Genomic DNA, 115343 nt, shown 5'->3' with positions numbered 1-115343 from the left:
ATCAGACGATCCGAGCCGCCTTCAGCGACAACGGGGTGAGCAGAAGAAGCGGCGAAAGCGTTAACTGCAAAAACCGAGAAAGCGATGCTGAGAAGGAGTTGGCGTTTCATGATGGTGTGCTCCGGGGTGTAGTTGTTTGGTATGGAGGCGATGTTACGCCCCGGAGTTTTTAAGAGAACTTCATTGAGTTGATGGTGACTATCGATGGCGGCAATGGATGCGCCTCACGCCCAGGTTTGCCCGAGCCTTCCCAAATCGGCCTTTTGCAGATCCTCCGCGCTCAGCACAATTCGGAACTTGCAGTTGGCATTGAAGTTAAGAAAAAAGGGCTCGGCCAAAGCGGGGATGTCGGATGGCTCTTTCACGTCGACCAGAAAGATCCCGCCGCGCATGCCATCTTGCTCGGTAAAATACGCCGCCTCCGGCTTGATGCTAGCCAGAATGCGCTCAATCACTTCGCCCACCATCCCGGCTTTGACAAGCGAGTTGAAGGGTTCATTAGGGCATTCGACCATCAGTAACATCTTCATCATTCAATCCTCTGCTCAACCTGCAACCCGATAGCCAGGCCTTTGCGCCTGGCGCCCGTGCCGCCGGCCTTCAATTCCACAGTCCTCGCAGCTCGTTCTATCAAGAATAGCGAAGCGTGCGCCGGCCCTCGGGCAGGGTTACCGGTGGTCATGAAGCCTCGCTTCAAGAGGTGAGAAGTCCTGAGGGTCGGCCTTGCTGCGCGGCTCGGGGACGAACCGCTCAACGCTCAATTCGACTGCTTAAGCGGGTAGTTGCCGCGCAAGCCCCCGGACTTGTTGCCGGTTTTGCTGGGCAGGTTTGGCACGACCGGGCGGGATCTGGGTTGAGGGTTGGAGCGGCTGCGGGGTTGGGGTTGTTTGCTCATGGTGCGCCTCCTGATTTTTCAGGGTTTCGCGAAACCGCCTCCTGATATAGCTTAGCTGTTTGGCGTAATGGGCTGCATCGTTAGGCACTGGGCGAATGTGTTGGTAGTTACCCACTCCCGTCCGTGTCGTAACCGGTTGGTGAACCCGTCACAGAGTTAATCAGTCAGTCCTGCGCACGTTTTATGGAATTGGCGAGCGCTGCAGCTTCTCTGCGTAAAGCATCAAATTTCTCGTTCAACTCAACGTACCCGTGCTTCCAGGTAAAAACGCCATCGACGCGGCTTTGCCCAAGTACCACGTCATTGAGCGAGCCCATTCCACCATAGGCTGACAGCAAATATTCGATCCCATAATAATCAGAGTTAATCAGGTGGGTTCTGGCCTTGCGCATCCACTGGCTCCAGTGAGTGGCTCCATCGCTTTCAAGCACGGTTGCGAGTTGATCTAGAACACCAATCAATTGCTCGGTCGCTGGTCCCATTTTTCAAATTACCTAATCTGTATATCCAGCCAACGTCGGCCATTCGTATGATTATCGTCGCTTGGCATAAGGCAAATGTCGTCTTCCAATGACGAGTCAGCTCTGGAAGTGAAGGGCGCCTTGGAATTGTTTTGACTCACACCACAAACAAAACGGGCGCCTGACAAGGCGCCCGTTTTCATTTACTCCGCCGCCTGAGCCCGCAGGCGTCGGCCGATTACATCCATCAAGTCACAGCCATCGCGCAACGGAATGGCCAGCAGTTTGGAGAAGTCAGTCAACACCACCGTGTCGCAACCGAGCTCGGCCCGGAAGGCGATGTTTTCCAGCACCTGCGTGACGGTGCGGATGCGGTAGTCGGCCATGGCTTGCAGGACGTCGAGTGGAGCTTGGGTGTCGATGAGCAGGGAGGCCGGGATCAGGTCGATTCCGGTGAGGGGCATGTATCTTTCCATAGATGAAACTCCGATCAAGGCAAAGGTTGACTGTCCCTCAATCGTCGCCAAACGAATGGGTGACAGCTGTACGCAGGTTGGCGAACCGGGATCGGAAAACCGGCAGACCCGAAGGTCTCCCGCGCACAGCTGCCATAAAGACAGCTTTGCGAGCGTGCAACAGCGTCTGCAAGAAAGCACAGAGCTTTTGCACCCGATAACACAGGTCGCCAAACCTGGTCGCCATTGGGGCGACGGGGCGGACTATAAACTTCATTTGTCTGCGGTGGCAAGCGAGGCAACCCAAGGTTGACGTAGGATATCGTCGCCGCTGATGCTGCTTTTCCACTAACCATCATTAATCATCTTACAAACTATTGGCCTGTATTAAGCCTTTGCTTCAGAGTTTGCTGCGGCAATGCCAATCTGTGGCTTACCGATAATAGAGCTAACGACGCCTCGCTAATGTGGCTAATCGTCGAAAGGCTGGTAAGGTGGATAATTCCGGCGCAGCTTGACGTATTTGCTCTAATGCATCAGATAACTCCATGGGGACAACTGCACCTTCGATACCGCCGATCGTAGCATCAAAAAGTCTAAGTACAGCCGACGCCTTTTTTCGACTCTTACCTAAGTGTAGCTGCGGACTGCCATCCGGTCTGTCTCTAAAGCCGAAATCTAGTAGTGACCAACAACTAAAAGGGACTAGGAATCCCTCGATTGCATCTACAGCTTCGGGGAAGGCTGTGCCAGCCGCTGCTGGCAAATGTGCAAATGCGGAACTAACACCAGGGGTAGTTAATGAGCGCTCTTGAGGCCATACTTTTTTCAGGAATGGAAGTACTGCGCCACGGAAGATTGTTTCTACTTTTGTAATGCTATCTTCATGTGAGCGGTTTTTAACCATCTCAACTAAAAAACGATGCACAATTTGTGCTGCACTTGCCCGTACCTCATCCTCTACGGATCGTATTGCCTGCTGTATTGATGAATATGACACGGCTGCGTCACGAACATCGAGGAGTGAGTGCAAGGCTTCAATAACTAAACTTGATAGTAACGATTTTCTCGTCTCTCGGCCAAAGCGATGATCCGTAACTCGGCCAACTACTTGATCGCCAATAATGTTAAGTACTTTATTCGATTGGATACGACGAGCGATAGCTCTCCATAATGCAACTGCGCTGGATTCGTTGCTCCCAAGTGCTACTATTAAGCGCTTGCGAGTCCAGTCTTCATCGGCTTTAAGGAAATAACTCAAGCTCTCTATTAATCGATGTTTGGCAATTAGGCCGGCTCGGCCTGGGGTTGTTATTAGGCTTTCTCGCATTTCATTCAGAGGTTCATTGATTTTAAATGGGTTTCCCTTGGTTGTTTCAAGATTGGGACAAGCTTCGAGGAATACACTGACAAGTCTTCCTGCTGCCGTGTTTAAGGTGTCAAGATCCATCGGTTCTCGTCCAGCATCTGATTGAGCGACAAGATTTAGCTCAATCTCCTCGGAAGTTTCGACGACGGAATTTGTTGCTTTGACCGCGATCGGCCAAAATTTCCGCCAAATAAAAATTAACTCTGGAGAGGTGGCGATTAATTTTCTCCAAGTAGATAGCCAGTGGGATATTCCTTCTATGGCCTCGCTAGCTGAACTGTCTGTTAAATTCAGAAACAGAGTTACAACCTGATTTCCTTCTCGCTTTGAATAATCTGTTTCTTCTTCAGTGTTGTGACTGGATTCGGAGCCATGCGCCCAGCTAAAACGTGATAAAACCAACGGATATTTGCTAATGCTCTTTGGGGTCGATTGGAAGTCCTGAAGGAGTTTAGAGGCATTTTGCTCGGCTCGGATCCAATCTCCTGCGCGCTCGGCAGGATCATTTGCCCAGCCTCCCCGGGGAGATGACAAGGCATTTTCAAGTGATTGTAAGCGAACATCTCCTAATAATAGATCGAACTTATCATCGGGATTTGGTTTAACCCAGTAGGCGGTGGGTGAGCTTAAGAAACCCTCGTCGAGACGGTTCATTTGTAAAAGCTCTGGAAACTGATCTAAATTTTCACTTAGCCAATTTTGAGCGGCTTTCGGTAAAACTCCTTCTGCGAGTTCTATTCGTCGGAGCTCTCTCACTGTCCAATATCTTCGGGCTGATTTCAATTTTTGCGATGGGGTTTTACTTCCCCATTGGCTGGCTGGAGGTCCTTTTTTTATTCGGCGGATAATACTGAGCTGAGTTTCTTTGGAGAACTCGATGAACCGTACTGCGCGCAGTTCTGCTATTTCTGGAAAGTTATGTAGGTCCCAAAAACGGGTTTCGCTAAGTGAATTAAAAACATCTTCAATGTTTGCGATTGGCGCGGTGTCGGGATTTCGGGCTAAGGATGCCCAGAGCCTAATATGTATTGGATCATTAGCGATCACCCACTGTTTTAAGAAACGAGAAACTACTGAGGTGTCGATAGTCGAAAGTTGTTGTACAGTTGCATGGAGCAATTTAACCGACGGACCAATTCCTTCGTGGAATTCATCTTCGTCTCTATCCATGCTTCCGTTGGCTTTGGGTACGTATTCTACCCGATGGAGTATTCCCAATCGCCAAAGTCGTTTTTCTCCATCCCAGCCTATTTGCTTGGCAATATCCATGCCTTTTTGAACTGTCGCATCCAAGGCGTTTATAAGTCTTGTTAAAAACTCGGTATCAGCGATCTTATCTATTCGTAAAATACTTAAATCGACAAGTGTTGGACTTGAAAGAGTTGCATGCAATAAATTGTCTAAGCGCGGACGTGTACGATTGGAGTCATGTGGTCTACTAGTTTCTCTGATTCTCTTCTCCACTTTTATCTCTGGCGCGACTAGTTCAACTATTGAGTTGATTATGCTGCTGGAACGATCACCAGATTGAAGTCTTTCTTGTATTTGATAAACATCTGTCGATGATATATTGGTTCTGGTGGGGTTTTTCCAGCTTTCTTCGATCAGTCTCCAGGCAGATATCCAAGGCTCCTTTAATTTGCTTCCCTCTCTGTTTGTTAGTAGTACATTTATCGCTGTGCGCTTTATGAACTCATTGGGAGATAGGTTGAGTGCCCATTCAAGAGTGTGACGGCTACTCAATTTTCCATCAAGAAAAGCAATGATTATTCGTACTGTGGCCCGATCTTGGTCATTTAGGTTGAAGAAAATACTGCTCATAGATTACCCCCCTCGGACTTTTTCTGCGCAGACAGCAATAATTGCATCAAGCCAACCATTGTCAGCCCCGCATTTTGCAGAAAAAGCAGATAGTCGAGTTCTTTCATTATTATTGCTGCGGCGAATAAGGTGATCAAAAAGGTCACGATCAGAGTCAGTTGTTGCGTTTCGATTTTTCTTGACGATACGCTTGATCTCGTTATCTATTTTTTTTACATTTCCATTGATCGCGGATAATGTGGCCCACCGCTGTAAAGAACTTAGTAGGGCTATGTGTTTGTCTTTACTGTCATAACTGATCGGCGTGATACCGCGACCCTTCCAGTCCTCATCCGCGATAGGGTCAGGTCTGTCCAAACCTACAAAAGTGAAACGCTCCTTTAGGTCGTCGAATCTGGCTCCATCTGCAGCAACTGCGTTTAAAAGATAACGCATTGGAGGGTCATTGGCGCTGTAGCCGATTAGCACTAAGTGGAATAGTCTTGCCGCATCGTAGATGAAGTCAGGAACAGTCCGTCGTCTAAGGTAAAACTCTCCAAAATCGTGGTCAGTAACGATTAGATCTGAGAATCGCATTTGATCTCGATCTAGAGCGCCATGAATATGAAGTACGCCGGAAAAATCTGTACTTCTCCCAGGCCGAGGAATACCACCTAATGCATATGTAGGAAGTTTTAGTTTTGTTTTTCCTGCTGTTGCCGATTGCAATAAAAGGTCAAAATTTGTCGTTACGATGGTGGTCGCGCCGCCGCGATCAGCTAAACGCATAAGTGCTTTGTGTATCGGCGCAGGATTGTTACCGCCGATCCTCAGCAACTCAGCGATGGTTTTTCTCACTTGACTTGTACTCCCAGCCTGACGATCCATGCGACGCTCAAGCATGCCTAGCACAACGTCGTAATCGCGCAAAACAAATCGTTTTACTTCCGCCGCTTGTTGGTAACTGAGGGTATGCAGATTGCTTGGCTCAGGATCTCCATCTTGGAAGGTTGCGATAGTAGCGTGTACTGCTCCATCCAACCTTTTGTAAACATCGAGGACTAGTTTGCGGAAATCCGGAAGATTTGCAGGCATTGATACCCCCGCACCAGCGATAAATAGCACTTCTCCGCGTGCATGAGCCAGTAACAACCGCTCTGGGATTGATGGAAGGCCATCGCCTAGGGAGATGACGCGATCTACCGGATCATTTGACCCCGTATATGGTCTAGAGAGAGGCATGGTCATCCTCGTGTTTTTATAGATCATTCGAGCCTAGGATTAATGAATAAAGTGACTGGGCACGTCAATGTGGAAAAATCAGTCCCTTTATTTCGCTAATCGTTGTATCGGGTTGTTTGGTCGAAAACATTCCAGTTTTTATGTGTTTGTTTGTTTTATTAAATTTCGTTGTCATCTGATGGATTTCGATTTGTGACGCTTGTCAGCCTCTTTTTAAGTTTGTCTCGAAGGTCGCGGATATTTTCATATTCAGGGCAGTTGTACCCCGCTAGATCGAAGTGCAGCCCTGTGCCAGATTTTCGAAAAAGAATGACACGCTTGCCAAGTGCATGTGCAAAACCAATTTCATAATAGACATTAGGTCGCGCGCCTGTCAGGTCGGCAAATAGGAATTCAGAGCTCCGAATTTCGTTCAGAACTCGGTCAGTTATAAGGCCGTCATGTTCAATGTCGTCCGCTCGCACAGCTTTTACTTTGAAAGAGCTAAACACTGATCTCACCGTATCAGCAATATCGGTTAGTTCAGGATGGCTTGGATCCATCCACATCATTATAAAGGCTGTTCCGGTTCGGTATTTTGCTGGTTCCGTCGCAGTAACTAATGTGGTATTCAAGTCTGTTGTTTCCGAAGCTTCAGCTAGCTTTAGAACTGCTACTAAGGTTGATAGTTTTAGAAAAAATTCACTCTCGGCAGTAGTTGGAGGAATGCCTTGATTTTCAAACTGATCCGCAGGGCGAAAGCCTAATACCGTTCCTTCATCATGTATAGCGTCAGGTTCTCGATAACTATACCTGCGAAGCTGTAGAGTTGCGCGCATCGCTTTCGCCGAAATTTTGACGTCTTGTAAGTCTTCAGCGCCTGTTAGAATGGAAGAGCGTGCTATGTCAGATAGCGCAGCGCAAGTAGGAAGAAGCCGATCAATAATTGTGTTTGCGAAGAGCTGTAAATTTTTAGGTAATAATTCCCAGTAGTAGTTTGCCGGTTCGTAGTTCGAAGTAAAAGATAAGCGTGTATCTTCTTGTAGCTCTAATTCTGCCTGTAGGAAGTACTGCTTTGCATCGCTTTCAATGGATCTAAGTGATTCACGAATTTTTAGTTTTTTTTCTTCTGACATCTTTTTCGCTCCAAAAGCTTTTTATGGTATGTGCAGTTTGGTCTGGTTTTTTGTACCGGTGGTTTTTTTGAAAGCAGTCGTATCCCATATGTATTAGATGACAGACACATTAGAGAAGGGCGTGCCCCGAATAAGTCAGTCCCTTTTATTCTGTACCCTTTGATTCCCACAACCGTTATGGTTTCACCGCGTCAACGTGGGGAGCATCCTATTCTCCGGAACCACAAAACTCACCTCCGTACTGGTCAAGATCTTATGACTCGGATCAGCCACCTCAAGAAGCACCTTGTGAGTACCAGGCGTCAGCCCAACCAAAATAATCGGGTCTTCACTGGTGTGCGCCCAAGTACCTTTCCAGTCGTCGACGGTCACGTGAAGGTGGCCGAGTCGTGGTGATACTTCAACGGCCGTTTTGCCAAAGACCGGCATGATCCGGGCGTGCTCGGTTCGATACTGGATGATGACAACTCCGCGGGCGAGCGGCGCGGCGAGTGGCGGGTAGGCAATGAGTTTTGGCCCCGTCTCAGACTCCAATGGGAGTATGGCCGGTGGGGAATGGGTGTCTGCTACCTCTTGACCCCACGCGGCTATGCAAAAGAAGGCACCCAAAGCGAGGGCGGGTAGATTTCTGAGAGCGAGGGGCATGGCATTTTTCTCCCGCGTGATCTCATTCAAGGCTAGATCAAGCCGAGCCGTTGTCTATGCCAAGCTGCCACGCTCTGCAAAATAGCCGAGCGGGGAAAACAGAAACTGGGTGTTGAATACGAGCCTTTTAACGACTGGGATCGGCGAAAAACAGCCCGCGGATGGAGCGACGCAAAATGAGAGCTAAGCTTCCTTCTACTGTCGGGCTTATTGAGCAGATTGGGCTTTGCGGCCATGGCGTAAAACCGCCTTCAGCGGTTACCACGCCGTTACAACATCCTGCCGGATCTTGAGCGTTAGCCCTTCACCACAGCCTCGGAGGGGAGCCAATGAAACGTTTCGTCATGCTCATCGCGATCTCTTTGCTGACCACTGCTTGTCAGAGCACAAATGATAATGGCGTCACCCGACTGGACAATTGTGTCTGCTATAAATCGCCCGAGGGGCAACATTTGCAAGCATCGGAAATGGCTTGGAAAGACCCCGAAACGTTGCAGAAACAATTCTCACATTGCATTTGCCGAGCCTTGGTTGACCTGAAGAAGGTCGATGATCCCAGTAAACTTTTCGTACCCGGAACCGAGATAAGAACGGAACTGAAATAAGACACGTGTTGTGGTGTTTCCGATCACTCTCTGAAGATGGCGTGCGAAACAGGCCGCAACCGTCTGGGCTCAACGTCTATATTCAACGTACGGCCCCAAGTCGAAACCTTGCGTATCCCAGTTGATTCGATAAATCACTTCTTTCCCTGACTTGATCTTGGCCGCCACGGTTTTGATCGCGGCACCCGCACATAATCCAGATTCGGCGAGTCCGGTGCCGAGATTCACTTCACCGGCCGGCAAAATGAAAGATGCCTTCTGACCGGGACCTATCTTGGCTGCGCGCTGACCATCAATGTAGAACACGGCGTCACATCCCGAACCGACAAACCCGTCATCACGGAGAACGGTCAGGCGTCCCGGATCTTTCGTACCCTGGCTTTTGATGGCGTACATCTCACTGGCCGGCACTGGCCGCGCTTCAGAAACCCGCATAGGTGATGTTGCGCACCCGCTCAAGGCCAGCAATAGCGCTGCCGTTGCGATAATCCTTCGCATGATTTTTCTCTCCTGAAACAGGGCGAATGTATCGGTACCGTGATCACAGGGCGCTCGCATCGTTTTCGTGGTCATCTGCAAATGCCATGAGCACCTCCAGATCGAGCACATCCAGTTTTATCTGGGCGATAAAAGCGGAGAAGGCCAGGTTGGCGGCGAGTAGACGTAGATCGCAGGCCCAGGCCGGTACATGGGTGGGTCCCTGGAGCCAGCCGGACTCGAATAGAGGAGCCAGGCGTACGGTATCAGCCAGGCTGAGGCGTCCCGCAAACAAATGCCCCACCAGTTCCGGTCGATTGTCGCGGATCGCGATGCGCAGCAGGGTATGGACACCCAGCAAACCCGTCAGGTAGGCGGCATCCTTGGTAAACGCCGAACCGCCACGCAGGTCGGCGCCACGGAAGACCCGCTGGGTTGAGCGGAAGGACTCCTCTTGCGACTGGCCGGCGGCAAGAAAGCCCTCGAATACCTGTATGAAATCGGCGCCGTCCAACGCTTGCTGGACCGCAAGCACGCGCAGGGCCAGGCGGCGCAATCGGCTGATGTCCATACTGCCCGTGAACAGTTCTGCCAGGGTGGCAATGCCTTCCTGAGTTTGAGTCGTGCGTGGTGCTCCCAAACCCAGGCTTTTGAGGTTGGGCTGGAGCGCGCCATTTTGTGCGGTAGCGACATGCACGAAGGCCTCATGTTGCAATAATTGATTTTTGTCCAGCTCAGAGAACAGTGCACCGCTACGTAGACGAATGCGGCTTGACCCGGCGATCGCCTTGGCAGCAAGGGTCGGGTCGAGCACGACCGTGACCCGGCCCTCGCCAAAAAAACGGTCCAGTTCCGGCTGCATCCAGGCGGCGAAGGCCTCGGCCGGGATATCAGCCTGAGTCGGTGGAATCCGGGCACCACCCAGCAGGGCGTCGGTGGTCGTGAGAAAGAAATGGGCCGCGTCCAGCATGCTGAGTTTCTGGCCCGGATAATAGAAATCCGGGCGCCGGTACAACGCGGATGAATATTGAGTGAAGGCGGGAGTGCCAATCGCACCGAGCATACGTCCAGCCGTGGCATAGCTACGCGCTGTCATGGCGAGGTAGTTCCCGGCTGGATGCCCCTGATCGCAACGCCCGATAAAAGCTTCCAGAGCGGCGATGTCAGCGCCGTGCTCGCGTGGGCGCTGCTCGACTTCTGGCAATGCTGCTTTCCCTGCGCGCCAATGCGCCAGGAAGACTTCCTCGACGCCATCCGGCCAGGACAGGGCATCCAGTACGCGGATCTTGCGAGCCAGACCGGGTAGCGCGGCATCAAGTTCAGACAGGGGGGCGCTGCTCATGGACTCTCCCTTGAAAGACGAGGTTCATTAGAAAAAGCTTAGCCGCTGCGACGCATTGCGTTGTACCCGGTCAAGGGGCCTTTTGCTGTTCACATCAACTTCGCAAAACCCTCAAAGCAACCGTTCAATGGCAGAATCTCCTACACTTGATCGTTTTGGAGAACAGCATGCTTCGTGCGTTTGAACGAAGACTCGACCCCTTTCCTCCTGACGAGGTACCACCGCCACCCGCTGGCCTGGCTCGCTTCCTGTGGGCCTGTACCCGGGGCGCCCGCGGTTACATCCTTGCGCTTGCGTTGCTCAGTGCCGGTGTGTCGATTTACGAAGCCTGGCTGTTTTCCTTCCTCGGGCAGGTCGTGGACCTGCTCTCGACCTGGCAGGCAGGCGGTGAAGCGGCTGCGCAGGAAAGTCGCGTGTTGTGGGGCATGGGCATCGTCATGGTGACCAGTGTCGGGCTGGTGGCGCTGCGTACCATGGTGCAGCACCAGATATTGGCGATTAACTTGCCGTTGCGGCTGCGCTGGGACTTCCATCGCCTGATGCTGCGGCAAAGCCTTTCGTTTTTTTCCGATGAGTTCTCCGGCCGGGTCACTACCAAGGTGATGCAGACTGCGCTAGCGGTGCGCGACGTGCTATTCACCCTTATCGAGATCGCACCCGGGATCGGGGTGTATTTCATTGCGATCATCGCACTGGCCGGCGGCTTCGCTCTGAAACTGATGCTGCCTTTCGTTGCCTGGGTCGTGTTGTTCGGTCTGGCCATGCTGTACTTCGTACCCCGTCTGGGGAAAGTCGGGCAGGAACAGGCCAATGCGCGGTCGATGATGACCGGGCGTATCTCAGACGCCTACACCAACATCACGACGGTGAAGCTGTTCTCCCACTCCAATCGTGAAGCGCACTTCGCGCGTGCAGCGATGGAGGATTTCAAGCAAACCGGCTTTCGCCAGATGCGCCTGGTCAGCCAATTCGAGATCGTCAACCAGGCATTGGTGGTGGCGTTGATCATGGCGGCAGGTGGCTATGCCCTGTGGCTATGGCACCAGGGTGAGGTCGGCGCGGGTGCCGTAGCGGCAATCACCGCCATGGCGTTGCGTATCAATGGCATGTCGCACTGGATCATGTGGCAAATGACCTCGCTGTTCGAGAGCATCGGCACCGTACAGGATGGCATGGCCACCTTTACCCGTGGCCCAAAGGTAAAAGACGCGCCGGGTGCGGGCGTGCTGGTGACCTCCGGCGGTGCGGTCACCTTCGATAAGGTGAGCTTCAACTACGGTGGCGAACGCCAGGTGCTCGATGGCCTGAGCCTGAGCATCCGCCCGGGCGAAAAAATCGGCTTGGTTGGCCGCTCTGGCGCCGGCAAATCCACGCTGATCAACTTGCTGCTGCGCTTCTATGACGTCGACAGCGGGGAGATTCGCATCGACGGCCAAAACATCGCACACGTGACGCAAGACAGTCTGCGCGGCTCCATCGGCATGGTCACGCAGGATACCTCCCTGCTGCACCGTTCCATTCGCGACAACATCGCCTACGGTCGTCCCGATGCGACCGACGCGCAAATTCGCAGCGCCGCGGCCAATGCCCAGGCCGATGAGTTCATCAGCCAACTGAGCGACCGGCAAGGTCATACCGGCTACGACACCCTTGTGGGTGAGCGCGGCATCAAGCTGTCGGGCGGCCAGCGCCAACGCGTCGCGATTGCCCGTGTGATGCTCAAGAACGCCCCGATCCTGCTGCTTGACGAGGCCACCAGCGCGCTGGACTCGGAAGTCGAAGTCGCCATTCAGGAAAGCCTTGATGAAATGATGCAGGGCAAGACCGTGATCGCGATAGCCCATCGGCTGTCCACGATTGCGGCCATGGACCGGCTCATCGTCATGGATGACGGGCGCATCGTCGAACAGGGCACTCACACCGAATTGCTTGGGAAGAACGGCGTCTATGCGCGGCTGTGGCACCATCAAAGCGGCGGGTTCCTGGGTGAGGATAAAGGAGTGGTCGAGGCCATGGATCAGGTGTGAGGGGCTAGGGTGCGCAGCCGGAGTCGGGTGCACAAAAATATCAGCCTGGATCAAAGGCTTGTTTTTGGGTGGCGCGTACTCCGGGACTTAGAGGTGCGAATGTATCTGCTTGGTTTTTTGGAAGTGCCGCCTAGCCGCTTCTGGCCGATGCTGCCTGTTGTGATGGGCAAAGCTGAGTATCGGTGCCAACGCTTTCACAGCGATTGGAGGCTGGTTTTGATGGTCGTGACCACACGGTTACGGCCTTCGTGTTTAGCGTGATACAGGCGTTGATCGGCCGTACGCAGAATGACCTCGATGGTGTCGCCGTCGCGGCCAGATTGCGATACACCGATGCTCACTGTGACCACGGTTGACCGCTGCAGGCCATGAAAAGAATTATTTGCAACGCTGCTTCGCAGACGCTCAGCGATTACATGCGCGCCTTCTAGTGACGTCTGAGGTAGCAATATCATGAATTCTTCGCCGCCCACTCGGGCTACGCCGTCATACGGCCGGATCGAATCGAGGCATGTTTCCACGAAACTCTTCAGGATGTCATCGCCAACCTGATGTCCGAAGCGATCGTTGATGGACTTGAAATTATCCAGATCGAGCGCCAATACGGAGAACGGCTCACCACCTCGCTTGGTCCGGCTAATTTCGACTTCGACCCGCTCCATGAACCGACGCCGATTATCAGCGCCAGTCAGTGGATCGGTCGCCGCAAGGTGCCCGAGTTCTTGATTGGTGCGCTGGAGTTCCTGCAGGGCACTCTCGGTATAGGCCATTGCTTCGGCAAGACGGACCATCAACTCCTCTTGGCTGTAAATCTTCGAGAACGACCGCGTGGTGAGGAATGCTTGCACGACCCCATAGCTCAACATGAAGAATCCACCGGCGAAAATCGCATGAGCGAGCCACCACATGTGGTTCCACGGACGTGCAAGGATAAAAGCAAGCGATGACAGCGCGAACGCGGTGACCGAGATGACAAAGATCATCATCAGCGGCGAGCGGATACGGCGCAGCAGGAGCATTATCACGGTCAATGTGGAAAGAACGAGGGCTCCCCCTTCCATCGAGAGGCGCACTGCGAGGTTACCGGCGATCGGCGAACTCGCGACGTATGCCACTGCCACGTCAACCAGCAGGAACAGTCCTATCCAGGTCAGCCACTGGCGGGCTTTCATTCGCTGGTCCGCGGCATCGGGTGGGCGGTGGTACGACAGCATTCCGACTAACAGCAGAACCGACATGACCAGTCGAGAGGCGGGTCCATACAGCAGGAAGAGCCAGATATTGTGGTGGGCAAGCCCGGTGAACGCACCATGCAACGCGTAGATCACTACAAAACCGAGAAAACCAAGCGTCATCCATCGCAGCAGCGGATCTCCCGATGATTGATAGCAGCGCCACGTGACGTAAGTAACAAACAAGCCTGCCAAGGTGGCTGCCGTTATCGCAAATATATGGAACAGGTGGTTCTCGAAGATAAGGGTGGGGTCTTGGAAGAAGTATAAGTAGCCAATCAAATAGGCCGGAACAAAAGCAAACCCTGCGAGCAACAAGTAGGCGTAAACCTTCACCAGGAAGCGAATGGCTTCAGGTGGCTCGCCGGTGGCGATGAGATTGCTCATGGTTCCCTCCAATTTGACTCCATTTAGCCAACACCGGTCCGATGTTGGAGCCGCTTACAGGCCAACGGCCCCTCGCATCATTACGCGAATATGGGATGAGCCGATCTATTGCATTTCAATATTAGACGCGTTACCAATTTCTGCTGCCAAAGCAGGTGAAAATGTTCAAGCGAACGCCATTCACCGACAACGAATTTCTCATTATTCGCATTGGCCAAGGGTTAGCTGTCCTTCCTCAAAACCAGATGGACACCATGCCTGGGCTCGCGGAGTCAGCTAGAAGGCTTTGCCGGACGCATACAGTTAATTGCCCCAGTCTCCCTCGACACAGGAAGATGTCCGATGGGGTAGCTTTGGTCCGATTTCGGTCAGTCGTAAGAGACAGGAGGTGGCCGAAAACTGACATCGTCCATACTCTCTAAATCTTCGAAATCGGAGCGCGTTGGCATCAGCTCCCTAGCGTAGAATTTGCACCCGCGAGCCCCCACCCGAGACGGACCCTCAATGCAAATCCCCACAACCAATCACCCCCTCTGGAAAACCTACCTCCTTTTCCTCGCCCCCATGGTCCTCTCCAATTTCCTCCAATCCATGTCGGGCACCATCAACAGCATCTACATCGGCCAAATGCTCGGCGTCCAGGCCTTGGCGGCCGTCTCGGGCATGTTCCCCATCGTCTTCTTCTTCATCGCCCTGGTCATCGGCCTCGGCGCGGGGGCGGGCGTGCTGATCGGCCAAGCCTGGGGCGCGCGTGAACCGCATCTGGTGAAAACCATCGCCGGCACGACGTTGCTGCTGGGCGCAATGATCGGTCTGGTGGCGGCGATATTGGGCAGCGTCTTCGCCAGACCCGCCCTGCAAGGCCTCGGCACGCCCGCCGACGTGCTCGACGATGCGGTGTCCTACGCCCACGTGATGATGTGGATTATGCCGTCGCTGCTGGTCTATGTGCTTTTCACCCAACTGCTGCGCGGGGTGAGCGATACGGTGTCGCCGCTGATCGCGTTGGTGGTGTCGACGTGTATCGGGTTGGCGCTGACGCCGGCGTTGATTCGGGGTTGGTTCGGCTTGCCAATGATGGGGATTCAGAGTGCGGCGTATGCCGGGTTGGCGGGGAACTTGTCGGCGATGGGGTGGCTGGCGTGGCGGTTGATTAGCAAGGGGCATCCGTTGGCGCCGGATAGGGAGATGTTTGCGGCGATGCGCCTGGACCTGGTAATCCTCGGCAAGGTGTTGCGCATCGGCTTGCCGACCGGGTTGCAGATGGTGGTGTTGTCGGTGTCGGAGCTGGTGATTCTGGCGCTGGTGAATCAGCACGGTTCGCAGGCGACGGCGGCGTATGGGGCGGTGACGCAGATCGTCAATTACGTGCAGTTCCCGGCGCTGTCGATTGCAATCACCGCGTCGATTCTTGGCGCTCAGGCGATCGGGGCAGGGCGCCTTGAGCGCATGGCGCCGATTCTGCGCACGGGGCTGTTGATCAATGTGTGCCTGACCGGTGGCCTGGTGGTGTTGGGTTACCTGTTGTCGCACTGGTTGCTGGGGTTGTTCCTCACGGAGGATTCCACCCGGGCGATGGCGGAGCATCTGTTGCACATCATGCTCTGGAGTCTGTTGGTGTTTGGCTTCCAGGCGATTGTCGGCGGCATCATGCGCGCCAGTGGTTCTGTGCTGGTGCCGATGGCGATTTCGATTTTTTGCGTGGTCGGCGTGCAGTTACCGGTGGCGTATGTGCTGGACGGGCAGTTCGGGTTGCAGGGTGTGTGGATGGCGTTTCCGGTGGCGTATCTGGGGATGCTGATGTTGCAGACGGCGTATTACAAACTGGTCTGGCAGCATCAGAAGATTGAGCGGTTGGTGTAGGGTAGCGACCACAGCGATCTGTCCCTGATCGATGCCCGGACCTGCGACGCAAGTTCCGCCAGTAATCAGGTCTTCATCTTCCTTGGCGAGTGGAATGGTAAAAGTATGACTGTTTCAGTGGGGGCAGGTCCTAAATGCGAGCAGCTCGTTATTGCACTTTTCGTAAGTAACCTAACAACTAATGGATCCAATAAACAATATTGGAAACCCCTGTAATTCACCAGCCCAGTTGTCATGGGGCTGACAGAGAAGTTGATACGTTAGTACCGGCGTGTGGGACGTTCACAATAATCACCGTTTGTCGGTGGTCTGCTCAAAAAATGAACATTCCGGGCTCACAGGCCTCTGATCCTGCAGCACGTCACCCAAGACCTGCTCCTGCAGCCGCAGAAAAGAAGTGGAAAATAAGCCTCATGGCATTGAATGCCAATGGGGATTTTTTTACCTGAAATTCAGGAGGCAATAAATAGCCGGTCAATGGTTCGCCAGGCGAATCAATGGGCTACGCAGTGCCAAGTCTATGAGTTGGCATATCTTATAAAAGTAAGATCGCGCAGGGTTTTGAAGAGTTTAATACCCTGTTTAATATCGATCTGTACTATCGAATAAGGTGGAGAAAGTACCGTGGCGATAAATACAATTATGAGCCTGCTCGAAAATAAAGAATGCATGGAATTTTTGCGATTGGGCGTTATTTACGTTCATTTGGTAGCGTGTTGTGTAGCCATCGGCTTGGTATTGACCAGTGACATGGCGATGGTTAGAGACCTGTTAAAACGAAAAACATTTACTGAGCATGATAATGCTCATTTGGAAAGTCTTCAGAAGTCTGTCATCGCTGCATTGATAGCGTTGTGGGTGACGGGTGCCGCAATCATCGGTATTGATTACCTGGAAAAAGGTATGAATTACTTTATGAATCCAAAACTTCACGCCAAAGTGATTATTGTCGTGTTGCTGAGTTACAACGGGATCTTGTTGCATCGCCTGGTATTGCCCGCACTGCAAAAGGCGGGCTCCTTGCTCAATCTCGGTTTCAGCGCACGGATGATGGCGCTGTTCTGCGGCTCGCTGTCGGCCGTGTCCTGGATGTATGCGGCCATGCTGGGGGTCGGGCGCCCGTTGGCCTGGAAATACTCTCTCTCCGAACTGTTGATGGCGTATCCGGTCCTGATTGCACTGGGTTTCCTGACGATGCTGGCATTGACTCAGCGTCTGAAAATACAGGACTCCATCGTTATTTCTCCGCAGACAGTAGCGAGCGCACGGTAGTCCGGTTCACTGCGTAAAACTTGCGGGCTTTTACTGAGCCTGACAGGCGCGACCTTCTTTGTGCAGGTGATCATAAAAGCCTGCATCAGGGAGGTCGCTTTGTTTTAAGTCAGAAGTCCGGATGCTTCCAGACATTAAACACTTCTGTGTAAAGCCTTGTATGAGTTCGCGCTGACGCCGGCGATGCGACCTGCGGGCGGGTATATCATGGCCGAACTTGTTGCAGGCCAGTCAGACCGACAATCCTGAGTGACCATCTGACGCGAACCGACAGGCGTGATCGCCTGAGGAGGTTTTCCAATGAGTCTCTCATCGCCCACCATCCTGCAAGACCGGGCCGCAGCCGGTCGGCGTCTGGTGGAACCGCTGATCAAATACGCTCATCGCCCCGACGTCATCGTCCTCGCCTTGCCCCGTGGCGGTGTACCGGTGGCCTATGAAGTGGCCACTGCCCTGGAAGTTCGCCTCGACCTGATGCTGGTGCGCAAGCTCGGGGTTCCGTCCCATGAGGAGTTTGCGATGGGCGCGATTGCCAGCGGCGGCATCCAGATCCTCAACGAACACGCGCTGCGGGTTCACCCGATTGATCAGGCCACGTTCGAAGCGGTGGTTGCCCGGGAAACGCGGGAGTTGTTGCGGCGTGAGCAGGCTTACCGGGGAACGCGCGCGCCGGTACAGCTCAAGGATCAGGTGGTGATTCTGATCGACGACGGCCTGGCGACAGGCGCCTCGATGATGGCGGCGGTCCACGCGGTGCGGGTGCATGCGCCGGCTCGGATTGCCGTCGCTGTGCCGGTTGCGCCAATCGAGACAGCGGAGGCGCTGCGCAGTGAAGTGGATGAGCTGATTTGCCCGTTGATGCCGGAGTGGCTGATGTCGATCGGCCGGTGGTACATGGATTTTTCCCAGACCTCGGATGCAGAAGTCATCAGGCTGTTGCAGCGGGCCTGGCTGAGAGAGTCCGGCTCCGCTCAACGGTAAGCGGGCAGGGCGATTTGATTGTCTTCAGTGCGTCGCTGCTTGCCTGCCCATCCGAAATCACAATTGGACTGGGCTTTGTCGTCTAGTGAGTCTCAAGCCAGTCCTGAAACCGCGTCGCGCCGACAATGGGATTGGCGCCCGGTGTCAGCGACTGGTCATCGATCGGCGCACCGAAGTAAGGAACCGTGTCGTCCGCGACGGTCTGGCGCGGGTCCTGGGTGTGCTTCAGGTAATCACTCGCGAACTCGATGAGGGGGCGGTTTTCAGGGCCGGCCACCTCGACGGTCTGATTGATCGGCGCTTTCAGTGCGATCTCGGTGAGTGCGTTCGCCACATCATCCGAGGCCACCGGTTGCAACGCGGCGGACGTCAAGTGGATGGTGTCGCCTTCCTCGCGCCCGGAGTGAGCAATGGCGTGGATAAACTCGAAGAACTGCGTGGCCCGCAAAATGGTGTAGGGAATGCCCGACTTCTTGATCAGTTTTTCCTGGGCCATTTTCGCCCGGAAGTAACCACTGTCGAGCATCCGCTCGGTGCCGACGACCGACAGGGCAATATGGTGTTTGACGCCGTCGATCTTCTCCGCCGCGATCAGGTTGTGCCCGGCGGTTTCGAAGAAGTGCAACGCAGCGTGGTCTTCGAAAGAGGGCGAGTTCGCCACGTCGACCACCACGTCCGCACCTTTTAACGCCTCCGTCAGCCCTTCGCCGCTGATGACATTAACGCCGGTGCTCGGCGACGCCGCCAGGGCTTCATGCCCCAGGTCCTGCAGGTTCTGGCAGAGTTTGCTGCCGATCAGCCCGGTGCCACCGATGACGACGATTTTCATGTCCAGCTCCCGATGCGGTGAGTGCTTCAGTCATTAAACACCTGTGCGGGTGGCGGTATCGGGCGCTGGATCGCGTTGGCCGACAGATGGTCGGAAGTCTCAAGGCCAAGTGGAATAAACGGCGGTTCTTTGCTTTAGTCCACCTATCGCTGGCACTGCGAGTGCCACGACCGGAGCGCCCCATGAATGCTCGATCCCCGTCGTATTCCGTACTGGCTGTTGCGCTTGTCTTGGGCTTCTTCACCTGTGCCGAAGCGGCCGAATACACGCAAGTGAATGAAACCGCGAGCACGATCTCCTTTACCTACAATCAGTTCAGCTCGCGGGTGTATGGCACTTTCGGCAAGTTCAAGGCCACGCTTGATTTCGACACGGCCAACCCCACAGCGGGCCATGCTGCGCTCGCCATTCAGCTCGACAGCATCGATGCCGGCAATGAAGACGCGAACACCGAGCTGCAAAAGCCTGCCTGGTTCTACGCGCAGAAGTACCCCGAGGCGACGTTTGAATCGACTGGCGTGGAAGCGCTGGGTGACAGCCGCTATTCGATCACCGGCAGACTCACGCTCAGGGGCGTCACCCGTGAGGTGGCCGTTCCAGTCCTCCTGAAAGAGGAGAACGCCATCGGTATTTTCGATGGCCAACTGACGCTCAAGCGCAGCGACTTCAAGGTCGGTGAGGGGGAATGGGCCGATAGCGTGGTTTCCGACGCCATCAATATCCGGTTCCGGATGGTTGCGCCGCAGCGGTGACTAAGCGATTCCAAGCGGATAAAGCCGATCATCAAACTGACTCAATCGCGGGTACTCGATAGGCTGATCCCCACCGATGTTTTCCAGTCGTTGGCGATAGTCTTCCAGGAACGCCTGCCGAGCGTCGTCACTGATATACGGCACATGCCACCCCACAAAAGGCTGCAACACCTCCAGCCCGACATAAGCCAGTGTCCCGCGCAAAAGCGGACGCAGCATGTCCTCCAATGGACCATGAATGGCACCCTCGCCGAACATGTGTTCCCGCCCGCCCAGGGTCACGGTCACCAGTGCTTTTTTGCCGCGCAGGCCGCCTTGATCGTAGAAACGCTTACCGCCGTAGCAAATACCGGACACCAGGACGCGATCAATCCAGCCCTTGAGGATGGCCGGTGTCGAGAACCAGTAAATCGGGAAGTTGAGGATCAGCAAATCTGCCCACAACAGTTTGTCCAGTTCATCCTGGATGTCGGCGGCGAGTGTCTGTTCTTTGCTGCTGCGCCGTTGCTCAAGCGCGTAGACCAGGTACTCGGGGTTTTCTCGGGTGGAGAAATCCTCGGCACTGGCCACCGGGTTCCAGTTCATCTCGTACAGGTCGGATACCCGGACTTGGTGCCGTTGGGCTTGCAGGGTTTCAACCGCTTGGTCGCGCAGGGCGGCGGTGAAGGATTTTGGTTCGGGATGGGCATGCACGATTAAAACGTTCATGGCGGTTCCTTGAAGTTCAGAAGGTGTTTTCAGCGTGAGGGAACATGCGCCGATCAAAAATAAGTCGGCCACGTGCGCATTTCATGGCGCCCGATGCCGTGATTGATTCCGCGCCGTTGAGCTGCCAGCGCCTCGACGAGAAAGCGCCGTGTTTCGCCCGGTGCGATCACCTCGTGAATGCCCATCGCACCGGCCAGGGCAAAGGCCGACGTGTCTTTTGAGAATTCGGCGTGCAGGCGCTCGTAGCGCTCGGGGTCAGACTCGCGTGTCACGTCATGCACGACGCTGACCGCCACGCCGGGGTCGACGAAGCTGACGTCGGCCATGCACCAGGCGGCCGACTGATCGCTGTTGCGGCCACCGCCGAAATTCAGGTAGGCCTGACCGAAACTCTTGCGCACGATCACCGACAGCTTCGGCACGGAGCAGAGTTGCACGGCGTGAATCATGTTCATGATGTGTGCGGGCGCGGCGCGTTTTTCGCCTTCGATGCCCACCAAAAAACCGGGGGTATCGACCAGAAACACCAGCGGGATGTTGAACGAATCACACATTGCGATAAAACCGCTGGCCTTGCGGCAGGCATCGGCGTCCAGCGCTCCGCCCTTGAATTGCGGGTTGGAAGCGACGATGCCAATGCTGGCGCCTTCCAGACGGGCGAGGGCGGTGACCACCGAGCGGCCGAAGCGGTCCTTGAGGGGAAACAGACTGTCGCGATCCACCAGTGTGGCGAGCAGTTTGCGCATGTCGTAGGTTTTACTGCGTTCCCGCGGGACGATAGTTTCAGGTCCCAACGTGTCCGGGCGGTCCTCGGGCTCGCAGGGCAAAACCGGTGGTGCCTCGTTCGAGTGCGAGGGCAAGTAGCTGAGAAAGCGGCGGATGGCGGCCAACGCGTCCTGGTCAGTGTTGACCACCATGTCCGCCAGGCCGGTGATTTCAGCGTGCATGCGCCAGCCACCGAGCTCCTCGGTATCGGATGTTTCGCCGATGGCCACCGCGGTGACCTTGGGGCTGGAGACGGCGAGCAATGCGCCCTTGCGCATCACGGTGAAGTCCGCCAGGCACGAGTACCAGCTCGCCGAGCCGAAGCAGGGTCCGAGGACGGCGCTGACCCACGGCGTCTCGCGGCGCCGGCAATATTGCTGAGCGTCCTGACCGCCACTGGCCATGCTCGCCGCGCCCATCGCGTCTTGCATGCGCTGGCCCGATGATTCACCGAGGAAAACCAGCGGCATGCCGTTGCGGGTGGCGCATTCCTTCATGTAGGCGATCTTGCGTGCATTGATCCACGAGGACGACGCGCCTTTGACCGTCATGTCGTTGGACACCACGGCCACCCGGCGCGCGTCGATGCGGCCGAAACCGGTGATCTTGCCGTCGGCGGGTGTGCTGTCTCGATCCTCGGGGCGGGAGGAATGGGCCAGCATGCCGATTTCGCTGAACGATTGCGGGTCGAGCAGGCCGTCCAGACGTTCACGGGCGTTGAGCACGCCAGCGTCGCGGCGTGCCTGAAGCTTGGCTTCACCGCCCATTTTCAGGGTGCTTGCGCGGCGGGCGTGGAGTTCCTGTCCCGGTGATAGGTGTTCGCAGGTCATCGTGAAGTCTCATTGGGAACTATGACGGCACGTCCGACGATTTCGCCGCGACGCATTTTGTGCAGGACGTGCGGCACCTCATCCAGTGGATGGCGGTGCAAGTGGAGCGGCAGGCGGCCAGTGGAGGCCAGCGCGACGAGTTCGATCAGCTCGGCCTTGCTGCCGCCGAACGTGGTGCTGATCATCGCGCCGTAGGGCAGCGAGCCGTTACTCAGCTCGAAGGTGCCGTGGCCGCGCCCGACCACCACGATGTGTCCGAGCGGGCGGATCACGCCGGCGGCCAGGCGCAAGGTGTCGCCACTGCCGACGAAATCCAGCACCGCGTCGACTTGGCCGATGCGCTTGAGAAACAACTCAGGGGTCAGATCGTTGGCATCCAGCACCCGGTCCACCCCTTGGCTGACCGCCAGCCCGAGGGCTTCGACGCGGGTGTCGATGGCAATGACTTGGGCCGCAGTGATCGCGCCCAGCGTAGCGATTGCGATATGCCCCAGTCCGCCGACACCAATCACCAAGACGCTGCTGCCGGGTTGCAGCAGTGGCGCGACGCGTTTGACCGCGTGGTAGGCGCTGAGCCCGGCGTCGGTCAACGGCGCGGCCCTCCAGGGTTCGAGCGTGCCGATGTCCACCAGGCAGTCCTGATGGATCACCACGAATTCGGCGAGCCCACCGTCATAGCCACCGCCGTAGATGCGCCGCGAGGCGGAGCAATAGTTGTTCCAGCCATCGATGCAGGCGCGGCAATGACCGCAACCGGGAATGCTCACGGCGCAGGCCTGCCCGACCGTCCAGCCGCTGACTGCCGGGCCGAGTGCGTCGATCCAGCCGGCGATCTCATGACCGAGGGTCATCGGCAGCTGCACATCGAGGTGCGGTGGCGAGCAGCACAGATCGTCCAGCGCATGCAGGTCCGATTGGCAGAGGCCATTGCCGCCGACCCGCAGGCGTACTTCACCGGGACCGGGAACCGGCACAGGCACTTCGCACAGACGCCCGCCGTCGTGCCAGTCGAACATGCGAAACGCCTGCATGGTGCGGATGGGGGTTGGCGCATTCATCGTTAATCACCGTTGGCCAGAACCAGGGTCATATACGCCGACATCAGCAGCCCACTGGCCTGGACCAGACAGCTGTTGGCGTTGGCAACTTGGCGCTCGGCACATTCGCCACGCAACTGACGCACCGATTCGATCATCAATTGCATGCCGAACTGGCCGGAGTGGTTGAAGGCCAGTCCACCGCCCGAGGTGTTCACCGGCAATGCGCCGCCCGGTGCTGCACTGCCGCTGCGCAGGAACGCGCCGGCCTGACCGGGCGCGCAGAACCCCATGGCTTCGAGTGCAACCAGCACGTTGATGGTGAAGGCGTCGTAGATCTGCACCATGCTCAAGTCGCCGCGTGCGATGCCGGACATGTGCAACGCGCGCTCGGCGCAGCCGCCGATCACCCCAGGGTCGAGCCAGTCGGTCGAGCCGAGTGGGGTGACGTGATGCCGATAGGTGTCAGCGAATCCGCGAATGAACACCGGCGGCTTTGCCAGCGTGCGCGCGCGGTCGGATTTGGTGACAATCAGCGCACCAGCACCGTCGCTGACCAGACAGATGTCGGCCTTGCGTAACGGGTCCGAGATCAGCGGCGACGCCAGGTACTCTTCCATGGTCAGTGGTTTGCGCAGCGTCGCCTGTGGGTTCAGCTGCGCCCAGCGCCGCGCGTTGATCGCTGCTTCGCCGAGGTCTTCGGCGCTGGCCTGATAGCGATGCAAATACTGCTGCGCGAGCATCGCGTACCAACTGATCGGGCTGAGCACGCCATAGGGCGCAACAAATTGCCCTGACGGCGAGCGCGGGTCGGTGACCACGCCGCCACGCTGGCGGCTGTTATCCAGTCGCTGGGTGCTGCCATACGTGAGCAGCGCCACCGAACACAAACCCGCCTCGATCGCGGCCATGGCGTGAATCAAATGAGTCAGTGGCGAGCCGCCGCCCACCACGGTGCTGTCGACATAACGCGGCGTGATCCCCAGGTACTCGCTGACCAGCAACGCATTGGCGCGGTCGTCCCAATGGGCGAACACGCCGTCGACATCGGCCAGCGTCAGCCCGGCATCGAGCAAGGCGTCGCGGGCGGACCGGCATTGCAGCGACAGCGCGGTGTCCCCAGGTTGCGCCTTGCCAAGCCCGGCCTCGCCGACGCCGACGATGGCGTAACGGCCTGGCAGATGGGACGTGTCGAGCGTCATGGTTGCGGCTCCTGCGCGACGAGCTGAGCCCGCACGTCTTTCTTCAACACCTTGCCGACCGGACTGCGCGGCAGGCTCTCCCAGAACAGCACCTGTTTGGGTGTCTTCAGGCTGCCGAGTTTTTCACGGCAGACGGCGATGAACTCCTCAGCCGTTGCACTGGCGCCAGCCTTGAGTTCGATGACGGCGATGACTTTTTCACCCCAGTCCGGATCAGGTATTCCCACCACGGCGCAATCCATCACCGCCGGATGCGCCCAAATCACCTGTTCGATCTCGCTCGGGTAAATGTTGAAGCCGCCAGAGATGATCATGTCTTTGGTGCGATCGACGATGTACAGGTAACCGCCTTCGTCGAATACACCTATGTCACCGGTGTGGTGCCAGCCGAACCGTCGCGCTTCGGCATTGGCTTGCGGATTGTCGTAGTACCCCGGGGCGACCAGCTCGCCACGGGCGACGATCTCGCCGCGTTCACCGGGCTCGACAATCCGGCCTTCCTCATCCATCAGCGCCACTTCGCAGGCGCCGGTCGGGCGGCCGGCGGAGCCCAGATGCTTGCCGTCACGCATGTGATCTTCTCGGGTCAGTATCGTGATGACGCCCGGCACTTCGGATTGGCCGTAGGCCTGAACGAACACCGGCCCCCACAACGCAATGCCTTCGCGCAGCTTGTCCACGGACATCGGCGCCGCGCCGTAGATTACGTATTCCAGTGACGAGCAGTCGCGGGTCCTGGCATCCGGGTGCGACAGCAATCGGTAGATCAGCGTCGGCGGCAGGAACAGGTGAGTGATGCGTTCCCGTTCGATGGTTTCCAGAACGGCACCCGGGTCGGCCGACGGCGCGATGACATTGCGGGTGCCGAAACTCGACAGCGCCATGGCCGTCGCACCCGCGGCATGGGTCAGCGGCGCGACCACCAGATGCGCCGGGTTTTTGGCCGGCGGCATGAACTGGTTGCTGATGCGGTAGCAGGCGAGCAGGGCGCGGTGGCTTTGCATGATCGCTTTCGGTCGACCGGTCGTGCCACCCGAAGACTTGATCAGCGCGGTGTCGTCGAGGGACTGGCGCACGGTGCAGCGCTGGCCGGCGTGTTCGCGACACCAATCGGCGATGCTCAGCCCGTCGATGGGCTCGTCCAGGCCGATCACGGTTTTGAGTGTCGGTACACCCGCGCGGATGCGCTCGGCGTGCTCGGCGTATTGGGAGTGCAACACCAGCACGGACAGCTGGGTGAAGCTCATGAACCAGATCAGGCTGTCAATCGAGTCGCGGGCATTCAGCGGAACGAAAGTCGCCCCCGCGCGCAAGGCGCCCAGCATGGCGACAAAGCTTAATGGATGATTAGGCGCCAGTACGCCGACATGGGGGGACCGGAGTTTCAGCAGCGTCAGGGCGTGGCCGATGGCATGGGAATCGGCCTGGACCTCGGCGTAGGTGAGGCTGAAACCGGTGCCTTGCAGGCAGACGTTATCCGGGTGGCGATCGGCGCCGGCATCGAAGTGGTCGGTAATCATTTCCATGGTGGCGGCTAATCCAAAAGAGTGAACTGGGGCAGCGTGCAAGACTCGCTGACGGACTCGAAACAAACGCCGACGCGGGCGCCGATGGCGATGCGATCCAGGTCGGCGTCGAGGATGTTGGCCAGCGTGCGGACGCCTTCATCGAGGTCGATCAGCGCAACGACATACGGCAACTTCGATTCGAATGCCGGCGAGGGTGCGATCCGGCAGACCGTGTAGCTGTAGAGACGTCCTTGACCGCTGGCATCGATCCATTCGAGGCCGTCGGACAGGCACTCGAGGCAAAACGCTCGCGGATAGAACTGGCAATGGCCGCAGCCGGTGCAGCGCTGGATCACCAGGCGCTGCTCCTGCGCGGCGGCCCAATAAACGGCCGTTTCGGTGGTGGGTTGTGGCACGGGTCGAGCAGAAAGAGGAGTCGACATGGCAGCCTCAGTGAGTACGCAGTTCGAAACCGGCCATGGCGATGTGCACCTGGCGTTGTTCCGTAAGCTTGGCCAGGCCGGCGATCAGCTCGTGCAACGGAGGACGCACGCTGAAGGTGTCGTCGATCACCGTGGGAACGAGCCCGGTGATTTTTTCGTCGCTGTACATGGCGCGCAGCAGCAGTTCGTCATCTGACAGATCCGGGTAGCGGCGACGCAATTCGGGAACCCTTGGCGACAGCACCGGTGGCGTCGTAGCCACCTCGCGGGAGCCGTTGGCGAGTACGCGATCCTTGACGTCGGGATCAACCGGCAGCGGCAGTGCGCCGAAATAGCCGCAGACGTATTTTTTCACTTCGTCCGGCACCACTTTGTAGCGCTCGCCACTCAGCACATTCATGACCGCCTGCGCGGCGATCATGGCGGGGAAGGGCGTGGCCATCACCGGCGAGCCCAGCTCTACGCGGACGCGGCCGATCTCCTCGAGCACCACCGGCAGCTTGTCGGCGATGCCCGCCAGTTGCAGCTGCGATTGCAGGTTGGACATGGCGCCGCCGGCGTATTGAGTGACGAAGTGCGCCGGGTCGTATTCCGCCGGGACACCCACGGGGAAGCCGTTCTCTTCGGCAACCCCGGCAAGGTATTCACCGATTTCGTCTGCCGCCCGGTCATCGAAACTGACCTCGAAGCCGATCTCACGCAGGTTGCGCGCCAGCATCTGCGCCGATGGCCCGGCGTTACCGTTGGCCAGCGGATCGATCGAGCACAGCAAACGGTCGGCGCCGTGCACGGCGGCTTCGATGGCCACCAGCGAACCGGTGGCGTTGAGGCAGTGCGTGAGCACTTCGAGCGGTCGATCACCGATCACGGCTTTGATCGCCGGCACAATGCAGCGCACCTGTTCCACGGTCAGGCTGCCGCCGGCGTCACCAAAGGTAAAGGCGTCGATGTCGAAGCGTTCGATGGCTTCCCGCGCCTTGGCGGCGTAGAACGGCGCGTCGTAGCCTGGGGCCAGGTTGTAAATCATCGCAAGGTTGGTGGTCGCGCCCAGGCGCTTGGCGGTGGTGATCGCCGGCACCAGGTTATCCCAGCAGTGCAGGGAGTCGAGAAAGCCGATGTCGCGAGCACCGTTGGCGATCAGGCGTTCAACGTACAGCTCGCTCAAATCGTCCGGCTCGGGGTAGAAGCTGCGCAGCATATTGCTGCGCACAATCGCGCGCAGCGGCGTGTGGCGAATGCGCTCGGACAACAGGCGCAGGCGTTCCAGCGGACTCTGATTGAGGAACAGCACGCTGGCGTCAAACTGCACCAGGGCAATGGCTTCTATCGCATCAAACCCCAAGGCATCCAGGCGCTCGGCCATCGGCAGCATGTGTTCGGTGCGCATGCGGGTGGCCCACAGGCACTGGTGTGCATCGCGCAGGGTGGCGTCCACCAACTGGATACGCCGACGTTTGCCGGTGCGGGCAAATTCCGCGTTCACTTGTTCACGTAGTTGATTCAGCACAAATCACCCCTTGCTGTGTTCGAGATGGATGGACAGGCCAGGGCCTGTGACACTCAATACGGTGTAGTCGGGCCAGCGTTGCAGAAGACCGTGCGTCAAGGCCTGCTCGGGTGTGCGAACTTCATAGTGAAGTTTTTGCAGCGGTGGCAGTGCAGGACAGCCGCACACCAGTGCCGCCAGTGCTTCTTCAGTCGCGGGCAAATTGGCCGGACGGCCAGGGTTGGCGACCGCGCCGATGCGCTGTTGCACGCTGAGCAGCGACGTGTCGATCGGGCCGTAACAGCCTTGCAACCAGCGGCGCAGTGCGGGCTGCAACGTGGCGAAGCGTGGGCCGGCATCGAGGTGTTCGAGTGCCTGTCGCGCAATGGCATGTGCGAACGGTTGCTGCATCGGCGGATGGCCAAGTTCCTGGCGAATGCGCGTGCATTCGCGGGAAAATTCGAACAGATCCGCCAGACGCCCGCGCTCGCGCAACGCTTGCATGGCTTGGGCGGCGACTTCCCCTGGCAACTGGTGTTCGTAAGGGGCCAGGTCGAAGGCCCAGGGCAGGCTTTCGGCAAAGCCTTCCTGGTCCGCCACGGCCGCGAGCTGAGCCTGGGCGTCCTTGATACGGTCCTGATCCGGTGATTGCAGCGGCAGTTCGAGCAGCGCCGCGGAGCGGATCAGCAATGCCAGCGAAGGCGTCGATGGGCCGTTGGCGACAACGGGTAACGCGGCGTCGAGACGGTCGATGCCGAGTCGAATCGCTTCCAGCGCCACTTGCGGGCCGAGGCCGGTGTGGCAGCGCGTGTGCAGATCCAGCGGTTTGCCATCCACGCCATTGCGCAGGGCGGAAAGCAAACCGGGCAAGCGATCGACATGCAGCAAGCCGGCTTCGTCACGCAACATGATGCGCTGGGCACCGGTCAGCACCAGGCGTGCGGCACAGGCCGAATAGTACGCGTCGCAATGCTCGGGATCGTCCACATAGGGCAGGGCGGCGATAGCGGTCAGTCCGTGGGCCTGGGCCTTTTGCACGGCGTTGCCCAGACGCGAAAGGTCCAGCAGCGGATCAATCAGCACGACCTCACTGATGCCGGACTTGGCGAGCAGTCGCAGCCAGGTGTCCAGCGCTTCATCGGCGAGCACATCGAGATGGCCGTGGGCGGGCAGCAGGTTCACGGTGGCGCGTAAAGGCGTGCCATTGGCGCGCTGACGCATCGCGGCGACGCGTTGCAGCGGGTTCTCGTCGCGGCCGATGCATTGCGCGATCACCGCCGGGCTCAACACCTCGATGGCAGCAAGCCGGGCGTGCCCGAGCGAATTCATCGTTCCCAACAGCATCGCGGTACTCGCGGCGCCGTCCCAGGCAGCGGTCTGCCCGTCGCTCAGGCTGACATCGACCAAAGTTGTCATGCTCATGCGCGCTCCTTGGCTTGTTTCAGAGCCTGTTTGCGTGCAGGTACGAAAACGTCTTCAACCCAGCGGGTGGTGACGAGGCCCGCGACGAAATCCGGGTGGTCGAGCACGGCGTGATGGAAGCTGGCGGTGGTCGACAGGCCCACCACTTTCAGGTCTTCCAGCGCCTTGCGCATCAGCACGATGGCCTCGCTGCGGGTCGGCGCATGCACGATCAGTTTAGCGAGCAGGGAGTCATAAAACGGCGGCACGGTGGCGCCGCTGTAGCAGTGAGTATCGACCCGGACGCCTTTGCCTTTGGGCGGTTGCCACTCGCTGACCAGGCCCGGGCTTGGCAGGAAATTGCGGTCCGGGTCTTCGGCGTTGATCCGGCACTCGATGGCATGGCCGGTCAGTTTCACGTCGGCCTGGCTGAACGACAGCGGCAAGCCTGCGGCGATGCGAATCTGCTCGGCGACCAGGTCGAAACCGGTGATCATTTCCGTCACCGGATGCTCGACCTGGATGCGCGTGTTCATTTCCAGAAAATAGAATGTGCCGTCGCGGTCATCGACCACGAATTCGATCGTCCCCGCGCCGAAGTAGCCGACATTTTTGGCCAGGCGTACGGCGCATTCACCCATTTGCTCACGGGTTTGCGGCGCGAGGCTGGGAGAGGGCGCTTCTTCGATCAGTTTCTGGTGACGGCGCTGCGTCGAGCATTCGCGCTCGCCCAAATGAACCACGTTGCCATGACGGTCGCCCATGATCTGGATTTCGATATGGCGCGCCAGTTCGATGAACTTCTCGACGTACAGGGTCGGATCGCCAAAGGCGGCTTGCGCTTCCGACGAGGCGGAACGGAATGCCGCTTCTGCTTCTTCGTCGCTGCGTACGATGCGCATGCCGCGTCCACCACCGCCGGCCGTTGCCTTGAAGAGCACGGGATAGCCAATGTCGCTGGCGATGCGGCGGGCAGTCTCGGCATCGGCCACGGCATCGGAACCGGGCACGCGCGGCACTTCAGCTTTTTCGGCCAGACCGACGGCGGTGATTTTGTCGCCCATCGAATCAATGATCTCGGCCGAAGGGCCAATGAACACCAGCCCGGCGTCTTCGCAGGCCTGGGCAAAATGCGAGCGCTCGGACAAGAAACCATAACCCGGATGAATGGCGTCGCAACGGTGTTCGAGTGCGGTGCGCACCAGCAGCTCGGCGCACAGATAACTTTGCGCAGCCGGCGGCGGACCAATCACCACGTACTGGTCGGCGAGGCGGGCGGCCAGGCTGTCCTGGTCAGCTTCGGAGACGGCCGCGACCGATTCAATGCCGAGTGTTTTGCAGGCACGCACGATGCGTACAGCGATTTCGCCACGGTTGGCGATCAATACCCGGCGAATGTCGCGGGTTGCCACGGGAATGCTGCTCATCAGCGTGCCTCCGGTTCAATAATCATTAATACCTGGTCCCGCTGAACCATTTGCAGGTCCTGGGCGACGATGCGCACGACGCGGCCTTTCACCGGGGAGGCGAGGGTGTTGAAAAGCTTCATGGCTTCGACCAGGCACAGGGGCGCGCCGGCTTCCACCAAGGTGTTTTCTTCAACAAACGACGGTTGGTCGGGGCTGGGTTTGCGATAGAAGGTGCCCATCATGGTGGCGCGCACCGCAATCTGACCGGCGGTAACCTCGGGTTCGCTCGCGACCACCACGGCGGGCGTCGACTGCGCGGTTTTTGCGGGCGCGGCGCCATGCACAGGCTCCAGCGATCGCTGGATCGTGCCGGACTTGCTGGCCGTCAGCGTGGTGTCACCGACGCGGACTTCAAGGAAGTCCAGATGCCTGGTCTGATCCAGTATCTCCAGGATTCTTCGTGCTTCTTTATATGTAAGTGACATGCCTCAGGGCCTCTTGTTGTTCGAATTGCCTTGACCGATAAAAACATCCATACGTAGGATTGTCAACAATCAGACAATCACGTAATGTGCTGATCGTCACCCAGGGCATTTGCGCAGCACTTGATAGAAAAAGCGTAGCGTGCGGCAGCCAGGGGCTCGGCGATTTCAGAAAACAGTTGTGTTTTGGAGGGGGCGAGAATGAGTACAATCGCGGTTAAATCGGATGTCGCTGGGACGGTTTGGCAGATCCATGTCCGCGAAGGTGATGTCGTTGAAGAAGATCAGACGCTGGTCATCATGGAGTCCATGAAAATGGAAATTCCCTTGATGGCCGCGGAATCGGGTCGAGTGGTCAGCGTCCTCGTGGCCGAGGGCGAAGTGGTAAAAGATGGCCAGGATGTTTTGCTTATGGAGTGCGATTGAAGTCTATGTCAATGAATGCAGGTTCGGCGTCGGCCGCCAAGGGCGGTAGTGCAATAGGTATCATGCGGGCTGGTCGCCAGCGCGTGTTGACGATGCCGGAGCAGATTGCCGAGAGCATCACGCTTGCGATTCTGCGCGGTGAATACGGACCGGGCGATTCGGTGCGCGAGCAGGAACTGGCCGACCATTTTCAGGTCAGCCGCGGTCCGATTCGCGAGGCCCTGCGCATTCTCGAGAAGGTAGGCGTGGTGACCATCGTGCCGCAGCGTGGCGCGCATGTGACTTCATTGAGCCGGCAGGAGATCGACAACCTGTTCGAGATCCGCGCCGTGTTGGCCGGGTTGTTGGCCAAGTACCTGGTGGATCTGGATGCGTCAGTCGTCAATCAGATGGATGCCATCGTCACCCGGCTGGAGCTGATCGCTGCGCAGTCGGATGCGCTGGATGAATACGCACAGGGCAGTTATCGCCTGAGCACGCTGCTGTTCCAGTCCTGCGGCAACAAGCAATTGGCAGAACTCATGGGCGCACTGGGTATTCAGACCGCACGCTACACCCGCCTGGGGTTGCGTTCGCCAGAGCGCCGGCAGGCTTCCGTCATTCATTGGCGGTCGCTGGTCGAGGCACTCAGAGAAAACAGCAGCGCGGCTGCCGCGAATATGATGGTTGAGCTGATCAACGCTTCCCATCAAGCCGCATCGAATCAGTTGGAATAAACCACACGGGGGCACAACACTCCCAAGTGCTGTGTCAAGTTGTCGACAATAAGACAAAAAAGATCATGACAAAAAAACGTACCGCAGGATTAATGCTGAGTTGGGCCGCCCGACAGCACCGTGGCCGCACCGCCCTGATTTTCGGGGACGACTGCCTGACCTATGACGACGTGGAGACAGGCAGTAATCGTCTGGCCCATGCCTTGATTTCCCTTGGCCTGCAGGTCGGGGAACGGGTGGCCGTTCTACTCAACAATTCGCCCGAGGCGATCGAGAGCGTGTTTGCTGTCGAGAAAGCGGGCCTGGTCTATGTCGCGCTGAATGCCCGGCATACGCTGGCCGAACAGGTCGCGATCCTCAATGATGCTGGCGCAAGCTTGCTGGTGGCGGGGCCGGAGTTCCGCGAGATCGGCGAAGGTGTTCGTGACCAAGTGGCCAGTCTGCGCCACGTGATCGGGCTTGATTGGCAGGCGCCGCAGGTCCTGGACTATCGCCAGGTACTCGCTGCCATGCCTGCCCACGCACCCAATGTTCAGGTCTCTGCGGACACGCAGCTGCGTATCGCCTATACCTCAGGAACCACCGGCAAGCCCAAGGGCGTGACCTATACCGTCAAGCGCTGGTACGAGCGCCTGACCAATCACTTCTATGCCATGGAATACAGCCTGGGCGTAGACGATGCGATGTTGCACGTCGGCCCCTTGACCCATGCCGCCGGCGTTCACTTGTTGCCTTGCTACTTGCGCGGTGCGCGCAACGTGATCCTGGAGAAGTTCGAACCGCTGGAAACGCTGCAGCAAATCGAGCGCCATCGCATTACGCAAATGATGTGTGTGCCGACCATGCTCACGCGCCTGCTCGACACGCTCGACAGCGGCGTCGAAGCCGATCTGTCGTCGCTCAAGTGCATTCATTACGGCACGGCGCCGACCTCCGTCGACCTGATTCGCCGAGCGATGGCGCGTTTCGGTCCGGTGATGCGTCAGCAATACGGAATGACCGAGGCGGTCCAGCCGCTGGCGGTGCTGTACCCGCACGAACACGCTGAAGAAGGCGTGCTGCGCTCCTGCGGAAAACCCACCGCGAATGTGCAGATCACCGTGCGCGATGTGCACGGTCAGGAGTTGGCGGCGGGTGAAATCGGCGAGATCGCCATCGCCACCGACGGCATCGGCGAAGTGGCGTTCTGGCGCCGCCCCGATCTGGAGGCCGAGGCTATTCGCGATGGCTGGTACTACTCGGGTGATCTGGGTTACCTCGATGCGCAGGGCTTCCTTTATATCGTCGGGCGCAACAAGGACATGATCATTTCCGGTGGCTTCAACGTCTACGCCCGGGAAGTCGAGGACGCGCTGGAAAGTCATCCGCAGGTTGTCGAAGTGGCGGTGCTGGGGTTGCCCGATGCGGAGTGGGGCGAGCGGATCGCCGCGTTTGTCGTCCGGCGCGAAGGCGCCACGGTCGACGGCGAGGCACTGGGCAGTCATTGCGTTGCACTGATCGCCGGTTACAAGAAGCCGCGCCTGATCGAGTTCGTTGACGCTCTGCCGCGCAACAACGCCGGCAAAGTCGTGAAAAACATTCTGCGCGATGACTATCTCGCGCGCCTGGAGAGGACGTCATCATGAGCACGCCTGTTGCCCCTGAATGGTCGCTGGAACTCGCCGATATCCGCGCGCGTCGGGAAGTCGCCTATGCATTGGGCGGCCCGGAAGCGGTGGAAAAGCATCATGCCCAAGGCAAATTCACGGCCCGTGAGCGTATCGGCCACTTGCTGGACGGCGAAAGCTTCGAGGAATTCGGCATATTGGCCGGCGCCGTGAAGTACACGCCGGAAGGCAAGATTGCTTCCGCCACACCGAGTACGGCAGTCGTTGGCGTCGGTACGATCGAACAGCGGCGTACCGTGGTCGCGGCGGATGATTTCACCATTCGCGGTGGCTCGTCGGAGGCGGCGGTCGCTGAGAAGTGGATCTACGCCGATCGTTATGCCTGGGAATACAAGCTGCCGATCATTCGCATGATCGACAGCGCCGGCGGCAGTGTGAAGCTGCTCGACAAGCTCGGTCATACCAAGATTCCGGGGTATGCGCTGTTGCCGATCACCAACCTGTTGGGTGCGGTGCCGGTGGTCGGCATCGCCCACGGTGCCTGTGCAGGATTGGGCGCGCTGCGGGTTGCCGCTTCACACCTGTCGATCATGGTACGGGGTCAAAGCCAGGTCTTCGCGGCTGGCCCGCCCGTGGTGAAACAGGCCTTCGGTATCGATATCGACAAGAACGATCTCGGCGGTTATGACCAGGTGCATCGTCACAGCGGCATGATCAATCTGGCTGCCAATTCCGATGCCGGGGCATTGGATTTGGCCAAGCGCTTCCTGTCTTATCTGCCGGGCAATGTCTGGGAACAGCCACCGCGTGTGGCCTCGACGGACGCTCCCGGTCGCCGTGACGCCTGGCTTAACGACGCCATTCCCCATGACCGGCGCAAGATCTTCAATCCGCACAAGATTCTCAAGTCGCTGGTCGACACAGATAGCCTATTCGAGATGTCCCCGGATTTCGGTGCGTCGACTATTACCGCTTTCGCCCGTCTCAACGGCTATTCGGTGGGGATCATCTGCAACAACCCGCGCGTCGGCGGCGGTGCGTTGACCCGTGCGGCGGCGCTCAAGCAGACCCGTTTCATCGACCTGTGCGACACCTTTCATCTGCCTCTGATCTACCTCGTGGACCAACCGGGTGTGATGACCGGGCAAGAGGCTGAAATGCAGGGCACCTTGAGCGCGGCGATGCAGGCCGTGCATGCGATCGAGCAGGCCAGCGTGCCGGTGATCACCATCGTGTTGCGCCGTTGTGTCGGGCTCGCCGGGGCCATGGTCAGCCCGTGGCACGGTCCGTCGGGCACCGCATTGCCGCACCGGTTTGCCTGGCCTTCGGCGCAGTGGGGTTCGATCCCGATCGAGGGCGGAGTCGCGGCCGCCTACAAGCAGGAAATCGCTGCGGCGGATGATCCGCTGGCGCGGCGCAAAGAGCTGGAGGCCCATTACCAGGCCTTGGCTTCACCGCTGCGTACCGCCGAACGTTTTGGCGTGATCGACATCATTGAGCCGGACAGTACGCGTCCACTGCTGTGCAACTGGGTGGGGGATGCCTATCGCATTACCGCACTTTCCCTTGGGCAGAAGCGGCGGACCATGCGCTAGTCCTGGCAGGACGAGCGGCATCCGGCCTTACCTTCATAAAAACAACTCAAAGGTACAGACGATGTTCTGGAAAAAGAGTCCCTGCGCCGTTTTGGCAACGTTGATGGTGATTCACCTGTTGGCTCAGGTGGACCGAAACATTCTGTTGGGCTTCGCACCGCAAATCACTGGCGAGCTGGGGATCAATAACGCGCAGTACGGCTTTTTGGTCGGCGCGGTCTGGGTCCTGAGCTATGGCGTGATGGCGGTATTTCTCGGCGCGCTGGCCGATCGTCACAGCCGTCCGCGGGTGATCGGCGCCGGCATGCTGGTCTGGAGCGCTTGTACGGTGGCGTCGGGATTCGTGCAGAACTTCGAGCAAATGGTGGCGGCGCGCTTTCTGGTGGCCACCGGTGAAGCGGCGTTGGTGCCCGCCGCCACGGCGCTGTTGATGGAGCTGTTCTCGGAGAAGCGCCGAGGCACGGCGATGGGACTGTTTTACCTGGGCATTCCGTTGGGCATTGGCTGCAGCTTTTTGTTGGCGGGCACGCTGGGTGCCGCGCATGGCTGGCGCACCACGTTCCATTTCCTGGGTATCGCCGGGCTGATCATCGGCTTGCCGTTGATGCTGATGGGCGACAAACGCAGCAGCGCCATGGTGCAAGAGCGCGGGGCTCCCCTCAAGACCCAACTGGCCGCGGTACTCGGTGAGCTGAACAGCAATCGTGTCGTGCGCTACACCGTTGCCGGTTTTGTGTTGGCCCACCTGGTCTATCCGGGCATCTCGTTCGCGCAACTCTGGATTGCCCGCGAGCGGGGGATGGACCCGGCCACAATCGCCACGACCATGGGCGTCATGCAAATTGTTTTCGGTTCGTTGGGCGCGTTGGCCGGTGGCATTTTGAGCGACCGCCTGGCCCCTCGTTTCAAGGGCGGTCACGCCAGTGTGCTGGTGTTGCTCATGTTGGTGAGTGCGCCGTTCATGATCGCTTACCGCCTGGTACCGACCGACTCGCCGCTGTTCTACGTGGGCATGGCGGTGGGCATTTTCATGTTGATGTCGCTTTACGGAGCCGCGACCACCGCGATTCAAGGGGCTGTCCCGGTGCGCATGCGTTCGACGGTCATGGGTTGCTCGATGCTTCTTTTGAACCTTTTCTCGGTGGCACTCGGCACGCTGGTCGTGGGCTGGATCAGCGACGTTCTGACGACTGCCGGCGTGGAGTCGCCGCTGACCCATGTGTTGCTGGTCAGCGACATTCTGGCGCTGGTGCTGGGCGGGTTCTTCTTTTATGTGGCGGCGCGGATCAAGCGTGAAAGTACGCGTTCGCTGCCGGCCATGGGTATCAAGGTTTAGCTATGTCCAGATCCGCCGTCATTCAGTTTCAGTCGGTTGTCAGCCAGCACCTGCCGGGTGTCCTGGCCAGTATCGTCGTCGCGATTGCGGCGCGGTTTCTGGCTGATCAATACCAGGCGCCGGTGATGCTGTTGGCACTCCTGCTCGGCATGGCCATGAATTTTCTGGCGGCGGGGCCGAGTAAACCGGGTATCGATTTCAGCGCCCGTGAAGTCCTGCGTGTCGGCGTGGCCTTACTGGGCATGCGCATTTCGCTGGAGCAGATTGCGGCGCTTGGTTGGCACCCGGTGCTGATCGTTGTGGTGTCGGTGGTGGTCACCATTTTGGTGTCGATGCTGGCGGCCCGCGCCTTGGGCTTCAACGTGCTGTTTGGTCTGTTGTCCGGTGGTGCCACGGCGATTTGCGGGGCGTCTGCGGCGCTGGCGTTGGCGGCGGCATTACCCGCCCATCATGCCAAGGAGCGCGCGACGTTGTTTACGGTGATTGGCGTGTCCGCGCTGTCGACCCTGGCGATGATTGTGTATCCGGTGATTGCCCGGGCGCTCGGTCTGGATCCGCTGCAGGCCGGGGTGTTTCTCGGCGCCACCATCCACGACGTCGCTCAGGTGGTGGGTGCCGGGTACAGCATGTCCCATGACATCGGCGATACCGCGATGGTGGTGAAACTGATGCGCATCGCCATGCTCCTGCCGGTCATCGTTTGCGCGGTGTTGATCACCCGTGCACAGGGCGGGCAGGGGACCGGTGAGCGACCACCGTTATTGCCGTGGTTTGCCGTGGCGTTCATCGCCTTGGCCGCGGTGACCAGTTTCGGTTGGCTGCCTTCAGCGGTGCAGACCCTGGGCAGTCAATTGTCGAGCTGGTGCCTGGTGATCGCGATCAGTGCGCTGGGGATGAAAATCCAATTGAAGGAGCTGGCCACGGTGGGGTTCAAACCCATTGTGTTGATGGTCGGTGAAACCGTGTTTTTGCTGGGACTGGTGTTGCTGTTGATACGACTCGGTAGTTGAGTCGGGTCGTTCAATACCGTGGGATGTGCTGACTCCAACGGTATTGATTGGGTCACTTTGAATGAATCGAACGCTCCCCTGATGGGGATAAGAGTGGTGAGCACTGTCGCGCCCGAATCGGGTGGCCAGATGTCTTTTTTATAAACACAAAAACAACAACAAAAAAAATCGGAGCCAATGTATGCGAATAAACAAAATGACTGGTGTGAGTGTGTGGGAGCCGACCCTGTTGGCCTCGGCGCTGTTCGTCGCTGCGTTGCCGGCGGCTCATGCCTTTGAAATCAATACCGGCAGTGAAGACTGGGCGGTGCGTTTCGACAACACGTTCAAGTTCAACTATGCACAGCGGGTTGAAAGCCCGAACAGCAAGTTGGCCAATTCCTGGAACAACAACGACGGTAACCGTAACTTCTCGTCCGGCAGCCCGGTGTCCCAGCGTCTGGACGTGCTCTCCGAGCTGGATGTGGCCTACCAAAAGAAGATGGGTTTTCGCGTCAGTGCCAACAGTTGGTACGACCATGCCTACGACAATGTCGGCAGCGACAACGCGGCAACCAACCAGATGAACAGCGGTCGACCTGACTCGCGCCACGTGAGTGGTTACGTCGATCGCTATTACAACGGCCCGTCGGCCGAGATCCTCGATGCCTTCGTCTTTGGCAGCACGGAAATCGGCGATGAGTCACTGCTCAGTGCCAAGCTCGGCAAGCACACGCAGTACTGGGGCGAAAGTGTTTTGGCTTTTGCCCACGGCAACAGTTATGGCCAGTCCGGACTGGACATCACCAAGGCGTTGGCAGTACCGGGCACCGAAGCCAAGGAACTGTTCATCCCGCGTAACCAACTGTCCGCCAGCTTCACCGTCAACCCGGAGCTGACCCTCGGCGCGCAGTACTTTCTCGACTGGGATGCTTCGCGCCTGCCGGAGTCCGGGACTTACCTGGGCTTTAACGACGGCATCCAGAATGGCGGGCACAACCTGTCGCTGATCGGTGGTCTGAATCCGCGTTTTGGTACGCCAGGTCCGCTCGGTGCCAACCAGTTCCTGCGCCTGAGCAACGGCCACACCTTCACTCCTGACAAGCGCGGCGACTTCGGTTTGATGGCCAAGTGGAGCCCGGAATGGCTGGATGGCACGCTCGGTTTCTACTACCGCAACACCTCCGACATTCTGCCTAACCTGGTGCTGCAACCGACCGCCGTCGGCCCGGCACAGCTGATCTCCGGCAACATCGGCAGCTACAACCAGTTCTACGTCGATGACATCGACATCTATGGCATCAGCCTGTCGAAAAACGTCGGCGACGTCAGCGTCGGTTTCGACCTCAACTACCGCGAAAACATGCCGTTGGCCAGTGTGCCCGGCAGCGTCAGCCCGGCGGCGGCCGCCGCGGGTGTGCCCGGTTTCATTGGCAGTTTCAACGGCGACGACGGCGTGGCCCGCGGCAACACCGTGCACGCGGTGCTCAACGGTTTGACCACCTTCGGCGACACGCCGCTGTGGGACAGCTCTTCGTTACTGGTCGAGCTCGGCTACAGCCGCTGGCTGAAAGTGACCGACAACAAGCAACTGTTCAAAGGCGAAGACTGGTACCACGGCACCGACAAGGTCACCAAGGACAACTACATCATCGGCGTCAACTTCAACCCGACCTGGTTCCAGGTCTTCCCGGGCATCGATATGTACCTGCCGATGACCTACAACGTCGGCCTCAACGGCAATTCCGCTGTGCAGTTGGGCGGTAACGAGGATTCCGGCAGCTACTCGATCGGTATCGGCATGGATGTGCGCAACCAGTACCGCTTCGACCTGAAGTACGTGGACAACTTCGGTCCATTCGACACCTGCAGTTCGCCAGGCAGCGCTGGCAGTCAAGGAGACGGCGCTGCACCGGGTGCCAACGGCCAGTACAACTGCGTACCCGGCCAAACCACCGCCTTCGGCGGGACCCCGGCGCAGCTCAAGGATCGCGGCATGGTCACGGCCACCTTCAAGACAACTTTCTGATTCGCGATTGCTTAAAAGCAATCAGGAGAACGACACCATGAAATGCATACACACACTGTTGAGCGCCTCCTTGGCGCTGTCCTTCGCCGGTCTTGTCCAGGCTGCCGTGCCTGCCGCAGACGCCGCCAAACTGGGCAGCAACCTGACCGCTGTCGGCGCCGAAAAAGCCGGCAATGCCGATGGCTCCATTCCGGCCTACACCGGCGGGCTGACCAGCCTGCCGGCGGGTTACAAGGCGGGTGACAGCTTTCGCCCCGACCCTTATGCCAACGAGAAACCGCTGCTGGTGATTGATGGCAAGAATGTCGCCCAGTACAAGAATCAGCTGACCGCGGTCACCGTCGAACTGGCCACCCGTTTTCCCAGCTTCCGCATTGAGGTCTATCCGACTCACCGTAGCGTGGCACTGCCTCAGAGCGTGCTCGACAACACATTGAAAAATGCCACCGGCGCCAAGTCGCTGGAAGGTGGCAACGCCATCGAAAACGTTCTGCCGGGCGTGCCGTTCCCGATCCCGCAGTCCGGGGCCGAGGCCATGTGGAATCACCTGCTGCGTTATCAGGGCGTTGCCTATTCCACCAAGTACGACTCCTGGAACGTCGATTCCTCCGGGGCGCAAAACCTGGCCACCAGCGGCGAGATCGTCAACTCGTTCCCGATCTTCGAAGACCCGGGCAAGGTCATCGATGGCAAAGACACCTACTTCCAGACCCGCCTGTTCTACACCGGCCCTGCGCGCCGTGCGGGCGAGGCGATCATGCTCAAGGACGCGGCCAACCCGCTGGTGCAGGCCCGTCGTGCCTGGCAGTACTTGCCGGGGCAGCGTCGCGTGAAACTGGCACCGACCCTGGCCTACGACACGCCAAACCCGGGCACCGCAGGTTCCGGCACCTATGACGACGTCTATGTCTTCAACGGTGCGCTGGATCGCTATGACTGGAAACTGGTCGGCAAGCAGGAAATGATCGTGCCGTACAACACCTACGCACTGAGCTACATCAAGGATCCGAAAACCCTGACCACCCCGAACCACCTGGCGCCGCAATTCGTGCGTTGGGAGAAGCACCGTGTGTGGGTCGTCGAAGGCACGCTCAAGTCGGGTGCGCGTCACGTCTACGCCAAGCGCCGCTTCTATCTGGACGAGGACAGTTGGGTGGCTCTGGCATCCGACCAGTACGATGCCCGTGGTCAGTTGTATCGCGGATCCTTCAGCTTCCTCTCGCAAAGCTATGACGTGACCACCCCCAACACCACGCCGCACGTGATCTATGACCTGGTGGGCGGGACCTACAACATCAACGGTTTGTCAGGCGCCTACGGCGGCATCAAATACATCGCGCCGCTCTCCAAGGCGCAATGGTCGCCGGACGCGCTGGCCGGTAATGGCGTTCGCTAAGTCACGCACAACAAAAAGTCTGGGCCGGTTGCGGTAGAGCGCCGGCTTCAGCTTTGGCAAGAGGACGCACCATGTGTTTATTCAAAACGCTTGCGCCGCTGATGTTGGTGGTGTGGCAGACGCTTGCACAGGCCTCCGGTTACGTTGATGTGTTGGACCTGCCCGCCAAGCCCAGCGCGTTGGCGGTGCGCAGTCCATTGCTGGACGTCGCGACTGCCGGGCAGCGCCTGGTCGCGGTCGGGCAGCGCGGCCATATTCTTTATTCCGACGATGCCGGCCAGCAATGGCAGCAGGCCAACGTGCCGGTCAGCAGTGACCTGAACGCCGTGTACTTTCCGTCCCCCGAACAAGGCTGGGCAGTCGGCAACGACGGTGTGATTTTGCACAGCAGCGACGCGGGCGTGAGCTGGAACAAGCAACTGGACGGTCGTGAGTTCGGTGCCTTGCTGATCAAGCACTATGCGGCGCTGGCGAATGCCGAGCCCGCCAACGAACAATGGCCGTTGCGGGTCGCTGAAGGACAGCGGCTGGCCGAGGAGGGCGCCGACAAGCCCTTGCTCGACGTCTGGTTTGCCGACGACAAGGTCGGCTACGTGGTCGGTGTGTTCAACCTGATCCTGCGTACCGAGGATGGCGGCCAGAGCTGGACGCCGTTTCAGGATCGCACCGACAACCCGCAAAACTTTCACTTGAATGCCATCGCGTCGACCGGCGATGCGCTGTACATCGTCGGCGAGCAGGGCCTGGTGCTGAAATGGGACGAAGTGCAGCAACGATTCGCCGCCCTGAACACGCCGTATCAGGGCAGCTTTTTCGGTGTCGTCGGCAAGCCTGGCGAAGTGGTTGTCTACGGTCTGCGCGGCAACGTGTTGCGCAGCACCGACGGCGGTCTGGACTGGGCTGCGTTCGACACGGGCCTGCAGGTCAGCGTCACCGCCGCGGCCGTCGACACCCAAGGGCACTATCGGCTGTTCACCCAGGCGGGGCACATGCTGGTCGATGAGACCAACAACGCCCGGTTGCAATTGATGCCACAACAGAACCCGTCACCGGTGGCCGGTGCGGTCCTCGCCAGCGATGGTTCGCTGATCGTGGTGGGCAGCCGTGGTGCACGTGCGCTTCTCAAACAATAAGAGCCAGGACATTAGAGCGAGTACTCAGACATGGCCATTACCAAGCAAGACAACATGCCGGTGATCCGCGATCTGCATGACTTCGATCGGCGCTCCGGCAACCTGCTGGAACGGCTGGTGTTCAACTACCGCCCGCTGTTCATCGTACTCATGACCCTGGCCACGCTGGTGCTGGGCTACATGGCGGCCACCCGCCTGGAGTTGCGCCCCAGCTTCGAAAAAATGATCCCGCAAAGCCAGCCGTACATTCAGAATTTCCTCGAGAACCGCCAGTCGCTGCGGGGTCTTGGTAACTCGGTGCGGGTGGTGGTGGAAAACACCCAGGGCGACATCTTCGACCCCGAATATCTCAACGTTCTCAAGCAGGTCAACGACGAACTGTTCCTCGCCGAAGGGGTAGATCGTGCCTGGATGAAGTCGCTGTGGACGCCGGCCGTGCGCTGGACTGAAGTCACCGAAGAAGGCTTCCAGGGCGGCCCGGTGATGCCCGACAGTTATCAGGGCTCGCCTTCGGACATCGAACAGCTACGGCAGAACATCACCCGTGCCGGCATCGTCGGCAGCCTGGTGGCCAGCGATTTCAAGTCGAGCATGTTGATTGTGCCGCTGCTGGACAAAGCCTCGGCCACCGGCCAGAGCATTAACTACCACCAGTTTTCGCGGATGCTCGAAGAGCAATTGCGCGACAAGATCGAATTTGCCGGCGACAGCGCGGCGCGCAAGGCCGGGGAGGAGGGCAAGGGCCATTACAAGGTCCGGGTGATCGGTTTTGCCAAACTGATCGGCGACCTGATCGACGGCTTGATTCAGGTGATGATGTTTTTCGGTCTGGCCGTAGTCACCTCCTTGGTCATCATCTACCTCTACACCCGTTGTGTGCGTAGCACCCTGCTGGTGGTCGGCTGTTCGCTGATCGCGGTGGTCTGGCAACTGGGCATCGTCGCCTGGCTGGGTTATGCCATCGATCCCTATTCGGTGCTGGTGCCGTTCCTGATCTTTGCCATTGGCGTGTCCCACGCGGCGCAGAAGATGAACGGCATCATGCAGGACATCGCCCGTGGCACCCATAAACAGGTGGCGGCGCGATACACATTCCGCCGTCTGTTCATCGCCGGCGTCACCGCGTTGCTGGCGGATGCGGTGGGTTTTGCCGTGTTGATGCTGATCGACATTCCGGTGATTCAGGACTTGGCCATCACCGCCAGTATCGGCGTGGCCGTGTTGATCTTCACGTCTTTGCTGCTCATGCCGGTGGCGCTGTCCTTTGTCGGAGTCGGCGCCAAAGCCGCCGAGCGTGCACTGAAAATCGACACACAGGCAAGCGCGCATAAAGGTTTCGGCAAGCTGTGGGACAGTCTGGATCGCTTTACGACTCCGAAGTGGGCCACCGGCGCCGTCCTCGTCGCCGCCTTGCTCGGGATCGGTGGTTTTGTGGTCAGCCTGCACCTGAAAATCGGCGACCTCGACAGCGGTGCCCCGGAGTTGCGTGCGGACTCGCGCTACAACCGCGACAACGCTTTCATCACCCAACATTACGCGCTGTCCAGCGACCTGTTCGCCGTGATGATCAAGACCCCGGCGGAAGGTTGCCTGAATTACCAGACGCTGATCCTCGCCGACCGCCTGGCCTGGGAGCTTCAGCAGTACCCCGGGGTGCAGGCGACGGCGTCGCTGGTCAATGCGGTGCGGCAGATTACGGCGGGGACCTTTGAGGGCAACCCCAAGCTCAACAGCCTCCAGCGTAACCAGAACGTGCTGAACTATGCCGCGCAGCAAGCCTCGGTCAACTCCCCGGAGTTGTTCAACACCGATTGTTCGCTGATGCCGGTGATTGCCTTCCTCAAGGACCATAAGGCCGAGACGCTGGACGCTGTGGTCGCTATCGCCGACAAGTTCGCCAAGGAAAACAGCACCGACGATCGCCAGTTTCTGCTGGCGGCCGGTACTGCCGGTATCGAGGCGGCCACCAACATCGTGGTGCGCGAAGCCAATCGCACCATGCTGCTCTACGTGTATGCGGCGGTCACGCTGTTTTGCCTGATCACTTTCCGCAGTTGGCGCGCCACCCTGGTGGCCTTACTGCCGCTGGTGCTGACCTCGATTCTCTGCGAGGCCCTGATGGTGGTCATGGGCATCGGCGTCAAGGTGGCAACGTTGCCGGTGATCGCCTTGGGGGTCGGTATCGGCGTGGACTACGCGCTGTATTTGCTCAGCGTTCAACTGCAATACCAGCGTCAGGGATTGTCGTTGATGCAGGCTTATCGGAACGCCGTGTCGTTCACCGGCCGGGTGGTCGGTCTGGTGGGGATTACCCTGGCGGCCGGCGTGGTGTGCTGGGTCTGGTCGCCGATCAAGTTCCAGGCGGACATGGGCATCCTGCTGACCTTCATGTTTTTGTGGAACATGTTGGGCGCGTTGATTCTGATCCCGGCGCTGTCGCATTTTCTGTTGCGCACGCATCACGTCCTGGGCAAGCCGACAGAGCAGATGCCCCTGGAAGATGCTTGCGCTGAGGGCGCGCAGGGTCTTGGGCAAAGCGCATCTGAGCGGTGTGGCAAGGGTAAGGTGCCCGTTTAGCTGGGGCTTCTGATGGTCAGCGGGTGACGCTTTCACCCGCTGTTTTTGACCCAATGCACAGTTCAAGCTGTTGAGCGCGTCAGGCTTGAAACGAAGCTGCACTAAAGACAGGCATCAGCGACAGCCTTCTCGGCGCGTTCAATTTCCTGCTTGATGTCAGTGGTTATCCGTTGTTCCTTGTGTTTCTGTTCGAGGAATATCTGACTCCCCTGGTTTTTCAACTCTGCGTCGGACGCGGCGTCCTGCGCCTGCAACTCGGCAGCGTGGGCGTCTATGACGGCTTCAACCTCGGCATCATTCTTCGCGGTATCCAGGGCGGAGACCAATTTGTCGACTTCCGCTTTCTCGGCATCGGCGTAAGCATCGACGGACAGCCCGGCAGCCATCGCTCGTGCGCGAATTTGCAGGGTTTCCATATGCTGCTGTGCTGTCTTGCACACCGCATCCTGCCGTGCGCTCTCACCCGCTTTCCATTCCATAAACCCATACGTCGTCACACTGATCACGGCCAGGGTGATGATGGCGCTAAATAATTCGGCTCTCACATTGCACAACCTCAACAGTCAGGGGGACAGTATTGGGTGATGATCGCCGGATTCCGTTCGAGGCCTAAAAAGCGTAGCAGGGCGGGTTGCATGTTGACGGCGCAATGTCATTTGGCTTGATCACTACAAGGCATGGGAGCGCACTTGTGTGCTATTACTTTTCTGACGAGTGTCACTGGGGCTTTCAAGTAGAAGCATGGACGCATTAGCGTGAATTAGCGCGTACCCATGAGTCTTAATTGTTTGTTTGCCTGAGTGGCAAGGTGCCACAATCGCTTTTTTTGTCGCAGTATCATGATCAGGCGGATCAAATGGGTGGCCCAGGATTTCGGCACGACCAGGATACTTTCATCGCCGCGCAGGTGCGCAGTGATCGATTGCATCAGCTATTCCACCAGTCATTTCCTGCGATTTTCGGCAGTTTTCTAGCGGCGCTCATGCTGTGCGGCCTGTGCTGGGAGCGTTTTGATCACGCCGTCATTTTCTGGTGGATTGGCCTGCTGACCGCATCGTCGTTGCTGCGCATCCTGATGTTCGTTGCCTGGTTTCGCTGCCCGGAAAACGAACGCACCCCGCAACGCTGGGAGAAGAGATACTGGTTCACGCTGGTGTTCTCCGCCAGTATCTGGGGGGCAGGTGCTTTAGCGGTGATGCCGGCAAAAGACCTGTTGTCCCAGGCGTTGGTCATGCTCTTTGCCGTCGGCATGTCGGTCAGCGCCGTGTCGTGTTACTCGTCCTATCGATTCATGACGTTGGCGTCCATTGGCCTGGTCTTGTTGCCGTGTACCCTCTGGCTGCTGTTTCAACCGACAGCGATGCAAGTCGGCATGGCGCTGGCCGTACTTGTGTTCGCCTCGTTCGTGGTCAGCGCGACCCGCAAACTGTCCGAAGCCTTGGAAACCGCGTTCCAGCTGACCCGCGAAATGGAACGCGCCCATCGCATCGCCACGTATGCCGCACAAACCGACGAACTCACCGGCCTGAAAAACCGCCGCGCCTTTTTCGAGCACGCCCAGCAATTGTTCCATGACTGCAAGAGCAACCGGTTGCCCCTGTGTGCGGTGATGCTGGACATGGATCACTTCAAGCACATCAATGACACCTACGGTCATCAGGCCGGCGATCAGGTTTTGCGACAAATGGGCGCGATCATTAACCGATCCTTCCGCGATACCGATGTCTTCGGCAGGCTCGGTGGCGAAGAGTTCGCGATCCTGCTTCCGAACACGTCGATTGAAATCGCCCTTAACATCGCCGACCAACTTATCCAGTCGATCGGTGGATTGATGACGGGGCCGGTTCACCGCATATCGGCGAGTCTGGGTGTTGCGGCGTTGGAGATCGGCGATAACGACCTGCAGAGTTTGCTGAATAACGCTGATAAAGCGCTTTATCGAGCCAAGGCGCGTGGGCGTAATCAGGTGGCGGTTTCGGAGTAACGGGGGGCATCAAGCCGAATACGTAAACGGCTCAAGAAAAATCTGCGGACTCACCCAAAGCCTCAACCCGTAAGGGATGACCGAATAACCGTCGTATCGCCCAGTAAACGTATTCGCGGCGGCAAACTCTAGAAACCTGCCACGTTTATCATCCACGACCCGTATGCCCGGGCATCCGAGCATGGTGTAGCGGATGATCGGGTCTGGCAGCGGCGCGGCCCACAACTGGATTTCCACATCGGCCTCAAATTGCCAAACGGTCAGTTGTAGCGTGACGGAGTCTTGTTCGACGACGTAGCGGTGGAATGTTCCATGCTCTCCCTCCACGGGGAATAGCCCCTAGTACGTTGAAAAGGTCAAACGGGTCCCATATCAATGCCGGCATTTCGCCTCCAATTCTGTCAGTCGAATACGTCAGGCACCTCTCAATAAAACCGGTCTTCTTCCTTCATCGCATAAATCCGTCCCAGGGTCTTGGCCGATATCCCCAGGAACAACAACGCCAGCAACACACCGCCCAACATGATGTAGAACCCCGGACGATTGCCGTTCAGCTCGCGGGCAATGCTGTTCTGTCCCGGTAACCAGCGCGAGTAAAGCAGGTCGATGCTGCCGCCGGTTTCAAACGCGGTTTTCTGCGCATAGCGCTCGTCGACGTATTGATCGTCGTGCACCTGCCCGTCGTGATCGATGTAGCGGTAATGGATCACTTTGCCGTCGCTGTTCATCAGGATGTTGTCCAACCGGGTCACCTTGCCAGTGGTCTCGACGGGGCTCAGCCGGATGGCGGCATAGGCAATGCCCTCGTGCCGGGCCATGCCGGCGAGGATCAGCACCACGCAGCAGGCAACTGTAAGCAGGATCACCCGGTTGAACAGGTGATCTTTTTCAGCTTCGCGGGGGTAATACATTTCACGGTCCTTCGTTGGTTAATTCACCAGAAGGAGTCGGCGAGCGAGGGGACAACTTTAGTTGAGTCGGATCAAACGGTGATCGCCCGTTGACCGTCCTTGGCCGTTTCCAGCAACCGATGCAACCGATGCAACCGAACTTCCGTAATCGATTGACGCCCGGTCCACATTGCATGGAACGAGCCATTGTCGGACGGTGGTGATGGCTGTCAGTTATGACATGGGTAAACTGGATCGAGGCCAGACTGATAACGCGATTGTGTAGCAGCTGGCGCAGCCTGCGTTCGGCTGCGAAGCAGTCGTAAACCCTGGTTGCAAGGTTTCTCTGATACCGCGTGTTCTGATTTTACGACTGCTTCGCAGCCGGACGCAGGCTTCGCCAGCTGCTACAGCGGTGCGGTGTTTAGGCGAGCTTCACGTTCATGGTGATCCGCGCCGTGAACACTTTCTTGCCTTCGGCGTCATGAATATCCACCGGCACGATCTTGTCGCCCTCCGTTAGCCAATCCACCGCCTCACCATCGGCCTCCGCCGTCACGTCTGTTTTGGCCTTGGCCAGGTACTCAACCGTCATCCCTTTTGGAATCCAGCGCGCACCCGCGGGAATGGACACATCGGTCATCGTCCCTGCAGCCAGTTCGGCGGCGTTGCACATCGCAATCGCGTGCACCGAGCCCAAGTGGTTGGTGATCTCCTTGCTGAACGGCACCTGCACCGTGGCATGACCCGGGCGCAAAGCCGAGATCAGCGGGTTGATGGTGCTGAAGTAGGGCGCCACCTGGCAGGCCATTTTGCTGAATGCTTCCGGGCCGGCGCTGTTAAACATGCTGAGAAACTGACTCATTTTTAAGCCTCGCTGAAAGAGTGGTTTTACAGAAGTATATTCCGTAACAGAATAATGTTCTGTTACGGAACAGTATTCTGTCGCGGTGAAATCTGTCAACCTAGCGCAGCTTTCTCATTGGCAGCCGACTGCCTTGTCATGGATTTTCTTGGCCCGTGTCCAGCATGCAAACGTCAGATTTACTCGAGCGCAGTTACCCCGGTAGAAGGGCCGAACTCAAGCGCGACATCTTCAGAAAAGCCCTGGCCCTGTTCAACGAACAAGGGCTCGAAGCCACGACCATCGAAATGATCCGCGCCGAATGCGATACCAGCGTGGGCGCGATCTACCATCATTTCGGCAACAAGGAAGGCCTGGTGGCCGCGCTGTTTTTCACCGCGCTGGACGATCAGGCACTGCTTCGCGACAGCTATCTCGCCGAGGCACAGACGACCGAAGAGGGCGTGCACGCGCTGGTCCACAGCTACGTCGATTGGGTAGACAGCCAACCCGAGTGGGCGCGGTTTCAGTACCACGCGCGATTCGCCGTCACCAAAGGGCCGCTCAAGGATGAACTGGCCGCCCGTAACAAAACCCGTAATCAGAAGCTCGGACAATGGCTGGCAGAACCCGGCCGACGTGATGAGTTGAAAGCGTTTCCTGCCGAACTGCTGCCGTCGCTGATCATCGGCCAGGCCGACAGTTACTGCCGGGCATGGTTGTCGGGGAGGGTGGCTGGCAGCCCGAAGGACTACAGGAAATTGCTGGCAGAAGCGGCGTGGCGATCAATCTGTGACAATAGCCCTGCCGAAACCCAGTAAAGCAATCCCGGAGTCAGAACTTCAATGCCGCAACTCACTCACTTCGCAGCCCCGTGCCCGGAGCACATCAACAGCCAGATCCTGCAGATGGTCGTCGACAACCTGACTGACATCAGCATGGTCGGCATCGCGCCGAGCAACCCGCTGTACAACGTCTATCAATATGCGGTCGGCTACGAAGTGCATCTGTACCTGGAAGCCCTCGGCGGGACCAAGGGCATTGCGGTCGAGTTGATCGTCGCCACCGACGATGAAGACCCTGAGAAGGTCATCGGCTTTCTGCTGTACCTGCCGGTCAAGGACGATCCAGAAGCGTGCGGTGTGGCCTACATGGCCGTCGACGCGGGTCACCGCCGCCGGGGCGTCGCGCGGGCCATGTTGCAAGACATGATCAGCCGTTACCCGCACGCGGAACTGACCTGCACCGTCGCCAAAGTACCGTGGTTCGAGTCGATGGGTTTTCAGGTACTCGGCGTGCGCGGCACGCAGGTGCTGATGAACACCCGCGACTACAGCAGTGAAGGTTTGATGGGACTGCTGGATGTCACATTTATCTACAGTTCTTTAGAGGTCCGGCAGATACATACCTACTTGCTGCAAAAACACGGAAAGCGCGCAATGGTCGATGCTGAAAAGCAGCGTGACCGGCACCTGGACCAAATGACCCACAACGCCAAGGTGTTTGTGCTGAATCGTTTGGGCCAGAACGCGGCGAACGAGCCCCGTCTGGACTAGACTCATAAGTCCTTTCGGAAGCGCGTGGTCATCGAGCCGTGATATTCTGCGCGCCAACTTGGTTTGACCTATTCAGTTTGCCCGTCCTTGAGACGTGCCAACAGGATCAATGTCGCTCAAGTAGCTGAAGCCAATAATGATAAAAAGTCAGTTCAGTAGGGACATATAACTGAGGTCGATGCATATAGTCGGCCTTGTGTGCCCACCCTTCAATTCTTGTGTACGAGCCCCCACGACGTCCTGCCTGAATGTCGTGAGCCAGGGGCTCCGTGAATGAGGATGGAAGGGTGGATGGCGTTTTATCATAGGTGCTACAGATGTTTAAGAAAATGAACACGGCCCTTCTGGGGCTGGCTTTGTCGATGGGGATCACGTCCGTTCACGCGGAAGAGGCAAAGAAAGTCGATGTACTGCTGATTGGTGGCGGCATCATGAGCGCGACCCTGGGTGTCTGGCTCAATGAGCTGGAACCCGGCACTTCGATGGAAATGATCGAGCGCCTCGACGGCGTCGCCCTGGAAAGCTCCAACGGCTGGAACAACGCCGGTACCGGTCACTCCGCCCTGGCCGAGTTGAACTACACCCCGGAAGACGACAAGGGCAACGTACAGATCCCGAAAGCCGTTGAAATCAACGAAGCCTTTCAGATCTCCCGTCAGTTCTGGGCCTGGCAGGTTCAGCAAGGCGTGCTGAAAAACCCGCGTTCGTTCATCAACTCCACGCCGCACATGAGCTTTGTGTGGGGCGATGACAACATCAAGTTCCTGAAGAAGCGCTACGAAGCCCTGCAAGCGAGCCCGTTGTTCGCCGGCATGCAGTACTCCGAAGACCCGGCTGTGATCAAGAAGTGGGTTCCGCTGATGATGGAAGGGCGCGACCCGAACCAGAAAATCGCGGCCACCTGGAGCCCGATCGGCACCGACGTCAACTTCGGCGAGATCACCCGCCAGTTCGTTGCGCACCTGCAAACCACGCCGAAGTTCGACTTGAAACTGTCTAGCGAAGTGCAAGACATCACCAAGAATGAAGACGGCACCTGGCGCGTCAGCTACAAAAACCTGAAAGACGGCAGCAAATCCGAAACCGACGCCAAGTTCGTCTTCATCGGCGCGGGCGGCGGTGCACTGCACCTGCTGCAGAAGTCCGGCATTCCTGAAGCCAAGGAATATGCTGGCTTCCCGGTTGGCGGCTCGTTCCTCGTGACCGAGAACCCGACCATCGCCGAGCAACACCTGGCCAAGGCCTACGGCAAAGCCTCCGTTGGCGCACCGCCAATGTCGGTTCCGCACCTGGACACCCGTGTCCTTGACGGCAAGCGCGTCATCCTGTTTGGCCCATTCGCGACCTTCAGCACCAAGTTCCTCAAAGAAGGCTCGTACCTGGACCTGCTGACCACCACCACCACGCACAACGTGTGGCCAATGACCAAGGTCGGCATCAAGGAATACCCGCTGGTCGAGTACCTCGCCGGCCAACTGATGCTGTCCGACGAAGACCGCCTCAACGCCCTGAAAGAATACTTCCCGAACGCCAAAGCTGAAGACTGGCGCCTGTGGCAAGCCGGCCAACGCGTGCAAATCATCAAGCGCGATGAAGCGGCGGGTGGCGTGCTGAAGTTGGGTACTGAAATCGTTTCTTCCGCTGACGGCTCGATCGCTGGCCTGCTGGGCGCTTCGCCGGGCGCATCGACTGCCGCACCGATCATGCTGACCGTGCTGCAGAAAGTGTTCAAGGACAAGGTCGCTTCGCCGGCCTGGCAGGAGAAGCTGCACCAGATCGTGCCGAGCTATGGCACTCAGTTGAATGGCAGTCCTGAGAAGGTCGCGCAGGAGTGGGCTTACACCGCCAAGGTGTTGCAACTGACTCCGCCGCCGGCGATTGGTCAGGTGGCGGCTCCGGCTGCTGCTCCGGCTGACGCTGATAAAGCAAAGGCTCCGAAGGCTAATGCTGCGAGTGATATGGCTTTGTAAGTAGAAGCGTAATCAGAAAAAGCCCACTGGACCGGGGACGGTCAGTGGGCTTTTTTGTGCGGAGTCGTTTTGAAGGAGCAGATCGCATCGGTGCTCATGTCTGCTTTCTACTGCGGCTTCAACTGGTCGATGCAAAAGATTGGCTACCGTCGACCCAGAGCTGACGGTGGCGACAGGCAGAAAGCGCCCACGAAAGAAGGGGGGCTTCAGTGGCGATGTGGTCTGGGTCTCTTCCTGCCTTATATACGTTGTACGGACCTTTGAAGTTTTCATAGTGGCAACCTGGGTTCTCGGTAAGGAAAAGAATTTCCAGGCAGGGGTTGACCACGTATTTTAATACTGTACTATTCGCCTCCCGCTAACGAGCAGCTTGAAGCTGCTTCTAGCCTAAGTAATTGATTTTGTTAATAAACTCATGAGCTTTTAAGGGTTGCAGTTTCAGGAAGCGTGCTGTAGAGTGCGCTCCTCGGTTGAGACGAAAGATCTTAACCAACCGCTCTTTAACAACTGAATCAAGCAATTCGTGTGGGTGCTTGTGGAGTCAGACTGATAGTCAACAAGATTATCAGCATCACAAGTTACTCCGCGAGAAATCAAAGATGTAACCAACGATTGCTGAGCCAAGTTTAGGGTTTCTTAAAAACCCAAAGATGTTTGAACTGAAGAGTTTGATCATGGCTCAGATTGAACGCTGGCGGCAGGCCTAACACATGCAAGTCGAGCGGCAGCACGGGTACTTGTACCTGGTGGCGAGCGGCGGACGGGTGAGTAATGCCTAGGAATCTGCCTGGTAGTGGGGGATAACGCTCGGAAACGGACGCTAATACCGCATACGTCCTACGGGAGAAAGCAGGGGACCTTCGGGCCTTGCGCTATCAGATGAGCCTAGGTCGGATTAGCTAGTTGGTGAGGTAATGGCTCACCAAGGCGACGATCCGTAACTGGTCTGAGAGGATGATCAGTCACACTGGAACTGAGACACGGTCCAGACTCCTACGGGAGGCAGCAGTGGGGAATATTGGACAATGGGCGAAAGCCTGATCCAGCCATGCCGCGTGTGTGAAGAAGGTCTTCGGATTGTAAAGCACTTTAAGTTGGGAGGAAGGGCATTAACCTAATACGTTAGTGTTTTGACGTTACCGACAGAATAAGCACCGGCTAACTCTGTGCCAGCAGCCGCGGTAATACAGAGGGTGCAAGCGTTAATCGGAATTACTGGGCGTAAAGCGCGCGTAGGTGGTTTGTTAAGTTGGATGTGAAATCCCCGGGCTCAACCTGGGAACTGCATTCAAAACTGACAAGCTAGAGTATGGTAGAGGGTGGTGGAATTTCCTGTGTAGCGGTGAAATGCGTAGATATAGGAAGGAACACCAGTGGCGAAGGCGACCACCTGGACTGATACTGACACTGAGGTGCGAAAGCGTGGGGAGCAAACAGGATTAGATACCCTGGTAGTCCACGCCGTAAACGATGTCAACTAGCCGTTGGGAGCCTTGAGCTCTTAGTGGCGCAGCTAACGCATTAAGTTGACCGCCTGGGGAGTACGGCCGCAAGGTTAAAACTCAAATGAATTGACGGGGGCCCGCACAAGCGGTGGAGCATGTGGTTTAATTCGAAGCAACGCGAAGAACCTTACCAGGCCTTGACATCCAATGAACTTTCCAGAGATGGATTGGTGCCTTCGGGAACATTGAGACAGGTGCTGCATGGCTGTCGTCAGCTCGTGTCGTGAGATGTTGGGTTAAGTCCCGTAACGAGCGCAACCCTTGTCCTTAGTTACCAGCACGTAATGGTGGGCACTCTAAGGAGACTGCCGGTGACAAACCGGAGGAAGGTGGGGATGACGTCAAGTCATCATGGCCCTTACGGCCTGGGCTACACACGTGCTACAATGGTCGGTACAGAGGGTTGCCAAGCCGCGAGGTGGAGCTAATCCCAGAAAACCGATCGTAGTCCGGATCGCAGTCTGCAACTCGACTGCGTGAAGTCGGAATCGCTAGTAATCGCGAATCAGAATGTCGCGGTGAATACGTTCCCGGGCCTTGTACACACCGCCCGTCACACCATGGGAGTGGGTTGCACCAGAAGTAGCTAGTCTAACCTTCGGGGGGACGGTTACCACGGTGTGATTCATGACTGGGGTGAAGTCGTAACAAGGTAGCCGTAGGGGAACCTGCGGCTGGATCACCTCCTTAATCGACGACATCAGCTGCTCCATAAGTTCCCACACGAATTGCTTGATTCATTGAAGAAGACGATAAAGTTACTCTGATGGTCTGGAGAGTAACTGTCTTTTGTGTAAAAGCTTAGAAATGAGCATTCCATCGTGATGATGGTGAATGTTGATTTCTAGTCTTTGATTAGATCGTTCTTTAAAAATTTGGGTATGTGATAGAAAGATAGACTGGACGTTACTTTCACTGGTAACGGATCAGGCTAAGGTAAAATTTGTGAGTTGCTCTTAATTGAGTATTATCGAATTTTCGGCGAATGTCGTCTTCACAGTATAACCAGATTGCTTGGGGTTATATGGTCAAGTGAAGAAGCGCATACGGTGGATGCCTTGGCAGTCAGAGGCGATGAAAGACGTGGTAGCCTGCGAAAAGCTTCGGGGAGTCGGCAAACAGACTTTGATCCGGAGATGTCTGAATGGGGGAACCCAGCCATCATAAGATGGTTATCTTAAGCTGAATACATAGGCTTAAGAGGCGAACCAGGGGAACTGAAACATCTAAGTACCCTGAGGAAAAGAAATCAACCGAGATTCCCTTAGTAGTGGCGAGCGAACGGGGACTAGCCCTTAAGTGGCTTTGAGATTAGCGGAACGTTCTGGAAAGTACGGCCATAGTGGGTGATAGCCCTGTACGCGAAAATCTCTTAGTCATGAAATCGAGTAGGACGGAGCACGAGAAACTTTGTCTGAATATGGGGGGACCATCCTCCAAGGCTAAATACTACTGACTGACCGATAGTGAACTAGTACCGTGAGGGAAAGGCGAAAAGAACCCCGGAGAGGGGAGTGAAATAGATCCTGAAACCGTATGCGTACAAGCAGTGGGAGCCCACTTTGTTGGGTGACTGCGTACCTTTTGTATAATGGGTCAGCGACTTATTTTCAGTGGCGAGCTTAACCGAATAGGGGAGGCGTAGCGAAAGCGAGTCTTAATAGGGCGTCTAGTCGCTGGGAATAGACCCGAAACCGGGCGATCTATCCATGGGCAGGTTGAAGGTTGGGTAACACTAACTGGAGGACCGAACCGACTACCGTTGAAAAGTTAGCGGATGACCTGTGGATCGGAGTGAAAGGCTAATCAAGCTCGGAGATAGCTGGTTCTCCTCGAAAGCTATTTAGGTAGCGCCTCATGTATCACTGTAGGGGGTAGAGCACTGTTTCGGCTAGGGGGTCATCCCGACTTACCAAACCGATGCAAACTCCGAATACCTACAAGTGCCGAGCATGGGAGACACACGGCGGGTGCTAACGTCCGTCGTGAAAAGGGAAACAACCCAGACCGTCAGCTAAGGTCCCAAAGTTATGGTTAAGTGGGAAACGATGTGGGAAGGCTTAGACAGCTAGGAGGTTGGCTTAGAAGCAGCCACCCTTTAAAGAAAGCGTAATAGCTCACTAGTCGAGTCGGCCTGCGCGGAAGATGTAACGGGGCTCAAACCATACACCGAAGCTACGGGTATCACTTAGGTGATGCGGTAGAGGAGCGTTCTGTAAGCCTGTGAAGGTGAGTTGAGAAGCTTGCTGGAGGTATCAGAAGTGCGAATGCTGACATGAGTAACGACAATGGGTGTGAAAAACACCCACGCCGAAAGACCAAGGTTTCCTGCGCAACGTTAATCGACGCAGGGTTAGTCGGTCCCTAAGGCGAGGCTGAAAAGCGTAGTCGATGGAAAACAGGTTAATATTCCTGTACTTCTGGTTATTGCGATGGAGGGACGGAGAAGGCTAGGCCAGCTTGGCGTTGGTTGTCCAAGTTTAAGGTGGTAGGCTGGAATCTTAGGTAAATCCGGGATTCTAAGGCCGAGAGCTGATGACGAGTGTTCTTTTAGAACACGAAGTGGTTGATGCCATGCTTCCAAGAAAAGCTTCTAAGCTTCAGGTAACCAGGAACCGTACCCCAAACCGACACAGGTGGTTGGGTAGAGAATACCAAGGCGCTTGAGAGAACTCGGGTGAAGGAACTAGGCAAAATGGCACCGTAACTTCGGGAGAAGGTGCGCCGGTGAGGGTGAAGCATTTACTGCGTAAGCCCATGCCGGTCGAAGATACCAGGCCGCTGCGACTGTTTATTAAAAACACAGCACTCTGCAAACACGAAAGTGGACGTATAGGGTGTGACGCCTGCCCGGTGCCGGAAGGTTAATTGATGGGGTTAGCTAACGCGAAGCTCTTGATCGAAGCCCCGGTAAACGGCGGCCGTAACTATAACGGTCCTAAGGTAGCGAAATTCCTTGTCGGGTAAGTTCCGACCTGCACGAATGGCGTAACGATGGCGGCGCTGTCTCCACCCGAGACTCAGTGAAATTGAAATCGCTGTGAAGATGCAGTGTATCCGCGGCTAGACGGAAAGACCCCGTGAACCTTTACTATAGCTTTGCACTGGACTTTGAATTTGCTTGTGTAGGATAGGTGGGAGGCTTTGAAGCGTGGACGCCAGTTCGCGTGGAGCCAACCTTGAAATACCACCCTGGCAACTTTGAGGTTCTAACTCAGGTCCGTTATCCGGATCGAGGACAGTGTATGGTGGGTAGTTTGACTGGGGCGGTCTCCTCCTAAAGAGTAACGGAGGAGTACGAAGGTGCGCTCAGACCGGTCGGAAATCGGTCGTAGAGTATAAAGGCAAAAGCGCGCTTGACTGCGAGACAGACACGTCGAGCAGGTACGAAAGTAGGTCTTAGTGATCCGGTGGTTCTGTATGGAAGGGCCATCGCTCAACGGATAAAAGGTACTCCGGGGATAACAGGCTGATACCGCCCAAGAGTTCATATCGACGGCGGTGTTTGGCACCTCGATGTCGGCTCATCACATCCTGGGGCTGAAGCCGGTCCCAAGGGTATGGCTGTTCGCCATTTAAAGTGGTACGCGAGCTGGGTTTAGAACGTCGTGAGACAGTTCGGTCCCTATCTGCCGTGGACGTTTGAGATTTGAGAGGGGCTGCTCCTAGTACGAGAGGACCGGAGTGGACGAACCTCTGGTGTTCCGGTTGTCACGCCAGTGGCATTGCCGGGTAGCTATGTTCGGAATAGATAACCGCTGAAAGCATCTAAGCGGGAAACTAGCCTCAAGATGAGATCTCACTGGGACCTTGAGTCCCCTGAAGGGCCGTCGAAGACTACGACGTTGATAGGTTGGGTGTGTAAGCGCTGTGAGGCGTTGAGCTAACCAATACTAATTGCCCGTGAGGCTTGACCATATAACACCCAAGCAATTTGTTGGCCTGAAAGGGCACCAGATTGCGGTGTGTGAAGACGAAACGAACCGAAAGTTCGACTGTACTCACAAAAGCAGCACAAAACACCGAAAGCTGTCACATACCCATTCGCTGGAGCGTGAACCTGCAAAGGCCCACGACCTGGCTACCGAATTTCTTGACGACCATAGAGCATTGGAACCACCTGATCCCATCCCGAACTCAGCAGTGAAACGATGCATCGCCGATGGTAGTGTGGGGTTTCCCCATGTGAGAGTAGGTCATCGTCAAGATTAAATTCCGAAACCCCAATTGCGAAAGCAGTTGGGGTTTTGTTTTGTCCGCAGGAAAGTGACGTGACAGGGAGCTTGATTCTGTAACGTCAGAACCACTGGATCGGATCACCGCTGCCAGTCACTTGGCAAGTAGCTAAACTGATAGCGAAACCTGTAACCGTCTTCCGCAAAGAGAGGGAGAACCTTGCCTCAGACTATCGCTCATCAAACTTGAGGAGAGCATCATGCTATTCCACGTAAAAATGACCGTGAATCTACCAGCCGACGTAAACCCCGAGCACGCCGCCAGGCTCAAGGCCGATGAAAAAGCCTTGGCCCAGCGTCTTCAAGAGCAAGGCAAGTGGCGTCACCTGTGGCGCATCGCGGGGCTTTACGCCAATTACAGCGTTTTTGATGTGGACAGCGTAGAGGAATTGCACGACTTGCTAATGCAGTTGCCGCTGCACCCCTATATGGCGATTGAGGTCGATGCGATGTGTCGGCATCCAGCCTCCATCCATGAGGATGACCGCTAGGCCCACGCTATTTCCACTCGTCAATCAGACGTTGTTGTCGCGGTACTGGTTGCGGGCAGGTCCTGCGCTCTGCGCACCCGAATCAGCAGGACCAGCACAAGAACGATGTTCAACAGCGCGAGGCCGCCGAGGACTGCCATGGTGACCGTTGCGCCATAGCATTCTTGCAGGAAACCCCCACCCAAAGGGGTCAGCGCTTGCGCAATCAAGGTGGGGCGTGCAATTCGACCCAGTACGATCGGGTAAATGCGAGCGCCAAACAATGCCAATGGCAAGGTTCCACGAACAATGGAACGAATGCCACTGCCACTGCCAGCGCCGTAGAGCACGACGCCCAGCGCTGCCATCGTGGGCGACATCATCACGCACATCAGACCCAGCGCGACCAGAACCGCAGAGCCCAGCGTGCTCCAGATCGGGTGGGTTTCCCGGCCAATGACCAGATCGATGGCGCGGGCACCCACTTGGCTGGGGCCGATCAGTGCGGCAATTCCCAACGCAGCGGCGAGCGAAAAACCTTGCGCTTGCAACAAGGCGATCAACTGAACAGAGATAGCGGTCATAACGATGGAGGCCAGGATGAAACCGGCTGTCAGCAGCGTTAATGTCCTTTCTTGCGTAACCTTCGATGAGGCGTGCTCGATGCCTGGTTGCGTCGTTGGTGCTTTCGTAACGGGGACGTATTTGGGAAACACATACAGGTAGATCGGCAGAATCAACAGCGCCAGTCCCGCGCTGTACACCCAACAGGTTTCACGCCAGCCCAGGTGTTCGATGAGCATTGCAACCAGCGGCCAGATGATGCTGGTGCAGAATCCCGAAGTCAGGGTGATCTTTATGATCACATCGCGCGCGTTGTCTTCATAAAGTTGTCCCAGGGTGGCAAACAGTGGGTCGTAGAGCCCGAAAGCCATTCCGACGCCGATCACCAACCAAGCCAGTACAAAACAGTGCGGATGCCGCCAGCAAAAACGCACAGCTGTTGCCGCGTACTGACAGGTATGTTTTCGCCCCCGGCAGGTTTGAAGGGGTAGTTGGCGCACTGGGCATTATTTAGCCCAGCACTCTTAAGAAAGCCAAGACGAATACAACCGCCATGCCCAGCAGCGGAACCATGAAGAGCTGGTAGAAAAGTCGATTGCGCTCAGTTTCCTCTTGCACACCTGCCAGTGCCATGGCGCCTGCTGAAGAGAACGGTGAAAAGCCCGTCATGATTGCGCAGGAAGTGATGACGGAAAATAACACGGTGGGACTTATGCCCGTCTGTGCTGCCAGGCCGGGAACGATCGGATACAGGGTTGGCATTACGACCCCAAGCGTGCTTGAGAAGAAGCTCATGATCCCCGCACAGATTCCTGTGGCGTAAACCACGGTATTAAATCCCACATGAAGACCCAACCATTGCGATAGGGCGTCAATGGTGCCAGCACGCGTTGCAACAGAGATGAGCATCCCCATGCCACATAACAAAATGATGATTGACCACGGCACCTTGGCCAGGGCGGTGCGCTCATCACCAATTTTGCAAATCAGTGCCAATACCACACCCAGTAACGAGATAAACGTTGGGTCTACTGCAGAACTGATAGTTGCCAATAGCGGCTGCCCGGGGATGAGCGCATTCAGCAGGCTGGGTATGATGACCAATCCCAATATGACGAATACCAGTACAACCGTTCTGCGCTGCACTGCGCTTAAAGGGGACGGAGTATCTGCCACCAGACATTGGGTCTTGTAGCCTTGTAACAACAGATAAGCGGCGACGAAGATAACGGTCTGTACGATCAGCGAATCCATCAGCAAGCGGTGGGTAAAGAGTTCCGCAGTTGGGGTATCGAAGCCCATTTGTTCAAAAATCCCCTGGGTTACGCGACCGCCCAGGCTGATGCTATTGAAGGTGGTGGCCATGCCGCCACACACAACAATCACAGCACCGAGCAATCGACTCATACCGGTCTTGCTGGCGATTGCCATAACTAAAGGGGAGAGAAAAACAAATACCGCGTAATGTCCTGGCCCCACGCCGGAGACCAGCATCACCAGACCATATAAGGTAAAGGGAATTGCCGCGGAGTGATTGCGTGTCGCATAGACCACCCGATTTGCAATTTGCTCCAGGGTGCCGTTCGCGATGGCAAAGCCAAAGAAAAACGTGACACCGAAGATGATTAAAAACAGCTTCGTCGGCCAGAGCGAGATCAGTTCATTCAGTGATGTACCGGGGGTGGAAACGCTGAGTAGATAGGCAAAAACAATCGCCAGCAAACCGGTGTTGATGTTAAGCCAGTAGCCGACACCGATGGACACCAGGATCGCCAATATGATCAATAGAGTCAGCATCGAAATGTCCTCTTTTTTTATTGTTGTAGACCGGGGCCAGTTGGCCCCGTAGGAGTGCGAGTGATCAGTGGCGGGGCAGGAAGCGTGGGACGTCGACACCGTCTTTCCAACCGAGCAAAGCGTCAGTGGCGGCATTGGCAAATTGTGCGTACATCTCATCGGTAGGCCAGCCGAGATGCGAGGTGAGGATAACGTTCGGCAGACCGGTCAGGGCATGTCCCTTGGGTAAAGGTTCCTGATCGAATACATCCAGTGCCGCGCCGCAAATCCGGCCCTCGGCAAGGGCTTGCACGAGTGCGGATTCATCGATGATCGGGCCACGTGCAGTGTTGATAATGTAGGCCGAAGGTTTCATCAATCCCAAGCGACGGGCGTCAAGCTGTCCTCGTGACTCGGGAGCCAGGGTCGCATGTACCGAAACGATGTCGGACTGCCTCATCAAGTCATCCAGCTCCAATGCCTGGGCTCCAACAGCCGTGGCGTCTTCTGCGTTCAGTCTGGGACCCCACGCCACGACATTCATGCCAAATACTTGGGCAACCTGGGCGACGTAACGACCAATATTTCCCAGCCCCACGATACCCAGAGTTTTACCGCGAAGCACTCGGGTCATGGGCGTCGGCCATTCGCCGCGTTTGACCGCACTGTCCACCCATGGGATTTCTCGCATCAGCGCCATCATCAATCCGAAGGTGAATTCACCGGCGCTGGTGCAGAAGCCTCCTGTGGCCTTGGCAACCACAATACCCAGCCTTTGCGCAGCCTCCAGATCGATATGGTAAGCATGGTTTCCTGTCTGAGCGATTATGCGCAGCTCTGGCAGTTGTTCCATGAACCCGGCGCTGAACAAGGTACGCTCGCGATTGGCAATGACCGCGTCAAACCCTTTCAGGTCGCCCGGTCCGCTGAGTGGCTCGAAAAAGATTTCTACCTGTGCATGTTCACGAAGTCGGCGGATACCTGCGGTATTTTCGTAGGCGTTGTGAATGTCATTGAGAATGGCGACGCGCATTTTTATCTTCCTATTATTGTTAGTGATCAAACCGAATAGCGATCTGTTGTCCAAGCTAGTCAGCCTGTCGACAGCAGGCAACTGAGTTTTTGGCCGTTTTCGATTGAAATAAAATCAATAAAGGTGGTTAAGCGAGTGCCCGTCGCAGCGGGTTGTGAATCGCGGTTTTGATTTAATACGTGGGTGAAAGCGCTGGTTGATTCAACGTTGAAAGTGTTGATAGGCGACCGGCGACTTTTATGGGAAAAACAATGAAATAGCGTAAATCTTCCTTATCGAACTTGGGTGTTTACTCACATCAAAGGTGAATAAATAGGGAATATTTTCCCACTGGTGCGCCTGCCACAATCGCTTGAACCCTGAACGAAAACCAAGCCAGGAACCGCCCAATGGGCGAGGCGTATATTGGAACTCGTCACGGGGCATTTTCTTGCTGAGAGGTGCGCACCATGAGTCAGTCTCTATCGCTTGTCGTGAATCAAAAAACAGTCACAGTCGAGGTCGATGACCCGAATACTCCCCTCCTTTATGTACTGCGCGATGAACTGGGTTTTCACGGCCCCAAGTTTGGTTGCGGTCTTGGCCAATGCGGTGCCTGCACGGTGCTGCTCAATGGTGAGGCCTTGCGGTCCTGCCTTATGCCGGTTTCCGCCGTGGTCGGCTCCAGTATCACCACCCTGGAAGGGTTGACCGAAGGCGACGCCTTGCATCCCCTGCAACAAGCCTTTATCGATGAACAGGCGGTGCAGTGCGGTTACTGCATCAACGGCATGATCATGCAGTCGGCGGCGTTGCTGCATCGCAACCCAACGCCGAGCGACGAGCAGATTCGCCAGGAACTGGCGAATAACCTGTGCAAGTGCGGCACTCATGTGCGGATCTTGCGCGCTGTCAAACGGGCGTCGGAATTGCTGCAAGGAGGCCAACATGTTTGATGTTTCCAGCAGTCGACGGGGGTTTCTCAAGGGGGGCGCTGTGGTCGTCGGATTCAGCCTGCTACCTCAGGCCGCGCAGCTGTTCGCGCAAACAGGCACTCAGGAAAAATCCATCGCGCTCGATCAGGTCGACGGTTTTCTGGCCATCGATAAAACAGGCCAGGTTACGGTGTTCTCCGGCAAGGTCGACCTGGGTACCGGTGTTGAGACCGCACTGGCGCAAATGGCTGCCGAAGAGCTCGATGTGGCGATTGATCGGATCACGATTATCCAGGGCGATACGCAGTTGACGCCGGATCAGGGCACCACTTATGGCAGCATGTCGATCACCAATGGCGGGCTGCAAATACGCCAGGCCGCGGCGACGGCACGTCAGGCGCTGATAGCTATAGCCGCCACACGGTTGAAGGTCAGCCCTGATCGCTTGCAGGTCAGTAACGGCGTTGTGTCCACCGCGCCGGGAGCACCTGGCCTTGGTTACGGCGATCTGGTCGGCGGCGATCAGCTGAACCTGCCGATCGCGGCGAATGTCGTGCTCAAGAATGCCGCGCAGTACCGTAGCATCGGTCAGTCGGCCGCTCGTCGTGATATTCCGCCCAAAGTGACCGGCGCCTTCACCTATATGCAGGATTTCAAAGTGCCGGGCATGCTCCATGCCCGGGTCATTCGGCCGCCCGCCATGGGGGCGACCCTGGTCAACGTGGATGAAACATCGGTCAAGGACATTCCGGGGTTGTTGAAAGTCGTGCGCGAAGGATACTTCCTGGCGGTGGTGGGCAAGACGGAATGGTCAGCGATCCAGGCGGCGAGAACCCTCAGCGCTTTGTGGACGAACTGGACCGGGCTGCCTGAGCAAGACAAGCTCTGGGAGCACGTGCGCGCCACGCCGGTCAGCAATATCGAAGTCTCCAGCAACGTAGGCGATACCGGCAGTGCCTTGGGCAGCGCTCGTCGCACACTGAAATCCACCTACGATTTTGCCATTCATACCCATGGCTCCATTGGGCCGTCATGCGCTATCGCCCAGTTCAAGGACGGTAACCTGACCTGCTGGACGGCCTCCCAGGGCACCCATGCCTTGCGCCGGCAGTTGGCGGTAATGTTCAAGCTGGAGCCGAAAAACGTGCGTGCCATTTACCTGGAAGGCGCCGGTTGTTATGGCCGCAATGGCCACGAGGACGCGGCGGCCGATGCGGCTTTGCTGGCGAAGATCATGGACAGACCGGTGCGCGTGCAATGGATGCGCGCCGATGAGCACGGCTGGGACCCCAAGGGGCCACCGACGCTGATCGATATGCAGGCCGGTTTCGACGCGGACAACCATCTCACGGCGTGGCAAAGCGACTTTTTTGTGCCGGACGGCAAGATCGGCACGGTGGCATTGATCGCTGCCGACCTGGCTAGCATGCCCCGTGAGGATTACATCTCGCCGGGCGGGGTGATGGGCAACTCAGGCATTCCCTATCGCTTCGCCAATGTCTTGACCCGAGGCCATCGCCTGGCCAGTACGCCTCTGCGTCCGGCATGGATTCGCTCGCCGGGACGGATGCAAAACACCTTCGCCAATGAAAGCTTTCTCGACGAAATTGCCGCCGTCGAAGGTGTCGATCCGATGACGATCCGTCTCAACAGCATCGACCGGGCGGACCTGCGTGGGGCCGAGGTGTTGCAACGCCTGGCGGCGTTATCGAAGTGGCAGACCGGGGCTTATCCACGTCCGCTCGTTACAGGTGAGACGGTACGGGGCAGGGGGTTGGCCTACGTTAAATACGATTTGTCGAAAACCTACGTGGCCATGGTGGCTGACGTTGAGGTAAACCGTAAAACCGGCAAGATTCTGGCGCGCAAGTTCTACGTCACTCATGACTGCGGACTGGTGATCAACCCGGACGGCACGCGCAACCAGATCGAAGGCTGCATCGTGCAGACCCTCAGCCGCACCTTGCACGAAGAACTCAAGTTCGATCAATCGACCGTAACCAGTCGCGACTGGGCGTCCTATCCGATCCTGACGTTCCCGGAGGTCCCGGAAATCGAGATCGACTTGATCGATCGACCCACCGAACCCCCGCTGGGTGTCGGTGAGATTGCAGCAGCGGTGGTGTGTGCGGCGGTCGGTAACGCGGTGTTCGATGCCACTGGGGTGCGCCTGCGATCGATACCGTTCACCGAGCCTAAGGTCTTGGCCGCGCTGAATCTGGGGGCCGGTACCCACGCTTGATTCCCCGTATCCGCGGAAAAAAAACACCCGCTACTGTGATGCAGTAGCGGGTTTTCTTTCAGGGGTGTTCAGCGGCTGTCTTGCGTTGCATCCCTGATTTCCCTGACCTGTTCAGCGGTCACACTCGAAGCCTCTTGGTGCCAGGCGGTGCGCAGGTAGGTGACCAGGTCGGCGACGTCCCGGTCGTTCAGCGCGGTTCGGAAACCGGGCATGGGGAAGGGCGCCGGTATGCCATGGAGCACGATGAACGGGGTTCCATTGAGGGTGACATTAATCAGCGACGAAGGATCCGGCTCCAACACATTGGGATTGCCCGCCAGCGGTGCAAGCCAGGGCGCGCGACCCTGGCCGTTGGCACCGTGGCATTGAGCGCAATGGCTGGCATAGAGCCGGTTGCCGCGATTGCCACTGAGGTTCGTCGACAGGCCGGTGACGGGCGTAAAAGGTGTGCCGTCATCGGCACGATCGCCGGGCAGGGACTTCAGATAAACCGCGACGGCCCGCAAGTCCGGCTCAGTCAAATGCTGGCTGCTGTTGTTGATCACCTCGGTCATTGAACCAAACGAGGTGGCATGTCGGTTGGCGCCAGTGCGCAGGAAATCCTCGATGTCCTTGATGTCCCAGCGTCCGAGCCCTGAGTTGTGATTGCCGGTCAGGTTGGAGGCGAACCAGTGATCGACCTCGGCGCCGCTCAGGAAGTGAGCGCTGTTCTGGTCCAGGGCCTTTTCCTGGAAGCCGATTCCCCGTGGCGTATGGCAAGCGCCGCAGTGCCCCAAGGATTGGACCAGATAGGCGCCGCGGTTCCATTGCGCTGACTGCTGCGTGACGGTGGTGTAGCGTTCGTCATCGAGGAATGTCCAGCTCCAGAACATCAACGGCCAGCGCAGGCTCAATGGCCATGGAATATCTGACGGCGTATTGGGGCGGGCAACCGGTGTGACGCCTTGCATGAACCAGGTGTACAGCGCATGCATGTCTTTGTCGCTGATTTTTGCGTAGGAAGGGAATGGCATTGCGGGGTACAGGCGATGGCCGTCCTGGGCGACGCCTTGCCGAACCGCGCGGATGAACTCGGCTTCACTGTAGCCCCCTATGCCGGTTTCGTGGTCGGGGGTGATGTTGGTGGAGTAAATGGCGCCCATGGGCGTCAGCATTTTCAAACCGCCGGCGAACGGCTTGCCACCTGGGGCCGTGTGGCAAGCGGCGCAATCTCCGGCTTTTGCCAGGTACTCGCCAGCGTTATTGCGCTGGCTGTCGGCTCCCGCGTACGCGTGTGATAGTCCAGCGCTCAACCAGGCGAAGCAAAGGACGTGCATCAGTTTTTTTTTCACGATCAGGTTCCTTATCGGGCATCGATAAACCGATTCTCCGGGAGCCTGACCTGGCTGAATATTCGGTAAGGATGCGCACGTCCCCTGCAAAAACGCTCAATGGCGCGTCGTCTTGCCTATGCGATATTGCCTCTGAACTTGCGCATTGATCCCTTCATAAACGCCCCGGAGGCCCCATGGACAGTGTCGATCTCAACGTCCTGAAAAATGCTCTGCAGTGGCGCCGCGACGGCCATCAGGTCTGGCTTTACACCGTCATCCAGACGTGGGGAAGCGCACCACGCCCACCGGGCGCGATGTTGGCTTTGCGCGAAGATGGCATGGTGATCGGGTCGGTGTCGGGGGGATGCATCGAAGACGATTTGATCGCGCGTCGTCAGGCAATGCGACAGCAAATGCTGGATATCCCCGTGCAACTGATCACCTATGGGCTGAGCCGGGAAGAGGCCTCCCGTTTCGGACTGCCGTGTGGCGGTACATTACGACTCACCGAAGAACGGATAACGGATGCGTCCTGGGTCGAAGAGCTGCTGGCGCGCTGTGAAAACCACGAAATCGTAAGTCGTGAACTGTCACTCGGCACAGGTCAGTCGACATTGGATGCAGCGACAAGCGATGAGCTGGTGGAGTTCGATGGAAAGCGATTGAAGACTGTCTACGGACCGCGTTGGCGTCTGCTTTTGATAGGCGCCGGTCAACTGTCACGCTACGTGGCTTCCATGGCGCGGATGCTGGATTTCGACGTCCTGATTTGCGATCCGCGAGAAGAGTTTGCTTTTGGTTGGGAGGACGAAGGATCTCGTTTCGTATCCGGAATGCCCGACGATGCAGTGCAAGCTATCGCTCCTGATGCACATACTGCGATTGTGGCGCTCACCCATGATCCACGGTTGGATGACATGGCCCTGCTAACGGCACTCAAATCCAACGCTTTCTATATCGGTGCGCTCGGTTCGCGGGTCAACACACTCAAGCGTCGAGAAAATCTCGCGTTGCTTGGCTTGTCGGAGCAGGAAATCGCTCGATTGCACGGGCCGATCGGTTTACACATTGGCAGCCATACACCGCCGGAGATAGCCTTGTCGTTGATGGCTGAAATCGTCTCGATCAAGAATGGAATCGAGGCAGTGCAGAAGAAAGCATTCGTTGAGCCACACCTCTGCCAAGTGCGTGACGCTGATGAGGGAGAGAGGGCAGGTCGGCCAGTCGCCCGATGATGTCACAAACGTTAAATCACCCATATCACCTCGCCAGAAGCTATTTATGCCGCTGGGCTTTCATAAGATGCACGCAAATGGCGATGACTTCGTTGTTGTGGATTCGCGAAACTCGGCCAATCCAGTGACAGGCGCCATGGCCCCGCGAGATATCACGACGATCGGACCAACTATTGAAACCAAACCTCTGTTTCCTCTCAGGACGAACGTGCAGTTCGTCCAGATCATTGAATGGGATGGCGTGGGGCCGGTCTTTCTCATTGGGCCGGTAGAGAGAACTTTTTCGGGAACACTCACGGGTAGCCAGGCAAATGGGTAAGGCACCGTCGGCGGGTTTCCTGTGGCGAGAAGGAGGGTGTACTGAGCTTTGTTTAAACAGAAAAACCAGAGACGTTTAAATGAAGCTTGCTGTTACTGCATCGAGGCTACAACGCCTTGCGCCACCCCCTACACGTAAGACAGAATCCGCCGGCTTGTGCGTCTGGGGTACGGGTTTTATCGTTGCTGGGTCACTGAAAAACAGTGATCGGGTTTGGTAGCCCGGTATTAACTAGACGCATAGCGCACCGTTCGCAGACGTGTTTTACGTCTCTGATTTATGGTGGCCATGCGCAGGGCTCCTTCGGGGGCGCCGGGTTCATCTAGTTACCGGTCTACCAACCCGCGTATGGCCGCCACCCATTCGTTTGGTAGCGAGGGTGATGGCTCCTCTTCATGTGTTAACTAGAGAGTTCCATCTATGTTCAAACCTACGCCAAACCCACCGGAAACCGATCCGGCATCCCCCTACGAATCCCTCGATTCGAAAAAACTCCACGACGCCGCCGAACGCGCCCTCGACCACTACCTCAACCCGGGCGCCCACATCATGGCCAGTACCCACGAACCCGAACCCATGTTCCTCGCCAACCCCAAGTACGACACCGAATCCCTCCTGGCCAACGCCAGCGAGTCACTGGGCTCGGCCACCACCATGCTCAGCAACTTCGCGGCGTTATTGGACAACTCACACCGCAAGACCCTGCTGGGGATCACGCAAATGGTGATGCTGGGAGAGTTGGCGGTGAACCAGGCGTTGGATAACGTCGAGCCAAAAGCGTAAATCACAAGTCCCTGTGGGAGCGAGCCTGCTCGCGAAAGCGGTGCATCAGACGACCATCTCGTCGACTGATACGCCCTCATCGCGAGCAGGCTCGCTCCCACAGGTCTCGCAGGCTCAGCAGGCGCACATCCTGCATCTGATCCGTATTTTCCTTCGCCATCTGCCTCTGTAATGCACCCAGCCTGCGGCTCACAATGACAGCACGGTCCGCAGTCGCGCAGTCACTGCACCGTAAACTCATAATGTAGGAGGCCCTATGGGCAAGATGGCAATTTTCCTGGGTGGATTTCTGGTGTTAACCATTCTGATTGGTGCCTTGGCCACGATCTCTCCCGCTTAGTCCCTTCCTCCCGTCAGCAAAAAGCACAACGCCTCCACAGTGGGAGGCGTTGCAAGATGCGCATAAGGAAACGCCAGGCATCAACTCCTTTATTCGAGGATCCCCAGCATGTAGGCGCGGTCCACTACATGCCTGCGGGTACCGGCCTGGAATTTGCCGAACAGATTTTTCAGGTGCCATTTGACTGCTTGCTCACCGACATTCATGGTCAGGGCAATCTGTTTGTTTGACAGGTTGCGTGCCAGCAACTGCAGCACCTCGCGTTCTCTGGGGGTCAAAAGCCGGCTGGGTGAAGCGTTTGCCTGCGTGTGCGGTCGTGGCTTCGGGTCGGGAAGAGGGGTGGCCGGCGTCAATGACTGAGCAGGTTCCTGCTGGACAGTTTGCGCCCACTTGACGAGATCGGGATGAGTGTCCTGAAGGATGCGCTGCAGACCGGATTCTTCAGCCAGGCTGATCGCCTCGAGCAGGCAAGGCAGCCCATCGCCCCCCGACACCTTGAGCGCCAGGGCTTTAAGCAACTTGACCTGGACGATCTCGCGACCGCGCCGCAGGCGCTCAGCGGTCTCGTTAACGCCAGTCAGCACGTCCAGCACCGTCTGCCAGTCGCGTTGTACGAGGGCGACATAGGCGTTTGCCATCCCGGCTATCAGGCTCAACTCGGGTCCCAGCAAACCGTGTTGCTGGCGGGCGACATCCGGCAACAGGTCCTCCAGTCGGCGCCAGAGCGCCTGACAGGTTTCCCCCCGGCCATGCAGGGCGTTGAGTCGAATCTGTTCACCGAGGGCCACCATACAGAAACGCGCGATGCCACGATCCTCGCCGAGGGCGAACAGCGCCTCCAACAGATCATGGCCGCGATGCGCCTGCCCCTGCAAAGAAGCCAGGCGTGAGGCGGTGAGAAACCCCAATACAATTGCATCCGGTGAGGAGAGATGTTCGACCACATCCAGACGGTTGGCGAGTACCGTCGCCGCTTCCTGGATCTCATCACGTTCGTACAACGCCGTGGCCAGTCCGCAGGCCAGCCTCACCGCCACCGGGCTGCGTCGGCCGATATCCTGTTCGGCCCGCAGCAGGCTATCGCGCAACGTGGACTCGGCCGGCAACATGCGCCCCTCGTACAGGTAAGTCAGACCCATGCCCCACCCACTGCTCCCGCGGATCGCATCGAGCCCCGAGCTCCATTCATAGTGCGGCGCGCGCTGCAAAATACGCCGGGCCTTTTCCGGCTGGCCCTGAAACAGCGTCAAGCGCGCACTTTGAATGGCCAGGATGGCTTGGAGCTTGATCGACAGGCGAGTCCCTGCCTCCACCCAAGGGGCGATAATGGCCAGCGACTCGTCCGGCCGGTCGGCAAAAAAAGCCGCATTAGCGGCGATCAACGCCGCTTCGCCACGCATCTCTTCATTGGCAGTCGGGTCTTGTTGAATACGGGCAATCAGCCTGGCCGCTTCAACGTGTCGTTCACTCATTGCCAGCGACCAGGCCGCCGCCAGGCACATGCGCGGACGGGACTCGACCACTGCCTGGGGCAGTTCGGCGATCCATTCAAGCACCCGACTGAATTGCCCGCGCAGCATGACCTCGTACAGGCATTGTTCGATCATTTCGTAGGCTTGCGTGGCGCGTGCGGCCAACAGGTATTGCCGCGCAGCCTCCTCGAAAAAGGTGTGCGCTTCGAGCCAGCTCGCCGCCCGTTCATGGAAGGCTTGCCGTTGCGCCAATGGCAGGCGGGTAAAAAGCCCCTGGAGAAACTCCCGGGCCAGGGGGTGAAGGCGTACCCAGTCGCTGTCGATCCCTTCGACGAAGATCGGTGTCGAAGCGCACAGCCCCCGCAGCATTTCAGCTGCATCTTCATTACCGGTAAGTGCGACGCAGAGCGAGGGATGAACCGTGTCCAGCAAGGCAATACAAATGAGGAAGTCGACCTGTTCGACAGACAAGCGCGACACCAGGCTATCGACGAAGTAACGCTGGATATCGCCCGAACAGGCCGTCAACCCATCGACGGCCATGCTCAGGTTGGCGCTTTTCTCGATGGCCGTCATCGCCAATTGCAGGCCCAGTGGCCATCCCTCGGTGATTTCATTCAGGCGCACACAAAGGTCCGTGTCGATGCGTACCCCGAAACGGCTGCCGAGAATTGCCACGGTTTCTTCGACGCAAAAACGCAACTCATCGCTCGCCACTCTGACGTACAGCCCGCGTGCCAACAGGTCGGCTACCTGCAGGTTCAAACGCTTACGCGAGGCCATGACGATGCGCAGATTGGTCGGTGCGTTGTGCAGCAGATAGGTCAGCGAATGACGAACTGTCGCCTCGGGCAACGCATCGGCTTCGTCGAGAATCAACACGGTCTCACTGCCCAGGTCGGCGACCTCTGCCAGCCAGTAGGTCAACCCTTCCAGTTCGTCACGGCCATACTCGGGCATTCGTTCAAGCATGTCGGCGAACGCCTGCCGGCCACTGCCAATGGCCATGGCCGCCGCCAGCCCCTGGGTGAAACGGGCGCCATCGTCATGACCATCCAGCATCAGCCAGGCAACCACTGCTCCGCGTGAAAGGTACTCACGACGCCACTGGGCCAGCAGTGTTGTTTTGCCAAACCCCGCCGGACCCTGCACAGCAATCGCCACTTTATCGGCCAACGCCACAGAGTCGATGCTGAGTCGCTCCCGTAATCGGGCCGTTTTCTGGCTTCGGGGCGGGGTGGTCTTGAGGACCAGTTCCGGTTCTATGCGACACATGTAACGATGCCCCTCTACAGCGCGAGCAGTTTCCCCTTTTGAGTGCGTGCCTCAAACGGGGAAATCACCACTAATGAATACTCGGGGCCAGTGGGTAAAGCCCTTCATCGAACTGACTCAACCTCGGGAAATCGAGGGGCTGATCCTGGCCGAGGGTTTCCAGCCTCTGTTGATAGGCCACCAGAAAGTCCTCTCGGGCCTGGGCGCTGATGTACGGCACATGCCAGGCAACAAACGGCGGCAGGACGTCCAGCCCGACATAGGCCAGCGTTCCGCGCAGGAGCGGGCGCAACATATCCTCCAGCGGACCATGAATGGCGCCCTCGCCGAACATGTGTTCACGTCCCCCCAGAGTCAACGTCACCAGCGCTTTCTTGCCGCTCAGGCCGCCTTGATCGTAGAAGCGCTTGCCGCCGTAGCAAAGGCCCGAAACCAGGACGCGATCAATCCAGCCTTTAAGCATAGCCGGGACCGAAAACCAGTAGACAGGGAAGTTGAGAATCAACAGATCGGCCCACAACAGCTTATCCAGTTCTTGCTGAATATCGGCCGCGAGGGTCTGGTTCTTGACTCCCATTCGCTGCTCGAGCGCGTAGACCAGGTACTGCGGATTCTCGCGGGCGCAGAAATCCTCGGCACTGGCCACTGGATTCCAGTTCATCGCGTACAGGTCAGAAACCTGTACCTGATGCCCCTGCATTTGCAGGGTCTCGACCGCCTGATCGCGCAGCGCAGCGGTGAAGGAATTGGGTTCGGGATGAGCGTGCACAATCAAGACGTTCATGGTTTCCCTGCAATTGAATACGGGTGATTCGGCCCCGGACGCTTGCACCTCAAGCCCCCGGTAATCTGTAGTCGCTCAGCTGTTCGCGTAGCTGAGCCTTGAGGATTTTTCCGGTCGCCCCGATAGGAATCGCCTCGGCGAAAACCACGTCATCCGGAATCTGCCACTTGGCGGTCTTACCCTCATAGAACGCCAGCAGTTCCTCGCGCGAAACCACGCCGCCGGGCTTTCTGACTACCACGACGATCGGGCGTTCGTCCCACTTCGGATGCGCCACGCCGATGCAGGCGGCCATCGCGACTGCCGGGTGCGCGACCGCGATATTCTCGACGTCGATGGAGCTGATCCACTCGCCGCCGGACTTGATCACGTCCTTGCTGCGATCGGTGATTTGCAGATAGCCGTCGGCATCGATGGTGGCGACGTCGCCGGTGGGAAACCAGCCGCGGTCTTGCTCATCTTTCACCAGCGGATCACCGCCCTCGTTTCCAAAGTACGCCTTGACCACCCACGGTCCCTTCACCAGGAGGTCGCCGGAGGTCTTGCCGTCCCACGGCAGCGGCTTGCCTTGTGCATCGATGATCTTCATGTCGACGCCAAAAACCCCGCGACCCTGCTTCAGGCGAATGGCCATTTGCTGATCCGGCGTTTGCGCCAGGTGCTTGTTCTTCAACGTGCACACGGTGCCCAGCGGTGAAATCTCAGTCATGCCCCAGACATGCAGCACTTCGACACCGTATTGTTGCTGGAAAGCCTTGATCATGGCCGATGGGCACGCTGACCCTCCGATGACGGTGCGCTTGAGGGTCGAAAACTGAAGGCTGTTGGCCTCCATGTGCCCCTGCATCATCTGCCAGACCGTTGGCACGCCGGCAGCCAGTGTGACGCTCTCCGATTCGATCAACTCGTAGACCGACTTACCGTCGAGGGCCGGGCCGGGAAATACCAGTTTGGCGCCGACCAGCGCGGCAGAGTAGGGAATACCCCAGGCATTGACGTGGAACATCGGCACCACCGGCAGCACCGAGTCGCGCGCCGAAATCGCCATCACATCCGGCAAAGCGGCGGCATAGGCATGTAGCAGGGTGGAGCGGTGGCTGTAGAGCGCGCCTTTCGGGTTACCGGTCGTGCCACTGGTGTAGCACAGGCTCGAGGCCGAGTTTTCATCGAAGCTTGGCCAATCGAAGGTCGAGTTGCGCTGACCTATCCAGGTCTCATAGCTCACCAGTCCGGGCACGCCACTGTCGATGGGCAGAATGTCCTCGTCGCACAGTGCGATCCATTTCTTGACCGTGTGGCATTGCTCGTGAATAGCCTGCACGATCGGCAGGAAACTGAGATCGAAGCACAGGATCTGGTCTTCAGCGTGATTGGCGATCCAGGCGATCTGATCGGGGTGCAGCCGCGGGTTGATGGTGTGCAGCACGCGGCCGCTACCGCTCACGCCGTAGTAGAGTTCCAGATGTCGATAGCCGTTCCAGGCCAGGGTGGCGACGCGATCGCTGAACTGCAGGTGTTCATGATCCAGTGCGTTGGCCACCTGGCGTGAACGCGAGGCCACTTCGCCCCAGGTCGTGCGATGAATGTCGCCTTCGACTCGTCGCGAGACGATTTCGGCATCACCGTGGTGACACTGCGCAAACTCGATCAACGACGAGATCAGCAATGGTTGGTCTTGCATCAAACCCAGCATCCGGAAATTCCTTTGCAGTTGAACACGATGGAAAACTTGAGGGCCGCGCAGCGACTGCCGGCCCTCAACGCGAAGGCTTAGCGCATCGGGAAGCCACGTTCGCCAGGCCGGCGGTTGGGCGCCCAGCCGAGTTTGGTCAGGGTTTCATTAGCGTTGCTGTAGCGCTCGCCGAGCTTGTAGATGCGTCGAGCTTCCTCGCCGTTGGCGACCTCACGATTGAGTTCACGGGCAATACGCACCATCGATTCGATCTGCTGCACTGAAGTCATGCGCTCGCCTGTCGGGCCGCGCAGGGTGTCTTCGTTGCCGACACGCACGTGCAAGCCCAAAGCGATCGCCATCGCGTTCATCGGGAACACGCTGCGGCCCAGGCATTCGATGGTGAGCACCGCACCATCGGGCGTACGACGGACGAACTCGAGCAGGTCGGCCGGATGGGCAGCGGAGGAGCCACCGCCGACCGCCGCATAGTTGAGAACCAGCGGGCCGTTGTAGAGACCGCGCCGCACCAGGCGCTCGACCGAGTCCAGCGTGGCAACGCTGCCGAGCATGAAATGCGGCTGGATGCCCGCAGCGGTCAGGCGACGCAGATGCTCCACATGCCACGACGGGTTGGAAGGCACGACCATGTTGCGATAGGCCTCCTGCAACTCGGCGCCGGCGAGGGAGGTACCGGCGACGTCTTCTTCGGTGAACAGATCCATCGCATTGAACTGCGTGGTGTTGATCACGACCGTGACCTGATCCGGGCGCGGGGTGAGCTCGGCCAGCATGTGGCGCGTGTCGTCGCTCAACCACTTCGCAGCCTCACCTTCGGTCTCTGGCGCGAAGGAAATCGAGCCGCCGACTTGCAGGATCATTTCCGGCACGGCCTCACGCAGGCGCGCCAGCAACTCGTTGAACTTCGACAGGCGCTTGCTGCCCTTGCCGTCTTCCTCACGCACATGCACGTGCAGCACGGTGGCGCCGGCGTTCCAGCAATCGACTGCTTTCTGGACTTGTTCGTCCATGGTCACCGGGATGTCGTCGGAATCACCGGGCACCCATTCCGGCCCATATGGCGCGACCTGGATAACGAGTTTCTGCTGGTTTTCGGGCAAGAGAGAATCGTCAAAAAATTGCATGATGTGTCCTTTTTGTTGTCAAGCGGAGCCGCTAGGGCTCCGGGTGTGAGTACGCAATCAGCGCGTGGCGCAAAGCCCTGCTATGAACGTGTCAGCCTGTGGCCAATCACCGTGGCCTGAGGCCGGATTAAGGTGGCCGACCAGGCCCAGGTCGGCGAGTTCGGCTCCCCAGTCGAGTGCCAGTGCGGCGATGTGCTCGAACTGTCCCAAGGGGTCGTTGCGACTGGCGCCCACGATGCTGCGAAAGGGCAGCGTGGAGCGCGGCACGGGTAGCCAGCCGCCAGCGTGCAGTGCTTCGAGGGTGGGATTGCCCTCAGGCGCGGGTGATTCCAGATCGGGTGGCGTCGCCAGGAGCGCCCCCAGCACTGGGCGCTTTGTCTGTAGCGCCCAGTGCGCCACCACGATGCAGCCAGCGCTGTGCGCAACGATCACGAGTGGCCCGTCGATGGCTTGCGCCTCTTGCTCGATGGCCGCGACACGGACGGCGCAGTCCAGGTCATCGCGCCCCATCGGCGCAACGCTGCGAACGCGTGGCAGGCGTGCCGCCAACAACGTCTGCCAGTGCTGCGGCACGTCGCCACGCAAGCCCGGCACGATGAGAATGGTTGGCTCGATCATGGTGTGTCCTCGGGCCGTGTCAGAACGGGACGTCGCCGATGATTTCGGCGCGTTCCATCTTTCGGTTGCAGGGTGGGTAATCCATCACAGCCAGGTGCTGGGTGCTGCGGTTGTCCCACAGGGCGACGCTGTTCGGCTGCCAGCGGAAGCGGACCTGGTACTCGGGAATGCACGCCCGGCTGATCAGGTATTGCAGCAGATGCGCGCTGCCCGGCGCGTAGTCCAATCCGAAACGCACATTGTCGGGCGTGTGGTAGTTGGTGAAGTGCGTGGCGTAGCCGCTGACGAAAAGGACCTTTTCGCCTGTCTCGGGGTGGATGCGTACCACGGGGTGCTCGGAATCGGGGTACTGGGTGTGCAGCGCCTGTCGTTTTTCGATGGGATGCGCCGCACCGAAAGAGGACTGCAGGCTGTGACTGGCGCGCAGGCCGGCAATCTGGGTCTTGATGTGTTCCGGCAGACCCTCATAAGCCAGTACCATGTTGGCCCACATGGTGTCGCCGCCCACGGGCGGGCATTCGATGCAGCGCAGTACTGCACCGAGTGGTGTCTTTTGGCGCCAGGTAGCATCGCTGTGCCAGCCGTTTTCGTAGCGTCCTGCGCCGTCCGGCCTGTCGGGCGTTTTGTAGATAGTCTGCAGGCCTGGGTTCTCTGGATCGCTAGGAGCGTAGGGGTGCACGTCCAGCTCGCCGAAGTAGCGCGCGAAGGCCAGATGCTCAGCGCGGGTGATGTCCTGGTTGCGGAAAAACAGCACGCGGTATTGCAGCATCAACTTGCGGATTTCGGCCATCATCGCCGGGTCGGCCGAGGCGATGCCAATATTGATGTTGCTGATTTGCGCACCGATGGAGCAGGTGAGCGGCTCGACCTTGATCGAATCAGGCAGGGAGCCTGCGCGGACGATGGCAGGTGCACGAGGGGTCGTCATGGACGTGTCTCCGTGTTCGGGCCACCCCGGTGGCAGCCCTTGTTTTTGTTTTTGTGGTTCCGGCCAGAGGGAGTCGTCGAGCCTTCCTGAGGACGGACGGGGTTCAGTCGACGGCCGCGCGGTGCGCAGCCAGTTCCTCAAGCAGAATCGGTGCGCCCAGGCTCATCGTGTGAATACCCAGCACGCTCACGCACTGCAGCACGGCGTTGATTTCTTCCCCGGTGGCGCCCAGTTCGAGGGCCTTGCGGATGTGGCGGCGCACGCCCGGTGCATACATATGGGTGCACGACGCATCGACCGCGATGCAGATGAATTCGATCGTCTTCGCGTCGAGCGCGCCCGACACCATCGGGGTCATGGCCATCGCCATGAATTTCTCGGTCCATGCCGGATCGAGTGCGGCAAAAGATTCCCAGGCAGGGTTCCAGTTGTCGGTCTCGCGCAGCGAGTCGCAGACGGGCGTGGTCGGTGCAGGTATCGGTGGCAGGTTCATCACGGACTCCTTCAATCGTTCGGATGAAAATCAGTATCCGCATGCCGGGCACGGTTCGATTGACGGGTTGGGACATTCAGTTGACATGTTGGGACATGACGCCCCGTCGCTCCTGCTGTGCAGGACGAAGGGGCAGTGATGTCCCGGTGGTAACGGTGTCGTCAGACGGGGCGGTCGCCCTTGATGCCAGCGCGCAACATCAGCCGGGGTTGCGGGTGGTAATCGAATGTCGCGTAGTGCTGGGTCGAGCGGTTATCCCAGACGGCGACAGTGTTCGCCCGCCAACGCAGACGTACCTGGAACTCGGGGATCGTTGCCCGCGCAGCCAGGTAGCTCAGCAGATGGTTCCCTTCGTGCATGTCCTGACCGTACTGCACCCGTTTGCCGTCGTTCCAATTGGTAAAGTGGGTGACGTAGTTCATGCACACATAGAGGATTTTCTCGCCCGTCTCGGGGTGGATGCGCACCACGGGATGCTCGGGCGGCGGGTTCATCCCTGCCATTTCATGGCGCTTCTCAATCGGCATGCCGCCGCAGAATGCCGTCTCGATGCTGCTCCGGGCATACAGACCTTCGATTTGCAGTTTCACGTGTGCCGGAAGGGTCTCGTAGGCGAGCGCCATGTTGGCCCACAGCGTGTCGCCACCGAGCTCGGGACAATGGACGCAGCGCAAGACCGCACCCTTGAGCGGTTCGGACTGGTTCATGGTGTCCGAATGCCAATTGTTTTCGAAACTTCTGGGTTTGTCGTAACCGGGAATCTTGCTCCGGCCGGCTTCATCGATCGCAAGAATCTTTGGCGCATCCGGCATGCCGGCGTAAACCCTGTGCACATCGAGTTCGCCGAAGCGCTCGGCAAAGATCTGTTGCTGAAGCGGTGAAATATCCTGGTCCCGGAACACCAGCAGTTTGTGCTTGAGCCAGAGCGCCTTGATTTCGGCAAATAACTCGGGGTCCTGACCGGCATCGATCAGGCTGACGTTGCTGATCTCAGCCCCGAGGGCTGACGACAGATATTCAACCTTGAGAGAGCTCTTGAGTGCCGACGGCCGGACAATGGCCGGGGGACCTGGCACGGGGAGGGGAACGGGAGATTCGGTCAGTTCCATCGCATGGGCTCCTTCATTCGCTTGGATGAAAAAGCAGTATCAGCGGACAGAATCTGGTGCGATTGACGGGTTGGGACATCCAGTTACCCTTCCGGGACACGCGGGGAAGCGCTATCGGCTACCAGCGTTCACCCGTGTCGAGACGGATCGGCATCGGAGTCGACCGATTGGAGCGACAACGTTGCAGCCTTCTGCTGGCTCCGGGTCCGCGTCCGCCAGGTTGATGGCGACTCGTTGAATTCGCGAGCGAACCAGCGTGAGAAGGCACTCGCCGCCGAGAATCCCAGCAGGTCGGCAATTTGCGCGAGCGAACGCTGGCTGGAGGCCAGATACTCGCAGGCCAGTTCCAGGCGCACCGAATTGATGACCGTCCCGGCCGTTTCGCCCGCAGGCAACAAGTGCCGATGCAGGGTCCGTCGGTCAACGCCCAGATGCTGAGCCACACGCTCAACGGTACACAAGCCCGTCGGCAGCAGCATGCGAACAATCTTGCGTACCCGTTTGTCCGGTGTATCCGCATCGCCGACCAACTCATAATCGAGCCGTCGTTTGATATGACGGCCAATCTCCGGATCGGCCCTCGGGATGGGCATGTCGAGATCGCGCGTGCGCAAGACGATCGCGTTGCACTCCTGTGCAAACCGAACGGCGGGGCCGAACACGCGGTGATGGGTCGCCAGGCTGGCTGGCGGACCATGAGTGAAACACACACTGTCGGCACGGAGCGCCCCGTCAGTGAGCGCTCGAAGCATGCGCAGCAACAGACCGGCGAACATTTCAATCGGCTGCCGCGGGTCATGTCGGCCAGCTGTTGCACCGATATGCAGCAGGACCAGATCGCCATGCTCTTCCATGCGGAACTGGGTTTCCTCGTTGTGCAGGCACATGTAGCGGTTGATCGAATAGAGCGCCTGACGAAGAGTGGGCTCTTCGCGCAAAACCAGCGCCAGAGGGCCCAGGGAGGACAGTTGCCGGCTTTCGGCCAGCCTCAGGCCGAAGTCTTCACAGCCCGATAAGCGGGCGGACTCCTGAAGGAGCCAATACAGCGCGTCGGCGTTGACCATGATGTCGGCGTCGGCGAGAGCGGCGGGATTGACGTGCGCAGCCCGAAGCATCTTCAGGGGATCAAGTCCGACAGCGCGGGCGATGTGTTCATAGCCGCTGAAGCTCGCACTACGTACCAGGCCGTGCATGGTTGAGACTCCAGGTGGTGAGCCGGTTTGATACAAGAGGTGCTGACCACATTACACCCAGATATTCCTTGCGCAAAAGCACCCGGCGAGGCCGACGGTAGTTTCGATTCGTCAGCTCGCCTGAGTGGGCGTCGGTGTTGATCGCCGAACTAGTGCTTGAGCAAGCAAGTGGCCCGCACGTAGTGGAACGCTGCCAAAGGATAGAGCAGGCTGGCGAACAGCAAGGCGTTCCTGAGGCCCGTTGTGCTATCGCCATCAGCGAGCAGATCGCTGCCCAGGCCAACCAGTTGAGGGCCGATCACCAGACCGCCGATATTGGCGACGAGTACGCCAATGCCGACGATGGTGGCGCGCATGCGTGGCGGGGCGAGGTTTTGCAGGACGACCCAGCTCAATGCCACCGGGGCGTAGCAGAAAAAGCCTGGTATCACCATCGACCACAGCGCGGAAACATAGTTGTCAGCGAGCAATATTGCGACCATGCAGGGCCAAGCCAACAGCTGGATCAGCGCGCCAAGCAGCACACGGCGGGAAGGTTTGTGACGCGATACGCGGTCGGATAACCAATCCACGGTAATCGTCCCCAACATTCCCGCGACGCCGATGACCAGCCCCAGGGCCGGGCCCAGTTGGGTTTCGCTGACCTGAAAATTGCGGATCAGATAGGCCGGCATCCACAGCGCCAGAATGGTCGTGCTGGTCACCACCAGGGTGACGGCCGCGATCAGATGCAGCAGGCCGCGGTTGCCCAGAACAAAGCGCACCACGTCGAAAAACGGAGGTGCGGCTTCCTTGCTTTGCAAGAGGCTCGCCGGATCGGTTAGGCCACGCACCGGCTCGCGGGTGGTGAAATACATGAACGCTGCCAGAATGATTCCCGGTGCGCCCAGCAAGATAAAGGCCCAGCGCCAACCCCATTGACCGGCAATCAACCCGCTCAAGGTAAAGGCCAGGACCATGCCCAGACTGCCGCCGCTGGCAAACAGCCCGACCGCCTTGCCGCGTTCGCTCGGTGGGAACAGATCGGCGATCAACGATTGCGCTGGCGGCGTCGAGCCGGCTTCGCCAACCCCGACGAATATCCGCGCCATCGCCAGTTGCACGGCGTTGGTGGCCATCCCGCAGAACACGGTGCACACCGACCAGATGAACAGCGAAGCTGCGATCACATTGCGCCGATTGGAACGGTCGGCCAGCATCGCCACCGGAATCGCCAGCGTGGCATAGAACAGCCCGAACACCGTACCGGACAGAAAGCCCATCATGGTGTCCGAGACGCCGAGATCACGTTTGATCGGCTCCACCAAAATGCCCATCACATAACGGTCCAGCACGCTGAAGGTATAGGTCAGCCACAACAAACCCAGCATGTAATAGCGGCCGGGTATTACCGTTGTCGTACCGCTCTCGAGGGTACTTGTTTCCATCTTCATTTTTATTGTTCTCCAGGGTTAATGGAATTTCTGCACCAGCAACACGAACCCGACCAGGAACAGTGCTTCAGTGCCAAGCAGAAGGGCGGCGCGCGGACCGACTTTGCGTATATCCAGCAGCGACGTTTTCAGACCCACCGCCGCAATGGCGATCACCAGGCAGGCGCGCGAGACTTCATTGATCGCTGTGCCCACCGACGCAGGAATCCAGCCCAGGCTTCCCACGGCGGCCAGCATGATGAAAGCGATCAGGAAGGGCGGTATCAGTAGATCCTTGCTCTGTTGCTCGACGTTCCTGTTGCGCCGCCGCACGGCAAGGGTGATGACCATTACCACCGGCAGCAGCATTGCCACCCGCAGCATCTTGGTCAGCACGGCATAGTCGCCGACCTCATGGGAAATGCTGTAGCCGGCACCGACCACCTGCGCCACGTCGTGGATGGTGCCACCGAGAAAGATGCCCGCCGCGTCCTCAGGCAAACCGAGTGCCTTGACGATCAGCGGGTACAGAATCATCGCCAGGGTCGAAAGCACCGTGACGCCGGCAATCGTGAAAATGAGTTCGCGTTCCGATTTCTCGTCGCGTGGCAGCACCGCGGCAATCGCGATGGCCGCCGAGGCACCGCAAATGGCGGTGGCGCCGCCGGTCAAGATGCCCAAGCGACGGTCCAGGCCGAACACACGACTCATCACCACGCCGAAGCCGATGGTCAGCAATACCCCGGCGATGATCAGGCCGCCGTTGAACCAGCCCAGACCGCCAAGCTGCTCCAGCGTGATCCGGGCACCGAGCAGTGCCACGCCCAGACGCAAAATGCGCCGCGCCGCGAAGTCGATGCCAGGTTTGGCGCTGCCTTGAATAGCCACCGAATTCAACGCCATGCCCAACAACAACGCGTACAACAGCGCCGGGCCGCCACGGGCATCAGCGATGAAGGTCGCGGCGATGGCGACGACGATGCTCAGAAGAATCCCGGGCCAGTTGCGACGCACGTCGGCTACCCATGCTTCGCCAGCCGCGTACGGAGATGTAAATAGATTCATGCTAAGTACTCTTTGCAGGACGTTGCGTTTCGCGTTCCTGCCGTGACATGACGCCCATGCGAGTCAGCGCACCGGCTTGAGCCCGGCCAGTCGGATCGTCAAGCGATCAAGCAAACGGTCGGGAATAAAGTTGCGCACATACCACAGGCCCACCAGCGGATAGCGAGGTTTAGGTTTCGATGCTTCCAGTGCGTGGCAGATGGCATCGGTCACGACGTGCATTGGCTTGGCGCTCTTGAGCTCGTTGGCGGCGAACGCGGGCAGGGCAGCCATGGCGGTGGCATAGTCGGTGTCGATATAGCGGCCATCGGCCTGTTGCTGCGCGACCTTGTCCCAGATCGGTGTCTTGATCGGTCCGGGTTCGAGCGCACTGACCGAGATGCCATAGATCGACAGCTCGCGACGCATGCCGTCGCTGAGGGCTTCGACGGCATGCTTGGTCATCGCATAGAGCGAAACGAGCGGGAGCGCCATGCCTCCGCTGATCGAGCTGAGATTGATCACCCGACCCGGCACATGCCGGGCTCCGGCGCGGGCACCGAGTAGCGGCAGAAAGGCCTGGGTGACGGCGAGCATGCCAAACACATTGATCTCGAAGGCCTGCCTGACTTCCGCCAATGAGGTGTGCATCAGCGGGCCCATCGGGGCTACGCCGGCATTGTTGATCAGCCCCGCCAAACCGTTCTCGCCCACCGCCGCCTGTACTTGGGCCACCGCTGCCGGCAATGCGGTGGTGTCGGTGACATCAAACAGCAACGGCGTGAAGGCCTCGCCCAATTGGTTGCGAACGCGCACACCATCGGCTTCCTTGCGTACGCTGCCAAACACGCAATAACCGCGCGCGATCAGTGCTTGTGCAGTGGCAAAGCCGATGCCGGTGGAGACGCCAGTGATGACCACGGTCTTGCTCATTGTGTTACCTCTGGGAGGTTGGCAGCTCTGGCGGTGCCGAGGAAAAGGGATTTACCGGATGCCGATATCGATGACGTTTTTCTGGAACGCCGGTCGGGCGGCGATCGAGTCGTACCATCGCTTCAGGTTCGGATAGTGTTCGCGCTTCATCGGCAATCCGTACCAGCGATAGGCCAGGATCGCGAGCGGTATGTCGCAGAGGGTGATCGTGTCACCGGCGACGTAGGTGTTGTCCGCGAGGTGCTGGTCGAGTATCGCGAACTTGCTGGACCAGACCTTGCGGCCGCTGTCGATGGCCGCATGGTTGCGTTGGCGGATGGGCATTTTCACCATGCCGATCCACACGGGTTCGGCCGCTCGATAAGCCTCGCAGGATGACCAGTCAATCCACTGTCGCACGCGGGTGCTGACTCGTAAGTCGGTCGGGCACCAATGGGTCAGCGCATGCTTGGTCCCGAGGTACTGAAGGATCGCGTTCGACTCCCAGATGGCGAAGTCGTCGTCGATCACGCAGGGGATCTTGCCATTGGGGTTGAGCTTGAGGAATGGCGACGCGTGCTGGTCAACATCCTCGCGAATGAATTCGATATTGCACTCGTCGCACAGCCACATGATTTTCTGGACGCTGGCGGAGTTATCACGGCCAAGGAGCGTAAGCATCTTGATCTCCAGTGCTTGTTATTTTTATGGGTAAAGCGAGGTGCGTATCGTCTTCATACTGCTGGAGGAGCCGTGTCTGCGGATGACTATCCGGGACATTTAATGTACCCGCCGGGACATGCTTTTCCCGTTGTAGATCCCGCCGAATCCCATCGCTGCCTGACGTTTGAGTCTTCGCCCAAGCCTGCAAACGCGCCTTGTCTGTTCTCTTCGAATGGAGGCTGGCCTGCCACTCCATTAAATAATCCCCGCCCCAATTGCACCCTACCCATCGAGAGTAGGGTGGGTTTGCGCAAACTCGATAGGGTGAATTCCACGTTGCGACTGCGGTGCAGATCGAATGCTCGGTGGCACATGGCACTGGGTCATGGCACCTGATCGATAAGCGACGTGCTGTCGCTGTCGGCTATCGAGGGGAATTCCATGAGTCAAAGAGTGCTGATTGCGGGGGTGGGAATGACTCCGTTTGTCCCGCTGGGCGCAGGCGAAAGCACCGCGGCACTGGCGGGAAGGGCTATTCGCCAGGCGCTTGACGATGCGCGCATTGACTACGACCTGGTTGATCAGGTGTTCGCCGCTTGCGTCACCGGTGCGGTTGGTTGCAGCGAGCGGGCGCTGGCTGAGACCGGTCTTACCGGCATTCCCGTGTTCACGGTCCGCGATGGCTGCGCCGCCGCCACCAGCGCTTTTCAGTTGGCGCGTCACAGCGTGTTGTGCGGCGAGGCCGAATGCGCGTTGGTGCTGGGCTTCGAAAGCATGCCGGCGGACGTGTCCAATCGGGCGTTCTTCGGCCTGGACGATTTGGCTTCGCAAGCCTGGGACGGCCTCGAACAGGTTGACGCCTCCCTGGCCTTTCTGGCTCGCCGCCAGCATCCGGCTGCGCTGTTCGCTGCCCAGACCAGCTGGTTGTTGACTCGCATGGGCGTGGCTCAGGCCAGCTTCGAAGCCGTATTGAGCGAAGCCAGGGCGCACGCCAGTTCCAATCCCTTGGCCGTGCTGAATCATGGCGCTGCGCTCGATGGCTGGCTGGCCCCCTATCTATGCCCACCCGCCTGCGGGGCAGCGGCGGTGCTGCTTTGCAGTCCGGCTTTCCTCGCCCGATATGGCGCCCGGGGTGGTGTCGCGGTGCTGTCCAGCGTTCGTGGCAGTGACACTGCCTGCGAACAGGAGTCCGGCAACGTACTTGATGTGTTGGGGCGCGCCGCGACTCGCCGCGTCGCCCTGCAAGCTTACGAGCATGCCGGGCTCGGACCCGACGAGATCGAAGTGGTCGAGCTGCACGACCAGAGTGTCGGCGACTTCATGGTCTACAGCGCCGCCCTGGGTTTTTGCGAGGAAGACCAGATCGACACATTCGTGCGTGAGCGTCGCAACGCCCGGGGGGCGCACATGGCCGTCTGCGCCTCGGGTGGTCTGCTCGGTCGCGGCCATGCACCCGGCGCAACGGGCCTGGCGCAAATCGCTGAACTGGTCTGGCAACTGCGCGGCACTGCCGCCAGTGGACAGCACTCAGGTGCAAGGACCGCACTTCAACACAGCGCGGCCTTGGGGCGCGCGGTATCGGTAACCATCCTGCAGCGAACTTAAGGACAGCTGCGCAGGCCGTTTCAACGCATTTCCACGAACCACAGAGAAGGTGAGATGAACAATAACAATAAGATCTGCCAGGTAAATCTGCGTCGAGGGCTTCTGGCTTCAGCGATTCTGACCGGGTTGGGCCTCGGGCCCGTACAAGCCCTGGAAATCACTACCGGGAACGAAGACTTGGCGGTGCGTTTCGACAACACCTTCAAGTTCAACTACGCCCAGCGGGTCGAAAGCCCCAACAGCAAGTTGGCCAATTCCTGGAACAACAACGACGGTAACCGCAACTTTTCGTCCGGTAGTGCGGTGTCCCAGCGTCTGGATGTGCTCTCGGAACTGGATGTGGTTTACAAGCAAAAGGCCGGCTTTCGTGTCAGTGCCAACAGCTGGTACGACCATGCCTACGACAATGTCGGCAGCAGCAACGCGGCGACCAATCAGCTCAACAGTGGTGTGCCGGATTCGCGCCATGTGAGCGGTTACGTCGACCGCTATTACAATGGCCCATCGGCCGAGATCCTCGATGCCTTCGTGTTCGGCAGCATGGAAGTGGGCGAAGAGTCGATGCTCAGCGCCAAGCTCGGCAAGCATACCCAATACTGGGGCGAAAGCATCCTGGCCTTTGCCCACGGCAACAGCTACGGCCAGTCCGGCCTGGACATTTCCAAAGCGCTGGCGGTGCCGGGCACCGAAGCCAAGGAACTGTTCATCCCGCGGAACCAGTTGTCCACCAGTTTCACGGTCAACCCGGAGCTGACCCTCGGCGCGCAGTACTTCCTCGACTGGGACGCCGCGCGTTTACCGGAGTCCGGTACCTACCTGGGCTTCAATGACGGCATCCAGAATGGCGGGCATAACCTGTCGCTGATCGGTGGTTTGAATCCACGATTCGGTACGCCCGGGCCGCTCGGTGCCAACCAGTTCCTGCGCCTGAGCAATGGCCATACATTCACCCCGGACAAACGCGGCGACTTCGGTTTGATGGCCAAGTGGAGCCCGGAATGGCTCGACGGCACGCTCGGTTTCTACTACCGCAACACCTCCGACATCCTGCCTAACCTGGCGCTGCAACCGACCGCCGTCGGCCCGGCGCAGCTGATCTCCGGCAACATCGGCAGCTACAACCAGTTCTACGTCGATGACATCGACATCTATGGCATCAGCCTGTCGAAAAGCATCGGCGGGGTCAGTGTCGGGTTCGACCTCAACTACCGCGAAAACATGCCGCTGGCCAGCGTGCCCGGCAGCGTCAGTCCGGCCGCCGCCAATGCTGGCGTGCCTGGTTTCATCGGCAGTTTCGATGGCAACAACGGCGTCGCCCGCGGCAACACCGTGCACGCGGTGCTCAACGGCGTGACCACCTTCGCCGATACGCCGCTTTGGGATGCGTCTTCGTTGCTGGTCGAACTCGGCTACAGCCGCTGGCTGGATGTGACCGACAACAAGCAGCTGTTCAAGGGTGAGGACTGGTACCACGGCACCGACAAGGTCACCAAGGATAACTTCATCGTTGGCGTCAACTTCAACCCGACCTGGTATCAGGTGTTCCCCGGCATCGATATGTTCATGCCGATGACCTACAACGTCGGCCTCAACGGCAACTCCGCCGTCCAGTTGGGCGGTAACGAGGACGCTGGCAGCTATTCGGTCGGCGTCGGCATGGATGTGCACAACCAGTACCGCTTCGACCTGAAATACGTGGACAACTTCGGTCCGTTCGATACCTGCAGTTCGCCTGGCAACGCTGGCAATCAGGGAGATGGCGCGGCACCGGGTGCCAACGGCCAGTACAACTGCGTGCCCGGTCAAACCACCGCGTTCGGCGGCACGCCATCCCAGCTCAAGGATCGCGGCATGGTCACTTTCACTTTCAAAACGACTATCTGATCGAACCGTTGCTCAGCAACAGGAGATACTCCATGAAATTCGTCAAATCAGTACTGGCCACCACCTTGGCGCTGGCCGTCGCCGGAGCCGCGCATGCGGCCGTATCCCCGGACCAGGCTGCCAAGCTTGGCACCACTTTGACTGGCGTCGGCGCCGAGAAGGCCGGCAATGCCGACGGCAGCATCCCGGCCTACACCGGCGGCCTGACCACCGTGCCAGCCAATTATGTGAAAGGCAGCTCCCTGCGCCCCGACCCGTTCGCGGGCGAAAAGCCCAGGTCAGTGATCGACGGCAAAAATGCCTCGCAGTACGAGGGCAAGCTGACGGCCTCGACCCTGGAATTGCTCAAGCGCTACCCGAGCTTTCGCGTCGATGTGTTCCAGACCCACCGTACCGTTGGTTTACCGCAACGACTGCTGGACAACACCGCCAAAAACGCCGTGGCGACCCAGGCACTCGAGGGCGGTGTAGCGCTGGAAAACGCCTTGCCAGGCATCCCTTTTCCGATCCCGGGCGATGGCTATGAGGCCATGTGGAACCATCTGCTGCGCTATCAGGGGCATGCCCTCAACATCAAGTACGACAACTGGAACATCGATTCTTCCGGTCGCGCGACCCTGGCCACCACCAGCAACGGCTTTACTGAGTACCCGTTGTATGACCCGGCGCGCACCACGCCGGCCAAAGAAAGCGATGTGTTCTTCAAGACCAAGTTCTATTACCAGGGGCCGGCTCGTCGTGCCGGTGAGGCGGTGTTGCTCAACGATGCGGTAAACCCGCTCAAGCAGCCGCGCCGTGGCTGGCAATACTTGCCGGGGCAACGCCGCGTCAAGTTGGCACCGGATCTGGCTTACGACACGCCGAACCCGGGTACGGCCGGCAGCTCCACCTATGACGACAGCTGGGTGTTCAATGGGGCGCTGGACCGTTACGACTTCAAGCTGGTGGGCAAGAAGGAGATGGTCGTTCCGTACAACACCTACAAGCTCAACTACCACGACAAAGCGGCGGACATCACCACGCCGAACCATATCAACCCCGACCTGGTGCGTTGGGAACTGCACCGTGTCTGGGTCGTCGAGGCAACGCTGAAACCTGGCAAACGCCACATCTACAGCAAACGTACCTTCTACCTCGACGAGGACAGCTGGATCGCCCTGGCGTCCGACGAATATGACGCCAACGGCAAACTGTATCGCGGCTCCTTCGCTCACATGGCGTACAGCTACGACGTGCAGGCGCCGAATGCGGACAACTTCATGACCTACGACTTCGTCGCGGGCAGTTACGCCATCTCCGGCGTTTACGGCCCTTACGGCGGCATCAAATACATCGAGCCACTCTCCAAAGCCCAGTGGGCACCGGAGTCGCTGGCCGGCGCGGGTATCCGTTAACCGAACTCCTAGCGTCACTTTCCATCGGGAAGCGGTAGAGCTTCCCGGTGGTTTTTTTATCCGGGAAACAGTTATGAAAAACTCCAAGTGGATGGCGTTGGCTGCATTGGCCGTGGCGCTGGCGCTGCCGTTCACCCGAGCCGTGGTGGCGGCACCGTTCGCCGATACCCTGGACAGTCCGGCCATTCAGAGTGAAAAGGCGGTTCATGGCGCGTTTACGGGACTGGCCAGTGCTGGAAAACGTCTGGTCGCGGTGGGTCAGCGCGGGCACATTTTTTATTCGGACGATGCCGGTCAGCAATGGCACCAGGCACAGGTGCCGGTCAGTTCCGACCTGGTTGCCGTGCATTTTCCAACTGCACTTCAAGGCTGGGCCGTGGGCCACGACGGGGTGGTGTTGCATAGCAGCGACGGCGGTGAAACCTGGCGTCGTCAGTTCGACGGACGTCAAGTCGGTCCTCGGTTGTTGAAACAGTACCAAGTGTTGGCAGCACAACAGCCGGACGACCCGGTGAGCGTTGCATTACTCGCTGAAGCTCAGCGGATGACGGAGGAGGGTGCCGACAAGCCGTTCCTTGATGTGTGGTTCGAAAACGACCGCATCGGCTATATCGTCGGCGCTTTCAACCTGATTTTCCGGACCGACGACGGTGGTCAAAGCTGGATCCCCTGGCTTGATCGCACAGAGAACCCTTCCGCGCTGAACCTGTACGCGATGCGTCCGGTGGGCAATCAACTATTCATCGTCGGTGAACAAGGGCTGGTGCTCAGGCTTGACCCCGCATCCAAGCGTTTCGTTGCCACCCCGACACCTTACAACGGCACCTTCTTCGGCATCACCGGCAAACCCGGTGCGGTGCTGGTCTTCGGCCTGCGCGGCAATGCGTTTCGAAGTGTCGATGGTGGTGTCAGCTGGAGCAAGGTCGAACTCGGCCTGTCCTTGAGCATCACCGCCAGTACGGTGACTGCCGATGGGCGAATCATCCTGCTGAGTCAGGCCGGCCATGTGTTGGTCAGCGTCGACGACGGTGCCAGTTTCAAACTGCAGCCACAAAACGGCCTGACGCCGGTGGCCGCAGCCCAGGTATCGAATTCGGGAGCGCTGGTGCTCGCCGGTGTTCGTGGCCTGCGTCAGTTACCCCTCGAATAAGCCCACTGTCGTATAACAAAAAAAGAGACAAGAAACGTTATGGGTAATCACGAACTCGATACGATGCCGGTGATCCGGGAGCTCAAGGGCTTCGATGCACGCTCCGGCAACCTGCTAGAACGCCTGATCTTCAACAACCGCCTGCTGGTGGTGCTGACCTGCCTGGTCGTGACCGTCCTGCTCGGATACTTCGCCGCTACTAGACTGACGCTCAATGCCAGCTTCGAGAAGATGCTGCCGCAGAGCCAGCCGTTCATCAAAAACTACCTGGACAACCGCCAGTCCTTGCGTGGCCTGGGCAATGCAGTGCGGGTGGTCGTGGAGAGCAGCGAGGGCGACATCTACGACCCGAAATACCTCGAGGTGCTCAAACAGATCAACGACACCTTGTTCATTACTCCCGGCGTCGACCGGGCCTGGATGAAGTCGCTGTGGACGCCCTCCGTGCGCTGGACCGAAGTGACCGAGGAAGGCTTTCGTGGTGGACCGGTGATGCCCGATGCCTATGACGGCTCGGCCAAGGGCGCCGAGCAGTTGCGTCAGAACATCGCCCGCTCGGGCATTGTCGGCAGCCTGATCGGCAATAATTTCAAGTCGAGCATGATCTTTGTGCCATTGCTGGAAAAGGACCCGGTCACCGGCCAGGCCATCGACTACCACGCTTTTTCGCGCATGCTCGAAGAACAGCTGCGCAATCAATACGAGTTCGCAGGAAGTCACGCTGTGCACAGCGCCGGCGAGGAGGGCAAGGGGCCCATCAAGATCCGCGTGATCGGTTTTGCCAAGCTGGTCGGCGATCTGCTTGATGGCTTGATGCAGGTGATGATGTTCTTCGGTGCCGCGGCGTTGATCGCCACCGCCATCATTTTTTTCTTCACCCGTTGCGTGCGTAGCACCGCGCTGGTGATCATGTGTTCAGTGATCGCCGTGGTCTGGCAACTCGGCCTGGTGACCCTGTTTGGCTATGCGCTCGATCCGTTCTCGATCCTGGTGCCGTTCCTGGTCTTTGCCATCGGCGTCTCCCATGGTGCGCAGAAGATGAATGGCATCATGCAGGACGTCGGGCGCGGCACCCATTTGCTGGTCGCTGCGCGCTACACCTTCCGCCGCCTGTTCCTCGCCGGTCTCACCGCGCTGTTGGCCGATGCCGTCGGCTTCGCCGTGTTGATGCTGATCGACATTCCGGTGATCCAGGACCTGGCGGTCACCGCCAGTATCGGTGTCGCGGTGTTGATCTTCACCAATCTGGTGCTGCTGCCGGTGCTGCTGTCCTATTGGGGCGTCAGCCGCAAGGCGGCCGCCCGAACCCTGCGCCAGGACGACAAGAAATTGCAGGGCAAGGGTGTGGGAAATCTGTGGAGCTTTCTTGATCGTTTTACCGAACGGCGCTGGGCAATCGGCGCGGTCGTGGTAGCGGGCCTGCTGGCGGTGGGCGGCTTTATGGTCAGCACACAATTGAAGATCGGTGATCTCGATCCCGGTGCGCCCGAGTTGCGTTCGGACTCGCGTTATAACCGTGACAACGCCTACATCACCGCCAATTATTCGTTGTCCAGCGACCAGTTCGCCGTGATGATCAAAACCGCCAGCGAGGGCTGCCTGAAATACGAAACCCTGGTTGAGGCGGACCGTCTTGGTTGGTTGCTGCAACAGCAGCCGGGCGTGCAAACCACGGTGTCGTTGGTTAACGCGGTGCGGCAGATTACGGCGGGCTCTTACGAGGGCAACCCGAAGATGCTGACCATCGCGCGTAATCAGGACGTGCTCAACTACGGCGCGCAACAAGCTTCTGTGAACAACCCCGAGCTGTTCAATAACGATTGTTCGATGATGCCGGTGGTGGCCTATCTGGCCGATCACAAGGCTGAAACCCTCGATAACGTGGTCAAGGTCGCCGATGCCTTCGCTCGCGAACATAACAGCGACGAGCGCCAGTTCATGCTCGCCGCTGGCAGCGCAGGGATCGAGGCGGCGACCAACATCGTGGTGCGCGAAGCCAACCGCACCATGTTGTTCTACGTGTATGGCGCAGTGATTGTGCTCTGCTTTATCACCTTCCGCAGTTGGCGTGCGGTGGTGGTGGCCGTGGTCCCGTTGATGCTGACCTCGATCCTGTGCGAGGCACTGATGGTCTGGCTCGGCATGGGCGTGAAGGTCGCGACCCTGCCAGTGATCGCGCTTGGCGTGGGCATCGGCGTCGACTACGCGTTGTACCTGCTCAGTGTCCAGCTGGCCCAGCAACGTGCGGGCCTGTCCTTGACCGACGCCTACAGGAACTCGGTCGCCTTCACCGGCAAAGTCGTCGCTCTGGTGGGCATCACGTTGGCAGCCGGCGTCATCACCTGGGCCTGGTCGCCGATCAAGTTTCAGGCCGACATGGGCATCCTGCTGACCTTCATGTTCATCTGGAACATGATCGGTGCACTGGTGCTGATCCCGGCGCTGTCTCATTTTCTGCTTCGCCATCCAGAACATGCCTCGTCCAGGTTCAAAACCACAGCGATGGCATCGAGTCACACTAATTCGAGAGTTCCCTCATGAGTGATTACAAAGCCCCCCTGCGCGATATGCGCTTCGTCCTCAATGAAGTGTTCGAAGTCGCCAAACTCTGGGCCGAGCTGCCTGCACTCGCCGAGACCGTCGACGCGGAAACGGTCGAAGCCATTCTCGAAGAGGCCGGCAAGGTCACCAGCAAAAGCATCGCGCCTCTGAGCCGTGCGGCGGACGAAGAAGGTTGCCATTGGGCGGACGGTGCCGTCACCACGCCGGCAGGTTTCCCACAGGCTTATCAGACTTACGCCGAAGGCGGTTGGGTCGGTGTCGGTGGCGATCCGACCTATGGCGGCATGGGCATGCCCAAGGCTGTTTCGGCTCAGGTCGAAGAAATGGTCAACTCCGCCAGCCTGTCGTTTGGTCTGTATCCGATGCTGACCGCCGGCGCCTGCCTGTCGATCAACGCCCACGCCAGCGAAGAGTTGAAAGCTGCGTACCTGCCGAACATGTACGCCGGGGTCTGGGCCGGATCGATGTGCCTGACCGAGCCGCACGCCGGCACCGACCTGGGGATCATCCGCACCAAGGCTGAACCTCAGGCCGACGGTTCCTACAAGGTCAGCGGCACCAAGATCTTCATCACCGGCGGCGAACACGACCTGACCGAAAACATCATCCACCTGGTACTGGCCAAGCTGCCGGACGCGCCAGCGGGGCCGAAGGGTATTTCGCTGTTCCTGGTGCCCAAGTTCATGGTCAATGCCGATGGCAGCCTGGGCGCGCGTAATCCTGCGAACTGCGGTTCGATCGAACATAAAATGGGCATCCAGGCGTCCGCGACCTGCGTGATGAACTTCGACGAAGCCGTGGGTTACCTGGTCGGCGAGCCGAACAAAGGCCTGGCGGCGATGTTCACCATGATGAACTACGAGCGTCTGGGCGTCGGTATTCAGGGCCTGGCCACTGGCGAGCGCTCGTACCAGAACGCCGTCGAATACGCCCGCGACCGCCTGCAAAGCCGTTCCCCGACTGGCGCGCAGAACAAGGACAAGGTCGCCGACCCGATCATCGTCCACCCGGACGTGCGTCGCATGCTGCTGACCATGAAAGCCTCGAACGAAGGCGGCCGTGCGTTCTCCACGTATGTGGCCATGCAACTGGACACCGCCAAGTTCAGCGAAGACGCGACCACCCGCAAACGTGCGGAAGATCTGGTTGCACTGCTGACCCCAGTGGCCAAGGCCTTCCTGACCGACCTCGGTCTGGAAACCACCGTTCACGGTCAGCAGGTTTTCGGCGGCCACGGTTACATCCGTGAGTGGGGTCAGGAGCAACTGGTTCGCGACGTGCGCATCACTCAGATCTACGAAGGCACCAACGGCATTCAGGCGCTGGACCTTGTAGGACGCAAGATCGTCGGTACCGGCGGCGCGTTCTACAACCTGTTCGCTGACGAGATCCGTCATTTCACCGCCACCGCCAGCGCTGATCTGGCTGAGTTCACCAAGCCGCTGAACGATGCCGTGACCACCCTCGACGAACTGACCTCTTGGTTGCTGGACCGGGCGAAAAACAACCCGAACGAAATCGGCGCAGCCTCGGTCGAGTACCTGCAAGCCTTCGGTTACGTGGCGTACGCCTATATGTGGGCACTGATGGCCAAGGCGGCCTTCGGCAAAGAAGCGCAGGACGATTTCTACGCGAGCAAGCTGGGCACGGCGCGGTTCTATTTCGCCCGTCTGCTGCCGCGTATTCACTCGTTGAGTGCGTCGGTGAAGGCCGGAAGCGAAAGCCTGTACATGCTAAATGCGGAACAATTTTGATGCGGCATGTCTCACGCCATCATCCTTTACCACTGCGCTGCGCGAGCAGGCAGTTGAAACCCTGCAGGCCCAAGGGCATTAGGTACGGGTATCCGACCTTTACGAGATGGACTGGAACCCGGTGGCCAGTGCCGAGGATTTCTCCATCAGAGAGAATCCCGAGTATCTGGTTTACGCGCTCGAACAGCGACGAAACAGCAAAGAACAAGCACTCGCCGCTGATACACAGCAGGAGCTTGAGAAGTTGTTATGGGCAGACCTGCTGATCCTCAACTTTCCGATTTACTGGTTCTCGACACCGGCCATTCTCAAAGGCTGGATAGATCGGGTATTGGTGTCCGGTATCTGCTATGGCGGTAAACGGTTCTACGACCAGGGAGGCCTGAGCGGCAAAAAAGCACTGGTAGCCGTGACACTGAGCGGGCGCGAACATATGTTCGGGGAGGGCGCGATCAATGTTCCGAATGTCTGGTTCCACAACGTTGAGTACGTTGCCGCCGAGAAGATCGGTGCGGAGACGGTTACCTACGTCAGCAATATCTACAAGTACTCCATTGCCTACCAATTGATCATGCAAGCCAACGCGGCGAAAGCCGAGGCTGCGCAGACGTTGAAAGACCAGAGAAAAGAGGCGCCTTGATGGATCTATGTGACGACCGGAGCGAAAAAATCTTTTCAACCTACACTGAATTGGGTTGAGAACGCCCTGGAAAAAGACAATGACCTTCACTGGCACCACTAGCGTGGCCACGTCTGGCCAGGAGGCGGAGCGCACGATGATGATCGTTGCACTGGGTTGCAACCTCGCCTGGGGGCTCGCGGACGCCGATGACGTTTCTGGTGCTGGATGAGACGGCACTCGCCGTACGCGTTTCTAACCTGGTCGGACTCGCAGTGCTGTTCATCGCTGGTTGGGTGCTCGCCAAATACGCTGGCGCAAAACCGTGGCAAGGTGCAATTGTGTTGGCAGTCACCGGTGCTGTTCTGATCACCGCGATCATCGCGCTCGGTAGATGAACAGATTGCAACCCTACGCTGTTTATTGGTGAGGTCTCGATCATGACAAAAGACAAGAAAAAAGCCCCCAAAAGTAACTCTGCTGAAAGCCTGAAACTGAAGAACAAGGATTATCTTGAGCAACTGCGCAGCCTGCACGCCGAACTGGTCAAATTGCAGGAGTGGGTAAAAGCCAAGGGCATCAAGATCTGTATCGTCTTCGAAGGGCGCGATGGCGCTGGCAAGGGCGGGACGATAAAAGCGCTCACCGAACGCGTGAGCCCCCGTGTCTTTCGGGTGGTGGCGCTAACGGCGCCGAGTGAACGAGAGAAAAGCCAGATGTATGTCCAGCGTTACCTGCCGTACCTGCCCGCGGCGGGCGAAGTGGTGATCTTCGATCGCAGTTGGTACAACCGGGCGGGCGTCGAGCGTGTGATGGGTTTCTGCACTAAACAGCAGGTTGCCACTTTCCTGAAGACAACGCCTCTGGTGGAGCGGGCAATCGTCGACTCGGGCGTGATCCTGCTCAAATACTGGCTGGAAGTCAGCGAAGAGGAGCAGACCCGCCGGCTTCAGGCGCGCATCAAGGATGGACGCAAAATCTGGAAGCTGACCTCCATGGATCTCAAGTCATACAGCCGCTGGTATGACTATTCACGCGCGCGTGACGACATGTTCAAGGCAACCGACACCGAACATGCCCCATGGCTAGTGGCCAACTCCAACGACAAACGGCGGGCGCGCCTTAACATCATCACCGATTTGCTCAGCCGCATCCCGTACAAGGATGTCGCACGCGAGGAGGTGATATTGCCCAAGCGGCAGAAGCCAGGCGGCTATCGCGACCCGGATTATCCGCACCGGCGAGTGCCCGAAAAATTCTGACGGACACGTTTAAGCGAATCTGCGCTGTATACCTACAGGCCACAGCTCTATGAGCGATTCGGATTCTTCGCCTCCCGCCCGGGAACCGGGCCGGGTTGCACGTCGCGATGCCGGCGACGATACCGGCTGGGGTCGCTGGCTTCCTGGAGTCCGCACGCTGCGCGGGTATCAGGTTGCCTGGTTGCGTCAAGACATCATGGCCGGACTGGTGCTCACCACGATGTTGGTGCCCGTGGGCATCGCCTACGCCGTGGCATCGGGCGTACCCGGCATCTATGGCCTCTACGCGACCATCGTTCCGCTACTCGCATACGCATTGTTCGGGCCTAGCCGGATTCTGGTGCTGGGCCCGGATTCGTCATTGGCCGCCGTTATCCTTGCTGTCGTCCTTCCTCTGTCGGGCGGCGACCCGCATCGCGCCATCGCCCTTGCGGGCATGATGGCGATCGTTTCAGGAACTGTGTGCATCCTGGCGGGCATCATGCGTTTGGGCTTCATTACGGAGTTACTGTCTAAACCAATCCGTTACGGGTACATGAACGGCATCGCGCTCACCGTATTGATCAGCCAATTACCCAAGATATTCGGTTTTTCGATTGAGTCCGATGGCCCGGGGAGAAACCTGTGGGCCATCTCCACCGCGGTGATGGAAGGCAAGACTAACTGGACCGCGTTCATGATCGGCGCAGCCACCTTGGTCGTGATTCTTCTGCTCAAACCCCACAAACGGGTGCCGGGCATTTTGATCGCAGTGGTCGGTGCGACTGTCGCTGTCGGTGTGCTGGACCTTGGCGCGCGCGCCGGGGTGTCGGTGCTCGGTGTTCTTCCACAAGGTTTACCTGCGTTCGCCATCCCCTGGATCACCCGCGCCGATATTGTCCCCGTGCTCATCGGCGGTTGCGCCGTCGCCCTGGTGTCATTCGCCGACACCAGTGTGCTTTCTCGTGTGTATGCAGCGCGGACCCATACCTACGTGAACCCGAACCAGGAGATGGCGGGGCTCGGTTTTGCCAATCTGGCGGCTGGATTTTTCCAGGGCTTTCCCATCAGTAGCAGTTCTTCACGTACTCCCGTGGCTGAAGCCGCAGGCGCCAAAACCCAGTTGACCGGCGTTGTCGGCGCGTTGGCAGTTGCCTTGCTGCTGGTGGTGGCGCCGAACTTGTTGCAGAGTTTGCCCAACAGCGCATTGGCAGCGGTGGTGATCGCATCAGCCATTGGCTTGATTGAAGTCACCGACCTGCGACGAATTTATCGCATCCAGCGCTGGGAGTTCTGGCTGTCGATCGTGTGCACCCTCGGCGTGGCTGTATTTGGCGCGATTGAGGGCATCGGCCTGGCCATTGTAATAGCCGTCATCGAATTTCTGTGGGATGGCTGGCGACCGTATTCCGCGGTGCTGGGGCAAGCCAAGGGCGTCAAGGGCTACCACGACATCCAGCGTTATCCCGACGCGAGCCTTATACCTGGCCTGGTCCTGTTTCGCTGGGATGCACCGTTGTTTTTTGCCAACGCCGAACTGTTCAATGAGCGAGTGCTCGACGCAGTGGCTGCATCGCCTACGCCCGTACGCTGGTTAGTCGTTGCGGCAGAACCCGTCACCAGTGTGGACGTGACCTCGGCCGACATGCTGGGTGAACTGGACGAAACCTTGCACGCGGCGGGCATCAAGTTGTGCGTGGCCGAGATGAAGGACCCGGTCAAGGACAAGCTGAAGCGATTCGGGCTTTTCGCAAGGCTTGGCGAAACGGCGTTCTTTCCCACCATAGATGATGCGGTCAGCAGCTATCTCGTGATTCATCCCGTGGATTGACCGGGTCGGCAGGACGAGGCTCGCTGAGTAGTACTGTAGTCACTCAGCGATGGTCGTTCTTGATGGCGTTTTCGAATGCGTTTATTTGCTAAGCCGGGCGCCACATGCTTTCGTGTTCCATACCGGATCGATACGTAAAGTGTTTCTGTCCTTGCTACCGCACTGGTTGCCAGCGATGAGGGGTTTAAATACTAGCCGCTCGTCGAAAATCGATGATTTATCCAAGGTATGGGCTGAAGTATGGGCTGTAGGATTTTGTCAAAGGCCAGAAACGACAAAGCCCTGAATAATCAGGGCTTTGTCGGTACAAATATGGCGGAGGCGATGGGATTCGAACTCATGGACCTGTTACAGTCGACGGTTTTCAAGACCGTTGCCTTAAACCACTCGGCCACACCTCCGTTTGCGTTGCGGGCGCCATAATACCTGAATGAAACACACTGTCAAACTCTCTGCATGGCTTGTTACAGAGCGTCTGTTATGATCTTTGCGACTGAACGTTTCAAACCAACAGGAGTGTCGCCATGCGCGAACAGGATTACGCAGTTAATAACAGCGTGCAGGTTGAGCAGCTAGAGGTTAGCCGCGTCCTGCGCAACACATACGGCTTGCTCGCTCTCACCCTCGCATTCAGCGGCGTGATGGCGTTCGTGGCTCAGCAGATGCGTGTCGGCTACCCGAATATTTTCGTGGTGCTGATCGGTTTCTACGGGCTTTTCTTCCTCACCAACAAACTCCGTGATTCGGCCTGGGGTCTGGTGTCGGCATTTGCCCTGACCGGTTTCATGGGTTTCCTGCTCGGCCCGATCCTCAACCGCTACCTGGGCATGCAGGGCGGCGCTGAAGTCGTCAGTTCGGCTTTCGCAATGACCGCGCTGGTGTTCGGTGGTCTGTCGGCTTACGTGCTGATCACCCGCAAGGACATGAGCTTCCTCGGTGGTTTCATCACCGCAGGCTTCTTCGTGCTGCTGGGCGCGACGCTGGCGAGCTTCTTCTTCCAGGTCAGCGGTCTGCAACTGGCGATCAGCGCAGGTTTCGTGCTGTTCTCCTCGGTCTGCATTCTGTTCCAGACCAGCGCCATCATTCACGGCGGCGAGCGTAACTACATCATGGCGACCATCAGCCTGTATGTATCGATCTACAACCTGTTCATCAGCTTGTTGCAGATCTTCGGCATCATGAGCCGCGATGATTAATCGACAGCCATGAGTAAAAAACCCGCCTAGGCGGGTTTTTTATTGCCTGAAATTCAGGGTCATTCAGAGATGACAAAAGTCGTAGGTCACGCCGCTGTAGATCCTTGGAACTGCGCCGCAGTAACTTTTTTGTTCCTTGAAACTCTTGGCGGCCACTTCGTCACCGCGGATCAATGTTTGTACCGTGCCGCAACCCGCGAGCATCAGCGCCGCGAGTAGTATTGCCTGGGTTTTCATACCGCCAATCCTTCGCCGGAAAACGGTCAATTTACGCGTTTTTAATCAAAACAGAACTCATGCCATCGGCGGCAATCGGCGTTTGACCGGGGTCTTCTTGACGATTGCGGTGTTGGTTTCGGCGTGACTGTTGAGGCGATCGAGCAGCGTGTCCAGTTGCTCCATCGAACGCACATGCAGGCGCGCGATGAAGCAGTCGTCGCCGGTGACTTTGTCGCACTCGGTAAATTCGGGGATCGCCTGAATCTGCCGCTCCACTTCCTGCAACTGGCCCGGCAACGGGCGGATCCGTACGATGGCCTGAAGTTGATAACCGAAGCACTTGGGGTCGATTTCTACGGTGTAGCCCTTGAGCACGCCACGCTCTTCGAGTCGCCGCAGACGCTCGGCAACGCTGGGTGAGGACAGGCCGCTGATCTGGGCCAGGGCCTTGAGCGAGCGGCGTGAATCTTCCATCAATGCGCTGATCAGCACTTGGTCGATGTCGTCGGTCATGGCAAATCCCCTGTTAGGCAGTTGACGGAATACGCCTTGATAAAAAAGGCAGAAACCGAGTTTAGCCTGCTTTTTGCGCTGGAGAAGCCCCTGGTCGGCTTGGCATAATTTGGGCTCAATTACGGGAGTCTGATGATGGACAACACACTACGTCGCGGTTCATTCGAAATGAGCGCCGCCATGCTGATCTCCGGGACCATCGGTTGGTTCGTGCTGGTGTCCGGGCAGCCGGTGCTGGACGTGGTGTTCTGGAGGTGCGTGTTCGGCGCCGGCACGCTGTTGTTGATCTGCGCGGCCTTCGGCTTTCTGCGCCCGGGCATTCTGACCCGCACCACGTTCCTGCTGGCGGTACTCAGCGGCGTAGCGATTGTCGGCAACTGGGTGCTGTTGTTCGCCTCGTATTCTCGCGCCTCGATTGCCATCGGCACCGCGGTTTATAACGTTCAACCGTTCATGCTGGTCGGGTTGGCGGCGCTGTTTCTGGGCGAGAAAATCACCCTGCAAAAGCTGTTCTGGCTGGGTATTTCGTTTCTCGGGATGCTGGCGATTGTCAGCGCGCATGGCGAGCAGGGCGCGGGTGGCAACGATTACCTGATGGGCATCGGCCTTGCCTTGGGCGCTGCGTTTCTGTACGCGATTGCGGCCCTGATCATCAAACACCTGACCGGCACGCCACCGCACTTGATTGCCCTGATCCAGGTCAGCACCGGTGTGCTGCTGCTCGCACCTTTCGCGCATTTTTCGGCACTGCCGCAAGCGCCAAGTGCCTGGGCCAGCCTGGTGACGCTGGGAATCGTCCACACCGGCGTGATGTATGTGCTGCTGTACGGCGCGATTCAAAAGCTGCCGACGGCATTGACCGGGGCGTTGTCGTTCATCTACCCGATTGCGGCGATTTTCGTCGACTGGTTTGCCTTCGGCCATCGCCTGGAGCCGCTGCAATGGGTCGGTGTAGCCGCGATTCTGCTGGCTGCCGCAGGTATGCAGCAGGGCTGGGGCCTGAAGTTTCGTCGGGCGGCCACACAATAAACGGGCGTCAGATGTTCCAGCGCGGTGCGGTTTTGGCCAGTCGCTGGCGCATTTCGCCGATGTTCGAAGCGAACTGGCGGATCAGTAGCCGATAGCCGTCCAGCGAGGTATAGACCGGTGCATCGAGACTTGAATTGACCGGCAAATCGAGGGGGCGACTGAGCCGCTGCGACGCGCCGGTTTTCAACGCCCGGGCCATGCCGATCAGTTGCACGCGAATCTGCCGGTGTTCGGCTTTGAAACTCGATTGCAGATGCGCCATGGCGTCGCGGTCGTTGGCATCCGGCCGGGTGTTGCCGAGGATTTCCAGGGTGCTGACGCACATCCGCAAATTACGCTGAATTGCATCGAGCTCGGTCATGGAAATCTTCACTTCCTTGGACACCGACGGCATCAGTGAACGCAGTTGCACCATCACCGCATTCAGGCGATTCATGAGCTTCAGGTGTTCGTCATCGGAGACGGGCTGTCCGTCGATGATCCGTCCGTAAATCGTCGCGCAATCGCGCAGCGAGTTGGCCAGGTTGTAGCGCCAGGAGTAAACCGCATACGACGGCAGGGCGAAGGAAAAGGCCAGGGCCACGCCAATCAGAATATCCACCCCGCGCCACAGTCCGTCAGAGATCGGATTGTCGCCATGCCCGGCGACAATAAACACCGTGATCCCCGCCAGTAGCGCCGTGTAACCGCCCTTGCCGATGGCGTGATACGAGAAAAACCCGCACACCACCGACATCACAAAATAGGTCAACCACGGCATCCCGAGCCAGGCTTGTTGCGCTACCAACAGCAGGCCGATACTGGCGCCGATCAACGTGCCGACGGCGCGCTCGGCGGCTTTTTTGCCGATGTTGCCGTGGTGCTGCAAACCGCCGATCACCACCAGCATCGTCACCGACGCCCACTCACCGTGGGGCAGGTTGATGCCGGTGGTCAGCATGATCGATGCCAGCAACCCCAGCGATACGCGTACCGCATGGATCAGCTTGGCGTAGCGATAGCGCCGATACGGGTCCAGCAACGGACGCAGTAGCCGGCGCAGCAGCGGTGGCAGTCGATGGGCTCTGAACGTGTTCAGGCTCGGTGTCCTCAGAAGATGTAATCGGTGGTCAGGAAACTCGAACTGCGTCCGCTGATGATCTCGCTGATGAGTTCTTTGTTGGTTTCCTGGAACTTGGTCGCCACCAGCGTGCGGATCGAAAACACCCGCAGCGCGTCATGCACCGACAGGGTGCCTTCGGCGGAGTTCTTGCGACCGTTGAACGGGTAGGTGTCCGGGCCGCGCTGGCATTGGGCGTTGAGGTTGATCCGGCCGACCTGATTGGCAAAGGTGTCCACCAGTCGACCGACTGCCACCGGGTTGGTGCCGAAGATACTCAACTGCTGGCCGAAGTCCGATTCCAGGACGTAGTCGATCACCGTATCCAGATGCCGGTAAGGCACGATCGGCACCACCGGGCCAAATTGTTCTTCCTGGTAGACGCGCATCTGCGGCGTCACTGGGAACAACACCGCCGGGTAGAAGAACGACGCCCGCGCTTCACCGCCATTTGGATTCACCACCTTGGCGCCTTTGCTGACGGCATCCGCGACCAGCGAGTGCAGGTACTCGACCTTGCTCGCTTCCGGCAACGGCGTCAGCGCAACACCGCTTTCCCAGGGCATACCCGGTTTCAGGGTGGCCAGTTTGGTGTTGAATTTCTCGATGAATGACTCGACCACGTCTTCATGGACGAAGAGGATTTTCAGTGCGGTGCAACGCTGGCCGTTGAACGACAGCGAGCCGGTCACCGCTTCGTTGACCGCGTTGTCCAGATCCACTTCCGGCAACACGATGCCGGGGTTCTTCGCATCCAGGCCCAGCGCCGCGCGCAAACGGTGTGGTTTCGGGTGGAGTTTTTTCAGGTCGCTGGCGGCTTTGTTGGTGCCGATAAACGCAAAGATATCGATCTTGCCGCTGGCCATCAGCGCGCTGACGGTCTCGCGGCCGCTGCCGTAGATCACGTTGATCACCCCGGCCGGAAAGCTGTCGCGAAAGGCTTTCAACAATGGGCGAATCAACAGCACCCCCAGCTTGGCCGGTTTGAACACCACGGTGTTGCCCATGATCAGCGCTGGAATCAGCGTGGTGAAGGTTTCGTTCAGCGGGTAGTTGTAAGGTCCCATGCACAAGGCGACGCCCAATGGAACGCGGCGGATCTGCCCGAGGGTGTCCTGTTCCAGCTCGAAGCGGCTGGAGCGGCGGTCGAGTTCCTTGAGGGCGTTGATGGTGTCGACGATGTAATCGCAGGTGCGGTCGAACTCTTTTTCCGAGTCCTTGAGGTTCTTGCCGATCTCCCACATCAACAGCTTGACCACCGCCTCACGCTGTTCGCGCATGTGGCCCAGAAACGTTTCGACGTGCTGGATGCGTTCGGCCACGCGCATGGTCGGCCACAAACCCTGACCCCGGTCGTAAGCGCGGACGGCGGCGTCGAGTGCAGTCAACGCGGTTTCTGCGTCGAGCAGCGGCGTGCTGCCGAGGATGACTTGTTCGTCGCCATTTTCCCCGGTCAGGTACACCGGGCTGCGGACCTGGGCGAGGGGGCCGGACCAGGTTTTCAGTTCGCCATCGACCAGGTATTCACGCTGCTCGGTCTGACCGTCGAGGCGGTATTTTTCCGGGATGTCGCTTGAGTCGGGAAACAGGTTGCCAAGGATGTGTGCTGTGGTCATGTCGCTACCCCGTCTGGAATGGGTGATGAACTGATGAATCGTTTTAGCAGACCTCGGCCTTGCTTGTCATGACTCATCTCATCGTTTGGCGGCTCAGGGTTTTCGATCGTGTACCCGCCGGTGTCTTCGGTCATGGCCTCAGAAGCCCCCCTTGTTGGCCCCCAATGCCCTCAACCCGCCCGCGTCGGTGCCTTAGTGTTGACCTGTGCTTGATCACAATAAAAAAAGTGCTCTCCACTGAGAGACGCCATACGAGAGGACAGCCATGCGGGCCAGTCGAGTCACTGAAAAGCCTAGCCTTTGTTTGGCGTTGGTGGGCGGCGTCTTCGCGGCGCTGCTGAACGGTTGTGGCGATGAGTCGAAAAGCCCGGCGATGCACAGCGAAGCGGCCGCCGCCATGCCCACCGACGCCGCGCTGGCACAGGTCTACGACAACAGCTACAAGCTCTGCCACGCCAACCCGGCGGCCGGCGCACCGTTGACCGGCGACAAAAAAGCCTGGGAGCCGCGCGTGCAGCAGGGCGCCAACACGCTGCTCGACCATGCGATCAACGGCTACAACGGTATGCCGCCGATGGGCGCTTGCCGTTCGCCGACGTGCAGGTGTTTGCGGTCGAAGAGTTTTTCGCCAGCCTGCTGGTGTACGGCCGGGCGCTGGCGGGCGCCGATTTCAAGCCGATGGCGGTGGAATACATGCACGCGGCGCCGGACTATCTCTGTGAATATCAGCGGTTGCTGGGGCCGGACGTGTGTTTCGGTTGCCGGCAAAACCGCATGGTGATCGCCGCCCATCGGCTTGACGTGCATTTGCCCAATCACCATTCCCTGGCGCTGCGTCAGGCGGTCAAATTGCTTGAACTGGAGGCCGCGCAGGCTCATCAGAAAATGGACTTGATCCAGGCTGTGGAACGGGCGATTTCCCGGGACCTGACCGAGGGCAGCCACATCGAGAAGATCGCCGGCGACCTGAACATGAGCAGCCGCACCTTGCGCCGCCGCCTGACCGAACATGCGCTGACTTTCGAAACGCTACTGGAGCAAGTGCGCCAGGCCCGCACCATGAGCCTGCTGGCCAACCCGGACCTGTCCATCGAGCGCATCACCGAAGAAGTCGGCTACAGCGACGTACGCAGCTTTCGCCGGGCCTTCAAGCGCTGGACTGGCATGAGCCCGAGTGCATTTCGCAACGAAACCCCACGCTCACTAACGACAAATCCCTAGTAGCAGCTGCCGAGCAGCGCGAGGCTGCGTTCGGCTCGGTCCGCGCTCGGGCGAAGCAGTCGTAAACCCTATGAGCAAAGTATCCCTGATACACCGCAGTGCCTGATTTCACGACTGCTGCGCAGCCGAACGCAGCCTCGCGCTGCTCGGCAGCTGCTACAGGTCGGTGCACACAAACCCTCGTGCTCCGGTTAAACTCCGCGCTCTTTTTAAGGAGTTCATATGAGTTATTACCAGCCGGGCATTCTCGCCACCCCCGTTCCGCCTCAAGCCCGTCATATGTTCTTCACCCTCGAATCTGCCGACGCACTACCGGCCGCGCTCGACAACTTGATGCAACTGGTGGACGGGAAATCGGCGGTGGTCGGCTTTGGTGAATCCCTGGTCAAGGCGCTGCACGCTCAGATCGATGGCCTGCGACCCTTTCCGGCGCTGACCGGTGTCGGCGTCGACAACCCGTCGACCCAGCACGCGCTTTGGTGCTGGTTGCACGGCGTCGACCGTGGCGAATTGCTCAATCGCAGCAACGCCATCGAAGCCGCTTTAGCCCCGGCCCTGCGCCTGGTGCAAATGAACGAAACCTTCCGCCACATGACCGGCCACGACCTGACCGGTTACGAAGACGGCACCGAAAACCCGCACGACGAAGCCGCCGTGGCCGCCGCGCTGTTGGGCGAAGGCGCTGAAGGGCTGGTCGGTGGCAGCTTTGCCGCGATCCAGCAGTGGCAGCACGATCTGAAGGGCTTCCACGCGATGCCGTCCGATGAAAAGGACAACATCATGGGCCGTCGCTTAAGCGATAACGAAGAACTGGATGACGCGCCGATTTCCGCCCACGTCAAACGCACCGCCCAGGAAAGCTTCGCCCCCGAAGCGTTCGTGGTCCGTCGCTCGATGCCGTGGATCGAAGGCGATCGCGCGGGCCTGATGTTCCTGGCGTTCGGTTTTTCCCTCGACGCCTTCGAAGCCCAACTGCGGCGCATGAGCGGACTGGAAGACGGCATCACCGACGGTTTGTACCGCATCAGCCGTCCGATTACCGGCGGCTACTACTGGTGCCCGCCGCTCAAGGACGGTCACCTGGACCTGCGCGCATTGCGCATCGGCTAAACATCAAGGAGCGATTATGAACGTGGTGCGCTGGGGCATGATTGGTTGTGGCAGTGTTGCTGAACGCAAGAGTGGACCGGCCTTTTACAAGGCGCCCGGCTCAGCGCTGGTGGCGGTGATGGGACGGCGTCTGGACGCGGTGACCGACTATGCCGCACGCCACGGCATCGCCCGGGTTTACACCGACGCGCAAGCCTTGATCAATGATCCAGAGGTGGACGCGGTGTACATCGCCACGCCACCCGACAGTCACCACGCTTATAGCTTGCTGGTCGCCGCCGCCGGCAAACATTGCTGCGTCGAAAAACCGATGTCGCTGAATGCCGAGCAAAGCCGTGACATGCAAAAGGTCTTTGCCGACGCCGGATTGCACCTGTTCGTTTCCTATTACCGACGCTCGCTGCCGCGCTTCCAGCAAGTGCGGCAGTGGCTGGAGGAGGGGCGGATCGGCGAGGTGCGGCATCTGTCCTGGACCCTGACCAAAGCCCCTTCGCCGAACGATCTGGATGGCGCCGACAATTGGCGCACCGACCCGGTGATTGCCGGCGGCGGTTATTTCGCCGACCTGGCCAGTCATGGATTCGATCTGTTTCAGTATTTGCTCGGGGATATCGTCGAAGTCGCCGGTTTCACCGCGCGGCAGGCGGGTTTGTATGCTGCCGAAGACGCCGTCAGCGCCAGTTGGCGGTTCGCTTCGGGTGCCTTGGGCATGGGCTGCTGGAATTTCGTCGCCGACCGCCGCGAAGATCGGGTCGAACTGATCGGCAGCCAAGGCCGGATCAGTTTTTCAGTGTTCGATGAGCACCCGGTGCTGCTTGAAGCCGATGAACACCTCAGCCTGCACATCGCCCATCACGAGCACATCCAGTGGCATCACGTGCTGGGCATGAACGCCCACATCCGTGGCGAGGCGCAACATCCTGCGGTGGCCGAACACGCGCTGAAAACCGACTGGGTGATGGACCAGATCCTTAAGCGCACCTAAAGCCAGGCAATCTCACTGCCGAAACCGAAGCCGTTGTAGCAGCTGCCGAGCAGCGCGAGGCTGCGTTCGGCTGCGAAGCAGTCGTAAACCCTGGATGCATAGTGCACCTGACACACCGCATTTGTCTGATTTCACGACGGCTTCGTCGCCGAACGCAGCCTCGCGTTGCTCGGCAGCTGCTACAAAGGTCTGCGGTTGGCTGTGAATCTAACCTTATGCTTAATCAGTATTTCTCAATCCCCGTACCCGCTCTCTAAGATCACGTCATAACTCGTTATAACAAGTGATCTCCCATGACCGATAACGTTCTATCCCTCAGTAGCGTCCCGCTGCACACCCAGCTTCGCGATGTGCTGCGCGCCCGGATCCTCGACGGCGAATACCCGCAAGACAGCCAGATGCCTTCCGAAAGCGAACTCGGCGCGCTGTTCAAAGTCAGCCGCATCACCGTGCGCCAGGCCTTGGGGGATCTGCAGAAGGAAGGGCTGATCTTCAAGATTCACGGCAAGGGTACGTTCGTCGCCAAGCCGAAAACCTTCCAGAACGTCAGCACCCTGCAGGGTCTGGCCGAGTCCATGACAGGGCGCGGCTACGAGGTGATTAATCGCCTGCGCAGCTTCAAATTCATTCCCGCCGACAAACTCGTCGCCGAACGATTGCAGGTTGCCGAAGGCGAGACCGTGGCGCAGATCAAACGCGTCCGGCTGATCAACCGCGAGCCGATTTCACTCGAAATCACCTACCTGCCTAAAGTCATCGGCGAACGGCTGGAGAAGGCCGATCTGGTCACGCGCGATATCTTTCTGATCCTCGAAAACGACTGCGGCCTGGCCCTCGGTCATGCCGACCTGGCCATCGACGCGGTGCTCGCCGACAGCGACCTGACCCAGGCGCTGAACGTCGAGCCGGGATCGCCGATCATGCGCATCGAGCGCCTGACCCACGATGCCAGCGGCCAACCTGTGGACTTCGAACACCTTTACTACCGCGGCGATGCCTTCCAGTACCGCTTGCGGATCGACCGGCATAAAGGGGATCAGGCATGACACGCAGCTCAATAACCAGAAGCACGCTCGAACAGGAATACGACATCGTCGTGATCGGAGGCGGCACGGCCGGGCCGATGGCGGCGATCAAGGCCAAGGAGCGCAACCGCGATCTGCGCGTGTTGTTGATCGACAAGGCCAACGTCAAGCGCAGCGGCGCGATCAGCATGGGCATGGACGGCCTGAACAACGCGATCATTCCTGGCCACTCGACACCGGAGCAGTACACCAAGGAAATCACCATAGCCAACGACGGCATCGTCAATCAGGCGGCGGTCTATGCCTACGCGACCCACAGCTTCGAGACTATCGAGCAACTGGACCGCTGGGGCGTGAAGTTCGAGAAGGACGAGACCGGCGACTACGCGGTGAAAAAGGTTCACCACATGGGCGCCTACGTGCTGCCGATGCCGGAAGGGCACGACATCAAAAAAGTCCTGTATCGCCAATTGAAACGGGCGCGAGTCAACATCACCAATCGCGTGGTTTGCACACGCTTGCTGACGGACGAAGAGGGCGCAGTCAACGGCCTGATGGGTTTTGACTGCCGCACCGCCGACTTCCACGTGATCAAGGCCAAGGCTGTAATCCTCGCCTGCGGTGCTGCCGGGCGATTGGGCCTGCCGTCCTCCGGTTACCTGATGGGTACCTATGAAAACCCGACCAACGCCGGCGACGGCTACGCGATGGCTTATCACGCCGGCGCCGAACTGGCGAACCTCGAATGCTTCCAGATCAACCCACTGATCAAGGATTACAACGGCCCGGCCTGCGCCTACGTCACCGGCCCGTTGGGCGGCTACACCGCCAACAATAAGGGCGAACGCTTCATCGAGTGCGACTACTGGAGCGGGCAGATGATGTGGGAGTTTCACCAGGAACTCGAAAGCGGCAACGGTCCGGTGTTCCTCAAACTCGATCACCTGGCCGAGGAAACCATCCAGAACATCGAAGAGATTTTGCACAGCAACGAACGCCCGAGTCGCGGGCAGTTCCACGCCAATCGCGGCACCGACTACCGCACGCAGATGGTCGAGATGCACATTTCCGAAATCGGCTTTTGCAGCGGCCACTCGGCGTCAGGCGTGTGGGTCAACGAGAAGGCCGAAACCTCGGTCAAGGGTTTGTACTCGGCGGGTGACATGGCGGCGGTGCCGCACAACTACATGCTCGGCGCGTTCACTTATGGCTGGTTTGCCGGCACCAACGCGGCGGATTTTGTCGCCGGTCGCGAGTTTTCAGCGGTCGATGCCAGGCAGATCGAAACGGAAAAACTCAGGGTCTACGCGCCACTGGATCGCGAAAACGGTCTGCCGCCAGCCCAGGTCGAATACAAGTTGCGGCGCTTTGTGAACGATTACCTGCAACCGCCGAAAGTGACCAAGAAGATGCAAATCGGCCTGCAACGCTTCAGCGATATCCAGCGCGACCTCGATCAGATCAAGGCCCACAACGCCCACGAACTGATGCGCGCCATGGAAGTCAGCATGATCCGCGACTGCGCCGAAATGGCTGCCCGTGCGTCCTTGTTCCGCGCTGAAAGTCGTTGGGGGCTTTACCACTATCGGGTCGATCACCCGCAGCGCAACGACAGCGACTGGTTCTGCCATTGCCATTTGAAGAAGGGCGACGACGGCCAGATGACCAGTTTCAAGAAAGCCGTCGAGCCTTACATCATCCCGCTCGACGCCGAAGAAATGCAGGCCTACGACCGGTTGCGTGTCGGCGCGTTTGCGGCCTGAGTATTACAAAAGAGAGAACCGTGAAATGGCCTATCAACCCCAGGAAATCTTCTTCCGCTCCAACGCGCCGGTTACGGTCGACGAGGACCTTTGCATCGCCCACAAAGGCTGCACCGTGTGCGTCGACGTCTGCCCGATGGACCTGCTGGCGATCAACCCGGCCACGCAAAAGGCCTACATGGCCTTCGATGAATGCTGGTACTGCATGCCGTGCGAAAAGGACTGCCCGACGGGGGCTGTCAAAGTAGAGATCCCATATCTATTACGTTGAAACACCGACCTGTAGGAGCCGGCTTGCTGGCGATAGCGGTGGGTCAGGCAACTGATTTATCGACTGGCAGGACCGCTATCGCCAGCAAGCCGGCTCCTACAGTGGATCGAGGCCAGCCGCAAATTTTGTTTGCACCAACGATCCCTGTGGGAGCGAGCCTGCTCGCGATGGGGCCGGGCCTGACAACCAAAAAGCCATCCGGTAACCCCCGGACGCCTGATTCAAAACACCCCTCGTTTCCCACCACGCCCTGATCGTGGCGGAGACGAACATCCTATAAATGATTCGAGGGGATTCACCTATGTCTTTGCCAACATCGCTGCGTGCAGCATTCTCCGGTCTGGTACTGGCCTCATTCACCCTGTCGGCCTCCGCCGAAACTATCCGCATTGCCATCGGCACCCAGGACACCACGATCAACTGCGCCGCCGGCGGCCTGTTGATTCGCGAGCTCGGTCTGCTGGACAAATACCTGCCCCATGACGGCCAGTACAAGGACGCCAAATACGAGGTCGAGTGGAAGAACTTCACCAGCGGCGCCCCCCTGACCAACGAGATGGTCGCGGGCAAACTCGACTTCGGCGCCATGGCCGACTTCCCTGGTTCGTTCAACGGCGTGGCGTTCGAAACTGCGGGCAAACACAGCCTGTTCATCAGCGTGCTCTCGGGCAGCATCAAGGGCAGCGGCAATGGCATCGTGGTGCCCAGCGCCTCGGGCGTGCAGTCATTGGCTGAGTTGAAAGGCAAGACGATTTCTGTACCGTTCGCCTCCACCGCCCATGGCATGTTGCTGCGCGCCGTGGCGGCACAAGGCTGGGATCCGCTGAAGGATGTGAACATCATCGCCCAGCCGCCGGAAGTCGCAGGCTCCGCATTGCAGGCCGGGAAAATCGATGCACATGCTGACTTCGTGCCGTTCGCCGAACTGTTCCCGAGCCGTGGTTTTGCTCGCAAGATTTATGACGGTTCCCAAGCCAACACGCCAACTTTCCACGGCGCGCTGGTCGATCAAAGCTACGCGAAAAAGTACCCGGAAATCGTCGTTGCTTATCTTCGCGCAAGCATCGAAGCCAACCAGTTGTTGGCAGCTGAACCGGAGAAATACAGCGAACTGATCGCCAAGGTCACTGGTGTCGATGCCGAGGTCAATTACCTGTTCCATGGCCCGCTCGGCGTGCAAACCCGCGACCTGAGCTGGAAGCCTGAATACCGTCAGGCCGTGGGCACGGCGATCGACACCCTCAAGCTGTTGAAGAAGGCGGATCGCGGTCTCGATCTCAATACCTTTATCGATGACCAGTACATCCGCGCCGCGTTCAAGGCGTCGAACCTGGACTACACCGCGCAACTGGCCAACTACGGGCAGACACCACTTAAAGCGACGGAAGCATTGAGCGGCAACGCCATCACCGACTTCAGCCATGTGGCCGAGATCTGGGTGCGTGGCGAGCCGAAGGTCCGGCAATACGCCTCTACGGAGTCGGCGTTCACTGCGTTGGCCAGCCTGAAGCAGGAAGGCAAAAACATCCGCGCCGTGTATGCCCAGGCAAGTGACAGCGGGATCAAATTGCTCGCGGATCAGGCGTGGTTTGCCAGCGACGCCAAGGGTCGCCTCAGTGCATTCCTGCTCAAAGGCCAGGCCCAACAATTTGCCACGGCCCAAGGCGGCAAAGTCCTCGACTTCACCGACGCCACCACCCAGGCCGTTGCTACCCGCTAACCCCAAAACACCGCAATTCCCCTGTGGGAGCGAGCCTGCTCGCGATGGCGTACTGACATTCAACACCCATGTCGACTGACCCACCGCCATCGCGAGCAGGCTCGCTCCCACAGTGAACTTGGTTGAGAGGAAGAATTGTGTCCCGATCATATGCGCGCTGGATCCCCCGAACAGCCTCCTTACTGCTCTGCCTTCTATTCTGGCAACTCGCCGCCAGCCACCACTGGAACCTCGGCCTGGTGACCTTCGCCAACGTCCCGACGCCGGTGGCCGTCATCGAAGCCGCACTCGGCCTCGGCGAATCCGGCAAGCTCGCCCAGCACCTCGGCAGCAGCCTCAGCCGGGTCTTCGCCGGTTACCTCGCGGCGCTGGTCATCGGTATTGCTTTGGGCCTGGCCATCGGCCGCTCGAAATGGGCCGAGGACTTGTTGCTGCCACCCCTGGAAGTCCTGCGCCCGATCCCCGCAGTCGCCTGGATTCCCCTGGCCATTCTGATGTTCCCGTCCTCAGAACTGTCGATGGTTTTCATCACCTTCACCGGCGCGCTGTTCCCGATCCTGCTCAATACCGTCCACGGCGTCGAAGGCGTCGACCCACGCCTGATCGCCTCGGCCAAAAGCCTTGGGGCAGGGCGCCGGGCGATTCTGCTGGAGGTGATCCTGCCGGGTGCCGCACCGAGCATCATCACCGGCCTCGCCATCGGCATGGGCACTTCGTGGTTCTGTCTGGTGACCGCCGAAATGATCTCCGGCCAATACGGCATCGGCTATTACACCTGGGAGTCCTACACCATCCAGAACTACGCCGACATCGTCGTCGGCATGTTGCTGATCGGCGTACTCGGCATGGGCAGCAGCCTGCTGATCAAACGTCTCGGCGGGCTGTTCACGCCGTGGCACCGACCACGAGGAAAAGCCTGATGAGCGCGATGCAAACCCCTGAAGGGCGGATCGACATCCGCCAACTGTCCATCGTCCTCGGCGAAAACCAGAAAGCTTTCGAAGCCGTGCAGGGCCTCGATTGCCAGATCGAACCGGGGCAATTCGTGTGCATTCTCGGGCCGTCCGGGTGCGGTAAATCGACCTTGCTCGGCGCACTGGCCGGGCACCTGCAACCGAGCTCCGGAACCTTGAAAGTCGACGGGGCGCAGGTCTTAGGTCCCTCGCCCCAGCGCGGCATGGTCTTCCAGCACCACACCCTGTTCCCGTGGCGAACCGTGCGCGACAACGTCGCCTTCGGCCTGAAAATGCGCGGTATCGGCAAAACCGAGCGCCACAACGCCGCCGATGAAATCCTTGCACTGGTGGGGCTGGAAGGCTTCGCAGACCGTTGGCCCGACCAGCTCTCCGGCGGCATGCAGCAACGGGTGGAGATTGCCCGGGTGCTGATCAATCGCCCGCGCCTGTTGCTGATGGACGAACCCTTCGGCGCCCTCGATGCGTTGACCCGGCTGAACATGCAGGAACTGCTGCTGGACATCTGGACGCGGATTCGCACCACCGTGGTGTTCGTCACCCACGACATCGACGAAGCGCTGTTCCTCGCCGATCGCCTGTTGGTCATGAGCTCGCGCCCTGGTCGAATCATCGAAGACCTGCGCCTCGACTTCCCCCGGCCGCGCACCACCGAACTGGTGACGAGCCATGAGTTCTCCCGCTTGAAGCGTCATTGCCTCGAATTACTGCGTCACGAAGACGGTCGGCAGTTACCGCGCCTGAACCCTCTCGGACTTCCCCCTGAAAACAAACTGCCGCGATTTGCCCTATGACCTCTCTATTCGATGTAACCGACAACGACGACATTCTTGCCCTGCAACCGCGCCTCACGGATGAAGATCCAGGCGTGCGCAGAATTGCCTTGATCGAACTGGCCGACCTCGAAGAACCGGACGGCTTGCTGTGGCTGGTCAATCGCCTGTCTGAGGATTCGACCGAAGAAGTCCGCGCCGAAGCCGCGCGATTGCTCGAAGCCTGGGAAGACGCGCCTGTGGTCGAAGCGCTGTGCCGGGCCCTGACCGATCCATCATTGGCGGTGCAGTCTGCCGCTGCGCAAAGCCTCAGCCTGCTCAAGAGCGAGGCGGCGGGCCGAGTGATTCTGCCGTGGACCGGGCATGCCGAGATCAGCGTGCGCATCGCCGCGTTCAGGGCCTTGCGCGAGTTGCGCTTTCCCGATGCCGCCGCGGCTGCTTCAGGCGCCTTGAACGATGAAGACGCCGGGGTTCGCCGCGAGGCGGTTGGCGTGCTCGGCTGGCTCAAGCAACTTGATGCATTGCCGGCGTTGGCGAAGTTGGCGAGTCAGGACCCGGACACCGAAGTCCGCCGCGCCGCCACCGGCGCCCTCGGCCTGGCCTCCGATGCACAAGTGCTGCCCGCGCTGCGCCAGGCATTGCAGGACCACGCCTGGCAAGTGCGCGAGGAAGCCGCCACCACCCTGGGCAAAGTCGGCCACGTCGATGCCGGTTCCGCGCTGGTCGAAGCCCTGAGCGACGATTACTGGCAAGTGCGCCTGCGCGCCACCCGCAGCCTCGGCCGCTTGCGTTTCGTTCCGGCCCTCGACGCCCTGATCGAAACCCTCGGCCACCGCATCAGCAACCTGCGCAAGGAAGCCGCGCTGGCCCTCGGCGAACTGAACGATAAAGGCGCCATCGCCCCCCTGCAGGCCGCGCAAGACGACGGCGACCCGGAAGTGCGCAAAGCCGTGCGCATCGCCTTGAGCCAGCTGCAATGAACCCGGTGGCGATTGGTAATTCCCAGGGCCGACAACAGCTGCGATTGAACTGGCCGGACGGCCGTGAGCAGTTGCTGAGCCATGCCGAGTTGCGCCGCCAGTGCCCGTGTTCGCAATGTCGGGCGTTTCGGTTGCAGGGGCTGGCGGTGAAAGTCGACGAGCGCATCCGCGTGATTGAACTCAACCAGCAGGGCTACGGCCTGCAACTGATCTTCAGCGACGGCCACGAACGCGGAATCTACCCGTGGCCCTACCTGGCACAACTCGCCCCTAAAACCACTGAAATCTAATGTGGGAGTGAGCCTGCTCGCGATGGCGGAGGTCCAGTCAACATCAATGGTGAATGTCAGACTGCTATCGCGAGCAGGCTCGCTCCTACAGGGGGCAGTGGGGGTCAGAAGGATTTGCTGACGCTCGCCACGACGGTCGCGGTGCAAACATCCCCATACCCCCAATTACTGACGCATTCGCTCTGCGACAGGTCAGTATCGATGTAACTCAAGCCCAGCATCACACCGGCCAGTTCATGAGTCAGTTTCACCTCCCATTCGCGGTACGAGTCTTCGGCTTCGCCCGACATCGTGTACAGGTGCGGATCCTTGAAATCCATGTTGCCGTATCGCAGCTTCAGGCCTGTGTCATAAGGCAACTCGGTTTCATAGCCAACGTAGCTGTACAGCGAGCTCTGCTTGCTGTCGATGCCCGGCGCATCGGCGGAGTAATAGGCCGCGAGTTTCACGCCGTAAGCGCTGAGGATTGCGTAGGTCTCGCCCTGATTGAACTGGCTTTCCTTGGGGTAAGCGTATTTGAGATAGCCAAGGTCCAGGCTCACCGTGTCGGTCGCTTGCCAGAGCCAGCCGGCGTAGTAATCGACTTCCTGCCGGGTCTTCAAACCGCCGCCGAAATCCACGTTTGAACTCCATGCGCCGAGGTACAGGCCGCTGCTGTGCGCCAGGGTCAAGCCGGCTTGCACCGCAGGGTCGTTCTGGGTTTGGGAAATGCCGCGGGTGCGGTAGTCGCTGGCCAGGGTCAGGTCGACCAGCAGGGCGAAGTCGTCATTCAAGGGCAGCGCCTGGCTGCTCAATGGCAGCAAGCTCAAGGAGCCGAGGGCGAACAAGGTGAAAGCTTTCATGGGGGGCGTCCCGTTATTGTGATTGTTATGGGCAGATTTTTTGCGGCAAGGCTGCGCCGAACCCCGGCGACAAACGCGGGGCAGGGCAGTGGGTGAAGCTGGTTTTTCTTAGAGCGTCGGTGCGTAGACTTCGCGACCGGCGAACCAGGTTTGCAGCACC

The 115343-nt window shown here is 58.6% G+C and carries 95 protein-coding genes, 1 tRNA gene, 3 rRNA genes and 5 pseudogenes (2 of these 104 running past the window's edge); 53 read left to right on the top strand and 51 right to left on the bottom strand.

Annotated elements, in window-relative coordinates; translation table 11 throughout:
* The 9 genes from ACA070_RS18685 to ACA070_RS18645 form a co-directional block, all read right to left on the bottom strand.
* Positions 1-110, bottom strand: partial view of a hypothetical protein gene (locus ACA070_RS18685; protein ID WP_497447828.1) — the 5' portion only. It extends 253 nt beyond the left edge of the window; the window shows 110 of its 363 coding nt (coding positions 1-110); its start codon is at positions 108-110; its stop codon lies off the left edge, out of view.
* A gap of 114 nt (positions 111-224) precedes the next feature.
* Entirely contained in the window at positions 225-530 is a 306-nt protein-coding gene (locus ACA070_RS18680) for a panthothenate synthetase (protein WP_497451983.1), read from the bottom strand.
* A gap of 227 nt (positions 531-757) precedes the next feature.
* Positions 758-895 (bottom strand): hypothetical protein, encoded by a 138-nt coding sequence (locus tag ACA070_RS18675; protein ID WP_497447827.1) that lies wholly within the window; start codon positions 893-895, stop codon positions 758-760.
* 164 nt (positions 896-1059) lie between these two features.
* Positions 1060-1377 (bottom strand): DUF6966 domain-containing protein, encoded by a 318-nt coding sequence (locus tag ACA070_RS18670; RefSeq protein ID WP_497447826.1) that lies wholly within the window; start codon positions 1375-1377, stop codon positions 1060-1062.
* A 182-nt stretch (positions 1378-1559) separates the two neighbouring features.
* A complete protein-coding gene (locus tag ACA070_RS18665; protein ID WP_042932149.1) occupies positions 1560-1832 on the bottom strand; it encodes a hypothetical protein in 273 nt (90 codons plus the stop codon).
* Positions 1833-2259: 427 nt separating this feature from the next.
* On the bottom strand, positions 2260-5001 hold the full coding sequence (locus ACA070_RS18660; RefSeq protein WP_497447825.1) for a hypothetical protein: 2742 nt from the start codon (positions 4999-5001) through the stop codon (positions 2260-2262).
* Between the two features lie 3 nt (positions 5002-5004).
* Complete coding sequence (locus ACA070_RS18655; protein WP_497447824.1) at positions 5005-6222, bottom strand: SIR2 family protein; 1218 nt, start codon at positions 6220-6222, stop codon at positions 5005-5007.
* A 158-nt stretch (positions 6223-6380) separates the two neighbouring features.
* Positions 6381-7337 carry a hypothetical protein gene (locus ACA070_RS18650; RefSeq protein ID WP_497447823.1) on the bottom strand — a complete coding sequence of 319 codons (957 nt, stop codon included), beginning with the start codon at positions 7335-7337 and terminating at the stop codon, positions 6381-6383.
* Positions 7338-7520: 183 nt separating this feature from the next.
* Positions 7521-7982 (bottom strand): DUF6130 family protein, encoded by a 462-nt coding sequence (locus ACA070_RS18645; RefSeq protein ID WP_497451982.1) that lies wholly within the window; start codon positions 7980-7982, stop codon positions 7521-7523.
* Positions 7983-8311: 329 nt separating this feature from the next.
* On the opposite strand from ACA070_RS18645, the gene ACA070_RS18640 reads away from it, so the two are divergent.
* Positions 8312-8587 carry an META domain-containing protein gene (locus ACA070_RS18640; RefSeq protein ID WP_131062666.1) on the top strand — a complete coding sequence of 92 codons (276 nt, stop codon included), beginning with the start codon at positions 8312-8314 and terminating at the stop codon, positions 8585-8587.
* A gap of 69 nt (positions 8588-8656) precedes the next feature.
* Here the strand turns inward: ACA070_RS18640 and ACA070_RS18635 are convergent, their stop codons facing one another.
* The gene (locus ACA070_RS18635; RefSeq protein ID WP_497447822.1) at positions 8657-9085 is read right to left on the bottom strand and encodes a hypothetical protein; all 429 of its coding nucleotides are present in this window, start codon (positions 9083-9085) and stop codon (positions 8657-8659) included.
* Positions 9086-9128: 43 nt separating this feature from the next.
* Positions 9129-10406 carry a peptidase MATCAP family protein gene (locus tag ACA070_RS18630; protein ID WP_497447821.1) on the bottom strand — a complete coding sequence of 426 codons (1278 nt, stop codon included), beginning with the start codon at positions 10404-10406 and terminating at the stop codon, positions 9129-9131.
* A gap of 167 nt (positions 10407-10573) precedes the next feature.
* Between ACA070_RS18630 and ACA070_RS18625 the strand changes: the two genes are divergently transcribed.
* Complete coding sequence (locus ACA070_RS18625) at positions 10574-12433, top strand: ABC transporter ATP-binding protein (RefSeq protein ID WP_497447820.1); 1860 nt, start codon at positions 10574-10576, stop codon at positions 12431-12433.
* Positions 12434-12627: 194 nt separating this feature from the next.
* Here ACA070_RS18625 and ACA070_RS18620 read toward each other — a convergent pair whose 3' ends face one another.
* Positions 12628-14052 carry a GGDEF domain-containing protein gene (locus tag ACA070_RS18620; RefSeq protein WP_497447819.1) on the bottom strand — a complete coding sequence of 475 codons (1425 nt, stop codon included), beginning with the start codon at positions 14050-14052 and terminating at the stop codon, positions 12628-12630.
* Positions 14053-14556: 504 nt separating this feature from the next.
* On the opposite strand from ACA070_RS18620, the gene ACA070_RS18615 reads away from it, so the two are divergent.
* From ACA070_RS18615 to ACA070_RS18605, 3 genes are all read left to right on the top strand, one after another.
* Positions 14557-15915, top strand: coding sequence for an MATE family efflux transporter (locus tag ACA070_RS18615; RefSeq protein ID WP_497447818.1), 1359 nt, complete (start codon positions 14557-14559; stop codon positions 15913-15915).
* A 624-nt stretch (positions 15916-16539) separates the two neighbouring features.
* Complete coding sequence (locus tag ACA070_RS18610; RefSeq protein WP_497447817.1) at positions 16540-17187, top strand: hypothetical protein; 648 nt, start codon at positions 16540-16542, stop codon at positions 17185-17187.
* 300 nt (positions 17188-17487) lie between these two features.
* Positions 17488-18168, top strand: a complete 681-nt coding sequence (locus tag ACA070_RS18605) for a phosphoribosyltransferase (protein WP_497447816.1) — start codon at positions 17488-17490, stop codon at positions 18166-18168.
* 82 nt (positions 18169-18250) lie between these two features.
* Here the strand turns inward: ACA070_RS18605 and ACA070_RS18600 are convergent, their stop codons facing one another.
* Positions 18251-18997, bottom strand: a complete 747-nt coding sequence (locus tag ACA070_RS18600) for an SDR family oxidoreductase (protein WP_497447815.1) — start codon at positions 18995-18997, stop codon at positions 18251-18253.
* Positions 18998-19179: 182 nt separating this feature from the next.
* Here ACA070_RS18600 and ACA070_RS18595 point away from each other — a divergent pair, with 182 nt between their 5' ends.
* Positions 19180-19749 (top strand): YceI family protein, encoded by a 570-nt coding sequence (locus tag ACA070_RS18595; protein ID WP_497447814.1) that lies wholly within the window; start codon positions 19180-19182, stop codon positions 19747-19749.
* Here the strand turns inward: ACA070_RS18595 and ACA070_RS18590 are convergent, their stop codons facing one another.
* From ACA070_RS18590 to ACA070_RS18545, 10 genes are read right to left on the bottom strand one after another with little or no spacing between them, the layout of a single operon-like run.
* Positions 19750-20457: an NAD(P)H-dependent oxidoreductase gene (locus tag ACA070_RS18590; protein ID WP_497447813.1), complete on the bottom strand. Its 708-nt coding sequence runs from the start codon at positions 20455-20457 to the stop codon at positions 19750-19752.
* A gap of 53 nt (positions 20458-20510) precedes the next feature.
* Positions 20511-22052: an acyl-CoA carboxylase subunit beta gene (locus tag ACA070_RS18585; protein WP_497447812.1), complete on the bottom strand. Its 1542-nt coding sequence runs from the start codon at positions 22050-22052 to the stop codon at positions 20511-20513.
* Complete coding sequence (locus tag ACA070_RS18580; protein WP_497447811.1) at positions 22049-23110, bottom strand: alcohol dehydrogenase catalytic domain-containing protein; 1062 nt, start codon at positions 23108-23110, stop codon at positions 22049-22051. The genes ACA070_RS18585 and ACA070_RS18580 overlap by 4 nt, the downstream gene beginning before the upstream one ends.
* A 2-nt stretch (positions 23111-23112) precedes the next feature.
* Entirely contained in the window at positions 23113-24291 is a 1179-nt protein-coding gene (locus ACA070_RS18575; RefSeq protein WP_497447810.1) for a thiolase C-terminal domain-containing protein, read from the bottom strand.
* Positions 24288-25817, bottom strand: a complete 1530-nt coding sequence (locus ACA070_RS18570; protein ID WP_497447809.1) for an AMP-binding protein — start codon at positions 25815-25817, stop codon at positions 24288-24290. Before ACA070_RS18570 ends, ACA070_RS18575 begins: the two co-directional genes overlap by 4 nt.
* Positions 25818-25825: 8 nt before the next feature.
* The gene (locus ACA070_RS18565; protein ID WP_497447808.1) at positions 25826-26242 is read right to left on the bottom strand and encodes a Zn-ribbon domain-containing OB-fold protein; all 417 of its coding nucleotides are present in this window, start codon (positions 26240-26242) and stop codon (positions 25826-25828) included.
* 7 nt (positions 26243-26249) lie between these two features.
* Positions 26250-27749, bottom strand: a complete 1500-nt coding sequence (locus tag ACA070_RS18560; RefSeq protein WP_497447807.1) for a hypothetical protein — start codon at positions 27747-27749, stop codon at positions 26250-26252.
* Between the two features lie 3 nt (positions 27750-27752).
* A complete protein-coding gene (locus tag ACA070_RS18555; protein WP_497447806.1) occupies positions 27753-29150 on the bottom strand; it encodes an acetyl-CoA carboxylase biotin carboxylase subunit family protein in 1398 nt (465 codons plus the stop codon).
* On the bottom strand, positions 29147-30556 hold the full coding sequence (gene accC, locus ACA070_RS18550) for an acetyl-CoA carboxylase biotin carboxylase subunit (protein ID WP_497447805.1): 1410 nt from the start codon (positions 30554-30556) through the stop codon (positions 29147-29149). Before accC ends, ACA070_RS18555 begins: the two co-directional genes overlap by 4 nt.
* Positions 30556-31023: an acetyl-CoA carboxylase biotin carboxyl carrier protein gene (locus tag ACA070_RS18545; protein ID WP_497447804.1), complete on the bottom strand. Its 468-nt coding sequence runs from the start codon at positions 31021-31023 to the stop codon at positions 30556-30558. The genes accC and ACA070_RS18545 overlap by 1 nt, the downstream gene beginning before the upstream one ends.
* A 198-nt stretch (positions 31024-31221) precedes the next feature.
* Here ACA070_RS18545 and ACA070_RS18540 point away from each other — a divergent pair, with 198 nt between their 5' ends.
* The 10 genes from ACA070_RS18540 (at position 31222) to ACA070_RS18495 (ending at position 44824) form a co-directional block, all read left to right on the top strand.
* On the top strand, positions 31222-31446 hold the full coding sequence (locus ACA070_RS18540) for an acyl-CoA carboxylase biotin carboxyl carrier protein subunit (protein ID WP_403096799.1): 225 nt from the start codon (positions 31222-31224) through the stop codon (positions 31444-31446).
* Between the two features lie 5 nt (positions 31447-31451).
* On the top strand, positions 31452-32162 hold the full coding sequence (locus tag ACA070_RS18535) for a GntR family transcriptional regulator (RefSeq protein WP_497451981.1): 711 nt from the start codon (positions 31452-31454) through the stop codon (positions 32160-32162).
* A 65-nt stretch (positions 32163-32227) separates the two neighbouring features.
* Entirely contained in the window at positions 32228-33787 is a 1560-nt protein-coding gene (locus tag ACA070_RS18530; RefSeq protein WP_497447803.1) for a class I adenylate-forming enzyme family protein, read from the top strand.
* Positions 33784-35364, top strand: a complete 1581-nt coding sequence (locus ACA070_RS18525; RefSeq protein ID WP_497447802.1) for an acyl-CoA carboxylase subunit beta — start codon at positions 33784-33786, stop codon at positions 35362-35364. Before ACA070_RS18530 ends, ACA070_RS18525 begins: the two co-directional genes overlap by 4 nt.
* A gap of 61 nt (positions 35365-35425) precedes the next feature.
* Positions 35426-36700 (top strand): spinster family MFS transporter, encoded by a 1275-nt coding sequence (locus ACA070_RS18520; RefSeq protein ID WP_497447801.1) that lies wholly within the window; start codon positions 35426-35428, stop codon positions 36698-36700.
* Positions 36701-36702: 2 nt separating this feature from the next.
* Entirely contained in the window at positions 36703-37710 is a 1008-nt protein-coding gene (locus ACA070_RS18515) for a YeiH family protein (RefSeq protein WP_497447800.1), read from the top strand.
* A 181-nt stretch (positions 37711-37891) separates the two neighbouring features.
* The gene (locus ACA070_RS18510; protein WP_497447799.1) at positions 37892-39718 is read left to right on the top strand and encodes a DUF1302 domain-containing protein; all 1827 of its coding nucleotides are present in this window, start codon (positions 37892-37894) and stop codon (positions 39716-39718) included.
* A 37-nt stretch (positions 39719-39755) separates the two neighbouring features.
* A complete protein-coding gene (locus ACA070_RS18505) occupies positions 39756-41114 on the top strand; it encodes a DUF1329 domain-containing protein (RefSeq protein ID WP_497447798.1) in 1359 nt (452 codons plus the stop codon).
* Positions 41115-41185: 71 nt separating this feature from the next.
* On the top strand, positions 41186-42247 hold the full coding sequence (locus tag ACA070_RS18500; RefSeq protein ID WP_497447797.1) for a WD40/YVTN/BNR-like repeat-containing protein: 1062 nt from the start codon (positions 41186-41188) through the stop codon (positions 42245-42247).
* A 30-nt stretch (positions 42248-42277) separates the two neighbouring features.
* Positions 42278-44824, top strand: coding sequence for an efflux RND transporter permease subunit (locus tag ACA070_RS18495; RefSeq protein ID WP_497447796.1), 2547 nt, complete (start codon positions 42278-42280; stop codon positions 44822-44824).
* Positions 44825-44925: 101 nt separating this feature from the next.
* Here ACA070_RS18495 and ACA070_RS18490 read toward each other — a convergent pair whose 3' ends face one another.
* The gene (locus tag ACA070_RS18490) at positions 44926-45369 is read right to left on the bottom strand and encodes a hypothetical protein (RefSeq protein ID WP_497447795.1); all 444 of its coding nucleotides are present in this window, start codon (positions 45367-45369) and stop codon (positions 44926-44928) included.
* A gap of 311 nt (positions 45370-45680) precedes the next feature.
* Here ACA070_RS18490 and ACA070_RS18485 point away from each other — a divergent pair, with 311 nt between their 5' ends.
* On the top strand, positions 45681-46808 hold the full coding sequence (locus ACA070_RS18485; protein WP_497447794.1) for a GGDEF domain-containing protein: 1128 nt from the start codon (positions 45681-45683) through the stop codon (positions 46806-46808).
* A 9-nt stretch (positions 46809-46817) separates the two neighbouring features.
* Here the strand turns inward: ACA070_RS18485 and ACA070_RS18480 are convergent, their stop codons facing one another.
* The 3 genes from ACA070_RS18480 to ACA070_RS18470 form a co-directional block, all read right to left on the bottom strand.
* Positions 46818-47135: a Ypar14, super integron cassette gene (locus ACA070_RS18480; RefSeq protein WP_497447793.1), complete on the bottom strand. Its 318-nt coding sequence runs from the start codon at positions 47133-47135 to the stop codon at positions 46818-46820.
* A gap of 98 nt (positions 47136-47233) precedes the next feature.
* A complete protein-coding gene (locus tag ACA070_RS18475; protein WP_497447792.1) occupies positions 47234-47719 on the bottom strand; it encodes a hypothetical protein in 486 nt (161 codons plus the stop codon).
* Positions 47720-48122: 403 nt separating this feature from the next.
* Entirely contained in the window at positions 48123-48563 is a 441-nt protein-coding gene (locus ACA070_RS18470; RefSeq protein WP_497447791.1) for a hotdog fold domain-containing protein, read from the bottom strand.
* Positions 48564-48727: 164 nt separating this feature from the next.
* Between ACA070_RS18470 and ACA070_RS18465 the strand changes: the two genes are divergently transcribed.
* The 7 genes from ACA070_RS18465 to catC all read left to right on the top strand — a co-directional run bounded on the left by ACA070_RS18465 (position 48728) and on the right by catC (position 58299).
* Positions 48728-49363 carry a TetR/AcrR family transcriptional regulator gene (locus ACA070_RS18465; RefSeq protein ID WP_497447790.1) on the top strand — a complete coding sequence of 212 codons (636 nt, stop codon included), beginning with the start codon at positions 48728-48730 and terminating at the stop codon, positions 49361-49363.
* A gap of 24 nt (positions 49364-49387) precedes the next feature.
* Positions 49388-50098 carry a GNAT family N-acetyltransferase gene (locus ACA070_RS18460; RefSeq protein ID WP_497447789.1) on the top strand — a complete coding sequence of 237 codons (711 nt, stop codon included), beginning with the start codon at positions 49388-49390 and terminating at the stop codon, positions 50096-50098.
* Between the two features lie 317 nt (positions 50099-50415).
* Positions 50416-52068 (top strand): malate dehydrogenase (quinone), encoded by a 1653-nt coding sequence (gene mqo / locus ACA070_RS18455; RefSeq protein WP_497447788.1) that lies wholly within the window; start codon positions 50416-50418, stop codon positions 52066-52068.
* A gap of 656 nt (positions 52069-52724) precedes the next feature.
* Positions 52725-54263: ribosomal RNA gene (locus ACA070_RS18450) — 16S ribosomal RNA — on the top strand.
* Between the two features lie 336 nt (positions 54264-54599).
* Positions 54600-57491, top strand: a 23S ribosomal RNA gene (locus tag ACA070_RS18445).
* Between the two features lie 174 nt (positions 57492-57665).
* Positions 57666-57781 (top strand): 5S ribosomal RNA (rrf, locus tag ACA070_RS18440).
* Together the 16S, 23S and 5S rRNA genes form the textbook arrangement of a ribosomal RNA operon.
* 227 nt (positions 57782-58008) lie before the next feature.
* Entirely contained in the window at positions 58009-58299 is a 291-nt protein-coding gene (gene catC, locus ACA070_RS18435) for a muconolactone Delta-isomerase (protein WP_462027592.1), read from the top strand.
* A gap of 20 nt (positions 58300-58319) precedes the next feature.
* On the opposite strand, the gene ACA070_RS18430 is transcribed toward catC, so the two are convergent.
* The 3 genes from ACA070_RS18430 to ACA070_RS18420 all read right to left on the bottom strand — a co-directional run bounded on the left by ACA070_RS18430 (position 58320) and on the right by ACA070_RS18420 (position 61651).
* Positions 58320-59228 carry an MFS transporter gene (locus ACA070_RS18430; protein ID WP_497447787.1) on the bottom strand — a complete coding sequence of 303 codons (909 nt, stop codon included), beginning with the start codon at positions 59226-59228 and terminating at the stop codon, positions 58320-58322.
* A 124-nt stretch (positions 59229-59352) separates the two neighbouring features.
* Entirely contained in the window at positions 59353-60639 is a 1287-nt protein-coding gene (locus tag ACA070_RS18425; RefSeq protein WP_497447786.1) for an SLC13 family permease, read from the bottom strand.
* Between the two features lie 64 nt (positions 60640-60703).
* Positions 60704-61651, bottom strand: a complete 948-nt coding sequence (locus ACA070_RS18420; protein ID WP_497447785.1) for a D-2-hydroxyacid dehydrogenase family protein — start codon at positions 61649-61651, stop codon at positions 60704-60706.
* Positions 61652-62100: 449 nt separating this feature from the next.
* On the opposite strand from ACA070_RS18420, the gene ACA070_RS18415 reads away from it, so the two are divergent.
* Positions 62101-62586 (top strand): (2Fe-2S)-binding protein, encoded by a 486-nt coding sequence (locus tag ACA070_RS18415; protein ID WP_497447784.1) that lies wholly within the window; start codon positions 62101-62103, stop codon positions 62584-62586.
* Entirely contained in the window at positions 62579-64807 is a 2229-nt protein-coding gene (locus ACA070_RS18410) for a xanthine dehydrogenase family protein molybdopterin-binding subunit (RefSeq protein WP_497447783.1), read from the top strand. Before ACA070_RS18415 ends, ACA070_RS18410 begins: the two co-directional genes overlap by 8 nt.
* 68 nt (positions 64808-64875) lie before the next feature.
* Here ACA070_RS18410 and ACA070_RS18405 read toward each other — a convergent pair whose 3' ends face one another.
* Positions 64876-66138, bottom strand: coding sequence for a c-type cytochrome (locus ACA070_RS18405; protein WP_497447782.1), 1263 nt, complete (start codon positions 66136-66138; stop codon positions 64876-64878).
* 176 nt (positions 66139-66314) lie between these two features.
* On the opposite strand from ACA070_RS18405, the gene ACA070_RS18400 reads away from it, so the two are divergent.
* From ACA070_RS18400 to ACA070_RS18390, 3 genes are all read left to right on the top strand, one after another.
* Positions 66315-67355, top strand: coding sequence for an XdhC family protein (locus tag ACA070_RS18400; protein WP_497447781.1), 1041 nt, complete (start codon positions 66315-66317; stop codon positions 67353-67355).
* 46 nt (positions 67356-67401) lie between these two features.
* Entirely contained in the window at positions 67402-67674 is a 273-nt protein-coding gene (locus ACA070_RS18395; RefSeq protein ID WP_497447780.1) for a hypothetical protein, read from the top strand.
* A 420-nt stretch (positions 67675-68094) separates the two neighbouring features.
* On the top strand, positions 68095-68457 hold the full coding sequence (locus ACA070_RS18390; RefSeq protein ID WP_497447779.1) for a DUF6124 family protein: 363 nt from the start codon (positions 68095-68097) through the stop codon (positions 68455-68457).
* 429 nt (positions 68458-68886) lie between these two features.
* Here ACA070_RS18390 and ACA070_RS18385 read toward each other — a convergent pair whose 3' ends face one another.
* From ACA070_RS18385 to ACA070_RS18325, 13 genes are all read right to left on the bottom strand, one after another.
* On the bottom strand, positions 68887-71544 hold the full coding sequence (locus tag ACA070_RS18385) for a helix-turn-helix transcriptional regulator (protein ID WP_497447778.1): 2658 nt from the start codon (positions 71542-71544) through the stop codon (positions 68887-68889).
* Positions 71545-71614: 70 nt separating this feature from the next.
* Positions 71615-72328 (bottom strand): NAD(P)H-dependent oxidoreductase, encoded by a 714-nt coding sequence (locus tag ACA070_RS18380; RefSeq protein ID WP_497447777.1) that lies wholly within the window; start codon positions 72326-72328, stop codon positions 71615-71617.
* A 49-nt stretch (positions 72329-72377) separates the two neighbouring features.
* Positions 72378-74021 (bottom strand): 3-(methylthio)propionyl-CoA ligase, encoded by a 1644-nt coding sequence (locus ACA070_RS18375; RefSeq protein WP_497447776.1) that lies wholly within the window; start codon positions 74019-74021, stop codon positions 72378-72380.
* Positions 74022-74098: 77 nt separating this feature from the next.
* Positions 74099-75145: a beta-keto acid cleavage family enzyme gene (locus ACA070_RS18370; protein WP_497447775.1), complete on the bottom strand. Its 1047-nt coding sequence runs from the start codon at positions 75143-75145 to the stop codon at positions 74099-74101.
* 57 nt (positions 75146-75202) lie between these two features.
* The gene (locus ACA070_RS18365; protein ID WP_497447774.1) at positions 75203-75763 is read right to left on the bottom strand and encodes an RBBP9/YdeN family alpha/beta hydrolase; all 561 of its coding nucleotides are present in this window, start codon (positions 75761-75763) and stop codon (positions 75203-75205) included.
* A gap of 19 nt (positions 75764-75782) precedes the next feature.
* On the bottom strand, positions 75783-76637 hold the full coding sequence (locus ACA070_RS18360) for a TauD/TfdA dioxygenase family protein (protein ID WP_497451980.1): 855 nt from the start codon (positions 76635-76637) through the stop codon (positions 75783-75785).
* 157 nt (positions 76638-76794) lie between these two features.
* The gene (locus ACA070_RS18355) at positions 76795-77184 is read right to left on the bottom strand and encodes a carboxymuconolactone decarboxylase family protein (protein ID WP_497447773.1); all 390 of its coding nucleotides are present in this window, start codon (positions 77182-77184) and stop codon (positions 76795-76797) included.
* A gap of 161 nt (positions 77185-77345) precedes the next feature.
* A complete protein-coding gene (locus ACA070_RS18350; RefSeq protein ID WP_497447772.1) occupies positions 77346-78293 on the bottom strand; it encodes a TauD/TfdA dioxygenase family protein in 948 nt (315 codons plus the stop codon).
* 128 nt (positions 78294-78421) lie between these two features.
* The gene (locus ACA070_RS18345) at positions 78422-79486 is read right to left on the bottom strand and encodes an AraC family transcriptional regulator (RefSeq protein ID WP_497447771.1); all 1065 of its coding nucleotides are present in this window, start codon (positions 79484-79486) and stop codon (positions 78422-78424) included.
* 149 nt (positions 79487-79635) lie between these two features.
* On the bottom strand, positions 79636-80919 hold the full coding sequence (locus ACA070_RS18340) for a spinster family MFS transporter (RefSeq protein ID WP_497447770.1): 1284 nt from the start codon (positions 80917-80919) through the stop codon (positions 79636-79638).
* 18 nt (positions 80920-80937) lie between these two features.
* The gene (locus ACA070_RS18335) at positions 80938-81963 is read right to left on the bottom strand and encodes a YeiH family protein (protein ID WP_497447769.1); all 1026 of its coding nucleotides are present in this window, start codon (positions 81961-81963) and stop codon (positions 80938-80940) included.
* A gap of 63 nt (positions 81964-82026) precedes the next feature.
* Positions 82027-82875, bottom strand: a complete 849-nt coding sequence (locus tag ACA070_RS18330) for an SDR family NAD(P)-dependent oxidoreductase (RefSeq protein WP_497447768.1) — start codon at positions 82873-82875, stop codon at positions 82027-82029.
* A 51-nt stretch (positions 82876-82926) separates the two neighbouring features.
* Positions 82927-83535, bottom strand: a complete 609-nt coding sequence (locus ACA070_RS18325) for a glutathione S-transferase family protein (RefSeq protein ID WP_497447767.1) — start codon at positions 83533-83535, stop codon at positions 82927-82929.
* A gap of 456 nt (positions 83536-83991) precedes the next feature.
* Here ACA070_RS18325 and ACA070_RS18320 point away from each other — a divergent pair, with 456 nt between their 5' ends.
* The 10 genes and pseudogenes from ACA070_RS18320 (at position 83992) to ACA070_RS18275 (ending at position 97557) form a co-directional block, all read left to right on the top strand.
* The gene (locus tag ACA070_RS18320; RefSeq protein WP_497447766.1) at positions 83992-85122 is read left to right on the top strand and encodes a thiolase C-terminal domain-containing protein; all 1131 of its coding nucleotides are present in this window, start codon (positions 83992-83994) and stop codon (positions 85120-85122) included.
* A 54-nt stretch (positions 85123-85176) separates the two neighbouring features.
* On the top strand, positions 85177-87006 hold the full coding sequence (locus ACA070_RS18315) for a DUF1302 domain-containing protein (RefSeq protein WP_497447765.1): 1830 nt from the start codon (positions 85177-85179) through the stop codon (positions 87004-87006).
* Positions 87007-87038: 32 nt separating this feature from the next.
* Positions 87039-88400 (top strand): DUF1329 domain-containing protein, encoded by a 1362-nt coding sequence (locus ACA070_RS18310; RefSeq protein WP_497447764.1) that lies wholly within the window; start codon positions 87039-87041, stop codon positions 88398-88400.
* Between the two features lie 73 nt (positions 88401-88473).
* The gene (locus tag ACA070_RS18305; RefSeq protein ID WP_497447763.1) at positions 88474-89550 is read left to right on the top strand and encodes a WD40/YVTN/BNR-like repeat-containing protein; all 1077 of its coding nucleotides are present in this window, start codon (positions 88474-88476) and stop codon (positions 89548-89550) included.
* A gap of 39 nt (positions 89551-89589) precedes the next feature.
* Positions 89590-92091 (top strand): efflux RND transporter permease subunit, encoded by a 2502-nt coding sequence (locus ACA070_RS18300; protein ID WP_497447762.1) that lies wholly within the window; start codon positions 89590-89592, stop codon positions 92089-92091.
* On the top strand, positions 92088-93866 hold the full coding sequence (locus ACA070_RS18295) for an acyl-CoA dehydrogenase C-terminal domain-containing protein (RefSeq protein ID WP_497447761.1): 1779 nt from the start codon (positions 92088-92090) through the stop codon (positions 93864-93866). Before ACA070_RS18300 ends, ACA070_RS18295 begins: the two co-directional genes overlap by 4 nt.
* Positions 93850-94506, top strand: a pseudogene (locus ACA070_RS18290) (NAD(P)H-dependent oxidoreductase). The gene ACA070_RS18295 and the pseudogene ACA070_RS18290 overlap by 17 nt, the downstream one beginning before the upstream one ends.
* Positions 94507-94585: 79 nt before the next feature.
* A pseudogene (locus tag ACA070_RS18285) lies at positions 94586-94883 on the top strand (hypothetical protein); the annotation flags it as partial.
* 42 nt (positions 94884-94925) lie between these two features.
* On the top strand, positions 94926-95747 hold the full coding sequence (ppk2, locus tag ACA070_RS18280) for a polyphosphate kinase 2 (RefSeq protein WP_497447760.1): 822 nt from the start codon (positions 94926-94928) through the stop codon (positions 95745-95747).
* 49 nt (positions 95748-95796) lie between these two features.
* Complete coding sequence (locus ACA070_RS18275) at positions 95797-97557, top strand: SulP family inorganic anion transporter (protein ID WP_497447759.1); 1761 nt, start codon at positions 95797-95799, stop codon at positions 97555-97557.
* 313 nt (positions 97558-97870) lie between these two features.
* Here ACA070_RS18275 and ACA070_RS18270 read toward each other — a convergent pair.
* Positions 97871-97958, bottom strand: a tRNA-Ser gene (locus ACA070_RS18270).
* A 123-nt stretch (positions 97959-98081) separates the two neighbouring features.
* Here ACA070_RS18270 and ACA070_RS18265 point away from each other — a divergent pair.
* Complete coding sequence (locus ACA070_RS18265) at positions 98082-98753, top strand: Bax inhibitor-1/YccA family protein (RefSeq protein WP_497447758.1); 672 nt, start codon at positions 98082-98084, stop codon at positions 98751-98753.
* A gap of 66 nt (positions 98754-98819) precedes the next feature.
* On the opposite strand, the pseudogene ACA070_RS18260 reads toward ACA070_RS18265, so the two are convergent.
* A pseudogene (locus ACA070_RS18260) lies at positions 98820-98990 on the bottom strand (YceK/YidQ family lipoprotein); the annotation flags it as partial.
* 57 nt (positions 98991-99047) lie between these two features.
* Entirely contained in the window at positions 99048-99485 is a 438-nt protein-coding gene (locus tag ACA070_RS18255) for an Lrp/AsnC family transcriptional regulator (RefSeq protein WP_008006559.1), read from the bottom strand.
* A 135-nt stretch (positions 99486-99620) separates the two neighbouring features.
* Here ACA070_RS18255 and ACA070_RS18250 point away from each other — a divergent pair, with 135 nt between their 5' ends.
* Positions 99621-100514: a DMT family transporter gene (locus ACA070_RS18250; protein WP_497447757.1), complete on the top strand. Its 894-nt coding sequence runs from the start codon at positions 99621-99623 to the stop codon at positions 100512-100514.
* Between the two features lie 7 nt (positions 100515-100521).
* Here the strand turns inward: ACA070_RS18250 and ACA070_RS18245 are convergent, their stop codons facing one another.
* Positions 100522-101535 (bottom strand): FUSC family protein, encoded by a 1014-nt coding sequence (locus ACA070_RS18245; protein ID WP_497447756.1) that lies wholly within the window; start codon positions 101533-101535, stop codon positions 100522-100524.
* Positions 101536-101603: 68 nt separating this feature from the next.
* On the bottom strand, positions 101604-103229 hold the full coding sequence (locus ACA070_RS18240) for an NADP-dependent glyceraldehyde-3-phosphate dehydrogenase (protein ID WP_497447755.1): 1626 nt from the start codon (positions 103227-103229) through the stop codon (positions 101604-101606).
* Between the two features lie 265 nt (positions 103230-103494).
* Here ACA070_RS18240 and ACA070_RS18235 point away from each other — a divergent pair.
* From ACA070_RS18235 to ACA070_RS18180, 12 genes and pseudogenes are all read left to right on the top strand, one after another.
* Positions 103495-103815, top strand: a pseudogene (locus tag ACA070_RS18235) (c-type cytochrome); the annotation flags it as partial.
* Positions 103809-104450 (top strand): annotated as a pseudogene (locus ACA070_RS18230) (helix-turn-helix transcriptional regulator); the annotation flags it as partial. The pseudogenes ACA070_RS18235 and ACA070_RS18230, both read left to right, overlap by 7 nt.
* Before the next feature lie 222 nt (positions 104451-104672).
* A complete protein-coding gene (locus ACA070_RS18225) occupies positions 104673-105560 on the top strand; it encodes a Dyp-type peroxidase (RefSeq protein ID WP_497447754.1) in 888 nt (295 codons plus the stop codon).
* A 16-nt stretch (positions 105561-105576) separates the two neighbouring features.
* The gene (locus ACA070_RS18220) at positions 105577-106545 is read left to right on the top strand and encodes a Gfo/Idh/MocA family protein (protein ID WP_497447753.1); all 969 of its coding nucleotides are present in this window, start codon (positions 105577-105579) and stop codon (positions 106543-106545) included.
* Between the two features lie 293 nt (positions 106546-106838).
* Complete coding sequence (locus ACA070_RS18215) at positions 106839-107591, top strand: GntR family transcriptional regulator (protein WP_497447752.1); 753 nt, start codon at positions 106839-106841, stop codon at positions 107589-107591.
* Positions 107588-109333, top strand: coding sequence for a fumarate reductase/succinate dehydrogenase flavoprotein subunit (locus ACA070_RS18210; protein ID WP_497447751.1), 1746 nt, complete (start codon positions 107588-107590; stop codon positions 109331-109333). The genes ACA070_RS18215 and ACA070_RS18210 overlap by 4 nt, the downstream gene beginning before the upstream one ends.
* Positions 109334-109358: 25 nt before the next feature.
* Positions 109359-109604, top strand: coding sequence for a 4Fe-4S dicluster domain-containing protein (locus tag ACA070_RS18205; RefSeq protein WP_007946457.1), 246 nt, complete (start codon positions 109359-109361; stop codon positions 109602-109604).
* 301 nt (positions 109605-109905) lie between these two features.
* Positions 109906-111324 carry an ABC transporter substrate-binding protein gene (locus tag ACA070_RS18200; RefSeq protein WP_497447750.1) on the top strand — a complete coding sequence of 473 codons (1419 nt, stop codon included), beginning with the start codon at positions 109906-109908 and terminating at the stop codon, positions 111322-111324.
* Positions 111325-111461: 137 nt separating this feature from the next.
* Entirely contained in the window at positions 111462-112244 is a 783-nt protein-coding gene (locus ACA070_RS18195; protein WP_497447749.1) for an ABC transporter permease, read from the top strand.
* The gene (locus ACA070_RS18190) at positions 112244-113092 is read left to right on the top strand and encodes an ABC transporter ATP-binding protein (protein WP_497447748.1); all 849 of its coding nucleotides are present in this window, start codon (positions 112244-112246) and stop codon (positions 113090-113092) included. The genes ACA070_RS18195 and ACA070_RS18190 overlap by 1 nt, the downstream gene beginning before the upstream one ends.
* Positions 113089-114051 carry a HEAT repeat domain-containing protein gene (locus tag ACA070_RS18185; RefSeq protein ID WP_497447747.1) on the top strand — a complete coding sequence of 321 codons (963 nt, stop codon included), beginning with the start codon at positions 113089-113091 and terminating at the stop codon, positions 114049-114051. The genes ACA070_RS18190 and ACA070_RS18185 overlap by 4 nt, the downstream gene beginning before the upstream one ends.
* Entirely contained in the window at positions 114048-114341 is a 294-nt protein-coding gene (locus ACA070_RS18180; protein ID WP_497447746.1) for a DUF971 domain-containing protein, read from the top strand. The genes ACA070_RS18185 and ACA070_RS18180 overlap by 4 nt, the downstream gene beginning before the upstream one ends.
* Positions 114342-114445: 104 nt before the next feature.
* On the opposite strand, the gene ACA070_RS18175 is transcribed toward ACA070_RS18180, so the two are convergent.
* Together ACA070_RS18175 and ACA070_RS18170 are read right to left on the bottom strand one after the other, a co-directional pair.
* Positions 114446-115183, bottom strand: a complete 738-nt coding sequence (locus tag ACA070_RS18175) for a TorF family putative porin (protein WP_497447745.1) — start codon at positions 115181-115183, stop codon at positions 114446-114448.
* Positions 115184-115291: 108 nt separating this feature from the next.
* Positions 115292-115343: the end of an amidohydrolase gene (locus ACA070_RS18170; protein ID WP_497447744.1), read on the bottom strand. Its footprint extends 1691 nt past the window's final position; the window shows 52 of its 1743 coding nt (coding positions 1692-1743); the start codon falls outside the window, past its right edge — the gene reads right to left on this strand; its stop codon occupies positions 115292-115294.

It is taken from the genome of Pseudomonas sp. LBUM1678 (genome assembly GCF_059695575.1).
The sequence above is the reverse complement of the archived record's forward strand: the minus strand, read 5'-3'. Positions and strand labels throughout refer to the sequence as shown.

Excerpts from the sequence above, each read along its gene's own strand:
- ACA070_RS18350 (WP_497447772.1), bottom strand. The coding sequence starts at position 78,293 with ATGGAACTGACCGAATCTCCCGTTCCCCTCCCCGTGCCAGGTCCCCCG.
- ACA070_RS18365 (WP_497447774.1), bottom strand. The coding sequence starts at position 75,763 with ATGATCGAGCCAACCATTCTCATCGTGCCGGGCTTGCGTGGCGACGTG.
- ACA070_RS18410 (WP_497447783.1), top strand. The coding sequence starts at position 62,579 with ATGTTTGATGTTTCCAGCAGTCGACGGGGGTTTCTCAAGGGGGGCGCT.
- ACA070_RS18600 (WP_497447815.1), bottom strand. The coding sequence starts at position 18,997 with ATGAAAATCGTCGTCATCGGTGGCACCGGGCTGATCGGCAGCAAACTC.
- ACA070_RS18210 (WP_497447751.1), top strand. The coding sequence starts at position 107,588 with ATGACACGCAGCTCAATAACCAGAAGCACGCTCGAACAGGAATACGAC.
- ACA070_RS18300 (WP_497447762.1), top strand. The coding sequence starts at position 89,590 with ATGGGTAATCACGAACTCGATACGATGCCGGTGATCCGGGAGCTCAAG.
- ppk2 (WP_497447760.1), top strand. The coding sequence starts at position 94,926 with ATGACAAAAGACAAGAAAAAAGCCCCCAAAAGTAACTCTGCTGAAAGC.
- ACA070_RS18645 (WP_497451982.1), bottom strand. The coding sequence starts at position 7,982 with ATGCCCCTCGCTCTCAGAAATCTACCCGCCCTCGCTTTGGGTGCCTTC.
- ACA070_RS18470 (WP_497447791.1), bottom strand. The coding sequence starts at position 48,563 with ATGAGTCAGTTTCTCAGCATGTTTAACAGCGCCGGCCCGGAAGCATTC.
- accC (WP_497447805.1), bottom strand. The coding sequence starts at position 30,556 with ATGAGCAGCATTCCCGTGGCAACCCGCGACATTCGCCGGGTATTGATC.
- ACA070_RS18515 (WP_497447800.1), top strand. The coding sequence starts at position 36,703 with ATGTCCAGATCCGCCGTCATTCAGTTTCAGTCGGTTGTCAGCCAGCAC.
- ACA070_RS18185 (WP_497447747.1), top strand. The coding sequence starts at position 113,089 with ATGACCTCTCTATTCGATGTAACCGACAACGACGACATTCTTGCCCTG.
- ACA070_RS18400 (WP_497447781.1), top strand. The coding sequence starts at position 66,315 with ATGGACAGTGTCGATCTCAACGTCCTGAAAAATGCTCTGCAGTGGCGC.
- ACA070_RS18595 (WP_497447814.1), top strand. The coding sequence starts at position 19,180 with ATGAATGCTCGATCCCCGTCGTATTCCGTACTGGCTGTTGCGCTTGTC.
- ACA070_RS18180 (WP_497447746.1), top strand. The coding sequence starts at position 114,048 with ATGAACCCGGTGGCGATTGGTAATTCCCAGGGCCGACAACAGCTGCGA.
- ACA070_RS18370 (WP_497447775.1), bottom strand. The coding sequence starts at position 75,145 with ATGCAATTTTTTGACGATTCTCTCTTGCCCGAAAACCAGCAGAAACTC.
- ACA070_RS18555 (WP_497447806.1), bottom strand. The coding sequence starts at position 29,150 with ATGAGCATGACAACTTTGGTCGATGTCAGCCTGAGCGACGGGCAGACC.
- ACA070_RS18265 (WP_497447758.1), top strand. The coding sequence starts at position 98,082 with ATGCGCGAACAGGATTACGCAGTTAATAACAGCGTGCAGGTTGAGCAG.
- ACA070_RS18355 (WP_497447773.1), bottom strand. The coding sequence starts at position 77,184 with ATGAACCTGCCACCGATACCTGCACCGACCACGCCCGTCTGCGACTCG.
- ACA070_RS18460 (WP_497447789.1), top strand. The coding sequence starts at position 49,388 with ATGCCGCAACTCACTCACTTCGCAGCCCCGTGCCCGGAGCACATCAAC.
- ACA070_RS18305 (WP_497447763.1), top strand. The coding sequence starts at position 88,474 with ATGAAAAACTCCAAGTGGATGGCGTTGGCTGCATTGGCCGTGGCGCTG.
- ACA070_RS18540 (WP_403096799.1), top strand. The coding sequence starts at position 31,222 with ATGAGTACAATCGCGGTTAAATCGGATGTCGCTGGGACGGTTTGGCAG.
- ACA070_RS18520 (WP_497447801.1), top strand. The coding sequence starts at position 35,426 with ATGTTCTGGAAAAAGAGTCCCTGCGCCGTTTTGGCAACGTTGATGGTG.
- ACA070_RS18390 (WP_497447779.1), top strand. The coding sequence starts at position 68,095 with ATGTTCAAACCTACGCCAAACCCACCGGAAACCGATCCGGCATCCCCC.
- ACA070_RS18625 (WP_497447820.1), top strand. The coding sequence starts at position 10,574 with ATGCTTCGTGCGTTTGAACGAAGACTCGACCCCTTTCCTCCTGACGAG.
- ACA070_RS18275 (WP_497447759.1), top strand. The coding sequence starts at position 95,797 with ATGAGCGATTCGGATTCTTCGCCTCCCGCCCGGGAACCGGGCCGGGTT.
- ACA070_RS18530 (WP_497447803.1), top strand. The coding sequence starts at position 32,228 with ATGACAAAAAAACGTACCGCAGGATTAATGCTGAGTTGGGCCGCCCGA.
- ACA070_RS18205 (WP_007946457.1), top strand. The coding sequence starts at position 109,359 with ATGGCCTATCAACCCCAGGAAATCTTCTTCCGCTCCAACGCGCCGGTT.
- ACA070_RS18175 (WP_497447745.1), bottom strand. The coding sequence starts at position 115,183 with ATGAAAGCTTTCACCTTGTTCGCCCTCGGCTCCTTGAGCTTGCTGCCA.
- ACA070_RS18335 (WP_497447769.1), bottom strand. The coding sequence starts at position 81,963 with ATGAATCTATTTACATCTCCGTACGCGGCTGGCGAAGCATGGGTAGCC.
- ACA070_RS18220 (WP_497447753.1), top strand. The coding sequence starts at position 105,577 with ATGAACGTGGTGCGCTGGGGCATGATTGGTTGTGGCAGTGTTGCTGAA.
- ACA070_RS18585 (WP_497447812.1), bottom strand. The coding sequence starts at position 22,052 with ATGACCTGCGAACACCTATCACCGGGACAGGAACTCCACGCCCGCCGC.
- ACA070_RS18675 (WP_497447827.1), bottom strand. The coding sequence starts at position 895 with ATGAGCAAACAACCCCAACCCCGCAGCCGCTCCAACCCTCAACCCAGA.
- ACA070_RS18475 (WP_497447792.1), bottom strand. The coding sequence starts at position 47,719 with ATGTATTACCCCCGCGAAGCTGAAAAAGATCACCTGTTCAACCGGGTG.
- ACA070_RS18375 (WP_497447776.1), bottom strand. The coding sequence starts at position 74,021 with ATGCTGGGTTTGATGCAAGACCAACCATTGCTGATCTCGTCGTTGATC.
- ACA070_RS18200 (WP_497447750.1), top strand. The coding sequence starts at position 109,906 with ATGTCTTTGCCAACATCGCTGCGTGCAGCATTCTCCGGTCTGGTACTG.
- ACA070_RS18510 (WP_497447799.1), top strand. The coding sequence starts at position 37,892 with ATGCGAATAAACAAAATGACTGGTGTGAGTGTGTGGGAGCCGACCCTG.
- ACA070_RS18535 (WP_497451981.1), top strand. The coding sequence starts at position 31,452 with ATGTCAATGAATGCAGGTTCGGCGTCGGCCGCCAAGGGCGGTAGTGCA.
- ACA070_RS18620 (WP_497447819.1), bottom strand. The coding sequence starts at position 14,052 with ATGAGCAATCTCATCGCCACCGGCGAGCCACCTGAAGCCATTCGCTTC.
- ACA070_RS18635 (WP_497447822.1), bottom strand. The coding sequence starts at position 9,085 with ATGCGAAGGATTATCGCAACGGCAGCGCTATTGCTGGCCTTGAGCGGG.
- ACA070_RS18655 (WP_497447824.1), bottom strand. The coding sequence starts at position 6,222 with ATGCCTCTCTCTAGACCATATACGGGGTCAAATGATCCGGTAGATCGC.
- ACA070_RS18665 (WP_042932149.1), bottom strand. The coding sequence starts at position 1,832 with ATGGAAAGATACATGCCCCTCACCGGAATCGACCTGATCCCGGCCTCC.
- ACA070_RS18425 (WP_497447786.1), bottom strand. The coding sequence starts at position 60,639 with ATGCTGACTCTATTGATCATATTGGCGATCCTGGTGTCCATCGGTGTC.
- mqo (WP_497447788.1), top strand. The coding sequence starts at position 50,416 with ATGTTTAAGAAAATGAACACGGCCCTTCTGGGGCTGGCTTTGTCGATG.
- ACA070_RS18345 (WP_497447771.1), bottom strand. The coding sequence starts at position 79,486 with ATGCACGGCCTGGTACGTAGTGCGAGCTTCAGCGGCTATGAACACATC.
- ACA070_RS18225 (WP_497447754.1), top strand. The coding sequence starts at position 104,673 with ATGAGTTATTACCAGCCGGGCATTCTCGCCACCCCCGTTCCGCCTCAA.
- ACA070_RS18640 (WP_131062666.1), top strand. The coding sequence starts at position 8,312 with ATGAAACGTTTCGTCATGCTCATCGCGATCTCTTTGCTGACCACTGCT.
- ACA070_RS18330 (WP_497447768.1), bottom strand. The coding sequence starts at position 82,875 with ATGAGCAAGACCGTGGTCATCACTGGCGTCTCCACCGGCATCGGCTTT.
- ACA070_RS18500 (WP_497447797.1), top strand. The coding sequence starts at position 41,186 with ATGTGTTTATTCAAAACGCTTGCGCCGCTGATGTTGGTGGTGTGGCAG.
- ACA070_RS18485 (WP_497447794.1), top strand. The coding sequence starts at position 45,681 with ATGGGTGGCCCAGGATTTCGGCACGACCAGGATACTTTCATCGCCGCG.
- ACA070_RS18320 (WP_497447766.1), top strand. The coding sequence starts at position 83,992 with ATGACTCCGTTTGTCCCGCTGGGCGCAGGCGAAAGCACCGCGGCACTG.
- ACA070_RS18570 (WP_497447809.1), bottom strand. The coding sequence starts at position 25,817 with ATGGAAATGATTACCGACCACTTCGATGCCGGCGCCGATCGCCACCCG.
- ACA070_RS18315 (WP_497447765.1), top strand. The coding sequence starts at position 85,177 with ATGAACAATAACAATAAGATCTGCCAGGTAAATCTGCGTCGAGGGCTT.
- ACA070_RS18630 (WP_497447821.1), bottom strand. The coding sequence starts at position 10,406 with ATGAGCAGCGCCCCCCTGTCTGAACTTGATGCCGCGCTACCCGGTCTG.
- ACA070_RS18615 (WP_497447818.1), top strand. The coding sequence starts at position 14,557 with ATGCAAATCCCCACAACCAATCACCCCCTCTGGAAAACCTACCTCCTT.
- ACA070_RS18340 (WP_497447770.1), bottom strand. The coding sequence starts at position 80,919 with ATGAAGATGGAAACAAGTACCCTCGAGAGCGGTACGACAACGGTAATA.
- catC (WP_462027592.1), top strand. The coding sequence starts at position 58,009 with ATGCTATTCCACGTAAAAATGACCGTGAATCTACCAGCCGACGTAAAC.
- ACA070_RS18295 (WP_497447761.1), top strand. The coding sequence starts at position 92,088 with ATGAGTGATTACAAAGCCCCCCTGCGCGATATGCGCTTCGTCCTCAAT.
- ACA070_RS18495 (WP_497447796.1), top strand. The coding sequence starts at position 42,278 with ATGGCCATTACCAAGCAAGACAACATGCCGGTGATCCGCGATCTGCAT.
- ACA070_RS18605 (WP_497447816.1), top strand. The coding sequence starts at position 17,488 with ATGAGTCTCTCATCGCCCACCATCCTGCAAGACCGGGCCGCAGCCGGT.
- ACA070_RS18545 (WP_497447804.1), bottom strand. The coding sequence starts at position 31,023 with ATGTCACTTACATATAAAGAAGCACGAAGAATCCTGGAGATACTGGAT.
- ACA070_RS18680 (WP_497451983.1), bottom strand. The coding sequence starts at position 530 with ATGAAGATGTTACTGATGGTCGAATGCCCTAATGAACCCTTCAACTCG.
- ACA070_RS18580 (WP_497447811.1), bottom strand. The coding sequence starts at position 23,110 with ATGAATGCGCCAACCCCCATCCGCACCATGCAGGCGTTTCGCATGTTC.
- ACA070_RS18190 (WP_497447748.1), top strand. The coding sequence starts at position 112,244 with ATGAGCGCGATGCAAACCCCTGAAGGGCGGATCGACATCCGCCAACTG.
- ACA070_RS18565 (WP_497447808.1), bottom strand. The coding sequence starts at position 26,242 with ATGTCGACTCCTCTTTCTGCTCGACCCGTGCCACAACCCACCACCGAA.
- ACA070_RS18670 (WP_497447826.1), bottom strand. The coding sequence starts at position 1,377 with ATGGGACCAGCGACCGAGCAATTGATTGGTGTTCTAGATCAACTCGCA.
- ACA070_RS18310 (WP_497447764.1), top strand. The coding sequence starts at position 87,039 with ATGAAATTCGTCAAATCAGTACTGGCCACCACCTTGGCGCTGGCCGTC.
- ACA070_RS18395 (WP_497447780.1), top strand. The coding sequence starts at position 67,402 with ATGCCGCTGGGCTTTCATAAGATGCACGCAAATGGCGATGACTTCGTT.
- ACA070_RS18465 (WP_497447790.1), top strand. The coding sequence starts at position 48,728 with ATGCAAACGTCAGATTTACTCGAGCGCAGTTACCCCGGTAGAAGGGCC.
- ACA070_RS18660 (WP_497447825.1), bottom strand. The coding sequence starts at position 5,001 with ATGAGCAGTATTTTCTTCAACCTAAATGACCAAGATCGGGCCACAGTA.
- ACA070_RS18525 (WP_497447802.1), top strand. The coding sequence starts at position 33,784 with ATGAGCACGCCTGTTGCCCCTGAATGGTCGCTGGAACTCGCCGATATC.
- ACA070_RS18215 (WP_497447752.1), top strand. The coding sequence starts at position 106,839 with ATGACCGATAACGTTCTATCCCTCAGTAGCGTCCCGCTGCACACCCAG.
- ACA070_RS18420 (WP_497447785.1), bottom strand. The coding sequence starts at position 61,651 with ATGCGCGTCGCCATTCTCAATGACATTCACAACGCCTACGAAAATACC.
- ACA070_RS18240 (WP_497447755.1), bottom strand. The coding sequence starts at position 103,229 with ATGACCACAGCACACATCCTTGGCAACCTGTTTCCCGACTCAAGCGAC.
- ACA070_RS18380 (WP_497447777.1), bottom strand. The coding sequence starts at position 72,328 with ATGAACGTCTTGATTGTGCACGCTCATCCCGAACCCAATTCCTTCACC.
- ACA070_RS18250 (WP_497447757.1), top strand. The coding sequence starts at position 99,621 with ATGGACAACACACTACGTCGCGGTTCATTCGAAATGAGCGCCGCCATG.
- ACA070_RS18385 (WP_497447778.1), bottom strand. The coding sequence starts at position 71,544 with ATGTGTCGCATAGAACCGGAACTGGTCCTCAAGACCACCCCGCCCCGA.
- ACA070_RS18505 (WP_497447798.1), top strand. The coding sequence starts at position 39,756 with ATGAAATGCATACACACACTGTTGAGCGCCTCCTTGGCGCTGTCCTTC.
- ACA070_RS18650 (WP_497447823.1), bottom strand. The coding sequence starts at position 7,337 with ATGTCAGAAGAAAAAAAACTAAAAATTCGTGAATCACTTAGATCCATT.
- ACA070_RS18575 (WP_497447810.1), bottom strand. The coding sequence starts at position 24,291 with ATGACGCTCGACACGTCCCATCTGCCAGGCCGTTACGCCATCGTCGGC.
- ACA070_RS18590 (WP_497447813.1), bottom strand. The coding sequence starts at position 20,457 with ATGAACGTTTTAATCGTGCATGCCCATCCCGAACCAAAATCCTTCACC.
- ACA070_RS18415 (WP_497447784.1), top strand. The coding sequence starts at position 62,101 with ATGAGTCAGTCTCTATCGCTTGTCGTGAATCAAAAAACAGTCACAGTC.
- ACA070_RS18255 (WP_008006559.1), bottom strand. The coding sequence starts at position 99,485 with ATGACCGACGACATCGACCAAGTGCTGATCAGCGCATTGATGGAAGAT.
- ACA070_RS18325 (WP_497447767.1), bottom strand. The coding sequence starts at position 83,535 with ATGCTTACGCTCCTTGGCCGTGATAACTCCGCCAGCGTCCAGAAAATC.